Origin of the sequence: Sphingobacterium composti (assembly GCF_009829075.1) — a bacterium.
GTDB classification, from domain to species: domain Bacteria; phylum Bacteroidota; class Bacteroidia; order Sphingobacteriales; family Sphingobacteriaceae; genus Sphingobacterium; species Sphingobacterium composti.
On the sequence record NZ_WUQZ01000003.1, the window covers coordinates 1 to 115,343 of the forward strand.

Sequence of the window (115,343 nt, forward strand, 5' to 3'; positions counted from 1 at the left end):
GATAGGCTACAGGTGTAAAGGTTGAGAGACCAAAGCTGAGTAGTACTAATAGCCCGAAGCTTTCCAAGCGGATAGTAACTGTTGTCTTCTTCTTAGTTTCTATTTTTTCTTTCAATAGTATGTCAATGTAGTCTCAAAGAGACATTAAAGATCTTTGGGTGCCTATATCGGCGGTGTTCACCTCTTCCCATTCCGAACAGAGCAGTTAAGCCCGCCCGAGCCGATGGTATTGCCGTAACAGGTGGGAGAGTAGGTCGGTGCCTTTTTTTATACAAACCTCTTATCAATAAAATGATAAGGGGTTTTTTGTTTTTACAAACTTATTTCTTTATAAATGATAGTGATTTATAAATTTAAGCGCCCTATTATTTAGCGAAGATATCCTTACAATAATTTACGTTTCAGTAAGAGCCAACACTAGCCACAACGCCTCTAAAGCTTCATTTAATCTTCTGTATATAATATTTATTCTCGCTATTTTCTTTAGGCGATTTAACTATTATTTATAATAAAAAAAAGGACTAGATACATAGCTCTTTAATGGAGTAATCGATTGATTAAGACAATAAGATGCAGTACAGTTTTGTAGATTAAAATTTACAATTAGGAATACAGATTAACTTTTGTGCTATACATTGCTTCTGTTTATTTGTAGATGTATTATTACTTATTAAAATGTTTTATAACATAAATATAATGTTTTATATAGAAAAGCTTTGTTTTTAAAATAAAAATACATAACCTTGTCATACTGTTTCTTACTGGAGAAACATTAAAATCAACCATAGTTAAATTATAACCAATAATAAACTTTTATGATAAGGTATATTTTCGTGCCAGCTGTATTGTTGTTCCTAACGCTACTCCCGAGCCCAAAATTACATGCTTCGAATTCAACACATAGTTTGATTGTTGTACAACAAGATACTACTGAAGAAAAGGAAGTAAGTATTGAGGCTATTAAAAAAATTAACACTTTAAACACTAAGAAATTAACTATTGATACTGTTAATTTATCTGTTATTAAAGCCAATCCTTATGTTCATATCGCCGATTACTTAAAAGGACAAGCATCAGGTGTTCTTGTTCAATCTCCTACAGCAGAGCCAGGGAGTTATCAAAATATTGTTATACGAGGATTATCGCGTCCTCAGTTAAGTAATAATGACATAAACAGCAATATAGCAGCTGTATATGTAAACGGTATACCTATGGCTTTAGATCATAATTTCTCTAAGGACTTACAACGTTATGATTTAACAAGATTAGGTGCTTCAACAGATTATTATTCCTCAATTGATTTGTCAACTGTGCAATCGATTGAGATTATTAAAGACCCCGTTCGGTTGAGTGAATTAGGCCCATTAGCCGCTAATGGTGCTATATGGATTACTACATATGGGGGTTTATCAAGTACACGTTTGATAAGTATAAATTCTTATATGGGATTTAATACTAAACCGCAAATTACTCCTGTGAATGCCGATTTTGAGAATAGATTTAGAAGACAGTTTTACAATAGATATCCTTCTACTGATCCAAATGTCGAGTCACGTTATCCAGGTTATTTATCAGATTCTACTAATGTTAATTATTATGGTCCTGCAAATTGGATGGATAGATATTTTTCAAATTCAATGCTATCAAATTTGGATTTAAGTATCAAGGGAGGAACGAGTAGGGCAAATTTCGGTTTTATGGCGGGATTTACAAATAATGCATCTGCCTCGGATGATACCCAAATGAAGAAGTATAACGTTCTATTGAATATTAATATGCTTCCTTTTGAATGGATGAATATATCCACTTATCTAAACGGTCGACGTAGCTCAAGAGATAGAAATAGAAATATTAGAGATAGATTATTAGAAATGGCTTATTATCCAGATTTATCAACTCCAATATCTCCTAATACGCAAGTTTATTCAGATTTTATTAGTCGTTATGATCGGACAGTATTAGATGATAACGTTATTAATAATTTTCAAGGTAATATTAAGCTTGATGCAGATATAATCGAAGGATTGAAGTTTACCACAAATTTTATGATAGATTATAGCGAAGGCAGGAGAGACTTATTCTATCCAAAAGATTTGATGGAAACGATTAATTATCAGTCTGGATTCATCAATTATTCACAACGTTACATCTTTTCAAATGCATTGGCTTATAATTTCAATACAGGAAAAAATGAATTTAAGTTTAAAGTAGGTACAGATTATCAGCAGGATCTATATCGTTTTTATTTTGCTCGCGCATTTGATGGGCCGAATGATTATATCAAATTGAATATTGTACAAAGTGATCCTAATAAAGGTGATTATTTGTTACCTAGAGGTGATTTAAAAGTTTCAAGATGGAATGGTCAGGAGAGTTATCATATGCAGTCATTTTACGGTACAGCAAATTATATATATGACGATACTTTTGATTTCAAAGCTGTAATCCGATGGGATGGAGCATCAACTATTCAGAAGGATAGTCGTTGGATGCTTACTCCAGCATTCTCCGCTTCATGGAACCTTGCCAAAACATTGGAATCTAAAGAAGATTTCAAGGTGCGCGCATCTTATGGAAGAATTGCTTTGCCAAATTATAATAGTAGGTACGCAATGGGTCCGCAATATAGCGGCAGTTCACTTGGTATCCTGGAGGATCCTACAATTTCTTCTTATTATGGTTTCGTAGGGCTAACTAGAAGTTATAAAAATGGCTGGATTGGCTATAACTTGAATTGGGCTTATAGTGACAAATATGAATTGGCGATAGAGAAATCACTATTAGATTCCAGAATTAATACCATGCTAGCTTTTTACCAAACATATGATAGAAATCAAATCATTGGAGTTCCAGTACCAGGTGAGTTTGGATTCTCTTCTCAATTCAAAAATGGATTAGAAGTTAAAAATATGGGGTTTGATGCTAACTTAAATATTAAAGTGTTAGACACTAAAGAAGATCGTTTAAGTTGGACTACTTCACTTAATTTCAACTTTAATAAAAATGAATTAACAAAACTTCCAGATAATCTTAATGAACTTATTATTGGTGATAGAATTCTAAAAGTCGGCCATGCAATCGATAGCTATTGGCTATATGAAAATTTGGGAATATATAATAATGCAGGAGAGATTCCAACTTTGGGCGGTAGTCTGTTAAGTGTTGATGGCTTGGAATTTACTGTCGGAGATGCTATTTGGAAAGATCAAGATGGTAATGGAATTATTAATACGGATGATAAAGTTATTAAAGGCAGATCAACACCTAATTTCTTCGGAGGATTTAATAACTCATTTTCTTATAAAAAATTTCAACTTGATTTGGGGATTATATATGCTTTAGGACAAAAGGTATTAAATCAAAGAGCATCCAATCGGTACAATTTTATTAGCAATGAATCAAGCAATAGCATATTTGCTGTACGTGAGATATTCAATTGGCAGAATGATATTGATTTAGATAAATATCCTATTTACAATGTCTGGAGTAATACCAACCCATATCGTTTGGATCAAGATCTATTTTTGGAAAATGCATCATACCTCAAACTACGATCTGTTACGCTAGGATACGATCTGAGCAACTTAGGAGTTGTTTCTCGGTTGATTCCAACCGTGAGGAGAGCATATGTGTATGTTAATGGTAACAACTTATTCACATTAACTCCATTTTCAGGAAATGATCCCGAGTTGATAAATTTCAATGGATATTATGATGCATATGGGATGCAGTTTTCAAGATCATTCACCTTAGGAATTAAACTAGACTTATAAGATTAATATGTTAACCATGTTTAAATATAAAGGAATTAAGTATGTGCTTCTACTGTTTGCTATTGGTATAGCATCATGTTCAAAGCAACTAGATTCTCCGAGTCGTGAAGTAGCGGGAGAGGAGCTTCATTGGAGAAGTATATCAGAAACTAAAGCAGGACTATTGGGAATATATGGTTTGATGCGCTCAGCCATGATTACGAATAATGGTCATTGGGTATATGGGGAAATACGAGGAGGAGACTTCTCAATATATAATAGAGCCGATTTGAAGGCAATTAAAGAAGGGAAGTTAAATGCAGCGTTTAATATTACGAAAAGTTTATCAAACTGGCAGCGGTTTTATGCTGTCGTAAATGCTGCATCTGTATTTATTGAAAAAGCTCCGCAGGTGCTAGAACATGACAATAGATACACAGATGTCAATTTAAAGATGGATATCGTGCAAGCTCGTGCATTGCGTGCATTCGCCTATTATTATATGGCAAGAACATGGGGAGATGTCCCATTGATTACTAAGTCTTATGATAATGGAAGTTTTCCTGAGGTTGGGGTAGCTTCTCAACAGGATGTATTGAATTACGCAGAGAAAGAACTATTAGAGAGTGTAGAAACGCTACCTTATCAATACGGTACTGATAATAGTTTATACTATAATGAAAGCAGATGGCTATGGCAAAATATCTTAATTACTAAAATAGGAGCATATTCAATATTAGCTCATATTGCTGCTCTCCAAGGAAGATACGATAAAGTAGAAGCCTACACTCGATTTTTTATGGATAATTATTCGAAATCCAATGTTAAAAAATTGACGCAGATCCATGGAACAGGAGGTGGATCTGAAGCGTTAACGGGATTCTATGGCGTATTTTCATATAATTATGGTCATGGACAATTATTGAATTTTGCAGCACCTTATTTATTAGGTGAGGCGACCAACTCCGGTCATATTGAGCAGCTTACGTTAGCTCAACCACTTGTAAACAAGGAATTTCCCGATATATATGTCGAGAAGGATTCTATATCTGTAATCTTTGATGATTTGAATGATCGTAGATTCGGATTGGACACGGTCAATGGACTTTATCGAGAGAATTATTTTATCAACTTCCAAAATGATATTCCAATTTTCAAAAAAATAAACATTATCCGTGATGGATCAACAAATGGGAATTTAGCCCTCTTTGGATCTAATCTAGTTTTCTCACGCTATGAAGAAATGGTTCTTTTGCGTGCAGAAGCACTTGAAGTACTTAATGATCGAAATGGAGCTCGAAGTTTGTTGAATGAAATAAGATCGATGCGTGGTCTACGAACTTTTACTGTATTATCTCCAGAGCCAATATTAGAAGAAATCTTTAAAGAAAGAAGACGTGAATTAATGGGAGAAGGGTGGCTATTTTTTGATCTGGTGCGCTATCATAAGATCAAGCAAAATAATCCCAAGTTTATGGATTTAATAAATAGAGGAGGAATTTATTGGCCAATTGCATCAGAAATTTTAAGTAGGAATTCAATGTTGAAACAAAATTCATACTGGAACTAATAATCAACAAAGTTATGAAAAGTATACGCTTGCTTATTTTTCTCTTCCTAGGATTAGGCTTATCATTCTCTTGTGAGAAGGGAAATACATATTATACAGATTTTTCAAAGGATAATATTTCATTTGACGGTACTATATATGAGTATTTAGTAAACAAACCCGGACAATATGATTCTTTGATTTTATTACTTGAAATTCTTCCTGAATTGAAAGACAAATTAAGTAATCCAAATGATACACTGTCATTTTTTGTCACCGATAACCGATCTTTTGCTTTAGCAATTAAAAATCTTAATACGAAGCTGATAGAGGCTAAAAAGGATCCCTTGTATTTAGAAGATCTTGACAAAAAAATCATGGATACATTGGCTTATAGATATTTAATTGAAGATCTAATAGGTATAAATGATCTAAAGGAGCACAAGGATGGTATTAAGATCATTAGCGCGAAGTATGATTACGAAATGCATGGACAATATCGTGTATTGACCGCGTCAGGACTAGTTGGGAAAGGGGATCAACAGATAGTATATAGTGATGTAAATAATTCTATATACCGTAGATATTGGCAAAATGCGAACACAAGGTCTGTGAATTTGAAAGCAAAAAATGGGTACATCCACACACTTACTCCTCAGCATGAATTTGCATTTGGTAAGCTAATCGAATATTTCACTAAAGACAAATAGCATGAAAAGACTTAAATCAATATATACAGTTATTTCTATTCACTTAGTAGGAATATTACTTATTATGTCGTGTGATACATTTATTCCTGATGATATCGATGCGTTGGAAGATGGGTTAAGCTTCAGTACACGAGAGTTTACGCCTTATATGGGAAGAACCACGGTATATGATAATTCATTATCAGCAACTAATAAAACGTCATTACCTCTTAGTTTTAAAATTCTTGATATAAAGGATGTGGATGGGGAATCTGTACCGAATATATTGGATAGAAAATTTCCTGTAAGTATATGGATAGATTCTTATACAGGATTAGAAAAATCTATAGAGGAGATAGCTAAGAAGAGAAAAACAGAATACCGACCTGCAATCGAAATACAAGAGAAATCAGGAAATTTTATTTTTTGGAACACCACTTCTTTTTTGGATCTACAAACCAGTCCTTATGATGGATATTCTATGGATATCAGCATAAGTAATTCAGGAGGAAGTATTATTGATCGTGGGATAAAGTTAAAACCTTTCAAGGCGAGACCTTATGAACCCTCACGATATGATCAGAATACAGGTTTGGCTGCAGGAACTTATGTTTATCCGAAATCCGTTTATAATATTCAAGGTGAAAAATCAGGGTTTATTGAGACAGACATTAGAATAAATTTTGTTAAAGATTACGACAATAAAACACCAGGAAATACTTTGACTATAAGTGCAGTCGATTCCTTATATCGTCCTATAGATATTAAAAAATTTAACTCAACAAAATGGAACAGTCTAGTACATGGTTTCAACCATCGTTTTGTAGGTCCAAAGGTGGTTTACGATGTAATGTTTCCAATGCCTCTTGTGCCCCTGAAAACGCCATACACAAACTCTGATGGAACGCTAGCTTCCATAACGTTGTCGTATAACCGATTGAATGGTTTTGGGAGGCAAGAAGATGCGTTTTTAGATTTTGATTTTGCGATTTATGAAGAGGGACATTGGGAAATCGTCTTTAGGTTCGCTGGTGAATCACCAAAATTTGATAATGATTAAAAGAAACTGACAATGAAATATATATATAATCTAATAGTAATACTATTCCTTTGCATTGGTCAAGCCTACAGTCAGAATGATGCCACAATAACAGGTACTGTGGTAGATATGGATGGTAATGGCATTTCTTCAGTTACAATCAAAGCTATTCCTGGAAATAAGTCCTTAGGCTCTACCGACGCAAAAGGTAATTTCAGTGTCAAAGTACCAGCAGGAACTAAAAGTCTTTCTTTTAATTCAATGGGATTTTTGTCTAGATCAGTTCAAATTACGGCGAATACGAAAACCCTAAATATTGACTTGGAACCAAATAGTACAGAAATACAGGAAGTAACTATTGCCTACGCTGCGCGGAAAGCAGAGACACTTACAGGTTCTGCTGTTGTTATCAGTGGTAAGGATATTAAAGATGTACCAGCAGCAAACTTTACTGACTTATTGCAGGGGCGTGTTGTGGGATTAAATGTGCAACAAAATAATGGTACTCCAGGTATGCGTGGATCTATGTCCATTCGTGGTTTGAACTCATCAACTATTTCAAATTCAGGAGGAGATCCTTTTCTAACAGCAACTTCGCCATTATTTGTAATCGATGGTGTGCCTATTGAAGATAATCAAAGTTTCCAATATGGTTTTCAATCTCCAGGGCCTGGTATTAGTCCGATATCCATGATTCCATCAGAAGATATAGAAACAATTGTTGTGTTGAAAGATGCGCAAGCCACCGCACTTTACGGATCTCGTGGAGCATATGGTGTAATTTTGGTAACCACCAAGAGGGGTAATTCAAATATTCCTCAGATCAATTATAGTCATAATTCTTTTCTGTCTACTGTGCCTAAGTTAAAGCCAATATTGGGGGGAGCTGATGAGAATAGATTTCGTGTAAATCAAATCCTCCAAAATGACACATCTTATTTTAAGGCTTTGCAATTAATTAATGACAACCCATTTTTAGCAGATTCATTAAGTGCTTTTTTCAATAATTCAACAGATTGGCACTCTTATTTTTATGCCAATAGGTATAATATGGAGCATCATGTTAGTATTCAGGGAGGTACAGATAAATTCAATTACAAGGTAGCTCCGTCCTATTTCAAAAATAATGGTATCATTAGGAATACAGGATTTACGCGTTACAATGTCTCTACTAATATGCGTTATCGCCCATCCGATGGGTTTGAGGTCAATGCATATGTAAATACAGGTTTAGCTAAAAATAGTACAGGGTCTGGAAATGCATTTCAACAAGCTGGTATTGCGAGTTCTGTAAATACGACTTCCTTACTCCCTCCTCCGTCGATATATACTGGAAGTTTCGACGCTATGGCGGCAAGCTCTGTTGTCAATGACAATAAAACAGGAAATTTTACTGGAAATGTGGAACTTAGGTATCAAATTTTTCAGGGATTAAGAGTATCATCCACGTTCAAGTATCAATTTGATTTAGCTTCATCCAATAAGTTTATTCCAGAGATACTTAATTCAGGTCAAACGGGACTTACCATGTATGACGATAATAGAAGAACTGTCTATAATCGAAATATGATACAATATGATGCCAAATTATTTGGTAGTGAGAAGCATAGTATTAATGCCTCAGTCTTCAATGAAGTGAACACCTCTGTATTTAAAGCCCAAGGGATGTTAATGACAGGTACAGGAAGTGACCAGATACAAGTAGGTCTGTCCTCTAATACAAGAAACTCGAGAGGCGGATATTTTGATAATTTGGGCGAATGGAAATCTTTAGGTTATGCTGCCCAAGCAACGTATATTTTTGATAATAAATATATTGTTGATGGGGCTTATAGGCTAGATGGTACCTCTACATCTGGAGCAAAGAGCCCATTTACGCACAATCCAACTGCGGGTTTGCGTTGGAATTTCTTTAAAGAATCGTGGCTTGAAAATTCGTTTTTTTCGGACGGAAGTATGCGTATAAGCTGGGGTAAAAATATTTATCCTACAGGCTCTGTTTATGATGTATATGGACGCTACTATGTAGCAGGTAAAAAATACAATAATGAACCTGTCGTGGAATTGGATATGGCTAAAATCCCAAACATAGATATGACCCCAATTATCAATACGCAATGGAGTGGGGGTATTAGTCTATCGATGTTTCAAAATAGACTTTCTGTGAACTATGAGACGTATTATAAAGAAGGGAAAAACGAATTGGCAGAGATCCCCTTGGCAAATATGAACGCTTTTGATAAAATCATGGAAAATGAAAGGGCTATCGTTAATAGAGGGCACGAATTCTCTATGAACTTCAATCCTCAAATGAAGAATAATGACTGGAGACTCTCCATGTATGCAAACTTAGCTATAAATAGAGATTATCAGGCAAGATTGGCAAATAATGAAAGGCAAGAATTGTTTGAATCTGAAGGGGATGATGGTAAGTACATGATGATATTGCAGCGACTAGGAAGGAATGCTTTTTCTAACGTTTTGTTTCATTACAAGGGAGTGTATCAGTCTGATGAAGATGTGCCTGTAAATCCTGCGACAGGAATGAAATATAGGGTGTCTAACAATGTGGGCGATCAATATTTTTTCAGAGCCGGTGATCCTATTTTTACAGATTTGAATGGTGATTATATTCTAGATAATAGAGATTTGGTAATTGTTGGAAATGCACGTCCTATGATGACAGGAGGATTTGGATTTAATATCGTATATAAAGCATTCCAATTTTCACCTAACTTCTCTTATACATTGAAAAGAGATATTATTAATCGTGCTACAGCAGATCTTTATAGAAATTACTATTCTCCTACTGGTTGGCATGCCTTAAGTCCTATTCAAGGTAATTATTACACGCGACAAAATCCAAATGCAGAATATCCTAATCCGCTAGATTTTAGACGAGCAAATACAATAGATCCGTATCGGTATAATTCTACGCTTTTCCAAGAAGAAGGCTCTTATTTGAAGTTTAACAATGCTACGTTGGCGTATAGTTTTAATAATGATCTTCTAAAAAGATACAGCCTATCCAATATGCGTCTGAGAGTCACATTGAGTAATATTTTCACTTGGTCAACTTATACTGGTCCTGATCCAGAGTTAGTCACAGATCTAGGATATGATAACTCTGGAGGATATCCAAGAGCAAGAGATATTACTTTCGGTTTTGAGGTTCAATTTTAATAAAGAAACGAAATGAAAAGATTACATATATACATCGGAATAATGCTAGCCCTGCTAGCAAGTTCGTGTGGTAAAGAATGGCTAAAAGTTACTCCAGTCGATAACATGTCAGGAACAAACTACTGGCAAACTGAAGAGGATGTCGAGATGTTTGTACGGGGTATTTATAATAGGTTTAGAGATGCGACGATGGATATGTCTTATTTTCCTGCAACTGGGGATTTGAGATGTGCACCTGTAGTAATTAATCAGGGATCATTAGCTAGTGGCAATAATGAATATAATTGGATGCGTGAGATTAGGTTCAACAATTTGAAAGCAATTTTTTCTCAATATACTAATTGGAGCAGGGACTGGGGATATAACAATGATTTTTTTGGGATGAATCAAATTAGTAATTGGAATAGAATGTATAAAGTTATTGGTACAGCAAATATTGCGCAATACGAATTAGCTCAAATAAAGGATGGCGTACTAACTGATGCTCGAAAAGCCCAATATACAGCTGAAGCCGCTTTTATGCGCAATCTTAGCTACTTTTTTCTCGTGCGCACATTTGGTGACGTGCCATATTACACAGAGGCTTATCATTCTGCGGCATTAGGAAGAACAAATATGTTGGTGGTATTGCAAAATATCCATGCAGACATGGAGGCGCACTATAAAAACTTGCCATGGACGCAAACTGATGCAACAGAAATAGGTAATCGCGCTATGCGAGGATCAGCTTTAGCATTAATGATGCATATTAATATGTGGTTAGCAGGGTTTTCAGAGGCTAATAAAGAGCAATATTACTCAAAAGCCGCAGAATGGGGTAAAGAATTGATGGAACAGAATGAAGGTTCTTATGCATTGTTACCGCTTGAAAGTACTAAAGAAATCTTTAAAGGGCGTACGAAAGAAGGTTTGTTTGAGATTACGCAGAACTTTAATTACGGTGAATTATTTCATCTTTCGGCTATGTACGCAGATAATTTTTTACGATATCCCTACAAATCACTAATAAGCCGTGTAACAGAATCTTACCTTTCTTATCAGCCGTCATTTATGCAGAAAATGTATCCAGTAGGCGCTGTAGATCAACGTACAGAAGTTTGGTTTGAAAAGGAAAACTTGTATGCTACCGATGGAAGATTTGTCGTTTTAAAGACTGCAAATATTTTCTCTGAAGAAGGTGAAAATAATAATCCCGATGACAATCAAATAGTGTTTAGGTATGCTGATGCTATCTTATTAAGAGCGGAGGCTTTAGCAGAATTGGGAGGAGCTGCCAATGAGGCACAAGCTATAACATTAGTCAATATGATTCGTACTCGTGCTAAAGCAACATTAGCAGCGGGCTTATCGGGAAAGGAACTAAAAGATTTTATATGGTGGGAAAGAGTACGTGAGTTGTTAGGTGAAGGACATTATTTCTATGATCTAGTACGTACTAAAAAGGTTCTAGATGCTAATTACTGTAATCCTATACCTATTGACAATTTTTATAGAGGTGCTTGGACTTGGCCAATCGACAAAGCAGCATTAAACAATAACCCAGGGATGACTTTAAATACATTCTGGAACTAATTTACAGTAAAGATTATAAACATGAAAAATTACATTTTATTGTTTCTGGTGTCACTTTTATCACTAATGACGATTATCTCCTGCGAAAAAAGTGCATATATAGATTCTGGGGTATTTACAAATAATTACCCAGGGAATCATTATGATTATCTAAAATCAAGACCTGAGTTGTTTGATTCCTTGACTAAGATTATTGATCTAGCAGGTCTAAAAGACGTTGTGAATAAACCTAACACTACCTTTTTTGTACCATCGGATTATACTATTCGAAAATCTGTAGAACAACTCAATCAGGTATTATATATCGCGGGTCGTGATACGGTTAAGAATTTAAGTGAGGTTAACCCTTTGGTGTGGAAGGAGTTTTTGCAAATCTACCTATTTAATGGTGTGCGTCTGTTAAATGATTATCCACAATTGGATACAAATAAGATGGATGTTTTCCCTGGACAAGGATTTGTGTCTATTGGCAATAATAATATGAATATAGGTGTGCTGTATAATGACGTAACAAATGAGCGGGATGGCGTCAAGCAAACTGTTCAGTATGCAGGATATAGACAATTATACCTGTCATCTGTAGACATCACAAATCTATTTGGACAAATGATTAATGCGCCGGTGGCTACTTCCAATTTAAAGACGAGCAATGGGGTGCTACATGTACTGAATTTTACAAAGCATAGTTTTGGATTTTCATCGGATTATTTTGCAGGTCGGGCATTTAGTATGATGAATTAATAATAGTAAAGACATGAAAATTACGATAAATCAAAATAATAAATTGTGGATACTGTTGGTAATTCTACTCACCAGTTCGTGTAAGGATCTTCCTATTGGTGAAAATCCATATGATGGTGGGCAACCTCCATTGGGAATCAAGTTTGAGTTTTTGAACCGTAAACTTGATGCGGTACGTCCGAACGATAATGTGACTGTAAATATTAGAGGGATTGGGAGTCAGACACTAGCATCATTGACAGCATTTATAAATGAACAAAAAGCAGAGGTTATAGCTGTCTCTGACTCAACTATGACGTTGAAAGTTCCAGAAAAAGTGAGTTCTGGAATCGTTAAACTCTTGGTAGATAATCAAGTGTTTTATGGGCCAAGAGTGCCTATAGAGGGAAAAACCAAAGTCGATGCTTTTTTCTCTACAGGTAGAGGATTTAATGGCACGGTGTATTCTTTGATGTTACATAATAGCAATTATTATGTAGGTGGAAGTTTCAGAAATTATAAAAATGAAGCTGAAGTAAACAAAACATTTCGAAACGGATTACATATCATTAATCAGAATGGAGATAGTCAAGGGAATTCATTTGGGCGTGGGGTAGAGTTTGGTCTAGTCAGGGGAATAAAGCAATTAAGTGATGGAAGATTTATAGTTAATGGAGACTTCTCTGAATTTAACAAAAAAGAGGCTGCAGGCGTAACAATTTTAAACTCGAATGGAGAAGTTAATACCATGGTAGTGGATGTCGTTAACTCCGATCCATCTAAGCCTGCTGATGGTAAAGATACTGTCTCCATTTTCAATGGTCAATTTCTTGGTACGGTTGCAAATGTCTATCCCGTAAAAGATAAAGAACAGATAATAGCCGTAGGAAATTTCAACTTCCATTCACAGATTGATTATCGGTTTTCAACTAAAAATATTAGAGCATACAACTATACTCGTGTGGGCAATGTAGCAAGAGTATCACTAAATGGAAAATTAGACTCTGCTTTCCAATTTAATAATGTAGGATTAAATGGTGCAATGGTAGGAAGTGCACAATTGTCTAATGGTAAGATTATTATTGTTGGCGGATTCACTTCTTATAATAATCAAGCAGCACGTAATATCGTGGTTATAAATGAAAACGGAACTATAGATCAAACTTTTGCTGGATCGGGCGCAAATAATTGGATCGAATCTATTCACTATAATCCTACCACGAAGAAGATAGGTTTAGCTGGACGATTCACAGAGTACAACGGTCAAAAAGTTAATGGTGCAGTTATATTAAATGAAGACGGAAGCATTGATAATACATTTAAACTCGGAGACACAGAAGGTAAATTTCCCAATTTCATTTATTTACTAAATAATGGGAAAGTCTTTGTTGCGGGATCTTTTAACAAATATATGGGTATAAATAGGAATCCATTTTTGATACTTGAAAAGGATGGAGAAGCAATTCAGGACTATAATAATCTAGGAGGATTTTCTGGATTTGTATATAGTGCCATCGAAACTACATCAAGTGAACGTTTCCCAGCGCTTCTTATAGGAGGTTTATTCACCACCATAGAAGGAATAAACGCAGGATGCATCATGCGCCTTGAGATTAAAAACTAATACTTATTAAGCAGATAGTCATGATAATAGCAAATAAATATTTCATCAAATGCTTCCTTCTAGGGGTAGCACTCTCTTTGGGGTTAATTTCATGTAATGAAGATTTTAAAAACATCCTTAAAGAAGATTACGGAACTACTAACGTAAATCAAACTAAAAGCAAGGTTCTTTTGGTTGTAGTAGATGGTGTTCGGGGGCAGGCTATTACCGATATAGATACACTCAACTTACGTTTTATAGCACGAAATTCACTCTATTCGCACAACTCTTTTGGAGATAATAAAGTCGAAGAATATACCCGTGAAGTAGGATTAGCCAATATTATGACAGGGGTCAAATTTGATAAACACGGTATTGATGGGAATAAATTGGAAGCCATTAAACTAGATAAAGCTCCAACGTTTATAAATAGACTTAAATCAAATATCGCTGATTTTACAAGTGAGGCTTATACGAGTTCGGAGGATGTCCAAAACTTCTTATTTAAACAGGATGTGAAGGAAAGTAAATTGCTAAATTCAGATACAGAAGTTGTGAATCAAGTGGTTGAAGCTTTGAAAAAAACGAATTCAAGTTTGGTAGTAGCACATTTGAAAAATCCCAATACAGTAGGAAAACAATCTTCGTTCGAGTCAAATAATCCAAGCTATGTCAAATCTATTGTTGATCTGGATAAGCAAATAAAAGCCATGATTGACGTATTGAGTACTAGACCTGATTACAATAATGAAAAGTGGTTGGTTGTCTTAACATCATCTATAGGTGGAGGGATTGCTAATGATTTAACCAGTGATGACAAAACAGCTTTTGGAGATTCAAAACAAAATACATTCACTTATTTCTATTCTCCTCAATTTGGACGTCGCTTTATTGTAAAACCAAATACGAATAACATTCCATTTCAAGGAACTGCAATGCGTGTGAATAATAGAGATGAACAAAGAAATGCAACCTCAGCTCGTCTTTTAGATGAAACAAAATTAAATATAACTGAAAAGGATAATGTAACTATAACCTTTTTCTATAAGCAAACGTCCTTAAACTGGTGGTTTTGGTGGACTCCAATGATTCAAAAATGGCGCGGATGGAATAATGGTAGTGTAGCTGGATATATTATTTATAACGCCTATGATGGTAAAATTGGCATAGACTGGTTTAAAGATAAAAGAATGGTGTCTGCGAACACCATAAGTGATGGCCCCCGTTGGTATGCAATAACAATAGTTTTCGATAGGACAGCCAAGAAGATTAGAATGTTTATTGATGGAAAACTGTCAGCCGAGCAAGATCTCGAACCCGTCAATTTGAGCAATATAGAACCATTTGTAATAGGAAGAAGTATGTCCGCTCATGATAATAATGATTCGGATATATTATTGTGTAATCTGCAGTTTTATAATGTAGCAATGCCAAATGAAGATGTCGAGAAATATGCAAAATTAGCGGTAGTGGATGAGGAAAGTTCTCCATATTATGAAAATTTAGTTGGTTATTGGCCATTTTATGGTGATGAAGGAAAATCTGAGGTCGAAGATGTTACGGGAAGAGCTGGAAATTTGACCCTATTTAATAAAATTGAATGGTATAATTTCTCTGATCCTGCAGGTTATGTCTTACCAACATTTAATGAGGATACATACCGTATTGTTCCGAATACCGTTGATATTTCTATGGCTATCATGCAGTGGTATGGTTTAATTCCAAATAGTAGTTGGGGGCTTGAAAGTAAAGCATGGAGTTTCCCATACAAAGTTTTTGAGTTTTAATAAGGCAATTTAATAAGACTATTATGAATAGATATATAAAATTTTTAGGATTATCATTTGCGGTATTTTTGACTATTGCCTGTAAAAAGGCGAGCTATGATTTTCAAGACGGATGGCAGAAGGGAGAAGAGCAGGGAATCAATCCGCAAGATAGCAGCTTGACATACGTAGATAGATCGAAATACGATAAGGCAAGGCTATTTCCAGGACTGGTTGGAGAAACTGTAAAGCGTGTTCAAGACACAAGTGTAACGTTAAATTTGGACTATCGATATATTAGCTATTATGATTTGAAAGTTCAAGAAGTACCACAACCCATTTTTAGTGTAGGATTATACGCACCAGCAGGGGAAAATATTAAAATTGTAGTTCCAGAAGGTATCAATGGACTTACCATTCAAATTGGGCCACATGGGTATAATTTGGATAACGACAATGAGCCTATCACGAATCGTGATGATGTTGTAAGTACTTCGAAGGCTCTTTTTCCGGGGACGAATTATATACGAAATCCATATGGAGGATTAATTTGGATTCTTTCGACAATTGCTATCAAAAATACTGTCTCACTTACCTTTAGCAATGTTGTACGTACATCGGATTATATCATGGATGTTTCCAATCAGGAGCAATGGTTAAGGGATGTCGAAGCAAACGATGTTCCTTGGCTAGAATTGCGTTCTAAGCGTGTTATTTTTACTGTTCCTCGTTCTTTAGTTTTACAATATAAAAGTGAGCTAAATGTAAAAGAGGCTTTAACCAAGTGGAAACAAATTTATGAAGAGGATTTCTATAAATGGATGGGATTGACTGCTAATAATACAGATCCTAAGAACAGCTTTCCAGAGCTTCCAGAGCGGGCGGTATTAGATATACAATTGTTGAAGCCCTACTACTCTCTACATGGGTCTCCTTGGGTAGCCTATATGGATAAATATTGGATGACTCAATTGGCTTCAGGAGACAAGTTATTAAAGGATTCGATAAGCACTATTATGCCTGTATATCATGCTTCGGGTCATAATTATCAGATGTGGCGCGCCTGGAATTGGGGGGCACTCCAAGAAGTTACGAGTAATTTATTCGCATTTAAGGCAGCCAAGCGTGTAGGGATTCCAATTACTACTGTTTCTGATGAGGTAAGACGAATTATTATAAAATCATTATTATATGCAGAGAGAAACACAAAGAAAGATTTCAATAATTCTTTTAATGATGGAGAAGATGGCTACCATAGGTTAACACCTTTCCTTCAAATTTTCGAAAAAGTCAAAGGTAAGAATGGTGAGTCAGGTTGGGATTTTATGACCAAATTATATACAGATGCACGGAATACCAATATTGCATTTTTCGTTGACGCAGCGAAGATAGATTATTTCTACCGCTCCTTATGTGCATTTACTGGTCAAGATTATGGTCAATTTATGGATGCATGGGGAATTAAAGTTAGTCTGTCAGCGAGAAATAGTATGCGTATAGCTTTTCCGCCGTTACAAAAGGCTATATGGACTTATAATCCTCTAACAGGTACAGGTGGAGATGAAGCGATTGCTGCGGAATATGATTTAAGGGCATCGGATTTCAAGTGGTCCACAAATATGATTACGGCGACTAATGAATCAATAGGTAAGATAGAAGCGTTGTTTGATGGCCAATCTAACACGTACTGGCATACATGTTGGGAAAATTGTTCAAAAAACACTACAGCATCGGAATCTGAGCCTACTTATTTGGACCTAGATATGCAAGAGGTTAAGACTTTTAGAGGAGTTTATTTACAAAACAGACAAGGGGCAACTTATAGGAACAAAGCTATTGTTTATACAAAAGATGCGGAAGATGGGGCTTGGACAAAACAAGGAGAACTTATTCTTGCTGAAGATAGAGATGATCCGACTAGGGATGCTCGGAAAGAGTTGAAATTTTCACAACTTATTCAAGCGCGTTATATCAGATTTGCTTTCACAGAAAATAATTTTGATGGTAATGCTCATACAGCGATTGCAGAAGCAGGAGCATTCTATTCACCAAATTAATACGAAAGAGTAATGAAACAATTAATTATAAAAAATCGTGTCTGTTCAATTTTGTTTTTGATAACAGTTTTTCTATTGACTTCATGTACAAAGTTTCCCAATCCTCCTGCGCAAAACGAGGAATATACTGAAATTGTCGATACAACGGTGAAGAGAAAAGTGTTGGTAATCGCCGTAGATGGTTTGGTGGGGAGCCAAATAAAAGCATATAAGCCTGCGAATATTGCAAAATTGATGGAGCATGCTAAATATTCCTACGAGACAAAATCGGATGATAACACGAATCCATATGCGAGCTGGGCTACTTTAGCAACAGGATATAAATCCTATAACCATAAGATTACACAAGAATCCTTTCAAGTGGATATAGGCACGGGTAAGGAGCATGCAGATTATGAATTAACTCCTTCAATAATGCATAGATTGGAAAGAGCAGATTCTAAACTGCGAACTGCAAGTGTAATTCGAAATACAACAATGAATGCAAAGCTATTTGCCGATGCAGATACTAATCGTTTAGCAAACAGTGATGCGCAGGCAGAGCAATTATTATTGAATATTGTAAAACAGGAAAAAATTGACTTTATTTTTGGACAATTTAGTGGTTTAGTCGCGGCGGGACAGAATGGCGGATTCGTGGTGTCGAATAACAATTATAAATCTTCATTGGATCAAATTGACAAGTATATTGGCAATGTTGTCTCAGCGGTTGAGAGTAGAGAAACTTATGCAAAGGAAAAATGGCTAATAATTATTTGTTCGCCGCATGGAGGGACTTCGTCAGGTAAATTTGGAGGAACTACTTTAGACGAAATAAACACTTTTAGCCTTTACTATAATAGAAGTTTCCTTCCTTTGGAATTACAGTCCGAATCAATGTCTTACATGCATGCTAATGGATACTTCCCTGGGGTCTACCACCCAATTGATGATGTTAATAATGAAAGGACAAGATTATTCTCAAGAATAGGCGTGCATGCACAATCTCCATCAGGCGTAGCAAGTAATATTTTCAATGCTTCCATGAATTCATCAAAATCTGTAAGCTATGAATTTAAAATTTCCTTACAGAATGAGGGTGTATGGAATAATGGGTCTTCTTATAAAAAGGCATCGTTATTAGGAAAAGATTTGGATGACCGCGTGGAGACAAAAGGTTGGTTTTTATATGGAGGTCAAAATGGTGACGATTTTAAGTTAGTATTTCAAAATGGAACTAAACAAGATTCGGTTGAGTTTAATAAAGCCAATAAGGGCAATGATTGGCGTCATTTTGTGTTCACATTTAAGCAATTGTCCTCTAATAGTACTTCTGTAGAGGTTATTGAAAATGGTCTGTCATTAGCGATTCAGACTATAAATATGGGATTAGCAGAGTTTGAAAATCAAGATCCTTTAACAATAGGATTTACGCCTATATCTCAACTATACGCAATTCCAAACTTTTATATAAGCAATTTTAGAGTATGGAATAAAGCATTAAGTTTGGAAGAAATGAAAAACATCGGGTGTAAAAACACGATTGAGAATAATGATCCATTATTTGGGAATTTAGTTGCATACTACCGTTATTTTACTGAAGATAAAAAATGGCTGAATAGTATTAACAATAATGCTCCTGATTTGATAGTTTCAGGAGATGCGACAAGCAGAATTACACAATTCTACACATTTTGTGATCTTCCTGTAGGATCTACTTATTTACAGACAGTAGATGTGATTCCACAAATATATTATTGGTTTGATATGGAGCTCCCAGGAGATAATAAACTGGAAGGTAAGGAGTTTTTGAATAGATTTTTAGAAGAATTTTATAAGGACTAATATTATGAAAACGTTTAGTATAAGTTTAATATGTGTAATTGGTCTCTTTGTGATGACAAGTTGTACAGAAAAAGAATTGACTTTACCTGCATCGATTGTTGAGCAAGAAGATGGTGTTATAGATCTTATAGCCAAGCCTATAGATGTTGAATTTGTTGCGGAGTACGATTATGGATACACTATAAAGTGGCCTACATTAAGCGAAAAAATCAAAAAAATGGTTGTTACTTATACAGATAAGGATAACTCAACCAAAAAATTTGAATTCACTAATTTTATGAAGGATACATCATTCTTTGTGCAATCTTATGATGAATATGCATTTAATGTTCAAGCATTTGGTGATGACGGTAAAGAGTCGCGTGTTGCGGTTATTAAAGCTTGGAACAAAGATTTGTATGCTAGACAATTACTTAATGAAGCACAGATCAGTCAATTTGGAAAATTCATTAGGTTGCGTTGGTCAAATGCTCTGTTGAAAGAATTAAGAATGACTATTAAAAACTCAATTGTAAACCAAACAGCCGAACTTAAAGGGTTGAGTGGCGAACAATTAATTCCAATTAAAGATGATGGAACTGCTGATTTATCTATTTCCTTGTTAGATAAATCTACTAATCTTGAGGGAACTAAAACCTTTGCCTTTAGACCTCAAGGAATTAATTTGTCGAGGGCAGATAAGTCTAAATGGACAATTTATTATGATTCGCCATTCAATGAACAAGCATGGTGGCATATTGGTGAAGCATTTGACGGCGAATATACATTAAACGCGGATCTTGATGGTACAGGAAAGTTAAATGCTGTCGCTATACCAGAGGTGAGTAAATTAAATTCGGATAGACGTATTAGAACATTGTATTTTACTTTTACGCAAAAAACATTGAATGCGGATTGGTCGTGGACTACTTTTAATCCATCTAATAGGAGACCAGCTGGCCCTTATGATAATATCTTAGTACAAAAGTTGACTTATGTATTTAAAGGACAAACTGGAAATAGTGACAGATCTCATGATGCAGTTTTTCCAGATGCACTTCGTATATATGGTATTAAAGCTGATGGTACAGAAATACTGGTAGCGAGAGTATATGATGTAGCAAATAAATTCATTAAGTATCAAGATTCTGATCCGAATTATATTAAATCTATAGCTGTAGATATACCTCAAGTCACTTTTGATGGTGCGACTTTTAGAGGGATTAAAACAGAGTTTCTCACAAATTCTCTTCCTAATAACACGGATAGTTGGGATCCTCAAAATAATATAGGCGTAGGGGAAATATTTGTAAGGGGAATAAAAGTTTCAATATAGAACTTTTAAAATCAAAAAATAGTTTTTCCGCATTAACCCCCAAAGTTCAAAACTATTGGGGGTTTTTTATACGCTTTTGTTAAAACTGTAAATGTTTGCTAATAAATTAGCTTTGAATCAAAATATAAATAATAATATCTTTAGAGAGGTACATTAAAATCTATATTTTGTATAATATAGATTTGCTGTTTTCCTTAATACACACAATAACAAAAATAATTTACTAAATATTCCTTATTTTGATTAAATCAAATATAAGCTTATGAATTTCGTCAAAACGCATATTAATGAACATATCTACCATATCCTGTTGGATAGAGGAAAATCAAATGCTATGCATTTGGAAATGATTGAAGAGATTAAGACATCTTTGCAAGACGCTCAACATGATCCAGCAATAGAGGGAGTTGTTTTGAGTGGTAAAGAAAATTTTTTCACTTCAGGATTAGACCTCATAACATTATATCAGTACGATGAACTGCAGATCCGAAGATTTTGGGAGGCGTTTATGGGTTTGTTACATCAATTAGTGTCTTTCCCCAAACCGATCGTTTCTGCTATTACAGGTCATAGTCCTGCAGGAGGATGTGTAATGGCTATTTGTTGTGATTACCGAGTAATGGCTGATGGAGATTTTATTATCGGACTGAATGAAGTGCCCGTTGGTATTGTCGTTCCTGATGTTATATTTAATCTGTATAGTTTTTGGTTAGGACAGGGGCTTGCATATCGCAGCCTGTTAGAAGGTAAATTATTCAAACCTGCTGAAGCAATGAAAATTGGTCTGGTGGATGAGGTTGTCACATTCAATAGAATTCAAAATGCAGCTATCACTAAGATAAAATCTGTAACACAGTTTGAAAAAAATGCTTGGAGTACTTCAAAACTTAATTTTCGCAGAGATTTAATAACTTCTTTTGAAAAGGATCAAACAGATACGATAAATCAAGTGTTAGAACAATGGTGGCGTCCAAGTACGCGTGCTATTTTAAAAACGATAATAGAAAATCTTACGCAAAAGAAAATGTAATATCATGGTACAAGGAGCATTACGCGAGGGTGCGTTAGTAGGCAAAACCATTGTCGTTACCGGCGGTGGTACAGGTTTGGGAAAAGCAATGGCTACTTATTTTTCGGAATTAGGGGCTAATGTGGTTATTACAAGTCGTAAACTTGATGTGTTGACTCAAACCGCTAAAGAGATTGAAGAAAAAACCAGTAATTCAGTTCTAGCAGTTAGTTGTGATGTCAGAAATATTGAAGATGTCGAGCGACTTTACAAAGAGGCTGCTGATACATTTGGAGGAGTGGATATACTAGTTAATAATGCAGCTGGAAATTTCATATCGCCTACTGAACGCCTATCTGCTAATGCTTTTTCAACGATAATTGATATCGTACTAAAGGGAACTGCCAATTGTACATTAACTTTTGGTAAAAAGTGGATTGAAAGCAAGCATACGGCGAATATTCTAAATATTATTACGACTTATGCTTTTACAGGTTCTGGTTATGTCGTACCTTCGGCTGTAGCAAAAGGTGGCGTGTTAACGATGACCAGATCATTGGCAGCGGAATGGGGTAAGTATGGAATTCGTAGCAATGCTATAGCACCTGGGCCATTTCCAACCAAAGGAGCTTGGGATCGGTTATTGCCAGGGGATTTGGCAGCAAAGTTTGATTTTAAAAATCGTGTGCCTTTGAAACGTGTTGGAGAACACCAAGAGTTAGCGAATTTAGCTGCTTTTTTGGTATCTGATTTTGCCGGTTATATTAATGGAGAAGTAATTACCATAGATGGCGGAGAATGGTTGCAAGGTGCTGGTCAGATGAATGGAATGGAAGCCATTGCTCCTGAAATGTGGGATTATATTGAAAAAGCTATCCGTGAAAACAATAAATAATATGTATAAACACTGTATAAACTTAATGCTTTTATTTGCTTTGATTATCAGTTGTAATCCAAGTAATAAGTCGGAAAAAGAGACAACGCAAGATTCCGTGGTTACAGTAGTTCCAACTACTTCGGAAGAGCAGAATCAATTATCTGAAGTAATTACACGTTTTGCACGAGCATATGCCAGTAAGGATAATGAAAAAGCGAATGCGTTGATTCATCCAGATTTAGGGATATATATAATCTACCGTCCTGGTGCCGCAGACACTTTTGTCAAAATGGATTCTTTGAACTTCAGTCAGCCTACACCCGAAGTATTTGCCTATCCAGATTTGAACTTCGATTATGCATTAACATATGAAAAACTTCCTGTTTTTGATTGTGGGACAGAAAAATGGGAGAAATTTGGATTTTTCTGTGATACGACTTCTCATCCTAATCAATTGTCAAATATAGCGGCATTTGAAGAAGAATTTAATGATAAAGCGTTCTCTGAGGATGATCTAATTAATTTAGAGATGGCAGAGAAGGAAAGTTACCGTGTAATAGTGACGGCAAAGGATCCTTTAATTTTTCATGTTCGAAAATATAACGGGGGGTGGTATGTAACTACTCTCGATAGGGCCTATGGGAGTTGTGATGCTTAAATCCAAAAATCACTATTAGCATTTTTCGAAGAATTGTTTAGAATTAATTTTTGATTAGAGAAAAAATAAATATATGAGTACACTAGACCAAGAAACCAAAGGAAGAATTGATCAATGGTTATCTGCAGAATATGATGCTGAAACAGTTGCTAAAGTTCAGCAAATGATTGATAAAAAAGAAGAAACAGAGCTTTTAGACTCGTTCTACAAAGAACTGGAATTTGGAACCGGTGGTTTGCGCGGTATTATGGGTGTTGGTTCTAATCGTATAAATAAATATACCATCGGAAAAGCTACACAGGGATTAGCAAATTACCTGAAAAAGCAATTTCCTAATCAACAAATTAAGGTAGCTGTATCTTACGATAGTAGAAATAATTCTCAGATACTGGGTCATTTGGTTGCGGATGTTTTTTCAGCAAATGACATTCACGTATTCTTATTTGAGCAATTACGACCTACGCCAATGTTGTCCTTTGCTGTAAGGCATTTTAAATGCCAAAGTGGTGTAATGTTGACAGCATCGCACAATCCTAAAGAATACAATGGTTACAAAGCATATTGGAATGATGGTGGTCAATTGGTCGCTCCTCATGATGAGAATGTAATCACTGAGGTAAATGCTATTGCATCAGTTAAAGACATAAAGTTTGAACGCAATAGCGATAATATCACAATAGTTGGAGCGGACTTTGATGATATTTATGTGCAAGCAAATAAGCGCTTAAGTATTCATCCTGAAGCTGTAGAGGCTCAGAAAGATTTGAAAATTGTCTTTTCTCCGATACATGGAACAGGTATTACAGTTGTTCCAAAGATGTTAGAAGCTTGGGGATTCACAAATGTTTCTGTCGTAGATGAGCAAGCAAAACCTGACGGTAATTTTCCTACCGTGATATATCCGAATCCAGAAGAAGAAGACGCAATGTCCATGGCGAAGAAGCGTGGCGAAGAACTAGAAGCTGATGTGGTCATGGCAACAGATCCAGATGCTGATCGTGTAGGTGTAGCTGTTCGCAATAATAAAGGTGAGTATCAATTATTGAATGGTAATCAAATAGGAAGTTTATTGACCTATTATGTCCTTTCATCGAAGAAAGACAAAAGCGAGCTTAAGGATAATGATTACATCGTTAAAACAATAGTTACTACAAATCTAATCTCAGACATTGGTACAGATTTCGGTGTCAAATATTACGACACACTTACAGGGTTCAAATACATTGGTGAGGTGATGACGCGTGAATTAGGCAAAGAAAATTACCTTGTAGGCGGAGAGGAAAGTTATGGTTTCTTGGTTGGCGACTTAGTCCGTGACAAAGATGCTGTAAACTCATGTGCATTCATCGCAGAAATGACGGCTTATTTCAAAACTCAAGGTAAATCCCTTTATGAGGTTCTCGTAGAACTTTATGTAAACTATGGATTTTACAAGGAAAAGCTAATTTCTTTGACTAAAAAAGGAAAAGCTGGAGCCGATGAAATAAAGCAAATGATGGTGGATTTGCGTGTAGACGCACCTAAAACATTAGGTGGTGTAGCGGTGAAAGAAATTCGCGATTATGAAAATCAAGTCGCTACTAATTTAATTTCTGGAAATACTTCGGCAATTGATTTACCAAAATCAGATGTATTGCAATTTATTACTGTAGATGGAGATGTTATTTCTGCGAGACCTTCAGGTACTGAACCAAAAATTAAGTTTTACTGTTCGGTTAAAGAGACTTTAATTGATGCTTCTAATTTTGAGGCTACTTCAGCGAAATTAGAGCAAAAAGTAGAAAATATTATGGCTGATATTGTAAAAGGCTAATATGCAAAAGTGGAAATTATTAGAATCTAAATATATCATCCAAAGACCTTGGGCAACGCTACGTGTAGATAAACTAGAGTTGCCAAACGGCAATATAAAAGATGAATATTACGTATTAGAATACCCAACTTGGGTGAATATGGTGGCTATCACGGAAGACGGAAATGTTCTTTTTGTGAAACAATATCGTCATGGAGCAGATCAGATTATGATAGAATTACCTGCCGGAGTGGTCGAGGATGACGAAGAACCCAAAGTTGCGGCACGTAGAGAGTTGTTAGAAGAAACGGGTTATGCTTTTGATTCGATTGAATATATCTGTGAATTATTTGCTAATCCCGCGACAAGTGGAAATCTTACCTACACATATTTACTTACAGGAGGCAAGAAAGTACAAGAACAAGAACTCGACAGTTCGGAAGATATCGAAGTAGTAGAAATGTCGATTGAAGAATCGAAACAATTTTTATTCGAAAACAAGGTTGGGCAAGCCTTACATAGTTCGGCGTTGTTCTACGCCTTCAAAAAAATGGGTTTACTGTAAAAGTAAGCCCATTTTTTGTAAAGTCATTGTTTATCTAACTAATTAAACCATTTTTTTATCTTTGCATCATGGCAAGAGAGATATTTGAAACAAAGCGCAAGGCTTTGAAAATAAACCTCGATCCAGCTATCTATGGGACGTTTGCGGAGATTGGGGCTGGACAGGAGGTTGCACGTAATTTCTTTGAAGCTGGTGCTGCTTCGGGAACTATCGCGAAAACTATGTCGGCCTACGATATGGCTTTTTCGGATGCAATCTATGGTGCTGAAGAATCTGGACGTTACGTAAGCAGAACAAGATTGCGTAAAATGTTAGCGCATGAGTTTACACTTTTGACTGAAAGACTTCATACTGAAAAATACGATAATAAAAAATTCTTTGCTTTTGCTGATACGGTAACTACACTAAACTTTACAAAAACGAATGAACCGCATGGTTGGTTGGGAATTCGCTTTCAATCGGAAGTCGATGGACCTACAAACGATATCATTATGCACGTGCGTTTATTGGATTCGGATAACCGTCTTCAATCTAAAGTTTTGGGGATTTTAGGTGTTAACTTAGTTTTTGCAGCTTATTATTATGCACATGATCCGCAAGTGATGATCGAATCTTTGGTTGACAATCTGTCGGTAGGTGCTGTAGAAATTGACTTAATTAAAGTTACAGGTCCTGTTTTCGAAAATGTAAACGAACGTTTGGTTAACCTATATTTGATTGCAAAAGGATTTTCGAATGCTGCAATTTTTAAACCAGATGGTAAAGCAGCACAAATTAAAGACTTTTTGTACAGAAAAGATATTATCGTGCTTCGTACAAAATACCGTCAAAAATCTCTGCCAAACTTTGATTTATTCAACCAAGCTGTCGAGCAATTCAGGAAAAACACGAATGCTAAGCCCGAAAATACAGTTGTATTAATTGAGGTATTGATGGGTAATGTATTAGATGAAGATTCGGATTTGACGATTGAAGACTTGCAATATTTTGCAGATCGTGCCGAAGAACTGTGTGCTACTGGAAACAATATTTTGGTGTCTAACTTCAGACGTAATAATCACCTAGCGGAATTTTTCAAAAACTTCAAACCGGCCAATGTAGGAATTGCGACAAACGTTTCCAATTTGCGCAATATCTTCAATTCCGATAATTATAATAAGGAGAACTACACGAATGAATTGTTGTCGTATATCTCTGGGATGTTTAGCAAGAATGTGAAATTGTACGCTTATCCTTATTTGAATAAGAAAGAAAATCAAATTATTACCACGCAAAATCTTAAAGTTTCCGAAGAAGCAAAGCCTTTATACGACTTCTTAATTCAAAATCGATATATCATCGATATTGAAAATTACGACGAGAAATACGTGAAAACAGTATAAATCCTAATCCTGAAAGCATTTCTTTCGGGATTCGTTTTGTCAAATCTTCGCTATAATTGACTGTTGTCCTTTTCCTTTTTGCAATTTTCTGTAAATTGTATACCTAATAACTATACATTTGTCGTGAAATAATTCTTTTGAATGAAAGCAACCTATATTGATTATAAAGATACGAACAGCTTTTCAAAAACCTTGTTGGCATATTTGGCTGGAGATGAGGAGTTAACTTCATTTTATGGCAATCAACCTACTTATGAAGGATTCGAAAAGCAAATTCAACTAAAATCATCCTTCACGCATCGGGAAATTCTAGTAAAATCTTTAAAAAACCAATACGGCGATTTACTCAATGATGCGCCCGAAGTTTCTCGTCAAATTGACTTACTAGCGCAATCTAATACGTATACCATTACGACTGGTCACCAATTAAACATCTTTACAGGGCCGCTTTATTTTCTTTTCAAGATTGCTTGCGCTATTCGCTTAGCAAAGGATTTGAAAACAAAGTTTCCAGATCAAAACTTTGTTCCTGTGTATTGGATGGCTTCGGAAGATCATGATTTTGCTGAAATCAACAATACACGTGTTTACGGCAAAAAAATCGTTTGGGATGTTCCGGGAATTTCGGGTACAGGAAAAATGGATACATCTTCTATGGAGGCTGTTGTACGTCAATATATTGGGATGTTGGGGCTTTCTGAAAATTCTTCGAAATTGGCTGAAATTGTCGAGGAAGCATATTTGCAAGGTCGTAATCTCGCGGATGCAACGCGTGTATTGGTCAACGAATTATTCAAAGAATACGGTTTAGTCATTGTAGATGCGGATCGCAAAGAGTTGAAAGAAGTGTTTGCGCCAATTATTCAAGAAGATATACTGGAAGAGAAAAGTTTCCAAGCAATTTCAAATACTACAAAAGAATTAGAAGAAAAGGGTTTTTCAACGCAAGTGCATGCACGTGAGTGTAATTTCTTTTACTTGACGGATGAATATCGAGAGCGCATAGTGAAAAATGAGGATGGAAGATTTGAAGTTTTGCATCAGGATGTATTTTTTTCGGCAGAAGAATTAAAGCAAGAAATTGTAACAAACCCGGAGCGCTTAAGCCCCAATGTAGTGATGCGTCCGTTATACCAAGAAGTAATATTACCTAATTTGGCATATATTGGTGGAGGGGCCGAAATAGTATATTGGTTGCAGTTCAAAGCCAATTTTGATCAATTCGGGATCCCTTATCCGATTCTAATTCCACGGAATTCGGCTATGATAACGGATGATGCTGTAGCAAGTAAGATTTACCGATTAGACTTGACCTTTAAATCTATTTTTAAATCTACTACTGCATTGCAGAATGAGTATGTAAGAAGACATACAACTCATAGGCTCAATCTACGTGATGAATGGATGGAATTCAATGCGATTTTTGGAAAAATAAAATTGCGTGCACACAAGATTGATGCTAGTCTAGCACCGAGTACGGAAGCTGTACAAGCACGATTGAAAAAGGCAATCGATAATTTAGAAAAGAAATTATTGAAGGCTGATAAGCACAATCACGAAGAGGCTTTAGTTCAAATCGAGCGGGTAAAAGAAAAATTATTCCCCAATGGAGGACTGCAGGAGCGTTCGGAAAACTTTGCAACTTTATATGTTAAATATGGGGATGATTTAATCAAAGAACTGATAAAGCATTTCAATCCCTTGGATTTTAAGTTTACGATATTGTACTAATAGAAGGTAAATCATTACCTTCTATTTTGTCTATGTTTATGATAATACCTGTCATAATCTGGAGCATATTGCTCCTTTGGTCCCCATTCTTCAAAACTACTATACATGAAGAATATCCAAGTTAATAATTTGTCTGTTGCGTTACCTACAATAAAATTATTTATTAATGAAAAACCTCTGCAATCATACAGCGCATAGAGCCACCCCCATACTTTTCGATTGTATATAATGGTGTGTTGATGATCGTTCCAAATTGTTGTAACTGATTTTTTTGCTCGTCCGTAAAAGCGTTATAAGCTTGTTCGCTCATGGCAATTAATATATCTCCATCTTTACATTTCAATTCCAGAATATTGCCACAAAAATGATTCATTTGGTCTTCAGTAATCATGATGATTTGCTTTTCTGTTTGCTCTAAGCTTGAGATAATCCTACTTTTTTCATCTTTATTTATTATGCTATCTAAGCAAATCACACAAAACTCTGTGCCGAGAGCCATAGCTACATTAGTGTGATAGATGGGCAATCTCTGTGTGTCTAGAGTTTGAGTTGCGTGAAAAATAACAGGTTTGTACCCATTGTCTTCACAGAATAGCGCGACCAATTTCTCATCAGCACGAACCGATATCGAACAATAAACAATTTTGTTTTCTCTATCAAGGATTAGGACACCGGTGCCTTCTAAGAATAAATTTTGTTCGGTGTATAAACTGTAATCTTTTAGGTTTTTGAAATGAATTCCCTGTTTTTCTAATTCTCCCAAATGATTGAGAAAAATCTCTCGTCGCCTATTGGGAGCAAACATCGGATAAAGAATAGCCTTGTCATCATGAAAGGAAATCACATTGTTTGGAAAAATGCTATCTGGTGTGTCGAATCTTCCTGAATCCTTTAATACAATGACTTTTACACCGGCTGCTTCCAAGTTTTTTACGGCGTTATCAAACTCTGCTTGAGCTAATAAAGTTGTATTATTATTTTCTGTTTGAGTGTCTTGAAAATAGTTGTTGACCGCCGTTTCTTCATTCGCACGAAATGTTGCTGGACGAACCATTAATATAGTGTTTGTAGATTGAGCCATTATTCGCGTATTAAAGGTAATGTGGAACAACGTAGTAAACCTTCTTGTTTTCCTATTTCATGGTAAGGTATCTTCTCTACTGTAAATCCGTGTTCTTCTAGCCAATTATTCAATTTGTCAAATCGCTGTTCAGAAACGATTATATCTGGCGAAATAGAAAATACATTTGAGTTCATGTCATACATGCCGTTTGCATCAATATGAAAGAGATTTTCCTCACCAAATATTTCCACGATTTGATGATAATTGTGAGGATTGCGAAATCCACCTTTGAAAATGATTCCCTTATCTACCCCAATTGGCTGAAAGCAACAATCTAAGTGCAATGCATTGGCTCTCGGATTTGTCATGGATTTTATAAGGTCGCAATCAATGATAGTTTTGTGTGGAAACAACTCTTTAATAAAATTTACACCATATTGATTTGTTCTAGCCGTATTGATGTCTGAATAATCAGCCCCATAATATGTGCCAATGAAAACATAATCATTCCATACGATGACATCACCGCCTTCAATATGTACTTCCTCAGGAGGTGTTACAAATTTGTCTTTTGCAATTTGTTCTATAATAAAATCAATAGCTTCCCATTCGTCCGCTCTATCTGGCAGAATATTCGACTTGACAAAAGTGTCTTCAATGACAAAGCCAATATCTCGGGTGAAAATCTGATTTAAATGAGGAATGAGTCTGGGACGATAAACAACAACATTATGTTTCTTTAAGACTTGTTCGAAAGCAGTCATTTCAGCAATCATATCTTCTTCCATCGGATAAGTTCCTGCCAAAATATGTTCTAATGATTTCGGGTCATACGCGTCCTGTGGCGTGGGGGTAGGACCATTGCTATCGGCTCTTCCTAATACTACAGCTTTAAGTTGTGCAGTCTCATTTTTAATATCAAGTTTCAGCATATAAATTGGTAAATCTGGTTATATCTAAATTAATAAATAGAAAGATAATAAGTTGATAGCTAGAAACTTTTGTGATTTTTCTTGATTTGAAACATTTAAGATAATAAATTTTGAAATTTATTGAGTTTTAAAGCGCTTTTTAATAATAAAATCGAGCAATCGTTTGCATGACAATAAAATTTCTTGGATGGATTATATCGTTCAAAAAGTATTCAAAATTCCGTATCTTTGCACATCCAAATAATTAACTTTCGTTATGGGAAAGAAATTGTTTGGATGTGTGTTTAATACATTAATGTTCTTGCAATTATAAAGCAAATGAGTAACGTACATTACCAAGAAAAATTTCAGGACCGTCATAACGGACCAAGTGCTGCACAAACCGAAGAAATGTTAAATTTTTTAGGTGTAGCTTCTTTAGAAGAGTTGATGGAACAAACTGTTCCAGCTCAGATTAGAAGAAAAGCTATGAATCTTCCAAATGCATTAAGCGAAGTAGCTTATTTGGAGAAAGTAGCACAGATTGCCGAGAAAAATAAGGTTTTTAAATCGTATATCGGTCAAGGATATTATGATGTTGTGCTTCCGGGAGTTATTCAACGTAATGTATTCGAAAATCCAGGATGGTATACACAATATACACCATACCAAGCAGAGATTGCACAGGGACGTTTGCAAGCGTTATTGAATTTCCAAACTGTAGTTTCTGACTTTACAGGTTTAGAGATTGCAAATGCTTCGCTTTTAGATGAAGCTACAGCAGCGGCGGAAGGTATGTTCATGTTGTATTTGGCGCGTAAAAACAAAAATGCTAATGTGTTTTTGGTATCTCCTAATGTATTTCCACAGACTTTAGATGTATTAACTACTCGTGCTATGCCATTTGGTGTAGAATTGCGCATAGCTGATATCACAGAAGATAATTTGGCAGAAGATGTATTTGCTGTATTTATGCAATACCCATCTGCTGATGGTACAATAGCTGATTATAAAAACTTTGCGGAAGCGGCTTACGCTAAAAATATCACAATTTGTGTGACTGCGGATTTGATGTCATTGGCATTACTGACGCCTCCAGGAGAATGGGGGGCGGATGTTGTGGTAGGTAACTCACAACGTTTTGGTGTACCAATGGGATTTGGTGGTCCTCACGCAGCATTCTTTGCAACGAAAGATGCGTACAAGCGTAATATTCCTGGTCGTATCATCGGTGTGACTTCGGATTCAAATGGTGAGTATGCGTTACGTATGGCGTTGCAAACTCGAGAGCAACACATTCGTCGTGACAAAGCTTCTTCCAATATCTGTACCGCACAAGCGTTATTAGCTATTATGGCGTCATTCTACGCCGTATATCACGGTCCAAAAGGCATCAAAAATATTGCTACGCGTATCAATGACTTGGCAAAATTAGCAGATAAAGCTATCCAAGCATTGGGTTATGAGCAAGTAAACAAAACGTATTTTGATACCTTACGTTTCAACGTAGGTAAAGAAGTAGACGGCTTGAAATCAGAAGCTTTAAACAATGAATTGAATTTCTATTATAACGAAGGTACAGTTGGAATTTCAATCGATGAGACTACAACTTTCCAAGATATTCAAACTATCGTACGTGTATTTGCTAAAGTAAAGGGCAAATTGCAGGATGATTTGGATTTAGAAGAATTGGCAAATGAGTTGGGTACTTCTATTCCAGCAGAATTGGAACGTACTTCTGATTATTTGACGCACCCAATCTTCAATACATACCACTCAGAACATGAGATGTTGCGTTATATCAAATCTTTAGAAGCTAAAGATTTGTCATTGTGCCACTCGATGATTCCATTGGGTTCATGTACAATGAAATTGAATGCTACAACAGAGATGGTTCCTGTGACTTGGGCTCGTTTTGGTGGATTGCATCCATTCGCGCCAGCAGACCAAACTTCGGGCTATATGCATTTAATCAATGAATTGAATGATTGGTTGTCTGAAATCACTGGTTTTGCAAAAATGTCGTTCCAACCAAATTCAGGTGCGCAAGGTGAGTACGCTGGTTTGATGGTAATCGATGCTTACCACAAAAGTCGTGGTGAAGGTCACCGTAATATTTGTTTGATTCCTGCTTCGGCACATGGCACTAATCCTGCATCAGCTTCTATGGCTGGTTTGAAAGTTGTAGTTGTGAAAACTGACGAAAAAGGTAATATCGATGTGGAAGATTTAAGAGCTAAAGCTATTGAGCATTCGGCAAACTTAAACTCTTTGATGGTTACTTATCCGTCGACACACGGTGTATTCGAAGAAACTATTATCGAAATCTGTAATATTATCCACGAAAATGGTGGTCAAGTATATATGGACGGTGCGAATATGAATGCGCAGGTTGGTTTGACTAGCCCAGGTTTCATTGGTGCTGACGTTTGTCACTTGAACTTACATAAGACATTTTGTATTCCTCACGGTGGTGGTGGTCCAGGTATGGGGCCAATCGGTGTGGCGGCTCATTTAGTACCTTTCTTACCTAATCACAAAGTGGTAGAAGTGTCTGGTGAAGATGGAATCACGGCAGTATCTGCAGCGCCATTTGGTTCGGCTTCTATCTTGTTAATATCACATGCTTACATTGCCATGATGGGGGCAGAAGGATTGACTGAAGCTACTAAAACAGCTATTTTGAATGCTAATTACATCAAAGCTCGTTTGGAAGATCATTATCCAGTGTTGTATGCAGGAGCTAATGGTCGTTGTGCACACGAAATGATTTTAGATTGTCGCGGATTCAAAAATGTAGGAATCGAAGTAGCGGATATCGCAAAACGTTTGATGGACTATGGTTTCCATGCACCAACAGTATCATTCCCAGTGGCGGGTACTTTGATGGTGGAGCCTACAGAATCTGAATCAAAACCTGAGTTAGACCGTTTCTGTGATGCGTTAATCGCTATTCGTCAAGAAATCGCTGCAGTAGAAGCTGGCGAAGTTGATAAAGAAAATAACGTATTGAAAAATGCACCTCATACTGCTGCGGTAGTTTCAGGTGACGAATGGGATAGACCATATTCACGTCAAACTGCGGCTTACCCACTTCCTTATTTGAAAGTAGCTAAATTCTGGCCTTCTGTAGGTCGTGTGAATGATTCGCAAGGAGATAGAATGTTGATTTGTTCTTGTCCTTCTATCGAAGAATACGCGTAATTTACAATGATGATATTGAAAGGCTTACAAAAATTGTAAGCCTTTCTTATTTATAAAATGTTATCTTTAAAGGTAATATCAGTTAAAAACCTAAATTAACAATGAAATTCTGGTGTCATCTAACCATTTACTGTTTTTTGTTATTTGGAAAAATTAATACCTCCAAAGCACAACAATATATTCCTTTTGCACAGCATGCTTTCAATGGATCTCAAATCAACCCAGCTTATGTGGGCTACAAAGAAATGTGGTTTGCACAAGTGGGGATACGCTCACAATGGACTAAGATAGATGGGGCGCCAAAGTCCGGATATGCAAATATCGATGGTATTTTGGATCCTATTGCGAAACGTCATGGCGCTGGATTGCAAATAGCATACGACAAAATCGGTGTGCAGTCGGCTACATCTATGTTTGCAAGTTATGCTTTGCGTTTACAGATGGATGATGACGATACGCAGCGATTAAGTTTGGGTATATCGGGTGGCGCCACGCAGTACAGTCTAAATGGCAATGATTTGATTTATATTGATGAGAATGATCCATATATTCCCAGAGGAATGATAAGTACTTGGAGACCTGATATTCGGTTAGGAATATTTTACTATCACCACAATTGGTATTTAGGTATTTCAGTACATGATCTACTGTCAAATTCTGATAGTCGTGAGGACTTTGTGTATAATCAAAATTCATTAGAGGGCTTGTATCGTAATACACATGGCTACTTAATGATAGGAGGCGCATTTCCTGTGTCTGAAGGAATGGTTTTCAGACCTAGTATTTTGATAAAAGATGATTTTATAGGTCCAACAGCATTTGATGTAAATACCATGGTAGTCTTTGATGAGAAATTTTGGGTGGGCGCAGCCTACCGCTCACGTTCGAAGATATTTGATCGCGAATACGATAACTTACCGCCGTCAAAATTCAGTTCTTATAAATCTATTGGATTTCTCGCTCAAATACATACAGGGAATAACCTTCGAATAGGCTATTCTTTCGAACATAGTTTAAATAAAATTGTCGGAATGAATAATGGTACACATGAGATATCTCTAGGTATTCCATTAAGTAAATCCATGAACCGCTTTCCAACACCCAAATATTTTTAACTTATCACAACACCCTTTATCGACTTTTCTTATTAGGTTTGTATATGCAAAATGGCAAACTCTATCTAATTCCTGTCCCCCTTTCGGAGGGTGCTGAAAAATTATCTTATACAATAGTGCACCACGATATCATCAACTCTATTGGTGAATATGTGGTGGAAAATGAAAAAACGGCGCGTAAATTTTTAAAAGCTGCAGGATTGACCATTCCGCAAAGCGAATTGATTATTCATGATTATGGAAAGCATACGCGAGACAAGATGGATTATAATAAGGTATTTGCAAATGTTTCAAAGGGAAAGGATATAGGGTTGATGTCCGAAGCGGGCTGTCCAGCTGTAGCTGATCCAGGGTCGGATGTGGTAATGGAAGCGCATAAGAGAGGGGTTCAAGTAGTGCCTTTGGTTGGACCAAGCTCAATTTTGTTGGCATTGATGGGGTCTGGTTTTAATGGTCAGAAGTTTACTTTTCATGGTTATCTGCCGATTGATAAGAGTGAGCGCACTAAGAAGATCAAGGAGCTTGAGGCTCAAAGTATGCGTGAGAAAATGACTCAAATTTTTATTGAAACTCCTTTCCGTAATAATCAACTGTTGACAGAAGTGCTTCGTGTAGGCAAGCCTTCATCCAAACTATGTGTTGCTGCAAACCTTACTGCTGAAAACGAGTTTATAATGACAAAAACAATTGCAGAATGGAAAAGCAGCATTATTGATTTGCATAAGATACCGGCTATCTTTTTATTGTTTGTCTAACTATTAGTAAATTTAAATATGCAAAAGCATTCAATTATCACAATCTTAATGGTCATGTTTTTTGTTGCCTTTAGCAAGGCACAATCGACCTACGTAATTGTTCATGGCGCTTGGGGAGGAGCTTGGCAATTCAAAAATACAGCTAAACATTTGCAAGAGGCTGGACATACCGTGTATAGACCGACCATGACGGGGCTCGGTGAACGACATCATTTATACAATAGTGAAGTCAACTTGACAACACATATTACAGATGTAGTCAATACCATATTATTTGAAGACCTAAATGATGTTATTCTTGTCGGACATAGCTATGGAGGCATGGTTGTTACGGGTGTTGCGGACAGCATTCCCAATCGAATCAAAAAGATAGTTTACTTAGATGCCATTATACCAGAGGAAAATCAATCTGCTGTACAAGCACTAGGAATGGATGAAACTAATGCGGAACAAGCATTTAAAGTTGAAAATGGTGTAATTGTACCGCCGTGGGTAAAAGATACCACCAAAACACCACGTGATGTACCTCATCCAATAGCAACTTTTATTCAACCGTTGAGGTATTCGGCAAATAAGTTGAACGATTGCCCAATTACTTACATATTCACCTACCAAAATGAGTTTGGTGGAAAAGAAAAGGACGATTTCTATCGTTTTTATGTTAAAGCTAAAGAAAAAAACTGGAAAATTGTAGAGATGGAAGCTTCTCATAATCCGCAAATAGATAAATTGAACGAGTTGGTTGCTATCTTGTTAGATGAAGTAAAATAATGGAAGAATTAATTAATAGCCCAGAATATCAGAGATTATTGCCCTATGTTCCATACCTCCTTACGGCGGTGTTATTGCGTCTTATTTTAGTTATCTATTTGTGTGTTGTCGGAAGAAACACCATCCTATTAATTAAAGAAGGAAATCGATGCATTACTTCAGAACAAGTATGGTTATTGCTTATTCCATTTTTTAACATTTATTGGAACTTCGTCTACATGCGAAGACTTGTCGACTCATTAAATAATGAGTTCTACGACAGACAAATAGCAGTAGAAGAAAATCCTACACAGAAGAGCGGCTATTTTTTTGCGGGTTCATTTTTAGTATATAATTTTCCTTTGCCTTTATTCGTGGGTTTTGTGGCTTATATACTTAGTATCATTGCATTAGTGCTTTATATTGCAAAGGTAAAGGAATACAAAAAATTGTTAGAAAATGACGATCTTGATTTCGATAAAAGCATTTAATCTGTTAAGGCGACGTACATGAAAATAAAAGAAATAACATCCTATTTAGAATCAATTGCACCATTAGCTTATCAGGAGTCTTATGACAATTCAGGTCTTATTGTTGGTAGTCCAAATGATGAGGTTTCCAAAGCGTTAATTTCATTGGACTGTACAGAAGATGTTGTTGATGAGGCTATTGCAAAAGGCTGCGATATAATTATATCGCACCATCCTATTGTTTTCAAAGGATTAAAAAAATTCAATAATAAGAATTATGTAGAGCGTACTGTAATTAAGGCAATTAAAAATAATATTGCTTTGTATGCCATCCATACCAACTTGGATAATGTTTTGGGCGGAGTAAGTTCCAAAATTGCGGAAAAACTTGAATTAGTAAATCACGCGATTTTGAGTCCTAAATCTGGTTTATTAAAGAAGTTGGGGGTGTATGTTCCACGTGCTAATGTGGAAGAGGTTCGTCAGGCACTGTTTAATGCAGGAGCCGGAAGCATTGGTGATTATGATCAATGTAGCTATAATACATCAGGGTATGGAACATTTAGACCATTAGAAGGGGCAAATCCGGCTATCGGTGAGGTAGGTGCTCACGAACGTGTTGAAGAGACAAAAATAGAAGTTATATTTCCGCAGCAGCTCGAACGACAAATCGTAGTAAGTATGCTTGCGGCTCATCCATATGAGGAGGTAGCTTATCACTGTATCACATTGGATAACAAGTTTCAATATGTTGGATCAGGAGCTATTGGTAATTTAGCGGAAGCAATGGAAGCGGAACAATTTTTAGCTTATCTGAAAGATAAATTAAAGCTGAATGTCATTCGTCATACGAAACTTTCTAGCAAGAAAATAAACAGAGTGGCGGTATGTGGGGGAGCAGGAGGTTTCTTGTTAAATGAAGCCAAACGCTCAGGAGCGGATATTTTCATTACGGCAGATTACAAATACCATGAGTTTTTTGACGCTGAAGATGACATTATCATCGCGGATATAGGACACTATGAATCAGAACAATTTACCCAAGAATTATTATTGGAAATAATTCAGAAAAAATTTGTTAACTTTGCTGTCCTATTGACAGGAATAGATACAAATCCCATAAAATATTTCATTTAATGGAACAAACGGTAGAACAAAAATTACAAGCATTGTGGTCGTTGCAAGCGATTCACAGTAAGATAGATAAAATTCGTCAAGTACGTGGCGAGTTGCCTATTGAAGTAGCTGACTTAGAAGATGAAATTGCTGGGTTAGAAACTCGTCTTGAGAAAATCAGAGTTGAATTAGATGATTTAGAAGATTCAATTGTAAAGCGTAAAAATATGATCAAAGATGCGCAAGCAGCGATCAAAAAATACGAAGGTCAATTGAACGAAGTGAAAAACAATCGTGAATACGACGCTATCTCTAAAGAAATCGAAATCCAAGGATTAGAAATCCAAGTTTGTGAAAAACGTATCAAAGAAGCAGAATTTGAGATTAAAAACAAATCTGAAGCATATGAGAAATCACAAGGAAATTTGGATTATGCGAAAGGTGAGTTAGAAGTTAAAAAACAAGAACTTGAAACTATTTCTTCTGAAACACAGATCGAAGAAGAAACTTTGTTGAAAAAAGCTGAAGAAGCATCTAAAAACAACGAAGAGCGTTTATTGAAAGTTTACAACAAGCTTCGCGGTTCTTACCGCAATGGTTTGGCTGTAGTTTCTATTGAGCGTGATAGTTGTTCGGGTTGTCACAATAAAATACCACCTCAATTGCAATCAGAAATTCGTCAACGTAAGAAATTGATTATCTGTGAGCACTGTGGTCGTATTTTGGTAGACGAAGAGATTGCTGCAGAAGATTAAATTCTTCCAAAAAATATTCAAAGGGTAAAATCGAAAGATTTTGCCCTTTCTTGTTTGCAACATCTTGGATATAGGTAATCAGTAAATATTTTAATAAGTATATTTGATTCGTTTTACAACCATATATTGACATAATATGTTAAATAAATTATCTATGGTGCTAGGTTTTACATTAAGTTTATCTAGCATTTCTTTCTCTAATGCTCAAGAGGAAACTTTATTATTGCGTAGCCCTAGTATTAGTGATACACATCTAACCTTTGTATATGGAGGTGATGTATGGGTTTCCGAGAAAAATGGCGCAAACCCTCGTCGATTAACAACAAATCCTGGCGTTGAAATAAACCCAATTTTTTCTCCTGATGGTAAACAAATTGCTTTTACAGGTAATTATGATGGGAACAACGATGTATATACCATTCCTGTATATGGTGGAGAGCCAAAAAGAGTAACTTTTCACCCGGCTGCTGATGTATTACGTGGATGGTTAAATAATAACGAATTGTATTATACCACAACACGCGAATATCAATACGCTCTAGGTTCTCGCTTATATAAAACGTCTACTTCAACGCCGGTAGATATTCCCCTTATGATGCCTGAAGCTTATCAAGGATCACCTTCACCAGATGGTCGTTATTGGGCATATATCAAAAATTCGGATCCTACAGAGCGCGACCGTGTAGCTTTTAAGCGTTACCGTGGTGGTGGTATGGCTTCAATTTGGATTTTTGATACACAAACCAAAAATGTTGAGGTAATTCCCGGAGAAAGATGTAATGATGTTAAGCCTGTTTGGTTGGGTTCTAAAGTATACTTTCTGTCGGATAGAGACAAGATGGTAAACGTATTTAGCTACGATACTAACACCAAAAAAATAGAGAAGCTTACAAACTACAAGGATTATGATGTCCGTACATTAGCGGGTAGAGGTAATGAATTGGTATTCGAACAAGCTGGACGAATTCATATATTAGAAACAAATAATAAAAAGGTAAATACATTAAAGATTGCGATTGCTGCCGATCCAATGTACAAACGTTCGAGATACACGCAGATTCGTTCAGATATTCGTGAATTTAATATATCTCCAACTGGTCAGCGCGTCTTATTTCAATCTAGAGGAGAAATTGTGTCTGTCCCTAAAGAAAAAGGAGAAGCGCGCAACATTTCAAATGCTGTCGCAAGTCACGAAAAGTATCCTGCATGGTCGCCTAACGGAAAGTGGATTTCGTATTTGTCCGATGCAAAAGGAAAATATCAGTTAGTATTGCGTGATCAGAAAGCAATGGAAGAACCAACGTATATAGATCTTGGGAAGGATATCTTCTATTTTGAGCCGACTTGGTCTCCTGATAGTAAAAAGCTGTTCTATGCGGATGCACACTTAAATCTATTTTATGTTGATATCGCGACAAAAAAAGTTGTTTTAGTAGATTCTGATAAATTAGCTTCTACAACTGGTCGTACACGTAATAGTTTCACACCTTCATGGTCATTTGATTCAAATTGGATTTCTTATGTGAAGACATTAAATAATGGTGTGACGGCGGTATTTATGTACAATTTAGAGACCAAAGTATCACAACAAATTACGGATGGTATGTCCTACGTTAGTCAGCCAACATTCAGCAGAGATGGTAAATATTTATTCTTTACCGCTAGTACGAATGTTGGCTTGAGCAACTCAGGTTTGCATATGTCTGCATATGATCGTAGTCCTGCATTCAATGTGTATGCATTTATCTTGTCAAAGAAAACTCCAACAATCTTCAAAAATGAAAGCGATGAAGAAACAATAAAAGAAGATAAGAAAGAGGATTCTAAGAAAGAAAAGAACGACGATAAAAAATCAGAAACGGCTAAGAAGTCAGATTCTCCAAAAGCTGATGATAAAAAGCTTGAAGTTGACTTTGATAATATTAATCGTAGGATCATAGCTTTACCATTGCAACCAGGTTATTATACACTAGATGGCAATGTAGAGAAAATGTTAATTTACCGTCGTGGTGGAGTTATAGGTGCTTTTGATCTTGACAAGGCAGAAGATAAAACATTAATTGAAAATGCTGGGCCATTTGTAATCAGTGCGGATGGAAAGAAAATGCTTTATCAATCTAATCGTGAATATTATATTGTTAACGCAGGACAAAAACCAGCACCGAATTCAGGTAAAGTTAATCTTGAAAATATTCAAATCGAAGTTGATCCTTCGGCAGAATGGAAACAAATTTTTAATGAAGTTTGGGCTATGCAGAAAGAATTTTTCTATGTGGAAAATATGCATGGTGCTAACTGGAATGCCGTAAAAGCTAAATATGAGAAATTCGTTCCTTATGTAAATCACCGCTCGGATTTGGGCTACTTGTTGAACGAAATGATGGGCGAACTTGTTGTTGGCCATGCTTACATCTATCCAGGGGATCAACCATCTAGTCCATCTGTGAGTACAGGAACTTTGGGTGCCGATTTGGAATATGTGAATGGCATGTACAAAATCAACAAGATTCTCACCACATTAGATTGGAATCCATCGCTAAAAGCGCCTTTAGCAGTACCGGGATTAAATATTGAAGAAGGACAATACATCGTTGCGGTAAATGGAGTTAATCTTTCTGAAGAAGTTAATCTGTACAAATTATTAGAAAATAAAGTTGATAAGCAAGTGGCTCTAAAAATCAATGATAAGCCATCGCTTGATGGCGCGCGTGAAGTGATTGTTAAGCCAATTTCTTTTGGGGAAGAAATGTCACTTCGTCAAACGGACAGAATTGAATCTAACCGTAAGAAAGTTGATGAGTTGAGTAATGGTCAAATTGCTTACGTTTATATGCCAAATACAGGTAGAGAAGGTTATGTCAACTTCAACCGTTATTATTTCTCTCAAATGGATAAAAAAGCTTTGCTTTTAGATGAGCGTAATAATGGTGGTGGTTCAGTAGCGGATTATGTGATTGACTTATTATCGCGTGAATTAATTGCGGGTTGGGGTATTCGCGATGGAAAATCATTTACAACACCTGGTAATGGTATTTATGGCCCTAAAGCTATGATTATTAATGAAAATGCTGGGTCTGGTGGTGATATGATGCCATACATGTTTCGTCATAAAGGATTAGGAAAATTAGTTGGTCGTACAACAATGGGTATCCTAGTAGGTATTTCTGGATATCCACCATTATTGGATGGTGGTAGTATTACATCACCAAATTTTGGGGTGTTCGACTTGAATGGTAATTATATTATAGAAAATGAGGGTGTTGCTCCAGATATTTTTGTAGAGCAAATGCCTAAAGATTTATTAGAAGGAAGAGATCCACAATTGGAAAGAACAGTTCAACTGTTGTTAGAGGAAATGAAAACATATCCTTATAAGCAGCTCAAAAAGCCTGCGGATCCAATTCGTGTTAACTAGCATTTATTAAAGGGGACTGCAAAGTCCCTTTTGTATACATAAATAATATATAACTTTAATCGATGAACGATTATTTGGAAAAACAACCTTCACCGTGGTATTCATTGATGATGCTCTTGGTATATACCTTTGCATTTAGTATAGGTATACAGTTGCTGGCTCTAACGTTGGGAGAATTGACAAATTCTTCAGCAAGTACTTTTTTGCAAGGTGATGACACAACATCTTTAGGTAGTAACTCACGGTTCTTTATGTATGCACTTTTAGCCTCCGGAACTTTTGGGACATTTTATCTTCCTTCTGTTGTTTTGCAAAAAAGAGAACCATTTCAAGCGTATTTTCCCGTTCAGCAAATTTCTCCTGTTTTTTACGTCTTAGCAGTAGGGATTTTAGTAGGTTTCAGCCCAATGATGGAACTCATAGCTGAGTGGAATGCAAAGATGACATTGCCGGAAAGTCTTAAAGGAGTTGAAAACTGGATGCGTACGCAAGAAGATGCATCTAATGACTTGATTAAAAAAGTTGTCATGGTGGATCATATAGGATTATTATTTGTAAACCTTATTGTATTAGCCATATTTCCAGCAGTAGCTGAAGAGTATTATTTTAGAGGATCGCTGATGCATATTTTTAATAGAATTTTCAAAAATATTCACATTACTATTTGGGTAACAGCGATAATCTTTAGTGCCATTCACGTTCAGTTTTTCGGATTTTTTCCGCGCATGATATTAGGTGCTTTCTTTGGGTATATGCTTATTTGGACAAATAATATTTGGGTTCCCATTTTAGCACATTTTGTCAATAATGCGATTGTGGCTGTACTTGCTTTTTATTATACAACTCTAGGAAAGACCTTTGAAGAGCTACAAACTTACGATAGCTATTCCATTTTTGTGTATCTTGGTAGCTTTATGTTAACCGTCGTAATTGCTGTTTTATTTTATAAAAAATCAAAATTAAATATTAATAATGGAGAAGGGCTGGGTTAAAATCAGAACATATTCAAAGGCTATCGAAGCCGAAATAGTAAAGCAAATGTTAGAAGAACATGAGATTCCTGCTGTTCTTCTTAATAAACAAGATTCTTCATATTTATTCGGAAAATTAGAATTGTACGTTAATGAAACTAATGAAGCAGTAGCGACAGTTTTAATCAATAGCAATACATTTACAGAGGAGGAAGATGCTAACTAGAGCTATTACCGGATTATTTTTTATTATAATACTGATTGGAGCTTTGCTATTAGGTGAAATAGCTTTTACAATATTTTTCAGTTTAGTAGGTCTAGGGGCGTTATATGAATTTTATGGAATCACTAAGTCGGAGCACCAGAAACCTAATGTATTATTGGGGATGTTATCAGCAACCGTACTTACAGTTTTAGTTGGTATACATTGTCTAGGTTATATTCCCTTTAAATATGTGTGGATGATTATTCCTTTTTTTGTTGTAATATTCATCATAAGTTTATATCAAAAGAGTAAATTGCCCTTCAACGATATTGGCTACACGTTATTGGGAATTATGTACGCGTGTATTCCTTTTGTGTTTTTTGTGGCTTTGGGCTTTATTCAAGGGGCATTTAATCACTATATCCCCTTAGGTTTTTTGATAATTCTATGGGCGAATGATACAGGAGCATATTTGGCAGGGCGTAGTTTTGGAAAACATAAATTGTTTGAGCGAATTTCTCCAAACAAAACTTGGGAAGGATTTATCGGAGGAGTTTTATTTGCCATGCTGATAGCTTTAAATTTAGCTCAATATTTTGGTTCATTGCAAAAGTGGGAATGGGTTGCTATGGCAGCTATTATCGGTGTTTTCGGTACGTTAGGCGACTTAGTAGAATCAATGTTGAAACGTAGTCTTGGCGTCAAGGATTCGGGAAATATTTTGCCTGGACATGGTGGTTTGTTGGATAGATTTGATGGCTTGCTAATTTCAGCGCCATTGGTGTTTTTGTTTTTATTAATGATACAGTAAATGAATATAGCGGCTTCGACTTTTGAGTTTCTAAAAGCTCTCCATGAGAATAATAATAGAGAGTGGTTCAACGCACACAAGGGAGAATACGAGAAAGCAAAGGATAATGTGGAAGCTTTCATTCAGGCATTGATAAACAAATTGGCAATGTTTGATCCGCACATAGATGAATCAATCCTAGCTAAAAAATGCCTATTTAGAATATATAGGGATGTGCGTTTTGCAAAGGACAAGTCTCCGTATAAAACTTGGTTTGCAGCAGGAATATCTTTAGATGGCCGAAAGCTAGAAGGTCCTGAATACTATATACATTTAGGTCCTGATGACTCCTTCATTGCGGTAGGATATTGGAGACCAAAGAAAGAACATTTGGAAAGCATACGTCAAGAAATCGATTATAATCTGGAAGCTTTTGAAGAGGCGTTAAGTGCGGGAGACTTCACAGCAGATGACCTGTCTAAGGAAGATAAGCTAGTAAGACCACCTGCGGGATACACAGAAGGCAACGATGCTATTGAATATTTAAAATTAAAGAGCTTTATAATATTTAAGCATTTAGAAGATAGAGAAGTACTGAAAGCTTTTGCTTTAGAAGATATTGTACAGGTATTTCAGCGTGCAATACATTTTAAAAATTTTATACATGAAGCAATAAATAACTAATTAACAATAATCTACTACAAAACCTTATGAGAAACAATTTTTTTAAAACCGCCTTGTTGAGCGGGTTCTTTCTTTTTGCTTTTGAAGCATCTGCACAGCAGTTTGCTAAAGGCATTGTGTATGAGGATATCAACAAAAATGGAAAAAGGGACAAAAAGGAAAAAGTATTACCGAACGTAGCAGTTTCCAATGGACGTCAGGTTGTGCAAACGAATTCCAAAGGAGAGTACACATTGCCTGTTGGTGATGACAATATCTTATTCGTCATAAAGCCTTCCGGTTATGACACGCCAGTGGACAGCAACAACTTACCAAAATTTTATTACATCCATAATCCAAATGGAGCTCCAAATCTGAAATTCAAGGGTGTTTCTGCAACAGGGCCACTTCCTAAATCTGTTGATTTTGCACTTTACCCAGTCGAAGAAAAGGAGGAATATAAAATTCTTGTTTTTGGTGATCCCCAAGTGTATAACCTTAATCAAGTAGATTATTTGAAGAGAGGTGTTGTAGAAGAGCTTAAAGGTGTGCAGGGGTATGAGTTTGGAATTAGTCTGGGAGATTTGGTCGGTAATAATCCAGATTTGTTTAATCCTTACATCAACGTAATGAAAGATATTGGAGTACCTTGGTACCAAGTGATGGGTAATCATGACATCAATTTTGATGTGCCGAATGATGAAATGTCAGATTACAGTTTTAAAGCGCACTTTGGTCCGAATAATTATTCTTTCAATAAAGGGAAAGTACACTTCATTATATTAGATGATATAATATACAATGGCGAAGGTGCTTCAAGACAATATATAGGTGGATTACGTGAAGATCAATTGGAATTTATAGAAAACAATTTGAAATTCGTTCCTAAGGATAATTTGATTGTAATATGTGCACATATCCCGTTGGTAAATGCAGGTAAGCATGCTATTCGAGAAGAGGATAATCATCGATTATTTACTGCTTTGAAAGATTTTCCGCATACATTCTCAATGTCTGCCCATACTCACCTACAAGCGCAAAATTTTATAGATAAATCTTTTGGTTGGAAACAGGAGACGCCTCACCATCATTACAATGTAGGTACCACAAGTGGTAATTGGTATTCAGGGCAGATGGATGAGCGAGGCGTGCCATATGCGACTATGGCTGATGGTACAAAAAAGGGCTACGCTGTAGTATCATTCAAAGGAAATAAATATGAATTAGATTATCATGTGAGTAATGCGCCTAAGGACTATAAGATGAATGTGTTTTTGCCAAAAGTGACTGAGAAGCGTAAAAACTCAAAGGCAAGTATGTATGTCAACTATTACCTGGGTGGTGAAAAAGATACCATTGATTATCGTGTGAATAATGGCAAATGGGCGAAAATGAATCGTACAGAAACATTTGATCCACATTTTCTTTTAGAGGTGTTCAAATGGGATACTTCAACAGAGTTACTAAAAGGAGAACGCCCTAATGATCCAAGAATGAGTTCACATATTTGGAAGGCGGCTGTACCTTCAGATCTACCAATAGGGAAACACACTATAGAATTTCGTGTACGTGATATGTTTGGAAGAACATTTACTACCACACGCGAATATGAAGTGGCAAAAAATTAATAAGGTAAGCTTATTTTACCCATACAAATAGCAGGAGAATCTTTGATGTTTCTTACATTTTCAGGTGATCCTGCTATTGTTTCATTTGCTAGAATAGCAAATAGACAGGCTTCCTTAGCATCAGGATCCATCGATATAGCATCAATTGATGTTACCTTATAATTAGGCAAACCATTTTTGATATTCTGCATTAGTAAAGGATTGTGCAATCCACCACCACTTACATATATCGCTATACTCTCTAATTTTGAACATACTTTCAAGATTCCTTCGATTATAGCTTTGGCAGAGAAAGCATTAAGTGTAGCCATGACATCCTCTTTGGGCAGATTTTCTGTGTTCGTGTATTTTTGTTTCTGTTGTAAATATTCTAAATTAAATAACTCTGGTCCAGTTGTTTTTGGAAAATCCAAAGTCAGAAACTCTTCTTCTAATAGTGCTTCTAATAAAGAGGTATGCACAGTTCCTTTCGAAGCAATTAGCGCATCTTTATCCATTTCTAAATCAAAATACTTTTTTACAAATTGATTCATTATGGTGTTACCAGGGCCAAGGTCTGTTGCAAAGGCTTGTAAATTAGATTGCGCATTTGGAAGAAATGTAAAGTTGGATATTCCTCCGATATTCAATAAAATGCGATGTTCCGTTGCATCTGTAAATAATAGATAGTCTCCATAGGCAGCTAAAGGTGCGCCTTCACCTCCAGCAGCAATATGTTTCTGTCTGAAGTCCGAAATTGTAATAATTCCCGTTTTAACGGCAATATGATCGGCATCGCCGATTTGCAAAGTACTGTTTGGTAAGGAAAGATCTTTGGTTAAAATTTGTGGGGCATGATAGACTGTTTGCCCATGGCTTGCTATTAAATCAACTTCCTCAGCTGCTAGATTCCACTTTTTCAAAGCCTGATTAATGAGTTCTGCATGCACATCACCGACATAGGCATTTATTCCACAAAATTCTTGCTGATCTATTTGTCTTTTGGCAAATATTTTTCGAATATTTTGACGGAATTTATCATCATAATCAAATGTTTCAAATTTCAGTAGCTCTAACGTTGTAGAAAATCCAGCCCCATTGATCTGACATAAGGCTATATCTAAGCCATCCAAAGAAGTACCAGACATAAGTCCTATGATCAATCGATTGTTTTTCGCACCTATGTTATAAAGCTTTTTGATTTGATTATTCATGCCCTAAAATTACATACAATCTCTTTGGTAATGTGGAATGTTAATCATATTTTTGAAAAAAAACGAATATAGAATGAATTTTCCAGCAGAATTAAAGTACACTAAGGATCATGAATGGATTCGTGTGGAAGGCGATGAAGCCGTTATTGGTATTACTGACTTCGCACAACGTGAGTTAGGTGACATCGTATTTGTTGATATCAATTCAGTTGATGAAGAAGTTCCAGCTGATGAGGTTTTTGGTACTATCGAAGCGGTAAAAACAGTTTCTGATTTATTTATGCCAGCTACTTCTACAGTAATTGCAGTGAATGAGGCTATTGATGCTTCACCTGAATTAGTGAACTCTGATCCATATGGAGAAGGTTGGATTATCCGTGTCAAATTAGCAAATCCTGCGGATGTGGATGGTCTATTATCTGCTGATGAATACAAATCAGAAATTAACGCTTAATTAGCGAATCATATAACACAGAAAGGGAGCAAAATCAAATTTTGCTCCCTTTCTGTGTTTATTATAATTAATAAACAAGTTTAACGTCTGTGGTTGTTTTTATAGATGTGCCCTGAAGACTAATCGTGGTAACTGTTGTAGAAGTTGTCGCCACACCTGTTTTTGGATCTATAATGAAATGACCATCTGACTTACCTACCGAATTGCCTCCTTCATCAGTAATGTTTACAGCTAGTTCAATTTTGTAACCCTCTGCTGTTTTTTCTTTCAATGTGAACGTGGATTTTGAATCAAGATTCATCTGCTCTAATTTTGTAGTAGCTGTCCAGCTATCTCCAATGGCTACTGGGTGACTAGGAAATGTTGCACCAAAACTGCTAAGACTCGATTTATCAAAAATTTGTTCGGAAACATTAGGAAAGTCAACTTCTTTGATTTGACCCAAATCGTTCATAGTATATGTTAATGTATTATCTAGAAGAGGACTAAATTGTGTAGCGAATGCTTTTTCCATCTCTGTAGTAGGTTCTTTTGATGAATCATAGGAAGCTACCATCATACCAGCATCTAGGTCGATTTTAGCATACGTGTATTTGCCTGTTGCATTGAATAAGGAGTCTTGAACTTTAGTGTATGTCATATTCATATGCATAATCATATCCATGATGACAGTTTGTGGGCCTTCAATGTCCATTTTGTTGATCACTTCATATTTAATAGGTTTGTTTAGCTCAGGAGCAAGCTTCAAAGTAATTTTTTGTTGAGCAAATGTTGCTAAAGCCAATGAAGTAAAAAGTAATGTACTAAGTATTTTTTTCATAATGTTTGAATTGTTATTGCAATATAGCAATTTTAGATTTATTGTATTAGTTAAGTTCATTAAAAAAGGGATAACATTTTTTATGTTATCCCTTTAATGTATATATTTTTTTTATCTTACTTTTTCAAATAAGATACCTCTTTTACAGCTTTAACAACTTTTTCAATGCTAGGCAATGAAGCTTCTACTAAAGTAGGGGCGTAAGCTAAAGGCACGTCCGCAGAAGTTACGCGTGTAACAGGGGCATCTAAATAATCGAATGCATTTTTCTGAACGTGGAATGCAATTTCTGAAGAAATTGAAGCCAAAGGCCAAGCTTCTTCAACCACTACTAAACGGTTCGTTTTCTTAACAGAAGCAACAATAGCCGCATAATCAATAGGGCGTACCGAACGTAAGTCTATTAATTCTACACTAATACCTTCTTTTTCTAATTCTGCAACAGCAGGGATTACAACACGAGGTAACATTTTACCAAATGAGACTACTGTAACGTCGGTACCTTCTTGGATTGTATTTGCTTTACCGATTGGCAAGTAATATTCTTCTTCTGGTACAGGACCTTTGTCTCCGTACATTACCTCAGATTCCATGAAAATAACTGGATCTGGATCGATAATAGCAGATTTTAATAAACCTTTAGCGTCGTATGGATTAGATGGGACAACCACTTTTAAGCCCGGTGTGTTTGCATACCAATTCTCAAAGTTTTGAGAGTGTTGAGCAGCTAATTGTCCAGCATTACCAGTTGGACCACGGAATACAATTGGACAAGATAATTGACCACCTGACATTTGACGAATTTTTGCAGCGGAGTTGATCACCTGATCAATTGCTACTAATGAGAAATTGAACGTCATGAACTCTACAATAGGCTTTAAGCCATGAGTAGCAGCACCTACCGCGATACCTGCGAAACCAAGCTCAGCAATAGGAGTATCAATAACACGTTTAGGTCCGAATTCGTCAAGCATACCTTGGCTCACTTTGTAAGCTCCGTTATACTCAGCCACCTCTTCACCCATCAAAAATATAGTTTCATCCTTGCGCATTTCTTCGTTCAATGCTTCACGAAGTGCTTCTCTGAATTGTATTTCTCTCATTAGTCTGTAAAATAGTCTTATTTTTATAGAATACGCAAAGCTAATATTTTAAAATGATATTTCTGCAATTCGCTGTGACGAAATGCGATGATAATTGTCATTTTTTGATAAGCTTTTGCTATTACTTAATAATTTTCTTCAATGAATTTTTGAAGCCATTTATTGAGATTTGATATGGCTAAGTCAATCTTCCAAGCTGATTTATTTCTTCGTTCTACGTAATTGGAAATACTTCTTATTTGGACACATGGAATATTTTCTAAAGCACATACATAAAATACAGCAGCCCCTTCCATACTCTCTATTTTTATGGTCGGAATTTGGTCTAATACTTTTTGAATAGAATGAAAATTTCCATGAACCTTATTGACAGTAATCGCTTCAAATGTGGGGAGATTGAAGTCCCAAATAACCTGATTTGCTTCGTATGTATATTTACCAAAACCAAGATCAGCAATACTCAAAAAATTATCCCCATCTTCAGCGCCCAATTCATAAAAAGTATCACTTCGAATAGATACTACTTCACCAAGAGAAATGTTTTTGTCAAAACTGCCTGCAATACCTACATTAAGAACAGCTGAAGTTGCAGGGGTTGTTGCCAAAGTTTTTCCTAATGCATAGGCTGTTGCAGTCATTCCAATGCCCGTAATTAAATAGGGGATTTGTTTTTCTTCTAATAAAGGAATGCTGTCTTCTATTTCAAATCGTGTTGCAGCAACAATCAAAGGCTTCATTTTCTTGTGTTTTGAAATGCTAAGTTAGATTTTTTTAAGGTATCTTTGTAGTTATGATACATATCACACGAAGAGAGCGCTTTTGCGCAGCACACAAATTACATCGGGAAGAATGGTCTGCCGAGAAAAATGAGGCTATCTTCGGGTATTGTGCTAATCCAAATTGGCATGGGCACAATTATGAGTTGTTTGTTACGGTCAAAGGAAACGTGGATCCAGTTACAGGTTTTGTAATTGATTTGAAAATCATGAAAAATATTATCAATACCTATGTAATTGATAAATTAGATCACAAAAACATCAATTTGGATGTGGATTTTATGCAGGGCAAGATGGCGTCTACTGAAGTGATTGCTATGGAGATATTTCATCAGCTAAAGCCGCATTTTGACGAACAAAATGTCATCTTGCATAGTGTTAAATTACACGAAACCGAAAATAACTCGGTCGAATATTTCGGCAACTAAGTATAAAGGAATTAAACAAAAAAACAATAAAATGAGTAATCCTACGGATTTCAATGAGGAATTGGATGGTTATAAAAAAATAGACCAGTATAATACAGAACAGGTTGATCGTATTGCCAATCATTATTCGGATATTTTGGATGCTTTGGGCGAAAACCCAAATCGCGAAGGTCTACTAAAAACGCCAGAGCGTGTGGCAAAAGCTTTACAATTCTTAACACATGGCTATGATATCAATGCTGCAGAGGTATTGCGTAGTGCGATGTTTGAAGAAGATTACAGCCAGATGGTTGTGGTCAAAGATATAGAAGTATATTCGATGTGTGAACACCATATGTTGCCATTTTTCGGTAAAGCCCATATTGCGTATATTCCAAATGGTCATATTGTAGGATTGAGTAAGATTCCACGTGTGGTAGATGCTTTTGCACGTCGTCTTCAGGTTCAAGAACGTTTGACAAACGAAATCAGAGACTGTATCCAAGAGACATTGAATCCAGCAGGTGTTGCTGTTGTCATTGAGTGTAAGCATATGTGTATGGCAATGCGAGGCGTTCAAAAACAAAATTCTGTTACCACCACTTCTGCATTCACGGGAGCATTCCAAAATGATGTTACACGATCAGAATTTTTACGTCTAATTACAGCGTCTTTAGACTAAGAATTTTATATAAAAGCATACTTTATAAACCTGCATAAATTAAAAATATGCAGGTTTTTTTGTTTCTCAATTAAACCTATACAAATTACAACGGTCTGTGATATAGCACAAATTTTAAATGATTTTTAAATAAGTTGATTAACTTTGCGCTTATGTTTCAAAACGAGGAGCGAGTAAATAGTTATTTAGAAGGCATTTGCGATGAGGAGAATGCATTACTCAGAAAGATAAACAGAGAGACATATTTGAGGGAGACAATGCCTCATATGATGTCTGGGCATTATCAAGGACGTGCATTGGCGATGATAAGTAAAATGATTTCTCCGAATCGTATATTAGAGATTGGAACATTTACGGGGTATGCTACGTTATGTCTTGCAGAAGGCTTGAGACAAGGAGGAGAGCTTCATACCATTGATGTGAACGAAGAACAGCAGGAGCGTGTTCAAGGATATTTTGATGAGTCTGCTTATGCAACACAAATAAAATATCATATTGCTGATGCTTTTGAGCTTATTCCGACGTTAGAGGGAGATTTTAACTTAGTATTTATCGACGCAGACAAGAAAAGAAATCTTGTTTATTATAATATGTTGGTTGATCGTGTGCCATCGGGAGGTGTATTGTTAATCGATAATGTGTTGTGGAAGGGAAAGGTGTTTGATGAGAAACCGGATAATCAAACAAAGCAAGTTTTAGAACTTAATAAAACATTGGCAGAGGATACACGTGTAGAGAAGTTGATTTTGCCAATTAGAGACGGGCTTTTTGTGCTTCGCAAAAAGTAATGGTTGAACTAAAAAAGAGATTATGCAAGAATCTTTAATTAGCAAAATGTTGCTAATGCTGGTTTTATGTTTGGTTGGTATAGCATCAACATTTGGACAACAAAAATTTAGTCCTTCAAGCTATATTAACGAACATAAGGACGTAGCCCAGCAACTTATGCGAGAGACAGGTGTCCCAGCATCTGTGATATTGGCAGTCGCTATTCACGAAAGCGCATATGGCAATAGCCGAATTGCCAAATACTTAAATAATCATTTTGGTATCAAAGGAAAAAACAATAGCAAAAAAATCAAATCAGCTTATAAAGGCTATCCGTCAGTCAAGGAATCATATGAAGATTTTGTGGGCTTATTGAAAAGACGAAAAGCTACTGTACATTTATTTGATAAATACTCTTATAAAGACTGCAATGCATGGGTAAATGGAATAGCTCGTTCCGGATATTCGCAGACAAAGTCTTGGAAAACACATGTTATCGGGATGATAAATAGATATAATTTAGATCAATACGATAAGCTTCAATAATCAATTTTAATCCTAAATAATTCGATGAAATTACTTGTTTATTTGCTTTTTGGCGTTATATTTTTGAATTCTTGTGCATCCCGTCGATCTTCGACAGGCGTGTTGAAGAGTCCATCATCTTCCTCACAGCAGACTTCTTCTCCTAAAGCAAATAATCCCTCACGTACACCGACTTCCACAAGCGGTATAAATTATATTAATCAATATAAGGATATAGCTATCGCGGAGATGGAGAAATACGGGATTCCTGCAAGTATTAAGTTGGCACAGGCAATCTTGGAGTCTGGTAATGGAAATTCTACTTTAGCAAGAGAAGCAAATAATCACTTTGGTATTAAATGTGGTGGAACATGGACGGGTAGAAGTGTGACCAAAGCGGATGATAATCCAAATGATTGTTTTCGTGTATACGATAACCCAGAACAATCTTTTCGCGATCACTCTCAATTTCTGTTGCGTAAGCGCTATGAGAAATTATTCTCATTGAATAAAAATGATTACAAAGGTTGGGCACGTGGGCTTAAAGAAGCAGGTTACGCTACAAATCCAAGATATCCGGAGTTGTTGATAGACCTAATTGAGCGCTATGAATTATATAAGTACGATTCGCCGGAGAGTAAATCGGAAAAAATAGTTCGCGAGGTAAAAGTTGAAACAACTATTGAACAGAGGGAAGAAAAAGGAGAAGTAGTACAGGCTGAGCAAATCAAATCACCTGTAAAGATGATTATTCATGAAGTGAAATCAGGAAATACATTGTATAGTATTTCGAAGCAATATAAAGTAACTGTTGATCAGATCAAACAATTGAATAATTTAATGACAGAAAATCTATCGCTGGGTCAGCTCCTTGTGATTAGTAAATAGTGAAAAGATGTTAATAAAGTGGTAATTTATTGGATAATAGTGTAGTTTTATCCTTGTGAAAATCAATATCTACCATATTCTATTTATATTGCTTTGCGGCTTCCCCTTTTCTTCTAATTGCCAAGAAAGTATTGGAGGAATGGTGCTAGACGCAGAGACAAGACAGCGTATTGGTAGAGTATTGATTGTGAACAAAACAACTGGAGAAAACATATATAATAACAGCAAAGGAGAATTTAACATACAACTTAAACCTGGCGATGTCATTATAGCGAATAAGGAAAACTATCATTCTGATACTCTTTCTTATGCAGGAGCAAAAGCTTTGGTAATAAGTTTGAAGAGAAAGACAATTGCGATAGCTCCAGTGACTGTGATGGGACGTGTATCTCCGGAAGAAATATTAGCACGAAGAAGAGAAGAATATAATAAGGCTTATAGGCTAGCAGACCCAGGTGATTTTGTTTCTGTAGGACAGAATGGAGCGGGGCTTAGCATTGATGCCGTTTATAATTATTTTAGTAGAGAGGGAAAAAATGCGCGTAGGCTCACAAAATATTTTCAAAAGGAATATGAAGATAATTATATTGATGTAGTCTTTAACAGAGAGTTAGTGCGTGGTGTAACGGGTTTGGAGGGTGAGCCCTTAGACAATTTTATGATTAGATATCGTCCTGAGTACAGTTTTGTGCTTACAGCAGATCGATATCAGTTAGTCAAATACATAAAAACTAAATACGAATATTTTAAACATATACCATATATTAAGCCATTACCAGATTTAAAAGAAATTGATTTAAATTTGGGAAATTAGACGATTATACTATGTTAAGAAATCTATCTATTGTCTTTATTCTGATGATGTCCTTGATCGGAGGTCAAATCTTTGCACAGGTAAATTTGAAGGATTTGCGTGAAAAACCAGATTCTAAAATTGTCAATGCTGACACCATAAAGGAAAATTCCATAACGCAAATTAATGTGCCAATTCCTAAATTGGGTTTAGAAGTGAATTATTGGAAACATTGGACAAAGTTTGGTCTAAATGCTAATCAAGCTTCTTTCAGTGATAACTGGAACTCTGGAGGAGTTAATTCTATGTCTTTAATGGGGCTATTTTGGCATAAAGCTGATTATACGAGAGATCGTCTAAATTTCGTTTCTGAACTTGATCTGAAATATGGTAAAATTAAAAACAAGGATCAGTTAGCAAAAAAGAATAATGATCGTATTTTTTGGGATAATAAATTGTCTTATCGATTTACCGATAAATGGGCTTTGTATTTTGCCATTACATTCGAATCTCAATTCGATGTAGGTTATTCATATAGAAGAAATTCTGAAGGGGAAGAGTATATTTATGAAACGACAAGTAGTTTTATGGCTCCTGCATATTTTACAGAATCATTTGGTTTGGAGTATAAGCCGGACAAAAGTTTTTCATTGCGTTTGGGTACCGGAACTGCACGTCAAACATTAGCATTGGGTGATAAAGCAAAACCTTTAACCGTCGAAGAATACATCGAAAGATATCCAGAGAATGATCCAATTAAATCTAATCAAGTAAAGTGGGGATTAAATGCGGGTGAAAATTTCCGTAATGACCTAGCTTTTCAGGTTACAGCAAATTTGGATCGTGATTTGTCTAAAAACTTAAATCTGAAGGCTAGGTATAATTTATTCGCTGATTATAAGAATTTGACCGATCCAGCAAATAGATTAGATTTGACACTTACTGCTAGGATTACTAGAGTTGTGAATGTTACTGGTTCAGGTATTTTAGTTTATGATAGCAATCAAAGTGGTAAAGTGCAATACAATCAAGGGCTTGCTCTAGGAATATTATTCTCATTACCTAGATAATTAATTTACAATAATGGAAAAGTGGGTAGGAGTATTGGTGTTAGGACTATTATGCGCATGTGCTAGTAATAAAGTTCGTACACAGCAACCTCTTGTATCCGCATCACAGCAGAAATCAGACTCTTTGACAGCTCTTATCAAGGAGGAATCGAAACTTCTACAAAAGGATACTGTATTGTTGGAGGTTGAGTCCGATACTATTTCTGAAGACAACGGGAATACAGTTTTTAGAGAACTTACTCCTGAAGAAAAATTAGCTGAGCAAAAACGTACAGGAATAAATAAATCAGCGAATTGGGCTAGTGCGATACATTACGATAATCGCAAGCCTAATTTTGTTATTATTCACCACACTTCGCAAAATAGCACAGCGCAGACTGTACGTACTTTTCAATTAGCACATACTAAGGTGAGCTCGCATTATGTCATAGGTCGTGATGGTCAGGTCATACAAATGCTAAATGATTATGATCGTGCCTGGCATGCCGGCAAAGGCAAATGGGGCTCTGTAACTGATATGAATTCTGCGTCTATTGGAATCGAGTTAGACAATAATGGGCGAGACCCATTCCCTGATACTCAAATTGACGCGTTGTTAGTTTTGCTTGATACTTTAAAGAATAAGTATCTTATTCCGCAACTAAATTTTATTGGACACGCTGATATTGCGCCTACACGTAAGGATGACCCGAATGTTAATTTTCCATGGAAAAGATTGGCTGAGCGAGGTTTTGGAATTTGGTATAATGAAGATTTTTTGGTTGAGCCACCTTATAATTTTAATCCAATCGATGCCCTTAAAATAATGGGCTATGATATGAGCAATCCCGAAGCAGCGATTCGAGCTTTCAAGCGTAAGTATATACGTACTGAAGTGAATGGTGTACTAACGGCTCGAGACAAGGCCGTTTTATATGATTTGTACAGGAAGTACTATTAGGATTCAGAAATTACGTGCTTTTCTTTCTTTGGCAACATAATTTCCAAAATATAGCCAATCAGAATCACCAATACGCACCCAATTAGATTGAGCCACAAGAAGGCAATAATATCTAAATACCAAATGTAAACTACGATAATTTCCGTGACTACCGCTGCCCAAAAAACGGCATTTCCGCGTATTTTCTTAAAATAAAAAGCCACTAAGAATATTCCAAGAATAGTTCCGTAAAATAGTGAGCCTAAGATATTAACTGCTTCCAATAAGTTGCCTAGCTTATTGGCGAATAGTGCAACAATAATAGCAAATATTCCCCAACCTAATGTCGAAATACGTGATGCATTTAAGTATGTTTTTTCGGAAGCATCTTGATTAATAAGCCGTTTGTAGATGTCTATAACTGTCGTAGATGCTAACGAATTAATGGCACTCGAGGTGGCTCCCATTGATGCTAGCATGATGATGGCAATGAGCAATCCGATTAATCCCTTCGGAAACACCGAGGTTACAAATGACAAAAAGATATAATTGTTATCATTGGTTTCAGCTTTGCTGTCATTGGTTTTGATCAAATCTACAGCGGATTTACGTAGCGCGATCGATTTTGCGTTTATTTCTTCTAGATTTTGTTTTGCTTGATTAAGATTTGCGTCATTTTCATTTACTCTCGCCTCATGCATGGCGTTGAGCATTTGTACACGTTGCTTTGTTAATTCATCTTGTTGTGATTGCAAATCTTTGTACGCATTTGCATGAATGCTATTTTCTAGTTTATGTGTTTCAGTAGGATTAAAAAACAATGGAGCTGTATTGTACTGGTAATACACAAAAACTAATACTCCAATAAGCAGAATACAAAATTGCATTGGGATTTTTAATAATCCATTCATCAACAGCCCCATTCTGCTTTCACGAACAGAAGAACCTGTGAGATAGCGTCCAACTTGACTTTGGTCCGTGCCAAAATATGAAAGCTGTAAGAAGAAGCCACCAATCAATCCCGTCCAAACCGTATATTGATTATTCCAGTCTAAGGTAAAATCGATAGCATTGGTTTTGTTGGATTCACCTGCGATATGTAATGCTTCTACAAATCCAATTTCTTGTGGTAGAAAATGAATAACCATCATTCCAGCGGCAAGTAGTCCTCCGAAAATTATTCCCATTTGTAATAACTGTGTGTACGAAACCGCTTTTGTACCACCATAGGTTGTATAAAGTACAACGACACCTCCAATCAAAAGGGTAGTATAAAATACGTCAACGTGTAAAACAGCAGATAAAATTATAGAAGGCGCAAAAATGGTGATTCCAGTAGAAATACCGCGTTGTATGAGGAACAAGAAAGCGGTAAGAGAGCGTGTTTTGATGTCAAATCGTTTTTCGAGGAATTCATAAGCGGTGAATACTTTAAGTTTATGAAATATAGGAACGAAAGTAATGCAGAGCACAATCATAGCTAGAGGCAGTCCAAAATAAAACTGGACAAAGCTCATTCCCGAAGTATATGCTAGCCCTGGAGCAGATAAGAAAGTAATCGCACTGGCTTGAGTCGCCATCACCGAAAGTCCTACATTATACCAAGGCAATTCGCGATTGCTGAGTAAAAAACCTTCGATATTATTAATATTCCTGCTTTTGTAGATTCCATACAGAACTATCAAAAGCAGGGTAGTAAAAAGTACTATCCAATCGATAATACTCATGAGAAATATTGTGTAAATAAATACATTCCTAATATGCACAGCACGAGCCAGACAACTACTATCCAGTAAAATTGTCTCCAACTACGCGCGAAAGGTGGCATATTGTTATCTGTCACTTTCTTTATGTGGTAAAATGATATTAATAAAGATTATAGCAACAATTAGTCCGCCTACTAAACCTCCAACAATGCTTAAAAATGAACCACATTTTGCAAAAGCGATTAATGCACCAAAGATAGTTCCGATTAATAAGATAAGACCTTTTACGTTCAAAGGCTGCTCATTTACTTGATTTTCCATGTTATTGTGATATTTACTTTTCGTTTGTTAACAAATTTACAAATAATCTATAAGCTCCGGGTACTCCTGCAGGCAATTGTCTGAAAAACGCTAAAGAAGTATAGACAAATTTTCCTTTGCCATATTTTGCAATTAGTAGCGAACCATTGTGTGGTTGTTCTTCCTTGTCATTTAGACGAAGTGGAGTTCTGTATTTGCTATCTATATTTTCTGCAAAATACAAACCACGCTCTTGTACCCAGCCTTCAAAATCTTTATTGCTGATTTTGTTAGGGAAGGTTAACGCGAGGTCTTTTTCATCAAAAGAGAATTGGGAATCTTCTTCTGTCACGCGGCTTCTGCCTAAGCTAAAATCATAAGGACCTAATTTGTCGGTCGTCAACCTACTGTTGACATTGTATTGTACTAACACAACACCACCATTTTGAGCGTAATCTAGCAGTTTCTGATGAATTGCTCCTCCATTCGGAACTACATTAAAATAACGAACACCAACTACTACGGCATCATACTGCTGAAGTGCTGCTGCAGTCAAGTCTTTATCGGATAGCTTAGTTACTTTAATGCCAATTTTTTCTAGCGATTCAGCAACTAAATCTCCTGCTCCCGCTAAATAGCCAACGGTCCTGACTTCATTTGTCAATTTCATATTCTGACAAGATATCTCTGTTGTCGGAAACCAAGTGATGGAAGGTACATGGTCGTATGAAAGTGTTTTCACATGTCGGAGTTTTTCACCGTTGTGGGTAAAGCTTAATATTGCTTTTTGGGTATTAGCTGAAGTCGGCTTTAATTTCAATGTTTTGGTAATTAAATTGCCTTCCGTAAAATTTAACACGAATTTGTTCTCTGAGATTTCCCATTCATCTAGCTTAGGGATAATAACTTCGAACTGATTTTTACTCTTATCGTGTCTTGTAAAAATCACTTCTATCGATTTCTCTTCTTGATTTTTGCTCAGAAGAATTGTAGAAGTAGTTTCTGCAGTCAATTCTGGTAAGATAACTAATGGATTATGTACTTCACCTTTTACAGGGTCAACAAAACGGTGTTTTATTTCTTGTGTTAGCGATATAGGTTCACCATTGATGTTGAACTTAAATGTCGCTTGAGGAAATTCGGGATTTGTTGGATAGCCTACTGTTTCGATTGGAATATTGAATTTTCCCAATGTGTTAGGTTCAGTAAGCCAATAGGGTTGGGTGGTTTTGTCCGATTTTGTATTGCCCGAACCTTTCCACAGGTTATTGGTTTGTAAGTTTTGTCCAACACTTTGATTATTTACACTAATCAATTCTACCTGAACTTCAGGATTGCGCACTATTGCTTCCGTTTGAAATAAAAATTCTTGATTTACGACTTGTTGACTTTGGTTTGTATAGGCATCAACCCAAAGTCCAACACAAGCTATGATTAAATCTTGAATCTCTTTTCTCTTTTGAGCTATCCAATATTCATGATTGGACGATTGAGGATTTTTGCTGTCTACTTTGTAAGTATCCAACACTTTTTTTAGTTGTATTAAATCGTTTACTGATTTTTGTGGCTGAGTAGCTTGAAATTCTGCATTAAGTTTTGTAATTAGTTTTTGAATGCTTTGCGTGTTGGGTAGTCTATTCCAAGAAGTATCAATCTCATCAAATAGTGTTTTTTCTGCTTTGGAACCCGCTACATGTTCAAAATATTCAGTACTCATACCGCGTGATGCTGCTGCACCAAAACCTTGAGTTTTATGTTGCGAACGACTTCTGGCGGCTATTTCACCATATGATTCGCCTAATAATGCATTATAATGTCCGATTTCAATCTTTAATTGGCTATCTGAAGTATTGTTTTGTCCACCAAAATTAGCGGTATTCCACATAAGCCTTTTCGCTTGCCAAGTGCTTACATATTTTAATTGTTCGGGAAATTTGGTTTTATCCGCTGCCGCAATAAAGGCTTCATGCGCTAAGATTGCTGAAGCTTGGTGATGGCCGTGCCCACCTCTTCTATCAGGAGGAAAGCGATTAATAATTACATCGGGTTGGAATTTGCGAATAATCCAAACCGCTTCGCGTAATGCTGTCTCGTGGTCCCAAAATTGAAAAGTTTCTTCATGTGTTTTGGAAAAACCAAAGTCGTAGGCTGAAGAAAAAAATTGTTCGCCTTTATCTAAAGCACGTGCAGCCAATAATTCTTGCGTACGTATTAATCCTAAATCAATTCCTAAATCAGTGCCTAATAAATTCTGACCGCCATCACCACGCGTCAGTGAAAGATAGGCCGTTCTATACTTTTTTTCTTGCGCAAGCCAAGCAATAAGACGTGTGTTTTCGTCATCGGGGTGTGCGGCAAAATATAAAACTGAACCTAGCGTGTTGAGTTTCTGTAAGCCAATTTGTATATCGCTTGCAGTTTTTGTTGCTATTTGGCTACGTCCAGACTGAGCAGATAGGAGCAGTAAAAATAATAAGGTAACGTATTTGAAATAATTTCGCATAGCTAAATATAATTGGTTTCGCTCATAAATAAGCTATTGAAACAGAATTGTTAAAATAAAAAAAAGAGTTGAAATATTATTTCAACTCTTTTTCAACAACAATTAAAAATCTTTTAGTCTTAAATAGTTTGCTGCAATAAATCTTTTGATGATTAAAAATGTCAGTAATTAAGGCTGATGTTACTAATCCGAGTTATTATAGCTCTAGTATAAAAGTAGTATAAAAGATTGAAATACTATGTATTTGGGTAAAAAAAAATTTCCACATTGATAAAGTTTTGCACATGACCAATCTGGAAATTTGTTTTAAGCTTGTTCTGACAGAAGTAAAAACTCTTTTTATTTATCAATAGAGCCTAAAACACGTTTCATAAACACGTTTAGCGCTTCTTTTTTCGGTGTTCCTTCTTTGATTAATTTATCAACTTCAATCGCACCGTACATATTTGAAATCAATTCACCTATTACATCAAGCTCTTCATCTTTCAGCGAAGGCACTTCCGTAAGGGCTTCTAAAGTTTCGATTGTTTCCAAGACGTAATCTGCATCGTTTTGTTCGATGAAATCCGTCAAGTGTTTAATTACTGGTAACTTCATTTAGTAAGTCGATTAATCCGTCGATTTTGTTTGTTTGTACTTGATTTACCAATTGGCCGTTTTTGAACGCAGCGAAAGTCGGTAAATTATTTACATTAGCTAACTTTCTAGATTCAGGGAATTTCTCCGCATCTACGATTACGAAATTAATGTTTTCGTTTTCTGAAGCCAACTTCTTAAATTTTGGTTTCATAATGCGGCAGTTTCCACACCATGAAGCTGAATATTGTACCATTACAATCTCATTGCTCGATACAACGTCTTGTAATGTGTCATTTTCTAATTCTTGTAACATAATAACTTTTTTTAAATAGAGGCGGAGAAATCCGCCTCATAATTATTACTAATTTCTTAGTTCATAGATAAATAAGAAGCTACGCCATCACGTGTTGCGTTCATTGCTTCTTTACCTTCTTCCCAGTTTGCTGGACAAACTTCACCATGTTTTTGAACATGTGTGTAAGCGTCTACCAAACGGATATATTCTTTAACGTTACGACCTAGAGGCATGTCATTTACTGATTCGTGGAATACTTTACCTGTCTCATCGATTAAGTAAGTAGCGCGGTAAGTAACAGCAGAACCTTCAGCGATGAAGCCGAACTCAGGGTGTTCAACTTCTTTCACATCTAAAATACCTAAGATGCTAGATAAGTTGCGGTTTGTATCAGCGATGATAGGGTATTCTACACCTTCGATACCACCGTTATCTTTTGGCGTGTTCAACCAAGCAAAGTGAACTTCATTTGAGTCACATGAAGCACCAATTACAATAGTATTACGTTTTTCGAATTCAGCTACTGCTTCTTGGAAAGCATGTAATTCTGTAGGGCAAACGAAAGTAAAGTCTTTCGGGTACCAGAATAATAAGATTTTTTTATTTTCTTTTTGTGCTTTTTCAAAAATGTTAAGTGAAATATAATCACCTAAATAATCAATAGCATCAACTGTAATGTTGGGGAAATTTTTACCTGTAAAACTCATAATAGTATCTTCTTTTAATGTGATGCAAAGGTAATGAATATCAATATATGAATGTATAATTATTGCTTATGTGACATTGATATACTCTATATTTATTGTGGTTAAATATTGTTATGTTTTATAGGTTAATTTTGCATATAAATTGCATTAAATAAAGTGATTTTTATATTTTTGGTAAGCATTTGTAATCGGTAATTCAGAATACACAATTTTTGGTAATTATGAGTGCAGCATAATTGGCAATAATAAATACATAGTTCATCTTTTGGAACATAGAGTTCCAAAAGAAAAAACAAGCTTTGTCATAGCAATAAGACAATGTAATTATGAACTATTATTTAAATAAACTTATGACCTATCATGAGGTTCACAAAATGTATCGAGAAGGTAATTCGATACGCAAAATTTCAGAACATTTAGGACTGAATTGGCGCACGGTAAAAAAGCTCTTATCCAAAGACGACCGAAGTTACCAAAAAGAACTAGAACAGCCTATTTCTAAGAAAAAACTTCTTGATCCCTTTCGAGATTTTGTACGGGAAAAATTGGAGCTCTACCATGATACTTCTGCCGCACAAATGTTTGATTGGCTTAAAGAACAACACCCTGACTTTCCCTCAGTTAGTGCCAAAGCAGTTTTCAACTTTGTACAAGGCATTCGGGCGGAATTCAATATTCCTAAAGTGAGCTCTGCTCGTGATTTTCAGATGGTTGAAGAGCTTCCTTACGGTAGTCAAGCTCAGGTAGACTTTGGTTTTTATAATATGACCACCACAACAAATAAGCAAAAGAGAGTACAATTCTTTACTTTCATTCTATCGCGCAGCCGTTATAAGTTCATTTTGTTTAGTGATATTCCTTTTACCACGGCAATGGTTATTGATGCACATGAACAAGCTTTTCAGTTTATTGCTGGTCTGCCTGAAGAAATCGTTTATGATCAGGACAGATTGTTTATCGTTTCTGAAAACCTAGGTGACATAGTACTCACTTCCGAGTTTTCGAATTATGTGCGAGAGCGTGGAATTAAACTTCATTTTTGTCGAAAATCCGATCCCCAAAGCAAGGGTAAAGTAGAAAACGTAGTTAAATATGTAAAGCAGAACTTTCTATATAATAGGCCATATCGTGATCTTGAAACGCTTAATAATGAATGTATAGCCTGGCTGCACCGTACGGCCAACAATCTGCCCCATGGTACAACCAAACTTATTCCACTAGAAGAACTTGCTAAAGAGCAGATGTTTTTAGAACAGTATCACCGAGTGCTTCCCAAGCCACCGCAAAAACAGATTTATGCTGTTCATAAAGATAATAAGGTGTCTTATAAGGGTAATTTCTATAGTGTTCCAATTAGCACATATAACGCTGGTATTTACTAAAGTCCACCTTAGCGAGCAGCATGGCAAATTACACATTACAGAGCTCTCAGGAAAAGAAATCTGCGTACATGAAGTTTCAGCTTTAAAAGGGAAAAAGATCATTCTGCGTACTCATGGCCGTAATATGGAGCCAAAGGTAACAGAACTGATTTATCAAACAGCTTCTTTATTCGAAAATATAGAAAAAGCTCAGCAATGGTTAATTGCGATAAAACTCCATAAAAAAAGATATATACGTGATCAGATACAAATGATTGAGCGTGTCATAGAAAACAATAATGCATTTGATATATCACGTGCATTAGATTACGTTCATGCTAATAATATACTAAGCGCAACGGACTTTAAAGCTTATCTAGATTATATCCGCTCAGAAAAAAACCATAAACCGGAACTGGAAACCAAAATTATCAGGCTCAACCCACTTTCCGCAAGCAATAACACTCAAATGGAACTCGAACCTCAGAAAAGTGATTTAACTGATTATGAATTGCTTTTTGGTAACAACTAATAATATCCCTGTCGGTAATACGGCAGGGAAAAACTTATCACTCTACTAAAACAATAACAATGGAAAATCAAAAACAACTGGTAAAACAACTTTGTTCAGACTTCAGAATCTCAGCGGTTGCTACAAATTTGGATCAAATAATAGCTACAGCTGAAAGTGAAGATATTGGCTATTTAGAGCTCCTAACAAGATTGTTGAAAGCAGAGCAGCAACATCGCCAACAAAGAGATGAAGTTAGACGTATGAAATCTGCTTCACTTCCCCGTAATAACGATTTATCAAACTATGATGCTAAACGTAATGGACTTACTGATAAAAGACTAGCCACACTTAGAGAGCTTAACTGGATAGATCAACTCTTTAACTTAGTTCTTATGGGACCAAGTGGTACAGGAAAAACAATGCTAGCGGCAGGGTTAGCTAAGGATGCTGTAAAGGCCGGGTATCATGTATACTTTAAAACTATGGAAGAAATAGTCTCTACCTTAAAAACTAAGGACTTCGTACGTTCGCAAACAGCAGAATACAAAAAGATGGTACGAGCTAACCTAATCATTATTGATGATGTTATGCTTTTCCCTTTAGAAAAAAATGTAGCAGTTGGCTTCTTTAATTTTATTAATCAAATATATGAATCAACATCTATTATCGTAACCACTAATAAGAAACCAACTGAATGGGCTAAAATGCTCGAAGATGAGGTGATTGCAACGGCACTCTTAGATAGAATTTTGTTTCGGTGCGAAGTCATAAATCTAACAGGAGAAAGCTATAGATTACAGAATAGAAAATCATTCTTGGACAAATAAATTTTATAGCATACTTTTGAAATGGATTGTGTATTTATTATTGCCAAATATGTTGCACTCATAATTACCAATTTTGCTGCATTCTTATTTTCCATTTACAGCATTCTGATTGGCCCCGTAGTTCAACGGATAGAATAGATGTTTCCTAAACATTTGATAGCAGTTCGATTCTGCTCGGGGCTACAACTTTCAATGAAAAATGCCGAAATCTTTAAGACTTCGGCATTTTTGAAAACTTCTCATACAAGATCCCATACATTTCGTCGATTTTCTAACTTAAATATTTATATAGCTTCGAAAATTTTGGGCTTTTTTTCAATATAAAAGATTCTCAAAACTTTTTACAGGACATTATTTAACAATAAACATTTTTTCCAACATTTCCTTAATTGAGGGAAATATTTTTTCATAATTCTCTCTGTCAGCAAAATTGAATTTAATTGGCAATAATCTATAAAAAATAGCACCTTCAATCTAAAGAGTTTAAACAGAACACACGCTATAGATACATTATACCTAACAAGGTTCTAATTTTATTAGGAAATATATTTGAAACATATTTAAAATCTCTTTCTGTATCTCGAACAGTAACTAACAATCCAAGCATCCTCCTGAATAGTGACTTTTAAAATCACTAGTAACTATAATATGCATCCTTGGAAAGTACTTGAGAAAAATATAAGAAGGAAAATCTGTAGCCCCGAGCAGAATTATGATATTCATAATGCAATACGGGGTATTAATACAAAATTGGAAATGTAAGGACTTTACTTAATTCGATAGTTGTTAAAATTCCAATTTAATTTAGATAGCTATATATTGATAAAAAAAGATTTTGTATGGGATTTTGTATGCTAAAATTAAAAGGGCAAATCATCACCCTCTATTATAGATTGTGAGGTATAGGCTCATCATATTCGACTTTAAGCTCTTCTAACCTGTTATCAAGTTCTCGAAGTTTATCTTTGTAAAATTTATGCATTTGAAAAAAATGATAAAAGTGTCTACAACGAGCTATACAAAATATTAGCTCGGACACTTAAAATTATTGATGTTAATATGTTAAAAGCTTCTAGTTATAGAGTTTAGTGTAAAGTAAAAAGTACTACCCGCACCATATTCACTCTCTACCCAGATTTTGCCTCCCTGTGCTTCAATGAATTCTTTACTGATACTCAACCCTAAACCTGTGCCTTCTTTTTTGGTGCCGGGTATACGGAAATAGCGTTCAAAGATTTTATTCAGGAACTGAGGTTGTATGCCTTGACCTGTGTCGGTGACTGAAAACTGAATTTGATTACCTGTCTTCTCAACTTTGACATTAATTGTTGCATTTTCATATGAGTATCGGACTGCGTTGGAAATTAGGTTGGTAAGGACCCAAGCTGATTTTTCACTGTCAGCTATAACTAATTCATTATTTCCGTAGTCAATAGCAATTTTAATATTCTTTAGCTCGGTAGCAGATTTGTTGGCATTTACTGCATATTCAATCATTGGTTTAATTTCAGATGCAATTAGATTTAGTTGAATAGCACCACTTTCGACTTGAGTGATATTTAACAACTCACCAGTAATTCGTAACAGTCTATTAGCGTCGTCTTTTATTCCATTTATTAGTCCCTTTTGTTCTTCATTTAAAAAACCTGTTTTCTCATTCTCCAAAATTTGAATACCCATTTGAATGGAAGAAATAGGTGTTTTAAATTCGTGCGATACCGTGCCCATAAAGTTAGTCTTTGCTAAATCGAGTTCTTTAAAAGGGGTAATGTTTCGCAGAAGAATAACGTGCCCTATAAACTCGCTTTGTTCTTCTCCTGTAGGAACGATATTGATATCGACCACTTCTTTTTCAAAGTAGCTTTCCTTTCCATCGGCATAGATTTTTAACTGCTCCGTTTTTGTTGTTTCAATTGCTGGAATGAAAATGTCTTTTATAATATTTCTAATCAAATCATTGGTAACAGCTACGTCCTGTATTTTTTTACCAATAAGTTCTTCTTTTTGCAGACCTGAAATATTGAGTGCTTCTTCGTTGGCAAAAAGTACTTTCTTGTCTTCATCAATACCTATCACCGGATCATGGAGGTTATCAATCAAAGTCTCAATACGTTTTTTGCCTTTCAGGATTTTATCGAGCTTACTCTCGGAATATTCTTCCAGCTTCTCCGCCATTGTGTTGAATGACTTTGCCAGGTCAACAAATTCATTATGGCTTTCAAAATGCACCCTCTTTTTATAATTCTGTCCGGCTATTTCTTTTATACTATCGGTTAAATCTTTAATAGGATTGGCTATACTTGAAGGCAAATTGACCAGTAAAATAAATGCAATTAGGAAGCATAGTGAGCCGGTAACCGAAATGATGACAATGGCTTTTTGAGCAGTATCATCGGCTATATCACTTTTTCGGTTGATGGCTTCCATGTTCAAACGCATTAAGTCAGTTATATCTTTTCTTATGGATGATACAATGATAGAATCCTCAGGGTTTTCTTTTAAATCTTCAAAATGTTTAACGATAAGATTTGTGGCTTCAACTTCCCCAATCTCCGTTACATTCTGTTTTTGCAAATCGAGATTTTTTTGAAAAGTATCCAGAGCGGATTTATCCAAATGAACATCTTCCAAAGACAATAACATATTTCTGGAATATTGCAAAGTATTATAATTAGCAACGAGAATATTATTCGTATCTTTTTTAAGCTGATTTACATACCACGCACTAACAACTGCCAGTGCCAGTATCAGTAAAAATAACGCACCAACTCCAACTGTTAATTTTGCTTTTATTTTCATCTTATGATAGTATTACGAGATCTATATTCTCTTGTGACAGCTTATTTAGCAAAGCATTGAAAGTATCAGTCGCTAAAATTATTTTAGCTAAGTTTAAATGTGGCTTACCGATACATACCGTCGTTATCTTACGATCTTCACATTCCTTAATGATAGCCTTAGTGGTATTTTTGGCTTTTACCTTAATTATTTCTGCTCCCAATTCAGTTGCCAATTTAAAATTATTGATCAAATGCCTTTGTTTATCCAATGCGATTTTATCGGCACTTTCTCTTGGAATCTGTACATACATCACATGCCATTTACTGTTGTAATAGTTAGCTAATCGTGCCGTTTTTCTAATGACGTTCTTTGCCGTTTTATCGTTAGAACTAATGCAGGCCAAGAAGCGTTCTTTTTTAATACTTCTTGTGAGTATTACTTCTGTTTCTACTTTTCGCTGTACTTGCGAAGCCACTTCTTTTAATGCCAACTCCCGAAGCTGTAAAATATGCTCGCTCTTAAAAAAATTGTTGAGTGCAGCTGTTATTTTGGAACTTTCATAGATTTTTCCTGATTTCAAACGGTCTATAAGATCTTCTGCCGTAAGGTCGATGTTGACCACTTCATCTGCCTGGGCGACTACACTGTCGGGAATACGTTCCTGTACATCAACGCCTGTAATTCCTCGTACCTCCTCGTTTAAACTTTCAATATGCTGAATATTTACTGCACTAATCACATTGATTCCTGCATCTAAAATATCAAGTACATCCTGCCATCTTTTTTCGTTATTGCTGCCTTCAATGTTGGTATGAGCCAATTCATCTACAATAACCACTTCTGGTCGCAGATTGATAATAGCTTGCAAGTCCAGCTCCTCCAATTCTTTACCCTTATAAAATAGCTTACGCCTTGGTATTAAAGGAAGTCCATCCAATAAAGCGTGGGTTTCAGGTCGATTGTGGGTTTCTGCATAACCTATTTTTACATCAATGCCATTACGTAAAAGTGTATGAGCTTCTTGCAACATACGATAAGTTTTACCTACACCGGCACTCATCCCGATGTAGAGTTTAAATTTTCCTCTTCGGGATTTTTGGATCAGATCCAAAAAATGTTCGGCACTTTTTCTTTCGTCCATACACAAACCGTTTGATTATATAAATTTACAAATTCCCCTTTGACAAATTGTTAAGGGGAGTTTGCTTGAGTGCAATTAATTAAAAACGTATAGCCAGCGATGTAACAGCCATCACATTATCTTTTTGCATTTGGTCATCTCTATTGAGGAATACAGCATCCTTGCTGTTAAGGCTTTTGATTTCGGTACGCCAAACGAGATTAGGTAAAATCTGATAATCTACATTGAGCGAAGCTCCAAAGGTTTGAAATCCGCTTTCCGTTCCCGATGAGATGATAACCCCATTCTTATCATGGTAGTATTCACCTCTTGCTGCTATACTTACTTTCTCCGTTGGACTGAATTTAGCCATCAATATAGGTGTGTACCATGTATCATAGTCATCACTTAACTTTTCTTTCTCTTGTACTCCTATATCAAATCCGGCAATCAGGGAAAATTGATTACTGATTTGAAACTGACCGTACAGGTTATGGAAATAACGCATTCTGCGTTCATCATCCGGAAAATCATTTCCTATAAAGGAACTGCTGTTCATGGTAACCTTATCTGATGGTCTGAAAGTTAATTGATGTCCGAAAGCGGGTGTCGTATTTCCTTCAACACGTTGGATACGCTGCCAGCTGTTTAATATCAATACCGCCATATTCCATTTGCCATTATCTGTAGCGTAAGATAGTTTTGCCCCGGTTTCGAAATAGGGTGAATTATCCGCCATCATACTTCGGGTCAGTGTAAAGCAGTCTGCCCCGATGGCACTTTCAAAACCAATGTGGGATGGTAAGATACCTGCATCCAACCACACATTCTTCGTTTTAGATAGTTTCACCCCAATATTCGCCTCATAAATATTTTTGAGTACACCTTCCTCAGCGGCATAGTTAGCGTTCATGTAAGAGCCTACTCCAAAAGCTAGGTTAGCCCGCATACGGTTTGTTTCATAAGCTGCTTTTATAAACCCTAAATTTAAACTCACTTCATTGTTGCGGTTATGGCTATATACAAATCCCGGTCTGGTATTTGACTTTGGATTATTGAAATCCTGTTGGTAATATACTTCTGCATATCCACTGATCGTTAAAGACTTTTTTTCAGTTTCCTGAGCACATACAATTCCTGTAGCTCCCAGCAGGATAGCTGAGAACATAATTATTTTTTTCATTTTTGAATTATTAAAATTTACTTGTTTTATTAAGGTACTTTCAAACCCTATATTTCGAATGGCTACACATACATTTGAATTATTGGATTGATGATATTGGAGTTGCTTATTTGAGTTCGTCTAATGCTATATTGAGTTTCAATACATTTATTTTTTCCGGGCCAAATATGCCCCATAAAGGTTTTTCTGTCTGCTGATCAATCAATTGATTTAATTTTAACTTCTCAATACCTCTTATTTTAGCAATGCGCTGTACCTGTACTTTAGCGGCCTGAACGGAAATGTTCGGATCCAATCCGCTTCCGCTGGCTGTAACCAAATCAACAGGTATATCCGATTTGTCAACTCCCGGATTGTGTAGCAAAAATGTATCAATTCTTGCTTTTACTTCTGCTAAGTATTCCTCGTTGGAAGGCCCTTTGTTACTACCTCCGGAGCCAGCAGCATTGTAATCTACAGCGGATGGTCTTGACCAGAAATAGTGGTCTTCTGTAAAAGACTGACCAATATTGACATAATGTTTTTTTCCTTTATGTTCTATAATTTCTCCTTTTCCTGCATTGGGAGCAAGCTGTGCGATACCCCAGACTGCAAGTGGGTAAATGACTGTAAAAAACAGAATCATAACAGCAGTCAATTTTATTGCCGGCAAAATATGTTTTTTCATTACTTTTATTTTTATAAATGATTAAAAGAAAACAGATATCAGCATATCAATTGCTTTGATACCAATGAACGGAATGATGACTCCTCCCAAACCATAAATCAACAAGTTCCGGCGTAGCAGGGCACTTGCACCAATCGGTTTATAAGCAACACCTTTCAATGCCAACGGAATCAGCATAGGGATAATAATCGCATTGAAAATCACAGCTGATAGGATAGCACTTTCAGGACTGTGCAGATTCATAATATTAAGTCCCTGCAAAGCAGGAATAGCTGTAATGAATAAAGCTGGGATGATGGCGAAATACTTAGCAACGTCATTCGCAATACTGAACGTGGTCAATGTACCACGGGTCATCAGCAGTTGTTTTCCGATTTCTACCACTTCAATTAATTTAGTGGGGTCGTTGTCCAGATCCACCATGTTTCCGGCTTCTTTGGCAGCCTGTGTACCGGAGTTCATTGCCACGCCTACATCAGCTTGTGCCAGTGCGGGAGCGTCATTTGTACCGTCTCCCATCATAGCTACCAAACGGCCTTCCGACTGTTCCTTTTTGATGTAATTCATCTTGTCTTCCGGTTTTGCCTCTGCGATAAAATCATCTACACCCGCTTTCTCTGCGATAAATTTGGCTGTCAGCGGATTGTCACCTGTTACCATGACGGTTTTAATGCCCATTTTACGAAGACGTTCGAAACGTTCTTGAATACCCGGTTTGATGATGTCCTGTAGCTCAATTACTCCCAATGCAATTTCGTTTTCTGATACCACCAACGGCGTACCTCCATTAGAGGATATGGCTTTCACTCTTTCTTCCACCTCTTTTGGAAAATTATTACCAGATTTTGTAACCAGATTTTTAATTGCATCAGTTGCACCTTTGCGGATACGTATGTTTTCATAATCAATTCCTGAACTTCTTGTTTCTGCTGTAAACTTGATGAATTGAGGATTTTTAACTTCATAACTCAAAGGATTGATGCCTGCCAACTCAATAATTGATTTCCCTTCCGGGGTTTCATCAGCCATAGAACTTAGTACAGCTGCTTTTATTAATCTTTTCTCGTCAATACCATTTGCAGGGTGAAAATGGGTCGCTTTACGATTACCAATAGTAATTGTACCCGTTTTATCCAACAGTAAAACATCTATATCACCTGCTGTTTCTACAGCCTTACCACTTTTGGTAATCACATTGGCTCTCAATGCTCTGTCCATACCCGCAATACCGATTGCCGATAATAATCCTCCAATAGTAGTAGGAATTAAACATACAAATAGAGAGATAAAAGAAGCAATGGTAATCCCAACATTGGCGTAATCTGCAAATGGTTTGAGTGTCACACAGACAATGATAAATACCAATGTAAATCCTGCCAGCAAAATTGTTAAGGCTATTTCATTGGGTGTTTTTTGTCGGGCAGCACCTTCTACCAAAGCAATCATTTTGTCCAAGAAGCTTTCTCCTGGTTGTGTTGTTACCTTCACCACGATTTTATCGGACAAAACTTTGGTACCACCGGTAACAGAACTTTTATCTCCGCCTGCTTCGCGGATCACAGGGGCTGATTCTCCGGTAATGGCACTTTCATCTATGGTCGCCAAACCTTCGATAATTTCCCCGTCTGAAGGAATGATGTCACCAGCTTCACAGATGAAGACATCACCTTTTTGTAGCCTGGCAGATGAGATCGTTTTCCCATTTTTTAATCTTGCAAGGGTTTCCTCTCTTGTCTTACGCAAACTATCCGCCTGTGCTTTGCCTCTAGCCTCGGCAATAGCTTCCGCAAAGTTGGCAAACAATAATGTCAGTAACAGGATGATGAAAACGGTGAAATTATAACCAAAACTTCCCTGTCCCTGAGCCCCCGCCAACGTCCATAAGCTGACTACAAGCATGACTAACGTGCCCACCCATACAGTAAACATCACCGGGTTGCGGAACATGGTTTTCGGATTGAGTTTCATTAAAGATTGCTTCAATGCTACCTGAACCATCTCTTTTTGAAACAATGATGAATTATTATTCATTTCTAAATTCTTTAAATCAGTTTAATAAAGTGAAAAGTACTCTGCAATGGGCCCTAAAGCCAATACAGGGAAGAAAGCCAACGCAGCTACGATAGCGATTACGGCAAATACCATCAGTCCGAAAGTGGCTGTATCGGTTTTCAATGTTCCGTCTCCTTCCGGTACAAATTTCTTTTGAGCCAACAAGCCTGCAATAGCCACCGGACCTATGATCGGTAAGAATCTGGAAAGTATAAGGACAAATCCCGTACTGATATTCCACCAAGGCGTGTTATCACCCAGTCCTTCAAATCCGCTACCGTTGTTTGCAGATGATGAAGTATATTCGTATAGCATTTCGCTCAGTCCGTGAAATCCCGGATTATTCAAAGAATCAGCAGTATATTGTGGCAAAGCTGCGGCTAACGCTGTTCCTGCCAATATCAGGAAAGGATGAAGCAATGCAATAATCATAGCGATTTTCATTTCTCTTGCTTCTACTTTTTTGCCTAAGAACTCGGGAGTTCTTCCTACCATCAACCCACTGATAAATACAGCCAGTATTATGAAAATAAAGAAGTTCAATAATCCGACTCCGACACCACCGTAGAATGCATTGATCATCATGGCCAGTAACTCATTCATACCGGATAATGCCATCGAGCTATCATGCATAGAGTTGACTGAACCCGTTGAAATAACGGTGGTGACTACACTCCAAAATCCTGATGCCGCAGCTCCCAAACGGATTTCTTTTCCTTCCATTGCTCCTAATGAATTATCGATACCCATTGTTGCAATTGTAGGGTTGCCGTTCATTTCCATGTTGATATTGGGAATAGTCAGCATTAAGAATGCTACTGTCATAACTCCGAATATCATCCATGATAATTTTCTTCTTCTGATAAAGTAACCGAATGCAAAAATCATAGCCAAAGGCACAATGAGCTGGGCAACCATTTCCACCATATTGGACAGATAGGATGGATTTTCAAATGGATGTGCAGAATTCACTCCAAAGAATCCTCCACCGTTGGTTCCTACGTGTTTAATAGGGACAAATGCAGCTGCGGGACCTCTTGATACCTCTACGGAATCTCCTTGTAAAGTTGTAATGGTATCTTTTCCCTCAAAAGTCATCGGAGTACCTTCAAACGCCAGTATGATGGCAACTACAAATGATATTGGTAATAAAATACGGGTACAGGATTTTACAAAATTGTTGTAGAAGTTCCCCAAGGTATCGGCGGCTTTATCCCTGAATGCCCTGAATAATACCACTGCGGCTGCCATTCCGGTTCCTGCACTTACAAACTGCAAAAACATGAGCCAGTATTGTCCCAGGTAGCTTAATCCTGATTCTCCCGAATAGTGTTGCAAATTACAGTTAACAACAAATGATATGACGGTATTGAATGCAAGATCCGCGGACATACTTGGGTTCTTATCGGGGTTTAGAGGAAGGCTACCTTGATTCATCAAAACAACCATTCCCAACAGGAACCACACCATATTGATCGTGATCATTGCGACCATTTGTTGTTTCCAGTTCATTTCCGATTGTGGATTGATACCGCTGATTTTATAAAAAATCCGTTCTATTGGATCAAAAATCGGATCGAGCAGTGTTTTTTCACCGCCATAAACTTTTGCATTGTATTTTCCGAACGGTATTGCCAGCAATATCGACAGGGTAAACATTACGATTATTCCTAAAATTTCTGTGTTCATTTCTTATTAATTAAATATGGTTTTAAACATCCATCCGAACAGCTTGACTAATGCCAATACAGTCAGGAAGATCAAGGCAATCCGGGCTACATCTTTCATTTCTGTAAATATCTTTTTCATAACAATATTTGCATTTTTAGAATCGCCAAAAAGATGATCGAAATGAAAAACAGTATCCAGAATATGACGGATATCCATTGCTTTATTTGCCTTTTTGTATCTTTCTTCATCTGCTGAAGCGATTTAAAATTTTTCCGGTTTGAGCAATACGTAGCAGATGTAAGCAAATACACCTATGGCTACTATAAATAATGCGGTCATAGACTTGTTTTTTGTATTAAATAATTTGTGTGCTGAAGCTGATAAATATGTTTCAGGTTATTGGGAATGAGCTGGTACATATAAATCCATTGTTCTGTACTACAACGCCTTTTCATTCCTTCAAAAGAGCGTACAAATAAATTTTCAATGATGTACTGTACATAATCATTTCCCCGTTTATGAAGCCAACCGATGAACTTAATCTTTACCCCAATTTTCTCTATCTGTCCTTTTGAAAGCAACAGATTGATGTGATTGACGATTGCCTGAAATATGCCCGCAAAGTTTTTTCGCATTGATAGTTCGTTGATTTCTTCTTTAATTTCACCATAGTGATGTGCCAGATAAGTGCTGGCAGTGTTCTCATTTATTTCATTCATTGGTCTAAATACTTTATTTATTTACTGAAAAACATCGCATAGAAAATACAGAAGACAATAAAAGCTAAAAGTATTTTTGCTAATAGGTCTCTCGCTATTTCCCAGTTTGATTTTCGTTCTTTTTTCATCTGCTTATGAATTGAAAGAATAGAAAGAAAAACACAAATCCGATCAAAAGACCTGCGAATCCGCCAAACTTTACGCAAACTGCAAACAGGACAAACAATAAGATTGCTAATACTGCTTCTTTTATTTTAGCCGACCAATGTGTTTTTCCCTTTAAAACTTTCATTAGCTAATTAGTTTTCTAAAATGGTTTTGATATATCCTTTTCGTAATTCGATCGGAAATAAATCCAAGTGCTTTTTTAAACTGCCCGGGCTTTCTTCAAAAGACAATGCTGTTAGAAACTCATTTTCAATAGCATTTCGGGTATATTGATTCCCTCCCTGGTACAAAAGGTTGATCACTTTCGCTATTTCCTGAACCCGCTCTAATTCGTCTTCCAACCCTGAACAGATTTTTTGGGAACAAACTTCTGCCAACTTGTGAAGCAATAGGTAGTCTGCAATAGAGTCATCCAGACTATCCAAATCAGGAATGAGGCTTGCAGCTTTAGGAGCCCATTGTTGTATCGTATTTATGATTTTTGATTTCATCTCATTTTTTAAATTTTCTCAAATAAGTCGATGGACTTAATGAACAGACCAAAACAGGCTAACCCTGCGAGTACTAAAACTATTGTTACCATTGTTATAAAAGTTTAATATTATACTTCACTGCTGTACTTCATAATTGCTCCGAATATCATCATCACGACCAATGCAAAAAGCAACAAATGATATGATTTGAGCCATTTTGGAAACGAAGGAGGCTCCTTTTGTTGTTTCCATTTGACATTTCTTTTTCTCATTTTTAATTTCTTTTGTATACCCTATGCCAAAATTTATTCCAGTGAAAATTAAAATCGATTAAGACACTGTAAATGAGTGTTTTACTTTATTTTCTTTAATTCTTTATCACGAAAAACCTTCTCATAATGATAGGGTCATTCTCATAATGAGAATACCATGTCAATTTATGATAAAATGTGTCCAGTCTAGGCGGAGCGATATTACCTTGATTAGTAAAGAGAATCGTTTTGAATTTTATATTTTTGTACTTTATATAATCGAAAAATGATTGGTTTCTAAGTCATTTTCAGCATAAAACCAGAGGGATAATTAAAAAAGATGAATAAACTAAAAAGGACGCCTATTGAAAAAATCGTATCGCCTATACAGAGCTTCATTAAGAATGAGAAAGCAGGTGGAATCGTATTAGGTATTAGTGTAGTTATTGCTTTGATATTAGCAAACTCACCTTTAGCGGAAGAATATCACCATATCCTCGAACACAGGTTTGGTTTTCAGTTAGACGGAAATACTTATTTTGAGTATAACCTGCATCACTGAATCAATGATGGTCTAATGGCTATATTTTTCTTTGTGGTCGGTTTGGAACTAAAAAGAGAGATTGTTGGAGGCGAGTTATCGAATCCTCGTAAAGCATTGTTGCCTATTGCTGCTGCATTTGGTGGAATGGCTTTACCTGCTGCAATATATCTGTTTTTAAATCCAACCGGAGAAGTTCACAGTGGCTGGGGAATCCCTATGGCGACCGATATTGCGTTTGCTTTGGGCGTACTTTATTTATTAGGCAACAGAATTCCACTGACCCTAAAAGTTTTTTTGACCGCATTGGCTATTGTTGATGACTTAGGAGCCGTGCTGGTCATCGCTTTTTTCTATACTTCGGATATTTCCATATTTCATTTAATCATCGGTGCTTTGGTGCTGTTGACGATGTACATTGGCAATAAAATGGGCGTGAGAAGCATTTTGTTTTATGCTATTTTGGGTATTGGTGGTGTATGGACTACATTTTTGTTATCGGGTGTGCACGCCACGATTGCAGCCGTTTTGGCTGCATTTACTATTCCGGCAGACGTAAAAATCAATGAAAAAATATTCAGTAATAATATTCAACGGTTACTGGATAAATTTAAAGGAATAGATCCGGACAATAGCAAGCCTACGTTGACGAATGAACAACTGCATATTCTGGAAGAAATTCAAAATAGTACAGTTGCAGCAACTCCGCCACTACAGCGATTGGAGCATGCCATGCACCCAATGGTAACGTTTATTATTATTCCTGTATTTGCGCTGGCAAACGCAGGTGTTTCATTGGCTATCGATATGGAGCATTTATTCAGTACCAATGTAGCTTTGGGGGTTGCCTTAGGTCTTTTGGTCGGTAAGGTTGTTGGCGTGGTTGGTTTTACATTGCTTTTAGTCAAGCTGAAAGTGGCTCCTTTCCCGGAAGGAATGAATGTAAGAAACCTGTTTGGTTTAGGTTTATTGGCTTCTATAGGTTTTACGATGTCCTTATTTGTAACTTCTTTGGCCTTTTCGCATGAGGAATATATGACACAGGCCAAAATAGGAATTTTTGCAGCATCTATTACGGGAGGTGTATTAGGATATTATTTTTTGAGCAAGGAAAGGAAAGCAAATAATAACTTATAGTCTGGACAGAACATAAATGAAAGAGTTTTTATATGCCAAATGGATACAACAGCTCATTGTTGTATTGCACTTGGTAGCACTTATAGCACTAATAGCAGATTACGGTTTTATACTCAACCAAACCTTACAATTAAGTATCATTTCTTTGTATCTGTTTGTATTGATTATTGGTGTTTTTTATACTGTTTTGAAATACCTATATCATCGAAAAGAATTCATATTAAGTGTTTTTGTTTTTGATGCATTGAGTATTCTGTTTGTACTTTATTGTTTGTACAGACAACTATCAACAGATGGATTGTCAGAGATAACTCATTGGATAAGATGGGCCGTGATCTTAAAATTGGTAAGGGAATTTACCCGTCCACGAGTAAGTTATAAGCGTTCTTTACTCAATCCTGCCCAATTATTCATTATCAGTTTTATAGGACTGATTGTAATTGGTGCTTTACTATTAATGCTTCCTAAGGCAACTTATGAAGGGATAAGCTTTGTAGATGCCTTGTTTACTTCCACCAGTGCAGTGTGCGTAACGGGATTAATAGTGGTAGATACGAGTAGTTATTTCACGACCTTTGGACAAACCTTAATCATGATGTTGATCCAAACTGGTGGTTTAGGTATCCTTACATTTGCCAGTTACTTCAGTTATTTCTTCAAAGGCGGATCTACTTACGAAAACCAATTGGCGTTGAGTGATATGACCAATTCAGAGAAAATTGGCGAGGTATTTACAACAGTTAAAAGGATTTTGACTATTACTTTTTTGATAGAATTTATCGGAGCAATACTCATTTTCCTTAATCTAGATAAAGCTTTGATTCCATCCTTTTCAGAGAGAGTATATTTTTCCGTTTTTCATTCTATATCGGCTTTCTGCAATGCTGGTTTTTCGACCTTACCAAATGGCATGATGGAAGCAAGTTATGTCTATAATTATCATTTGCAATTTATCATTGTCATCATTTTCGTATTCGGAGGTTTAGGATTTCCGATTGTTATTAATTCCGTACGGTACATTAAACATTTGATAGCAAGGTACATTCTTTGGTTTGTAGAAAAAAAGAACAATTACCGTCCTTGGATTTTGACATTGAGTAATAAGATAAATCTATTAACCACTTCCATATTAATTGTTTTAGGAACGCTCATTATCTATATCAAGGAGTATTACAATGTTTTGGGTAATCACAAAGGGGTTGGAAAAATTGTCACGGCATTGTTCACAGCCACTACGCCAAGAACGGCAGGTTTTAATTCCATTGACTTTAGCCAGATGCACTTTTCATCTATCATCATTATCATTTTCTTAATGTGGGTAGGCGCTTCTCCTGCTTCAACCGGTGGTGGTATTAAAACAAGTACATTTGCGATTGCCACCTTAAATTATTTGAGTTTGGCAAAAGGTAAACGTAAAATTGAAATTTTTCGACGGGAAGTGGCAGACATTTCCGTACGGAGGGCTTTTGCTGTGATGAGTTTATCGTTATTGGTAATAGGAATAAGTGTTTATCTGATCTGTCATTATGACAAGCATATCCCTCTATTAGATATTGCCTTTGAGAGTTTTTCCGCTTATAGCACTGTGGGGCTTAGTTTAGGGATAACCGGAGATTTGAGTAGTGAAAGTAAAATGGTTCTTGTTGGAACTATGTTTATTGGTAGGGTGAGTATGTTAACTATTCTGATTGCCTTTTTTAAGAAGGTGAAGCAGGGTAATTATCATTATCCATCAGATGAAATATTAATCAACTAAAAGAAAATTGAAATGAAATTTATAATTATAGGATTGGGAAATTTTGGTGGCTCATTGGCAGAAAAATTAACCCAACAAGGAAATGAGGTAATTGGGGTAGATTCACGTGATGAAAAAGTAGTGGCACTAAAGGACAAGCTGTCTCATACTATCTGTATGAACGCGACTGAACAGTCTGCTATTACACACCTTCCATTAAAGAACACCGATGTAGTGATGGTTTGTATTGGTGAAGACGAAGGAGCAAATATCATGGTTACTGCTCATTTTAAAAATTTAGGCGTAAAACGTTTGATCAGTCGTGCCATTAATCCACTTCACGAAAGTGTTCTGCAAGCTATAGGCGTAAACGAAATTGTGCGTCCGGAAGAAGAAACGGCTGAAAGATGGGCTAAAAAACTATGTTTAAAAGGAGTTATAGACTCTTTTGAGTTGAACAAGAATTTTAGTATCGTAGAGATTGTTGTGCCTGAAAAATATGTTGGTAAAACGATTGAGGAAGTTAAATTTAGAGAGTATCACAATGTTTTGATTTTGACAATCATTCGTGATATGCCAGAAAAAAGCTTTTTGGGCAGAAGCAAAATTGTGTCAAATGTACAAGGAATTCCAGAACCAACAACGATGTTGCAGAAAGAAGATATTATCGTTATTTATGGAGCCAATGAAGATCTGCAAAAGTTTGCAAAATCAAGAATGGAATAGTATCTAATGAATTTTATATTGCTCCAGTTTTCTGTATAGCGTAGCAATCCCGATCTCTAAAAGACGTGCAGCTTCCGCTTTGTTACCGTCCGTATGATTTAGGATTTTCTGAATATGTAATTTTTCAGCACTTGCCATAGAAAATGCGGACAATTGTTGATTATTGGATTTAGCATATTGTAGATCTAAAGGCAAAGTATCCAAATCAAGAACATCGGAATCTGCCAGAATTACACTTCTTTCAATTACGTTTTTCAATTCACGGATGTTCCCTTTCCAAGCATTGTTTTCCAATGCGGCAATGTATTCGTCTGTTAACGTTAATGGTTTTCTATTAGATTTTAGAGCAAATATTCCAGCATAATAGTCGGCCAATAATTTGATGTCTTTCGGACGTTCTCTCAATGATGGTAGATGAATTCTAAAAACGGAAAGTCGATAAAAGAGATCGCTTCTAAAATGTCCTTTCTCTATTTCCTCTTCCAGATTACGATTGGTAGCCGCAATGATACGTACATTGACTTTAATGGGTTTTGCATCACCAACACGAAGTAATTCTCCAGTTTCGAGTACACGCAAAATCTTAGCTTGGAGATCTAGTGCCATTTCTCCGATTTCATCCAGAAAAATAGTACCGTTGTGAGCTTCCTCAAAAAGCCCTTTCTGGTCTTTTGAAGCTCCTGTAAAAGCACCTGCTTTGTGTCCGAACAATTCGTTTTCTAAAAGATCTTTACTAAATGCTGAACAGTTGATGGCTACAAAGTTGTGGTTAACCCGTTGACTTCCCTGATGGATCGCTTGTGCAAAGACTTCCTTACCTGTGCCTGTTTCTCCTGTCAATAAAACAGTCGTGTCTGTGCCAGCCACTTTTCGGGTCAGCTCAATAGCTTTGATTATAGGCTTAGATGTACCAATGATCTTTTCGAATGAATGTTTTTCGCCTAATTGTTTTTCTAATTTTTGAACTCTCTTGTTTAAAGTAACCTTTTCACTAGCCTTATATAGAAGCGGAATGATTTTATTATTATCATCTCCCTTCGTAATATAGTCGAAAGCACCGTTCTTTATCGCCTGTACACCATCAGGAATATTACCATAAGCGGTCAGTAAAACAACTTCTACCGTAGGGTATTTTTCTTTGATCACTTTTGCAGTATCTACACCACTTCCATCCGGAAGTTTTACATCGCATATCACCACATCTATTTCTTCCACTTCTAATCGTTGTAATCCCGATTTTATGGAAGATGCTTGAAAAACCTCAAAACCTTCAAAACCTATAATCTTTGAAAGAAGATTTCTCAATTTTTCTTCGTCGTCTATTATCAATACTTTTACCACTTTATAGCTAAATTACAAACAACAAATTTACTAAATATTATGTCTGTTTTGATTATTCTACCACGAAACGGATAAAGAAAACATTTCCCAACTTGTGCTTAAACAAGAACATCTTTTCCGGTGCGTATTGGAATATACCTTTATTGTATCAAATGTTGCAAATTGGGGTCATTCTTAATCCGATCCATTTCACTTTCAACAATATAAACAATATCTGATTTTATACGTTTATAATTGCTTTCAATTTCCTGTTTCATATTGTCTGCACCGCTTTCATTAACAAAAGATAAAATTTGAGGTATCTTCTGATACGCTTTGGTTTCGGCAGTAACCTTTTCGTTATCCACTACAATTTCAGCGTGAAAAATCTTCTGTTCGATACGCTCATCGAAGTTATCCGATACCGAACCTACAAACATTCCTTGCGTTAAGGTGGAGATTTTGGAAGCCGGAATAAGGCTGTCTAATTGCGTAGAAATAGAAGTTGATTTATCATTACGATTTATCGTCATACTTTGACGTTTCTGTAATACTTTTCCAAAACGCTCTGACAGGCTCTTTGCCGTTTCGCCTACAACCTGCCCGCTGAAAACATTACCTACGGTATTCTGAATAACTTTACTCTCTTTGTCACCGTAATCCCTTGTTAATTGCGAAAAGTCCTGAAAGCCCAAGCATACAGCCACCTTATTACTTCTCGCTGTTGCAATAAGGTTATCCAATCCCCTAAAATAAATTGTGGGCAACTCATCTATGATAACCGAACTCTTTAATTATCCTTTCTTGTTAATGAGTTTGACAATTCGGGAGTTGTATAAGCCCAAAGCTGCGGAGTAGATATTTTGGCGGTCGGGATTGTTGCCTACGCATAAAATCTTGGGCTCTTTCGGGTTGTTGATGTCTAATGAAAAATCATCGCCCGTCATAACCCAATACAATTGCGGGCTAATCATTCTTGACAATGGAATTTTAGCCGATGCTATCTGTCCCTGCAACTGGTCTTGTGCACCGCCTTGCCAAGCATCCATAAAGGGCGACAAATAATTTTCCAAATCGGGGTATGATGTTAAAATCGTGAATACGTCCGAATACTTTTTATTCAGCAATTCTATGGCGTGTGGGAATGTGCAATATTTACCGTCCTCATAGATTTTTAGATACCAAATAATGGCGGCTAACAGGATAATCGGGCTTTCTACGAAAAAATCTCCTTGCTTCTGTATCCACGATCTGTTAAGGTTCAACATTATTGTATATCCCGCTTCGTAAGCATCGGATATGTCCGTCATAAAGTCGGGGTTCAATGGATTGCAACGGTGGCTCTTGCGTGGGTCATCAAAGTTTATAACATAGAATTTCGGCTGTACCTTGTACTTATCCCTGTTCTTCAATAGATGATTGTAAGCAATGGTTGAAAGGTCATCGAATTTGAAATCATATATGTACATCGAAAAGCCTTTTTCGATTTGTTGCTTGATATAGTTGTTCACTATGGCATACGATTTTCCTGAACCCGGAGTACCTAACACAATGGTTGCCCTAAATGGATTGACGATATTTATCCAGCCGTCATTCCATTTGTTCTTGTAATAAAACTTTGTTGGAAGATTGACGGAATATTCATTTTGCATCAGCCTTGTTTCCTGCTGGAAACTTTCATTTTCGTTGTTGAAAACATCATCCATCAGGTTGGTACGAAGCAAACGGCTCATCAACACTCCGGCTAACATCAGAGCTACATAACCTAAACCTGTGGTAAGGATATAAAGGAAGGTAGCGGTAACTAATGACAATATTAATAAAGGTGTATTCAGAAAAAACAGCACAAAGCCAATGCCCAAAGCCACGTAAATTTTAGACCAGGTTATTTTCTCGTTTTTTACACCTTTAGTCCCCAAACAGCTTAATGCCAACCATACCAAAGCAAATACTTTGGTATATAAGGTATGTGAGAACAAACCTGCCGTTCGCTGAAAATTTCCCATTATTTTATTGATTACTTCTAATGTCCAGCCACGCTCCATAAAGAAACCGTAGCAGAACCAATAAAGATGCATCAGTACCAAAAGGATACTCACTGCCCGCATAAAAGCCATTATTTTGGCTAAGCCTCTTAAATCGTCTTCTCCCTGCATTATTATTCAGTTTTAATGTTCGGGCGTGAATTTAAAAGCTCTAAAGAGTGGCTATAAGAATGTGGCACTCAATGGCGTTGTGTGGCGGTATTTGGCGTTAAGCGGGTTTTATCAGGTTCAGTTTTGCAACAATTTTTTATTAAATTTATACTCTTGAAAATCATCTTGGATTATCTCATCCATTAGGATGCTCGACAATAAAGAAGGATTGATATGAACTGGAATAATCCTGATGCTTATCCGGGAGAAAGTGAAGACGAATATATAGCTCGGAAAAACGGGGAAAGTCAATCTGCCACAGGACTAATGTTTGTGGTCAGTAAGGTGTTTATTTTCGTCTTAAAAATTTTTGCTGTATTCGGAGTGTTCCTTTATACCGGAAATGATTTAGATCATCTATATGTGGGTATTTCGGAGGGATAGGCTCTTCTTCAATTTTGGTGAAAGTATGATAATTAATTACACTTTATAAACTAAACCTTTTTTCTTTTCAAACACAATTCCAACCTTTTCGAGCAAGTTATAGACTTGTGCCTTTTGATAGGTTAAGCCATATTCTTTATCAATCCATTGAGCCAAAAGAGGGCCTGTCCACTTTACAGATTGATATCCATGATCCGAGGGGTTTTCATTTATGACCAAGTTTTTGATTCTTTCGAGTTGTTCGTTTGATAAATTACTCCGTCTACCGCGCCCTTTCTTATCTTTCAACCCTTCTACACCTTCTTTTTCAAATCTATGAACCCAATTTGTTATCTGCTTGAAGCTGATATTATGTAGTTCAGACAACCGTCTGCTCGAATATCCTAATGCAACAAGATATACCATGTATAGCCTTATCCCAACGGTATAAGCATCATTTGTATTTAATAATTTCTTTATCTCTGTTGCGTCTGATCGCTGAATTTGTAGGACTGATTTTCTCACTGTAATTTATTTTTTCTAACCAACAAATATATAAATTATTATGTGTAATTTAATATTATACTATTAGTTATGATTCCAGAATTTGTACTTCCTGCCAATTTACAGTTAAAAGCTGAAACAACGTACACCTCTCTAGGAGAGCTTTATATTAGTACGTACGCTTATCAAAAACACTCAACATGCCCTATTTGTGGCATGACGAGTAATAGGGTTCATAGTAGATATTTCCGAACTCTTTTAGACCTTCCTGTTTCCGGATATATTGTAAAAGTCAAACTCAGGGCTAGGAAGTATTTTTGTGATAATTCAGTCTGTCATCGAAAGGTTTTTACTGAACGCTTCGATTGTGAAATCAGACCATATTACTTGCAAAATCAGCATAATTCACCAAAATTGACGAAGAACCACTTTGTTCGGAATAATCATTATATTATTACAACCATCAAATATAAATTTAATAATCATATTCTATGAGAGCATATGTGGCTGTAAAATTTGATAAGAATCAAATGCATAATCCTGTTATTGAAATGGTGAAGGAAGTGCTTTTGCAACGGCAAATTGTTCCAATCGTCTTTATAGAACAGTATCATTTTTCAATGTCTGAAGAACGTGAAATGATGAATAAGGCGATGGAAGAGATTGATAGGTGCGATCTATTGATAGCAGAAACATCTGTGAAAGGTATTGGTATCGGTATTGAAGCTGGTTATGCAAAAGGCAAAAACATTCCTGTCATTTATTTGCGTCATAAAGGTGCTTCACATTCTAGTACCTTGTCTGGTCTTAGCGATTACCAGATTATTTATTCAGATGAAAATGATTTATCGCTAAAGTTGAACTCAACCTTAGAATGTTTATTAGGTAAATTTTAGGCATAGAATTAATCCGTCGTTTCTTTGAATATTTTCAATTTACTTGTCATCAAAAACATTAATAGACCGAAAAAAGCAAAAAGTCCATATGAATAGCGTAAGCTAAAGATTTCGGCGATATAACCAATTAATGGAGGTCCCATCAAAAAGCCAAGGTAACTTACACTTGAGACCATTGCTAAAGCTACGCCAGAAGGTACTTTTTTGTTTTGTCCAGCGAGGCTATATACTGTAGGTACATTGCATGCTACTCCTATACCGACTAGCATAAATGCAAATGTACAGAGCCAAAATTGGGGAAATAGTACCGATAGCATCATTCCTATAAACATAAGTATTCCACTAATTTGAAGTGTGTTTCTACGACCTAGTCTTGCGATCACAAAATCTCCGATAAATCTTCCCAAAGCCATCGTAACCATGAAAGAAGCATATCCAACTATGATTAAATTTTCTGGAGCGCCAACAATATCTTTAAAATAAACACCACTCCAGTCAAACATAGCTCCTTCTGTTGCCATGCTGAAAAATCCAATAATTCCTAATTGTAACAATGTACCCTCGGGCTTAGAGAAAAATGGTTTTTTCTCTTTAGCATCGGGTTTGCCTTGTACCAAAAAACTTTGATTCATTAGAGTATTTATAATTATCAAGAATAATATTATGATGAAATGAGTTAACGTGTCAATTCCTATATTCATTGTTAAAAGACCTATGAGGGCGCCTGTAAATCCGGCAATACTCCAAGCTCCATGAAATGAAGACATAATTGATTTTTGAAAGATTTTTTCCGCAGCTACTCCTTGTGTGTTGACTGCTATATTGCACATATTTCCTACTACTCCAAATAAAAATAATATAGCAGCGAGTTGGTAAGCGTTGGTTGCCAAGCTTATTGTGCAGAGAATTATAGCATAAATAATGGCTACAATGCGCAATACATGCGCGCTCCCGTATTTAGTGACCAGCCTCCCAGATATGGCCATTGTTAATAGTTGACCAATAGGTAACATTAATAATATGGTTCCTAGTTCAGCTTCCGTAAGTTGTAATTTTTCTTTAAGCGTAGGAATGCGGCTTGCCCAAGAAGAAAATGCTAATCCTTGACAGAAGAAAAATAATGAAACTGCGATACGTATTCTATTTTTACTGGGTGTAATTGATTCTCTGGCAGAGGAAGATATTTCTTTCATTGTAAAATATTTGCAGAGCAAAGGTACATATTCTAATTACTAATTTTGACTTGATGAATTATCTAGAATTAGATGTTGCTGATATTTTTCTTATAATTTTTCTGCATATTATGATAGGTGAATTTTTATTAGAAAAAATTTTGTAAATTGATACAATAAAGATTTTTAATAAATTACATTGTTATAAATATAAATTATTACTTCAATTATGGGAAAATTTGAGATAAAGAAGCGTTCAAATGGTGAATATCAATTTAATTTGAAAGCTGGCAATGGGCAAGTCATTCTAAGTAGTGAGGGGTATTCATCTAAAGCTAATTGCGTTAACGGTATAGAATCCGTAAAGAAAAATTCACAAATAGAAGATAGATTCGAACGAAAGGCGTCAGCTAATAATAAATACTTTTTCAACCTTAAGGCTTCAAATGGACAAACAATAGGCTCAAGTGAAATGTATGAGTCTGCCTCTGGAAGGGATAATGGGATTAAATCCGTGATGGAAAATGCTCCAGAAGCGTCTATTGTAGATTTGGATGCATAGGAATAAAACAAATTGTTGGCATTAATATTGTATGATATTTAACGTTTTTAAAGAACTTAAATAATGAGAGTGAAGCTGTCCATAAGGGCAGCTTCTTTTTGTTATATTTAGATATTAATTGTTTCGCTTTATGAGGATCATATCGGTATTTCTACTTTTACTGTTTGCTACAGCCATTAATGCGCAAGAAATTCAAAAATCAAGATGGATAATTGGTCCTACATTGGGTTACCAATATCAAGAAAAAAGTTTTTTAAAGGGGGCTTTTTGGGCGTTGACGGATTTGGGATATGCAAACTATTTGCGTTTTGATGCGGGTGCAAACTTGACTTTTCAGGACAAAATGGCGTATGTTATTCCGGAGTTAGGTGTGACCTATTACCTAGGAGCAAAGGGAGTTTGGCCATTTATAAAAGCCGAGGCAACGCCTTATACAATTACACCAAAGGTCGGATTGGGGGTGTTCAATATTTTAGAATTTGGAGCAGGGTACGGGTTTGAATTGAATCAAAAGAAGAATTTACCATCTATAAAAGGCTTCAATTTTAGTGTAGGAGTAAGTATTCCACTCAATTATCATTTGTTTTAGTCATTAGTTTCTTTGTTTGATTACATTTGTGAAGTAATACAACCTATAATGAATTCTTTTCGGCATCTACAACAACCTACAGGACGTACGATCATAATTGATCAGCAAGAATATCTTTTTTTCGGCGGAACGGCTTACTTAGGGCTTCTTATTGATGAAGAATATCAATCATTGGTTGTTGAGGGGATTCAAAAATACGGATTGAACAATGGTACTTCTCGTTCGAATAATGTTCAATTGGGTATATATGACGAAGCGGAAGATAAATTAGCCAAGAGATTTGGTTTCGATGCTGCAGCTTTGTTTTCAAGTGGCTATTTAGCTGCGCAAGCAACTGTGCAGATTTGTTCCAGTAGAGGAGAAATTATTTATGCTCCTCATGCGCATCAAGCATTATGGTTGGATGGTGCGCCTAAGGTTGAGTCGACCAGATTCTCACAGTGGTTGTTGGATACGATTGCGTATATTAATGATTCAAATCAGGACTCCTTTGTCATTATAGCGAATGCTATTGACAATCTGACGCCTACTCTATATGACTTTTCGCCATTAGCGAATATTGCGTCATTTAAAAATATTACATTAGTTCTGGATGATTCGCATGGCTTAGCTGTGGTAAATAAAAACGCTGCCTCAACAGATATTAGTTTATTTGAGTCTTGTCCGCATATCGAAATCGTACTTCTTGCTTCTTTGGCCAAAGGTTTGGGTACGGATGCTGGAATTGTGCTCGGTTCAAAAGACACGATAGCAGAGGTGAAAAAATCGCCTATTTTTATGGGAGCGTCTCCTAGTGCACCAGGCTTTATTTATGCCCTCATGAATAGTGAATCGATATACAATAAAGCGTATCAGAGTCTGCATAACAATTTGGAGCTTTTTGCTTCGGCATTAGAGAGCCAATTTCGGTTAAATTATGCAAAAGGATTTCCTGTTTTTACCTCAAAACAATCAAGTCTCTATCGTCATATGTGTAATAATGGGGTGTTGATATCTAGTTTTCCCTACCCTTTGCCGTCTAGTCCCTTGTTAAACAGAATTGTTATATCAGCATTACACACGTCGCAAGACATTCTAAATCTTACACGTGTATTACAGACTGATTACTAATAATAGTTTGAAAATCAACTAAATAATCGTAGATTTGCGGACTATTTTAAATGAGGTAGAGGTAGTTAATTTGCTTAATCGTTTGATTATGAAAAAAATATGTTTGACAAATAAGTTAAAATATTTTTAAACATCATAGAAAAACGATAATTTTGCAACCCCAAATGAGGGTAGTGGAGAAATAAATTATTACAGAATATAGATATGACTAAAGCAGAAATTATTGCAGAGATCTCTACCAAGACTGGTCTAGAGAAGGTTGATGTACAAGAAACGGTAGAAGCGTTCTTCAAGGTTGTGAAAAATGCGATGATTGAGGGTGAGAATGTATACGTAAGAGGTTTTGGAAGTTTCGTAGTTAAGAAAAGAGCTGAAAAAACTGCACGTAATATTTCAAAAAACACAGCTATTATTATTCCAGAGCACTTCGTGCCTAGCTTTAAACCAGCAAAAGTTTTTGTAGAAAAAGTAAAAAACGGTAATAAAGTAAAAAAATAATTTAAATTCGCAGTATGCTTAATACCAAACAAATAGTTGTAATCGTAGTTGTTGTCGTAATGATAGGCGCGCTATTGGCTCAACCTATCAAAGGTTTGGTAGATAAGCAAGAGCAAAATACTGCTGCAGCAACTGAGGACGCATCTTCGATGTATACATTGAAAAGTGTTTCTGAGCTGGCAAAACAAGGGATCAATTCTTCACTAGCTCAAGAAATTTCTACTATCGAAGGACAAGTAGAGAATGCTGAAGGAGAAGAGAAAGTTTCATTGTTGCAGTCTTTAGCTTCTAAGTGGGAAGATTTGGCAAAGCCAATTCCACAAGGCTTTATCTATAAAGAGATGGCGGAGGTAACTCCAAAATTGGATTATTGGGTAAAAGCGGGTGATGCATTCCGTGAGGGATATACCAATCAACAAGACACGGCATTAGCCTCGGCGTTGAACAAATTGGCTATTGAATCTTATCAAAAAGCTGTAGATTTGGATCCTAATAATTTAGCGGCTAAAACAGGCTTAGGGGCTTCACTGGTTACTGGTTCGGCAAATCCAATGGCAGGTATTGCTTTATTGCGTGAAGTGGTACAAGCGGATCCGAAAAATTTAGATGCTAATAAAACTTTAGGTTTGTTTTCAATGCAGTCAGGACAATTTGATCGTGCGATCGAAAGATTCCAAACTGTCATAGAAATAAAAGCTGATGCTGAATCGTATTTCTATTTAGCTACAGCTTACGAAAAAATTGGTCAAAAATCAGAAGCTATCGCTGCTTTTACAAAGAGTAAAGAATTGGCTGCAGATCCGACCCTATCTCAATACATTGATCGTCAGATAGAAGCATTGAGTAAATAACAATTAACAGATTTTTTTAACATTATTCAAAAACATTAAGCTATGCCAAGCGGAAAGAAAAGAAAAAGACACAAAATGGCTACTCACAAGCGTAAAAAACGTTTAAGAAAAAATAGACACAAGAAAAAATAGTTCTTCTTGTAGGTAGTCTGAGAAGATTTATTCAATCTCAAAGACATTATACAATCTATGAAAAACTTCGGTTTTATTCATAGATTGTATTTTTCATTAAACAAGTTTTATGTTTCATTGGGGATTAATATTGATGCGCGAGGTGTCAATATCCCAAAAATTTGAGTAGCTGTTGGTAAAGGAATTAATTATCGATTCGACTCCTGAGAATGGAGTGACTATTGCTTTACTACAGGACAAGCAGCTTGTCGAACTAAATAAAGAGCAGGCTGGCAATCATTTTGCGGTAGGGGATATTTATCTCGGACGTATCAAGAAGATAATGCCAGGGCTGAATGCAGCATTTGTAGATGTAGGCTACGATAAGGATGCTTTTTTGCATTATCTCGATTTAGGACCTCAAGTGCAATCCTTACTTAAGCTCACGCGAGTAGTAAAGAATGGCAGTTATCAAGAGAATCTGCTGAATAGTCTGAAACTTGAAAAGGATATCGATAAAGCCGGCAAAATATCGGACGTACTAGGACGTAACGTCATGATACCGGTGCAGATAGCTAAAGAGCCTATATCAACAAAAGGTCCTCGATTGAGTTCGGATCTGTCTATTGCAGGTCGATTTGTTGTATTAGTACCTTTTTCAAGTTCGGTTTCCATTTCCAAAAAGATTAAAGCTAGTGCCGAGCGTACACGTCTTAAAAAGATAGTAGAGAGTATTAAGCCAGCAAATTTTGGCGTTATTATTCGTACAGTATCGGAAGGTAAAGGAGTAGAAGAACTTCAAAAAGACCTTCTAGATTTGATTGCGAAATGGGAATTATTTACCAAACGCCTTAAAAACGTAGAGCCTCCTCAGAAGATTCTAGGGGAGATGGATAGAGCTTCTACCATTCTACGCGATATATTGACGGATGAGTTTACACACATTCATGTCAATGACTCTTCTATATATGAAGAAGTAAAATCATATGTACAAGAGATATCACCAGAATTGGAGAAAATAGTGAAATTGTATAAACACAAAGAACCTATTTTTGATCATTTTGGAGTTGAAAAACAAATTAAGGCGTCTTTCGGCAAGACGGTTAATTTACAGGGGGGTGCATACCTTGTCATCGAACATACAGAGGCTTTGCACGTCATAGATGTAAATAGTGGTAACCGAATTGCGAGTAAAGAGAATCAGGAAGATAATGCGCTCTTAGTAAATAAGGAAGCGGCAAGAGAAATTGCTCGTCAGCTTCGTTTACGCGATATGGGAGGAATAGTGGTAATCGATTTTATCGATATGCACAAGCCCCAAAATCGTAAAGATTTGTATACTTACCTGAAAGAATGTATGGCTGAGGACAGAGCTCGTCATACTATTTTACCACCAAGCAAATTTGGCTTGGTACAAATCACACGCCAGCGTGTGCGTCCAGAAATGAGCGTGGTGACGAATGAAAAATGTCCTGCTTGTGATGGTACGGGTGAAATAAGGTCAAGCATTGTATTGCTTGATGATATAGAGAATAACTTAAGTTTTATTCTAGAGGAACAAAACGAAAAAGGTGTTACATTATGTGTACATCCTTATATAGACGCCTACATTACGTCTGGTTTGATTTCTCGTCGATTGAAATGGTTCTTTAAATACGGAAAATGGATAAAGGTGAAAGCTATACAATCCTATTTCTTGACAGAATTTCATTTCTTCAATCAAAAGGATGAAGAGATTAAGTTATAAAATAAAGGCATTCACAAATGGGTGATATCTACCAAAGATATCACCCATTCTTTTTAGTTGGACCAAATTTTTACACAAATAATTTTGCCTAGATATATTGTACTTTTATATTCGTGACACCAATTGAAGTCATAAACCTATGAAATCGTATGTTTTCATTAATGTAATTTAACATTCCATTAAAGGTCAAGTACTTATTTTGCATCTTGATGTAAATATGGTTTAAAACGAATTGATGAAGAGAAGTTTACCGAATATTAATTTAACGTGAGTTCGGGATAAGAAAAAAGTGAAATTATATATTATTTTAACTAATAAAGGCTTGATTTTTGTATATAATAATTTGATTGTCAACTAATCCGAACTCACGTTAATATAATCATCTTCTTGATTTAGTGTGTGAATAATTGTAAAACTGCTCTCAAAGGTTCTCTGCCTATGGGGGCAGTTTTTTTTATAAAATATTGTTATAGATATTTTTGATTTATGTATTAACAATCTGATTTTCATTTATTTTTTTTCTGTTTTTGTTGTAGTATTTAATATGTGTAACATAAGATTTTTGTCTTGTGAAAAATTAAAAACATATATTTATCACTTTATTATTTTTAAAACGGTAATAATACATCAAGTTTGTTAAATATGATTAAAAGGCTTATAATGTTAGCTGTCGTAATGGGAAATGTAATTGTTTCCCATGCACAGCAATCCAAACCCAATGTTGTTATTATTATTTCGGATGACCATTCGTACCAAACTATTGGAGCTTATGGATCCAAAATGGGTCGTACACCTCAAATTGATCGTATCGCACAAGAAGGGCTTGTATTTAATAATGCTTATGTGAATAATTCCATTTGTGGACCAAGTAGAGCAACCTTGCTTACGGGTAAATACAGTCACAAAAATGGATTTAAAGACAATGAAACTTCTCATTTTGATTTTTCACAGAATCTATTCGTGAAAGATTTGCAGCGTGTGGGCTACAAGACAGCATGGATTGGTAAAATACATTTAGGTCATAAACTGCAAGGTTTCAATTATTTTGATATTCTGAATGATCAAGGGCATTATTTCAATCCGGACTTCATTTCAAATAAAGGAACGGAGCGTGTCGACGGGTATGTCTCGGATATTGTGACGGACAAAGCTATTAATTGGCTCGACTCTATTGACACCAAAAATCCTTTTTGTTTAGTAATTGGTCATAAGGCTACACACCGTACTTGGATGCCAGATCCTAAGGATTTTGGTGCGTATGATAACGATGAATTTCCTTTGCCAGAAACTTTTTATGACGATTATTCCTCTCGTAAAGCTGCTGCTGGTCAAGAAATGTCGATTGATAAAGATATGCGAATGGGCTATGATTTAAAAATGTTTGAATCATGGGAAAAGATGATGGCTGACGGTAACTTCAAGCGCATGAATGAAGAGCAAAAGAAGCAATACGCAGCTTATTATCAACCTATTTACGACAAATTACAATCGGATAAGCTATCAGGTAAAGCTTTGGCGGAATGGAAGTTTAGAAGATACATGATTGACTATTTGAATACTGCGCAATCCATGGATCGTAATATTGGGCGCGTGTTGGATTACTTGAAAGCAAATAACTTAGAACAAAACACCATCGTTATTTATCTTTCGGATCAAGGTTTTTATATGGGTGAACATGGCTGGTTTGACAAAAGGTTCATGTATCAAGAGTCGTTTCGTACACCATTCATCATGAAATATCCAGCGCTAATTAGGAATGGAGCTCACACGGATGCAAGTATTGTAAATGCTGACGTTGCACCTACATTATTAGAATTAGCTGGTGTTAAAGAACTGAGCGATATGCAAGGTAAATCTTTTGTTCCAGTTCTAAAATCATCTAAAAAAGAACATAGAAAACAAATATTCTATCATTATTTTGAGAATGGCGAACATGCAGTTTCTCCTCATTTTGGTGTCAAAGAAGGACGCTACAAGTTAATCCGTTTTTATAAGCGCGTTGAATCGTGGGAACTGTTTGATTTACAAAATGACCCACAAGAATTAAAGAATTTATATGATGATCCTAAGTACAAGGGTATTGTTAAGAAAATGAAAAAAGCTTTATTGAAACAAATCAAAGAATTTGACGATAAAGAAGCAGAAGAAATTTTTAATAAGATTATTTAGTTATTAAAAACCCTGAAATACATATTTCAGGGTTTAAAAATCTTAATTATCCTCCAAACTCCATTAAGTAAGTTTTTAAGAACTCATCTAAATCACCGTCTAATACAGCCTGTGTATTGGAAGTTTCAGTTCCTGTTCTCAAATCTTTAATGAGTTTGTATGGATGTAATACGTAATTGCGGATTTGTGATCCCCATTCAATTTTCTTTTTCGAACCTTCAATAGCTGCAGAAGCTTCTTGGCGTTTGCGCATTTCAATTTCGTACAATTGCGATTTCAATAAGCGCATAGCATTCTCCTTATTCTGCAATTGCGATCGAGACTCTTGATTTTTGATAATAATGCCTGAAGGTTTGTGGTGTAAGCGAACTGCTGTTTCCACTTTATTCACATTCTGACCTCCAGCACCACCAGCACGGAAAGTATCAAATTCTATTTCCGAATCTTTAATATCAATCTCAATATTATCATCTACCAATGGGTAGACATAGACAGAAGCAAATGAAGTATGGCGTTTGGCATTAGAATCAAAAGGAGAGATACGAACCAAACGATGTACGCCATTTTCGCCTTTCAGATAGCCATAGGCAAAGTTACCCGAAAACTGTAATGTTACTGTTTTGATACCAGCGACATCGCCTTCTTGGTAATCTTGTTCAGTGACTTTGCATCCATGTTTTTCACCCCACATGATGTACATACGCATCAACATTGCTGCCCAATCACAAGATTCGGTTCCTCCAGCACCTGCCGTGATTTGCAGAATAGCATCCAGTTGGTCCTCTTCAGCGCTAAGCATATTTTTGAATTCCAACTCTTCGACTTCGCTCAATGCCAATTGATATTGCTCCTCAGCATCTTTTTCACTTGCATCGCCCGATTGAAAGAATTCATACATAATTACCACATCGTCAACTGCTGCCGATACCTGATCAAAATGTTCTGTCCAGATTTTTAAGTTTTTTATGCCATGTAATACTTTTTCGGCTTCTTTGGGAGAATCCCAAAAATTGGATTGCAGCGTTATTTCTGTGTCTTTTTCAATCTCTGCTTTTTTCGCATCGATGTCAAAGATGCCTCCTCAGGGATGTCATACGATCCCTCAAGTCTTGTATTTGTTCTTTGGTCATAAATCAAAGGTAGTAAGTAAATTGGTAAATTAGAAATTCCATGATTTTACCTTATATTTGTGCTCATAATTCTAAAAAACTTAAACATGTTACCCAGTATAGACTTTACCCAAACATCATCTTATAAATACTTAGTAGATCATTACATTACCATAAATGAAAAATCTTTAAAAGAGTTATTTATTGAAGATCCAGCTCGTTTTGAAAAATTCTCTATCCTATTCAATGATATATTATTGGATTTTTCCAAAAACAGAATCAATGAGCAAACTTTGGCATTATTAATTCAATTGGCTAAAGAATGCAAATTGGACGCAGCTATAAAAGCGATGTTTGATGGTGAAAAAATTAACGTTACGGAAGGTAGACAAGTGCTGCATACGGCGTTGCGTAATCAATCTGATCAGCCTGTGTTAGTTGAAGGCGAAGATGTGATGCCTAAAGTGCGTGCAGTATTGGCGCATATGAAAGAGTTCGTAAATCAGATTGTATCTGGCGAATGGAAAGGTTTCACGGGAAAAGAAATCACGGATGTGGTCAATATTGGTATTGGTGGTTCGGATTTAGGGCCTGTCATGGTTACGGAAGCATTAAAACCGTATAAAACTCGTTTAAATCTTCATTTTGTTTCCAACGTGGACGGTTCGCATATCGCGGAAACGTTGAAAAAAGTAAATCCTGAAACCACCTTATTTCTGATTGCTTCCAAAACATTTACTACACAAGAAACAATGGCAAATGCACAATCTGCTAAAGATTGGTTTTTGCAATCTGGCGCTTTGGAGGCAGATGTAGCGAAACATTTCGTGGCTTTGAGCACAAACGAAAAAGGTGTTTCTGCTTTTGGTATTGACACCAAAAATATGTTTGAGTTTTGGGATTGGGTTGGAGGTCGTTATTCTTTATGGTCAGCTATTGGTCTTTCTATTGCTTTAGGCATTGGATACGATAATTTTGAAGAATTATTAAAAGGTGCATACGAAGCGGACGAACATTTCCGTACGACAGAATTTGAACAGAATATTCCTGTTATTCTAGCATTATTAGGTATTTGGTATAACAACTTCTTCGAAGCAGAAAGTCATGCTATTCTACCTTATGATCAATATTTGCACCGTTTTGCGGCTTATTTCCAACAAGGAGATATGGAAAGTAACGGAAAATACATCGATCGCAATGGTAATCGGGTTGATTATCAGACTGGGCCAATTATTTGGGGTGAGCCTGGTACAAATGGGCAGCATGCATTCTACCAATTGATTCACCAAGGCACAAAATTGATTCCTTGTGATTTTATAGCACCTGCTAACTCACATAACCCAATTGGAAATCATCATCAATTGTTGCTCTCAAATTTCTTTGCGCAAACTGAAGCGTTGATGAACGGTAAAACAGAAGATGAAGTAGTTGCGGAATTTGTCAAAGCTGGAAAATCCCAAGATGAAATCGAGAAATTAAAGAACTATAAAGTTTTCGAAGGCAATCGTCCGACAAACTCTATTCTTTTGAAAGAAATTACGCCAAGATCATTGGGTTCATTAATTGCTATTTACGAACACAAGATTTTTGTTCAAGGAATTATTTGGAATATTTACAGTTTCGACCAATGGGGAGTGGAATTGGGTAAGCAATTAGCTTCTAAAATTCTTCCTGAATTGAGTGGAGCAGAAGCAGTGGAATCTCATGACAGCTCGACAAATGGATTGATCAATCAATATAAAGCTTGGCGATAAAAGCTTAAGATTACTAATAAAAAGAGGCGAATAGTACAACTGTTCACCTCTTCTTGTTTGTCGTATTCGATTTTACTTTTAATCGACTTCTTCCAACTCATCATCATCAACCTCAGTATACTCTAAAATGTCGCCTGGTTGACATTGCAATACTTTGCACAGCGTATTTAGCGTACTAAAACGAATAGCTCTCGCTTTCCCTGTTTTCAATATTGAAAGATTCGACAAATTTAATCCTACTTTTTCAGATAGCTCATTAAGCGACATTTTGCGCTTAGCCATCATTACATCTAAATTTATAATGATCGACATATATTACAAAGTTAAATCATTGTCAGTTTGCAATTTAATACCTTTCTTAAATATCCACGTTATTACTGTCAAAACGATATATATTCCTATATATGTTGAACCATCTTCTAGAAATTCTACAATTAAATTAAATTCATACCCCTTTTCAGAAAAGTTTTTGAGAACATGTTTAATTACAATTAATAATATACCAATAAATGCTGTGCAATAGGTGATCTTGATAAGTATATTTAGTATGGTTTTTGTAAATGGTTTTTCTAGTTCAAAAAACTTGTAAAGTTTTAAAACATAATAAAAAATCAATGCTTTCGTGGCTGACGTAACTATTAATACGATCGCTACTAAACTATACATTGTTTTGTTCTCGTTATAAATCTTGGATAAGTCTAATCTTAAATAATGTTCATTCAAATAAGTAGGTTCAAATAGGCTAAATATGTAACTATATAATAAACCTCCTGCTTGTATACAGCATCCGATAAATATAAGCCAGCATATGATGTGGATTAAATTCTTCCACAACAGATTATTTTTAGTTTTCATAATTTATGTTTAAATAGGTTTGTAATAAAGGTAAATTATTTTAATTTTTCTTTTGAATATAAGTATTAGGTCACAGTAGATTGCCGTTAATTTGCGTATCTATGATTTTTACGTTAATTTTTAAATTAAATCCCTAAATTCGATTTATAGAATTGAAACGAATTACAATCTAACAAAACTATGAAGCAAAATTTCACTGGCAAAGGTAAATCCTTAGTTTGGTCAACTACTATCATCATAGGTTTATTCTCTTATGAAAGCACATTTGCTCAAATAAGAGGACAAAGACCTGCTCAAAAGCTAGATCCTATTGTTACAAAAATTGTTGATGAAGTAAACAAGAATTCTGAATTAGAGAACTTAGCTTTTGAATTACTCGATGTTGTAGGTCCACGATTAGTAGGTACTTCAGGCATGACGAATGCAAATAATTGGGCGGTAAAGAAATTCGAAAGTTGGGGTATTTCTGCTAGAAATCAACAATTTGGTGAATGGGACGGCTGGGAGCGTGGCATTTCCCATATTGATATGGTATATCCGCGTATTAAGTCTCTGGCTGGTACACAACTCGCTTGGAGTCCGAGTACAAAAGGAAAAACAATAGAGGGTGAAGTTATTTCACTACCTGAAATTAAAGATTCAATTAGCTTTCAGAACTGGTTACCAAATGTAAAAGGAAAATATGTAATGATTTCTATGCCGCAGCCAACAGGTCGTCCTGATCATGATTGGGAAAAATACGGTACAACAGAATCTATTGTCAAGATGAATAAAGAGCGAGATTCCTTAAGTATCGCATGGGCCAATAGAATCAGAGCAACGGGTTATAATGTGAACTCCATCCCAGGTATTTTGGAAAATGCGGGTGCTATTGGTATTCTGACAAGTAATTGGTCAAGAGAATACGGCGCTAACAAAATTTTTGGAGCACGTTCTAAAAAAGTTCCGACATTGGATATTTCTTTAGAGGATTACGGTATTTTATACAGGTTAGCTCAAAATGGTATTAAACCGAAGATTGCGGTTAATACTGCTTCTAAATCCTTAGGACCAGTTCCTTCATTTAATACAATTGCAGAAATAAAAGGTTCTGAAAAACCCAACGAGTATATTATTCTTTCTGCACATTTGGATTCTTGGGAAGGTGGATCAGGAGCAACAGATAATGGTACAGGGACTATTGCGATGATGGAAGTTGCACGCATCTTGAAGAAAATATTGCCAAATCCTAAACGTACTATTTTAATAGGTCTTTGGGGAAGTGAAGAGCAAGGGTTAAATGGTTCTAGATCTTTTGTCTTAGATAATCCTGAAATAGTAGAAAAGACACAAGCTGTTTTTAATTTGGATAATGGCACAGGACGTGTGGAAAGAATAAACGGTTCTGGTTTTGTGCATGCTTATGATTACGTAGGCAGATGGTTAAGTGCGGTGCCAGAAGAAATTACTAAAGATATTAAAACTGAATTTCCAGGATCGCCAGGTGGTGGCGGATCAGATCACGCATCATTTGTAGCAGCTGGAATTCCTGCTTTTATGTTGAGCTCATTGTCCTGGGGATACTTTACGAATACTTGGCATACGAACTTAGATACGTATGATAAGTTGGTATTCGATGATTTAAAATGGAATGTTATTCTAACTGCAGTGCTGACCTACCAAGCCTCAGAAGAGCCAGAGCTGGTTAATAGAGAGCAACGTGTATTGCCATTAGGTAGAGATGGTAAACCACAGCCTTGGCCAGCTATTCGGCAGCCACGTAGAACTGGAGTAGGTTATTAAAATTAGAATTTCATACTTTTAAGCCAGTAATAAGAAAAGTAAATTTTTGTGTGGATAGTTTACTAAAAATAAATTGCTAAAATGACCGAGTGACATAAATAATTACTCGGTCATTTTTTTAACGTGTATACCTTTATAACTATTTATTTGGAGAGTTAAATATCATTTCAATTATATCAAAAATTGCTTTTTTCATCTCTTTTTGACCATTTTCGGTATTGATATCTATCTCACAGAATTCGCCTCCTATCGATTTTGAATGAAGTGTAAGATAGTATACCCCTGAAAGTAAAATTGCATAGCAAGCGCGTAGATTTATATTGGTGTCTTTAAAATATTCGTCTGTTTGCGCAAACAAATCTTTGCCTAATAATTCTCTTTCTATGCTTAATTTTTTTAAATGTTCACTCTTTTCCGAAATTTCCCAAATTAATATTTTTCGAGCTTCTTCAAAATTATATAAGTTATCAAAAAGATGAATCAAAAACTCGGAGGCTAATTTTTTACCATTGTCTTGGAAGCTAAGATCTATATTTTCAAAAGCTCCTTCACTTAATTGTGTCCAAAAATCTCTTTTTCGAAAGTAGCTAGCTAACAATTCGTCTATCCCTCCAAAATAGCGATAAATTAGTTGTTTGTCAACCAATGCTTTTCTTGCAATGTTGTTAATGCCAAGTTTAGTATATCCTTCATTGATTAGGATTTCACCAACTGCTTCGATCAACTTTTCTTTCGTACGTTCTTTATTACGAATCTCACCATCTACAGATTTTCGCATAATTTTAAACCTATTAAATTAGCTGTGAAAGTACAGAAATTGTATAATCCATTTCATCTTTACTATGAACCGCAGATAAGCTCATGCGTATGCGGGAATCTCCTCTAGAAACTGCAGGATATAATATTGGGTTTGTATAAACACCTTTTTTCATTAGCTCTTTACTAATATTTAGTGTTCTCTCATCTTCTCCAATTTTGATAGGAAAAATAGCTGATTCTCTTTCCCCTATATCTATACCTATCTTACGTAGACCCAAACTAAAATATTTAATGTTATCTTGAAGTTGTTGTAACCATTTTGGCTCGTCATCAATTAACTCAATAGCTTTTATGATGCCAAGCGTAGAGGCACCTGCAGTAGCAGAAAAAATTTGTTGTTTTGCCTGAAACTTTAAGAATTTTGCATTTTTAGAATTACAAACCACAAATCCACCAATATTACCAAAAGCTTTGCTAAAAGTACCTGTTATAAAGTCAACATCCTTTATAATATTATCACGTTCTAAAACTCCTCTACCTGTTTTTCCTGTTACTCCAATACCATGAGCATCATCAACCATTAAATATGCTCCATATTTTCTACATAAAAACAATATTTCTTTGAGAGGAGCAGTATCTCCATCTTGAGAATATACTCCATCAACAACTACCATTTTGGTTCTAAATTTATCTTGATATTGCAGAAGTATTCTTTCTAAAGCCTCTAAATTGTTGTGAGGAAATGTTTTTTTATTTGTAAGTATACATCCTTCGTGAACTGAGGTGTGAACTCCGCTATCTAATATAGCTACATCTTCTTTTTGTAATAAGGCTAAAAGAGAAGCGCTGTTTGCAGTATATCCTGTTGTATAAATAACTGAAGAATCACTATTGTAACCGAAGAAGGAAGCAATTTTCGCTTCAAGTAGTTTATGATAATCAAAGAATCCACCTATTAAAGGAGATGCTCCGGCTCCAGTACCATATTTTGAAATCCCTTCAATAGCAGCTCTTTTTACTTCAGGATGCTGTGTGAATCCTAAGTAGTCATTAGAGACATAACTAATGAATTCCTCGCCCAATTCACTTTCCAGTTTAATTTTTGAATTGCAGCCACTTGTGGCAATCACCCTATAGGTTTGTTGATCATCATATTTTACATAAGACAGATAGTCAGAAAAGATTTCTGATCTTCCATTTATGTCAAGATCTTGAATATTTTCAAAGTCTTTGAAAGTTTTATTATTAAAATTCATATGTGGAAAAATATGTCACCGGTTTTTTATAAAAGCTGTCTTAATTTAGCGCAGTATTTATAACGATTCCTTGGTAGATTAATAAATTCGGATTAATGCCTAAAATAAAGGAAAAAAATTAAATACGGCTAGTTTATTCTTTTTTTTAGGATACTTTTTTGTTATAGTTTATAAGACAAGACTCAATAAATAAGTAAATAAAGGATCTTATAAAATATGTATAAGCATGCTTATTAAAAGAGTGAACAACTCTATCGTTATATTTTTTAAGTACATGTAAAATAGCACTAGCAGTACGTATAAAATACAAACAAAATTTATTTTAGTTCAGGGCATAATTGTGGTAATAAATTGATATATGTGTAGGGGTTAAATATTTAGTAATAAACTTTTAAGATTATGATTAAGCTACCATTAAAGACTAAAAATGATAAGGAGTTTAAAGAAGCTATTAAATGGTTTGAAAAAGCATTTAGCTCTCCTCCGTATCGTATCGACTCTGAATATACTTGTTTTAAATTTGGAGGATATGATATAGCATTATATCAGGATTTAATTGATAATGCAGATAAAAGGCGTAAAAATATAGCTTATGTGGTTGTAAAGGATATTGCTACTATATTTAACCGTTTTATATCATTAGGAGCCAATGTTATACAAAAACCCTATCAATTAGGAGGAGAAATAACGATAGCACGTGTTAAGAATCCTTTTGGACATATATTATGTTTGATAGATGATCCTTCATATAAATAGTTGTTTGTAAAGTAAACTAGAAGTTATTATTAAGATATTAATTCACGATACATAGGGTATTATAAACTTAATTAATGTACTAAATAATTAAGTTACAAAAAAACTACGTGTTCAACAATTGGTAATATAGTTTAAAAAGGTACCAGAGCTCCCTACTCTGGTACTTATTTTTTAGATAAGTGATATCAGATAATTACAAACTAGATAGCCTTAGGTAGAATTATTATTTTTTTAATTACATTTTAAAGATTCATTTTAATAGCACTGTAATCTTAAAAATTATTGAATAATGTAATCTTACCCTAGCTAGTTATATCTAAAACTAAAAAAATCCAGTCAAAATTGTTATTGTTATCCTGTTGGAATGTGGGAAACTTGGAGAGTTTTTCATATTAAAATAGGAATTCTGTAGGCGTTAATTGACCTAAAGATTAATGTGGCCTTTCATTGTTGTACATCTATAATCATTCTCGCAATTTTTTTTGTATATCCATGGTAGAATTCCCCGTTTTGGAAATTTTTTCACGATGATAAGCGCAAAGATTTGAAAAGAATTTTATGTGCTTTATATAAATCATTAACCAAAACGGGGAAGGTTTAAATTAATTTTTTGATATATTATTATTTTTATAAATCTTTACTCAATTGGAAGTTGAAACCAAAAATGCCCTTTAACAAATGAATTTAAAAACCTTTCAAAAAACAATCGAACCATCAATTATAGATAAAGGTAAAGCATATTATTTAGAGAATCGTGTGGTTGATTTAGAGGAATTTGACGATATATACTGGTGTTCTTCGGTTATGGGCAAGGAGGAATATATAGTCGAGGTGATGGTTGAAAATTTTAAAATTAGGGAAGCTTCATGTGATTGTAAAGATAACTTCACCTGTAAGCATGTTGTAGCGGTTTTATTTGCTATAAGTGAAAAAAAGGGTTTGCTCAAAAATTATCCAAGTACAACCTCAATTACCAAATCTAGAAAGTTAACATTGAAAAAATTTCTAGTTAAAATTTCTGATAAAGAGCTTCGTGATTTTATAGAGCATTACGGTAAAGTCAATAAAACGTTTAAATCTGATTTTGAAATTTACTTTGCAGATAAAGATGAAAATTTTGATGTAGAGAAATTAGTTAGTTCGCAAATAAGAACGGTAATAAAGAAATATATAAAGTGGAACTATCTTAATTATAGTTCAAGTAAAGTGCTAGCCCAAGAATTGCATAAGATTACTAAACAACTTCAGCAGTATTTAACAAAGGGAAATCTTTTAGATGCTGTTAAGTTCTGTAAAGCTTTTATAGAAGAAACCATTCCTATTCAAAGCTATTCTGATGATAGTTATGGGGTATTAAATGAGGTAATAAGTGGAGTAGTAGATTCTTTTATTGAGATTACCCAACAATCGCCAGTGCCCTTAAAAGAAAACATTGCAGATTATTTAAAAAGTGAACTTCAAAACTCAATCTATTTTGAAAATAGTGATGTTGGATATTCCTTAATGGAATTATTCTATCTTCTTTCATCGGAACTTAATCGAGGTAATGATTTTATTGAATTAGCTAAATTCATGGTGAAGTGTTCAGAACACGATAAAAATTCATTTAAATATGAATATTTTTTATCTACATTGGTAAACTTCCTTAAACAACATGAATACCATGTAGATGCGGTTGAGTTAATCCAAAAAAATCTACATTTACCAAAAATAAGATCGATTCTAGTAATTCAATATATTGATGATGAGAATTTTAATGCTGCAAAACAACTTATTAATGAAGGAATATCATTAGCACAAAAAGGTCATCTTTTAGGATTGGAAAAGCAATGGAATAAATATTTGCTAACTATTGCGGAAATAGAAGGAGATGTAGTTGCTGTTCGCAAATTTTTAGAAGAATTTGCTTTTTCTTTTTCATTTGATAAACATTATTATCAAAAATGGAAACTTACATTTTCCCAAGAGGAATGGCAAAGGGTTATTCGTAAGAAAATATCTGTAATTTATGATAAAGTCTTAAAAGAGCAAGAATCCATAAAAATTTACTTACGAATGCCGGAATATGCACTATTAAGTAGTTTAGGGCCAATATTTGTAGAAGAACAGATGTATGATCAATTAATGGATCTTATTAGTAAACAAAATAATTTGGATATAGTCCTTCAATATCACCCAATTCTGTGTAAGCTCTATCCAAATGAGTTAGTTGATTTATATTTAAACTTGCTTATTATAGAAGCCGATATAGCCACAGATAGAAATGCGTATAAAAAACTTTTAAAATATGTTAATATGATTTATTTGGATATACCTTCAGGTAGGCGAAAACTTGTAGAGCAGGTGTTAACATGGAAAGATGAATTCAAGCGTCGTCCAGCAATGATCGATGAGATTGAAAAATTTATAAAAAATGTATCTTAAAGTCGATTGGAGGTATTATTCAAATTGGTTTTGTTGAATAAAGCTTACAATGATTTACATTGGAGGAGAATTGATTATATTAAAAATTTGATTTGTGTAAATCTATTTTTTGGGTTAAAACTATCCGTTATATGACTTCCATTGTTATGTTATTTAATTTTCAGTATAGCAATCTTTCTACCTTTTCACACAATTTTAAGCCAGCTACGATCGATAGTATGGCTATTTTTTTTAAAACGTATTTATAATTCAGAATATTCTTTCAGAAATTAAATGTCTGTTTATAGGGAGCTGTAAAATTAAATAATTTTGTGTCTTCAATTTAAAAGATATGAATGGATTAATGCAGATATGCAATTTCTATTTTGAAATTCCATATCTGCATTTTTAGAATGTGTGTTAGTTAATTTAATGGATTGTTAATTTGATATATCTCAACATTTTATTTTATAAAAATGACACTATTAGCATGATATTAGTTGTCAAAATTGAAAAATATTAAATTTAATGAGTTAAATATTATTAAATTAATAAAATCCATTTTTGATTTAATTATTTAGCTTTTATTTTTGGCTAAAATTAAATCAATTATAAATGAGCACCAATTTAGATAACTGTATGAATCAGTATCAGAATCAGCGTTATGAATGTCTTACAATAACTTTATATGCTAACATTTTATGGAAGGACCGTAATGTACTTTGTCTTTTATATGGACATAGCTTAGTTGATGAAAAAATAGATTCCTTATTAAAATTCTATCATAAAGGGGAATTAAATCAAGAAAGTGGAGGCTTAGAAATTATCTTAACTATTCTTAAAGACTTAATTCAGTTACCAGAACTTCCTAGAGTTATAGATCTTGGTTTGCTTAAAGATAGTATAACAAGTTCTGGGGTTATTGCAAAGGAAGCATTAATTTCCAAATTATGGTATATTCAATTGAATTGTAATAACAATCCAAAGCAAATTGTATTATATGGATTTGGTCGTATAGGTAGGCTTCTTGCAAGAGAGTTATGTACAGATCCTGCACTTCGGGTACATATGGAATTGAAAGCCGTTGTAACAAGAGATCCAGTACATATTGATTTTCTAAAAAAGCGTGCATCTTTAATACAAAAGGATTCTATTCACGGATTATATCGTGCCAGAGTAGAGATTGATGCTCCAAGTAATAGTTTAATTATAAACGGTCAACAAATCCGATTTATACAAGCTGAAGATCCCGCTGCTATAAATTATCATGATTATGGCATTAATGATGCAATATTAATTGATAATACCGGGAAATATAGAGATTTTAAAGGGTTATCTAAACATTTAACTTTACCTGCAATATCAAATGTTATAGTTACTGCCCCTGGAAAAGATATTCCTAATATTGTTTTTGGAATTAATCATGAAATTATTCATAACAATAATGTAAATATATATTCGACGGCATCGTGTACTACCAATGCTATTACACCGCTCTTAAAATTATTAGATACTGAATTTGGTATTGAAAAAGGACATTTAGAAACTATTCATGCCTATACTAATGATCAAAATTTAGTCGATAATATGCATACAAAAAATAGAAGGGGTAGGGCAGCTGCTTTGAATATGGTTATTACAGAAACTGGAGCTGGCAAAGCAATATCTAAAATTTTACCACAGTTGGAAAATAAATTAACTTCTAATGCTGTTCGCGTACCTATAGCAAATGGTTCTTTAGCTATTCTTGTTTTAGATTTAAATAAAGAAGCATCAATAAATAATATACATCAGTTATTAATTCAAGCTGCTTCGGTACCAATAAAACATAAGCAAATTGACATTTCCTTTGATGAAGATTTGGTTTCTACCGATATAATTGGTCGTGCTGCAGCTGGAATTGTTGATGGTTGCGCCACTTCTATTTCTTCTGATGGCAAAACTTTAACATTATATGTTTGGTATGATAACGAATATGGTTATAGTATGCAGGTGTTAAGTTTCGCAAGATGGTTATCTGTAGAATCTGTAGCTAAAGGATCATTGGAAAATTATGATTTTAATAAAATCGAGATTTCGACCATGATGGATAATGCCTAATTTATAGATAATGAAGTTAAAGACATTACATCAATTTTTTTGGCAAGAGATTCAGGATAATAAATTGTCAAAAGAATTAGCTAAGATTTTAGTAGATATTACTTTTGCAGGTAAAATATTACGCACACAAATTGAGAATAATTCATTAACCAGTTCCCCTGTAATTAGCACTTCCATTAATCACCATGGTGAAAATCAACATAAATTAGACGCTTTATCACATGAGATATTTTATGATACGTTAAAAGAAAGTAATTTGTGCAAGAATTTAGTATCAGAGGAAGTTGAGGAAAAGATAATATTGAGTTCGTTGGAATGTAAGGGTTCTTTTGATGTATACATCGATCCTTTAGATGGAACCTCCAATCTTGATTCCAATGTGTCAGTGGGAACAATATTTTCAATTTATCATTCATCTAAGGGGCCTAACTTAAAAAATTCGCTTATTAAGGGAAGATCACAGGTTGCTGCAGGATATTTAATTTACGGTACGACTACGATGTTAGTTTTAACAATTGGTCAAGGGGTACATGGTTTCACCTACGATAGGAATTTAGGAGAGTTTCTGCTTACTCATTCTAAAATTAGAATAAGCAAGTCTGGAAGTACTTATTCTATAAATGAAGGGAATTGTGAAGATTTCCCCTACCAGATTCGCAATTACTTAAATTTTTGTAAACAAGAAGACGCGGAGAATAAGCTTCCATACAAGGCCCGTTATATTGGCTCTATGGTAGCTGACATACACCGGATATTATTTAATGGAGGAATTTTCCTATATCCATCCACTCGAAAATATCCTAAAGGAAAGCTTAGGTTAATGTATGAGTGTAATCCAATTGCATTTATAATTGAACAAGCCGGAGGATTAGCGATTGACGGAATGGGAGCTATTCTAGATGTAAAATGTACGAATCATCATCAGAAGACCCCATTTATTGCGGGCAGTTATAATATGGTTAAGAATGTATTAAATCTCTATAAAAATGAAAGTATAAGTAATCATTTGTTTTACAGTTGTTAGTTAGATTGGTAATTTGGCCTATTAATTTAGGCCATTTTCAAATCTATATAAATTGAATCCAATATTTTTAGTTTTGTACCTTTTATTATTAGAGCAGAATAATACTTTATGGAAGAAGTAATATTAATAAAGAATTAAAGCGAAGCATAGCGTGAGAAAATTCAATAAGTATTCTTTGTTAAAAAGAATAAATTATTATTCTAACAATTCTAAGGATGTTCAAATAACCTTCTTCATTAAATGATTTAAAAGAGTAAAACTAACAAGCAGGATAAATTCTATTTTATCCTGCTTGTTAGTTTATAATTATTAGATATTGTCCCTTTTTTAGATATTAAATTACAGGTTTTACACACCTTACCTGTACTTTATGATCTTTAGCTGGATCAACACCATTTTTAAAATAATTCTGTCCATTATCTAATTCTGGAATATCTGAAGTCGCACCAGTACCTCCATCGGAAACCATTGACCACACAGAATCACCTAATAGAATAGCCCATTGTGCATAGTTAGTTCTATTTGTATACCCCTTGACATCAATACGACCAGATTTATAAAAAGAAACCCATTCTCCTCCTTCAGCTCTAAATGATGTATACATGTTAGCTTGAATGTTTAAATTAGGTCTTGGTGATCCCCAAGATACTCCATTAGAAGTACTCCATCTCGTAGATTGAAAGCGATCTGAAGCCAAACGCGTGTTACCACCTAAGGCCAAAATTTCGGCACCAGTAGGTAATCTCCAGCCGCCTGGAATTTGACGACACGGATCTTTAGACACCTCGTAATTAGCAACGTTTTGAGGCGTTCTTGAAGTAATATTAGCATCCCAAGGTGTCAAGGAATTATACAACCAATAGTCATTTTCTGCACTAGTAGTAGCTGTATAAGGACTTTTTCGTATGGAATATTTTCCTGTAGTTGGATTATACGTCAAATTCCCTCTTGCCCAAATTAAATTTCCGAATTTTGCCCCATCTGTATTTAAAATGTTTAACGCTGGTGCATAACTTACACCTGCTTGAGGTATAATACTTGATTTAGCTGATATAACGAAATCTCTATTAGTTATAGTAGGATAAGTGCCCGTAGGATAGGTAAATATATCTCTTAAACGTACAGAATTCACACGTATTGTAATATCTGATAATGGTGTTGTAAAATCAGCAGTATACATATTAGCCACACGAGCTGAATCTGCGTTGATACTTACAAACGGTAAAGATGACACACTTTGACTCGCAATATTGCTGATCGAATTATTAACCAAGTTTAACGTACCTGATTTAAAATATGATTGACTTGATGGTGCTAATTGAACATTGAAATTTTCTAATACAGCAGGAAATTCATTTCCTTTCACTGTAATGGCAACTCTAGCTAATCTGTGTTTGAATCTTATATTAACTCTAGCTTCTGGAACATTGGTTGTATTATCTAATGGGAAAAATATATCTGTAGTGGAATTTGCATATAGTAAATCTTTATCAACAGGTGTTTGAATAGAAACATTGTTTGTACCAATAGCATCAGTGATATCAGCAGTTGTATTATATGAGTAGGCTACCCATTTATAGGTTCTACCCTTAAAAATATTAAATGCAGTTGTGTTATAAGTTGCACCTCGAATCAAGTCTTTGTGTGCTACATATACCATATTATTATTAACAACTTCAAATAATATAAATCTATACCTAATATTAGTACCTAAATTAGATACTGCTGATTTTTCTATGTTTGAATACTTGGAGTTTAGTTTATCTTTTATAGAGGTACTTTCTGAGTAACTTACCTTATCAAACGATGTAGAATATCTTATTCCACTCTCTTCTAAATCATAGATTTCTTCTTCGGCGTTAGAAGCATTTGCTACATCCATTTTGCTATTGGCTGATAGATCCAGCTGTTCTTCAATGCCATCTAGACTAATAACAAAATCTACTTTATTTGGGTCTCCTATTTCTGGATTGGTTGATGTATCATCTGACTTTTTACACCCACCTAAAACTAATAGGCTAGATATCAAAAACAAATTAATTAAATTTTTGCCTTGTATCAAATACTTTATTTTTGTCCAATTGGTTCTCATAACACGATTTTAATTGCTACCAATAACGAAATCATTCGTCTCAAATCCATCACTAAACTGCCAATCCTCTACATCAACAGTGTTTGATGAAGGATCTATTCCTATTCTAGCATTTGAAGTACTAGCAATACCATTCTCAACTTGAATGATATAAACATGTAACTTTGGTGCGTTATATTTCTTCATAATTTTGTTTTATTTATTAATGACTAATGAGCACAAAGTTATCTTATAGTTTATCATTTAGTATAACTAATCGGACATATATTGTCGTACTTGTAAATATAACACTACATCAATAATAGATTTTGCCGGATACGCATAAAAAAGATCATTTAGAGAGTGCAAAATTTTTAATGATGATAATAATTGAATTTACTTGATTTGTCCTATTTATGCGAGGCGGTAAAATTCAAAAAGATTGAAATTTCCTAAAATAACGTGAGTTCGGGATAAGAAAAAAGTGAAATTTATATATTATTCCAACAAAAAAAGGCTTGATTTATGCATACAATTAGTTGACAATCAAATTGTTGTAAATATAAATCAAGCCTTATGGTAAGAGATAAAGTTATAGAAATTTTTGTTAAGGTCGATGATTTCTACAAAGAAATTCAACCCCTTCTTGAAGAAAATCGTATTGAAGACAGAAAACTGGGTAATCGCAATAGAAAAACAGGTCTTTGTGATAGCGAAATAATCAGCTTGATGGTTCTTTTTCATTCAGGTCAATTTACTAATCTTATGTCATTCTATGTTCATTATGCACTGCCGCATCTAAAGGATCTCTTTCCTGGACTGACCTCCTACAATAGATTCGTTGAACTCCAGCCTAGGTGTGCCGTCACCTTTATGTTGTTTGTTAAGATGTGCTGTCTTGGCAAAAGTGAAGGTGTCAATTTTATAGATTCTACGCATATCAAAGTATGTCATAATAGAAGGATACATCAGCACAAAGTCTTTAAGGGAACTGCAGAACGAGGTCAGTGCTCCATTGGCTGGTTTTATGGCTTCAAGCTGCACCTGATCATCAATGATAAAGGTGAAATATTGTCTTTTTATCTCACAAAGGGGAATGTAGATGACAGAAATCTAAAACATATGATGGATATGACTAAAGATATTTTTGGTAAACTCTATGGGGATAAGGGATATATTTCAAAAGCAATGGCCGATATATTATGGGGAAACGGAGTACAAATGGTGACCAAACCAAGAAAAAATATGAAAGGAATAAACCTTAGTCAAACGGATAAAATAATGCTCAGAAAGCGAGCAATTATTGAATGTGTCAATGATGAACTTAAAAACATTTGTAAGCTACAACATACAAGACATAGGTCTGTAAGTAACTTTTTATTGAATATTTTAGGAGCATTAGCCGCTTATGCTTTCTTCCCTAAAAAACCTTCATTAAATATTCAATTTGAACAGCAAGAAAATCAATTATTCCTTGCTGCTTAAACCGAACTCACGTTAAATAATATTTTATATTTCATTATTATTTCGTATATTACATTATAAATACCCTTTAATTTAATACGAATACCACTCAATGAATACCCAAGTAAAATTCAATAATGTAAATGCATTATTCTCAAAATCCCTCAAGTTAAAAATCAATCAATCTTTTCAACAAGATTTAATAAAAAAGAGTGGTAATAGAAAACTTATTTTGAAAGCTATTATATTATTGTCAAGTCTTGTTTTAATATATTCAATTTTAATTTTTTTACAGCCTCACTGGATAATAAGTGTTTTATTATGCATAGTTCTAGGAGTTAATTTTGCGGCAATTGGTTTCAATATTATGCATGATGCTGGTCATAATTCATTTTCGGAAAATAAAAAAATTAACACGATATTGTCTTATTCCTTAAATCTTCTTGGTGGAAATATCTATTTATGGAAACTTAAGCATAATATTGCTCATCATACATTTACTAATATTAATGGGGAAGACCATGATATTGAAATTAAATTTATGAGAATTCATCATGATCAACCACTAGAAAAGCACCATAAATATCAACTTTTCTATTTCATGATTTTGTATTCAATTTCATATTTAGCGTGGATCTTTTATCAAGATTATGAAAAATATTTTAGACAGCGATTGAGTAAGACATCTGATACCATAGCATTTCCTTTAAAAGAGAAAATCATTTTCTGGATTAGTAAGTTTTTACATTTTCAAATTTTCATAACTGTTCCTATTATAGTGGTTGGATTTCTACCAGCAATGATTGGTTTATTAATATCTAGTATAGTATGTGGCATTTGTTTAGCAACAGTCTTTCAATTAGCACATGTTGTAGATGAAACAGAATTTAAAACAATAGATAATTACAAGGTTGAGGAAGAATGGATGATTCATCAGTTGCAATCAACTGCAAATTTTGCTACAAAAAGCAAAACTCTTACATGGCTTTTAGGTGGACTGAATTTTCAAGTTGAGCATCATTTATTTCCTAAAATAAGTCACATTCATTATCCAAAAATCAATGAAATATTAAAAACAGAATGTTTAGCTTATAGTGTAAAATATAATGAATATCCAACATTTTTTGCGGCATTTAATTCGCATATCAATGTTATTAATAGTATGTCTAAATAAATAAATTTTTTATTTTAATTTATTATATTTGTGTATAATCAGGCTCTGCCACGCTAAACCTAAGAACGATCAGTATTCTTTTCAATTTTTAGTCTTTGCTTTTCAGTCGCTATGTTATCATCACATTTGATGTAATAAATACTTGACTTTGTACTCCTTCAAACTCTAATAATTATTATTCACGTTTGTTAACTAAATGGTTATTCAAGATTTAAAATTCTTGAAAAGGATGGCTTTATGCCTCAACAATTTTTTTTATTTAATACATTACAAATGCAACAAGGAACAGTAAAATTCTTCAACGAGACAAAAGGTTTTGGTTTTATAACACCTAATGATGGTGGTCAAGATTTATTCGTACACAATACTGGTTTAATGGACAATATCAGACAAAATGATAATGTTACTTTTAATGTCGAACAAGGAAGAAACGGGCTAAACGCGACTAACGTGCGTATAGCGTAACAATACTATTTATTTTAATTTATTAAAGCTAAAACGAATTTGTTTTAGCTTTTTTATTTTCATATAAGTAATGTCTTAAACAAATTTTACGAGCATCATGTACAAAGTTGTAGAGTTGATTATAAATAATCGGATCTTTGTACAGATATTTTATTCATAGTCACGATTCATTTAAAGATTTAATACCTTTTTTATTAATACAGAATCATTATTCCAAAGAATGTGGTTCCTCGTCAATTTTGATAAATTACGCTCATTGTGTAGGTGTCATTTTCCTCAACAACTGAAATCCTGCACGTCCGTACATTTTTATAATATTTTTGATTTAATGTACTTATTCTTACATGAATAGTATTTATGGTTGTTAGTACGGCATTATTCAATGTCCTGTAAACTATAAAAAGTATTAAAGAGCTACGACTAATCCATATTACGTTCGTTTACAGGGAATCCATGCTCATATTTATTAAATCCCGTTAAAAAATCATCTTTAAACTTTTGCTCATTTATAGAGCCATCAGAGTTTTTATAATCATCGAGCAATCCAATAAAATGGAAATCAATTTTGACTCTTGCAATCATATACTCTTTATCTACACCTTTACCATCATGAACTACATCTGTTTCTATGATCACTGGTTTAAAACATCCCATATTATTTATAATTAATTATATATAAACTTAATGTTTATTATTGATTATCTTGAATTTATATTTAAACATCTCTGGCTCGTACCCCTTTGAATATTAATATTTTGATTTTATACATTTTATTTTGAGATACAATGGTAACAAGTCGTACAGAAGTATCCGCCCTACGAACTACATATTTGACTACTGAATAATCTTCTTATAGTTCTGTGGATATAGATCCTTAAGGTTTTATGATTTATTGAAGCTATATTCTGTAGGGTATATTTTAACCACTGAAATGGGTTTACATCATGTTTTTTACAGATAGCAAAGAACGAGTAGA

The 115,343-nt window shown here is 35.3% G+C and carries 99 protein-coding genes, 1 tRNA gene, 1 rRNA gene and 3 pseudogenes (1 of these 104 running past the window's edge); 68 read left to right on the forward strand and 36 right to left on the reverse strand.

All coding sequences use genetic code 11. The annotated features are described in order from the left end of the window. Positions 1-154: 154 nt before the first annotated feature. The 20 genes from rrf (at position 155) to bshC (ending at position 29,083) form a co-directional block, all read left to right on the forward strand. Positions 155-266, forward strand: a 5S ribosomal RNA gene (rrf, locus tag GOQ17_RS02640). A 549-nt stretch (positions 267-815) separates the two neighbouring features. Then, positions 816-3,773, forward strand: a complete 2,958-nt coding sequence (locus GOQ17_RS02645) for a SusC/RagA family TonB-linked outer membrane protein (RefSeq protein ID WP_159634400.1) — start codon at positions 816-818, stop codon at positions 3,771-3,773. Between the two features lie 16 nt (positions 3,774-3,789). Next, entirely contained in the window at positions 3,790-5,322 is a 1,533-nt protein-coding gene (locus GOQ17_RS02650; RefSeq protein WP_159634403.1) for a RagB/SusD family nutrient uptake outer membrane protein, read from the forward strand. Between the two features lie 14 nt (positions 5,323-5,336). Continuing rightward, the gene (locus GOQ17_RS02655) at positions 5,337-6,011 is read left to right on the forward strand and encodes a hypothetical protein (RefSeq protein ID WP_159634406.1); all 675 of its coding nucleotides are present in this window, start codon (positions 5,337-5,339) and stop codon (positions 6,009-6,011) included. Between the two features lies 1 nt (position 6,012). Beyond that, complete coding sequence (locus GOQ17_RS02660) at positions 6,013-7,050, forward strand: DUF5007 domain-containing protein (protein ID WP_159634409.1); 1,038 nt, start codon at positions 6,013-6,015, stop codon at positions 7,048-7,050. Between the two features lie 12 nt (positions 7,051-7,062). Then, entirely contained in the window at positions 7,063-10,212 is a 3,150-nt protein-coding gene (locus GOQ17_RS02665; protein ID WP_159634412.1) for a SusC/RagA family TonB-linked outer membrane protein, read from the forward strand. A 12-nt stretch (positions 10,213-10,224) separates the two neighbouring features. Next, the gene (locus tag GOQ17_RS02670) at positions 10,225-11,784 is read left to right on the forward strand and encodes a RagB/SusD family nutrient uptake outer membrane protein (RefSeq protein WP_159634415.1); all 1,560 of its coding nucleotides are present in this window, start codon (positions 10,225-10,227) and stop codon (positions 11,782-11,784) included. Positions 11,785-11,805: 21 nt separating this feature from the next. After that, positions 11,806-12,525: a fasciclin domain-containing protein gene (locus GOQ17_RS02675; RefSeq protein ID WP_159634418.1), complete on the forward strand. Its 720-nt coding sequence runs from the start codon at positions 11,806-11,808 to the stop codon at positions 12,523-12,525. 13 nt (positions 12,526-12,538) lie between these two features. Then, positions 12,539-14,128: a DUF5008 domain-containing protein gene (locus GOQ17_RS02680; protein WP_159634421.1), complete on the forward strand. Its 1,590-nt coding sequence runs from the start codon at positions 12,539-12,541 to the stop codon at positions 14,126-14,128. 20 nt (positions 14,129-14,148) lie between these two features. Next, on the forward strand, positions 14,149-15,894 hold the full coding sequence (locus GOQ17_RS02685; protein ID WP_159634424.1) for a DUF4983 domain-containing protein: 1,746 nt from the start codon (positions 14,149-14,151) through the stop codon (positions 15,892-15,894). A 23-nt stretch (positions 15,895-15,917) separates the two neighbouring features. Continuing rightward, complete coding sequence (locus tag GOQ17_RS02690; RefSeq protein WP_159634427.1) at positions 15,918-17,930, forward strand: M60 family metallopeptidase; 2,013 nt, start codon at positions 15,918-15,920, stop codon at positions 17,928-17,930. Between the two features lie 12 nt (positions 17,931-17,942). Further along, positions 17,943-19,754 carry an alkaline phosphatase family protein gene (locus GOQ17_RS02695; RefSeq protein WP_159634430.1) on the forward strand — a complete coding sequence of 604 codons (1,812 nt, stop codon included), beginning with the start codon at positions 17,943-17,945 and terminating at the stop codon, positions 19,752-19,754. Between the two features lie 4 nt (positions 19,755-19,758). Next, the gene (locus GOQ17_RS02700; protein ID WP_159634433.1) at positions 19,759-21,069 is read left to right on the forward strand and encodes a hypothetical protein; all 1,311 of its coding nucleotides are present in this window, start codon (positions 19,759-19,761) and stop codon (positions 21,067-21,069) included. 262 nt (positions 21,070-21,331) lie between these two features. After that, complete coding sequence (locus GOQ17_RS02705) at positions 21,332-22,099, forward strand: enoyl-CoA hydratase/isomerase family protein (protein WP_159634436.1); 768 nt, start codon at positions 21,332-21,334, stop codon at positions 22,097-22,099. A 4-nt stretch (positions 22,100-22,103) separates the two neighbouring features. Then, positions 22,104-22,973: an SDR family oxidoreductase gene (locus GOQ17_RS02710; protein WP_159634439.1), complete on the forward strand. Its 870-nt coding sequence runs from the start codon at positions 22,104-22,106 to the stop codon at positions 22,971-22,973. 25 nt (positions 22,974-22,998) lie between these two features. Further along, positions 22,999-23,613 (forward strand): hypothetical protein, encoded by a 615-nt coding sequence (locus GOQ17_RS02715; RefSeq protein WP_159634442.1) that lies wholly within the window; start codon positions 22,999-23,001, stop codon positions 23,611-23,613. 73 nt (positions 23,614-23,686) lie between these two features. Then, a complete protein-coding gene (locus tag GOQ17_RS02720; RefSeq protein WP_159634445.1) occupies positions 23,687-25,426 on the forward strand; it encodes a phospho-sugar mutase in 1,740 nt (579 codons plus the stop codon). A gap of 1 nt (position 25,427) precedes the next feature. Continuing rightward, positions 25,428-25,970 (forward strand): NUDIX hydrolase, encoded by a 543-nt coding sequence (locus tag GOQ17_RS02725; RefSeq protein WP_159634448.1) that lies wholly within the window; start codon positions 25,428-25,430, stop codon positions 25,968-25,970. 68 nt (positions 25,971-26,038) lie between these two features. Continuing rightward, the gene (locus tag GOQ17_RS02730; protein ID WP_159634451.1) at positions 26,039-27,352 is read left to right on the forward strand and encodes a nicotinamide mononucleotide adenylyltransferase; all 1,314 of its coding nucleotides are present in this window, start codon (positions 26,039-26,041) and stop codon (positions 27,350-27,352) included. Between the two features lie 141 nt (positions 27,353-27,493). Then, on the forward strand, positions 27,494-29,083 hold the full coding sequence (gene bshC / locus GOQ17_RS02735; RefSeq protein ID WP_159634454.1) for a bacillithiol biosynthesis cysteine-adding enzyme BshC: 1,590 nt from the start codon (positions 27,494-27,496) through the stop codon (positions 29,081-29,083). A 163-nt stretch (positions 29,084-29,246) separates the two neighbouring features. Here bshC and ctlX read toward each other — a convergent pair whose 3' ends face one another. Beyond that, complete coding sequence (ctlX, locus tag GOQ17_RS02740; protein WP_159634457.1) at positions 29,247-30,164, reverse strand: citrulline utilization hydrolase CtlX; 918 nt, start codon at positions 30,162-30,164, stop codon at positions 29,247-29,249. Then, positions 30,164-31,078, reverse strand: a complete 915-nt coding sequence (locus GOQ17_RS02745; protein ID WP_159634460.1) for a dimethylarginine dimethylaminohydrolase family protein — start codon at positions 31,076-31,078, stop codon at positions 30,164-30,166. The genes ctlX and GOQ17_RS02745 overlap by 1 nt, the downstream gene beginning before the upstream one ends. A 318-nt stretch (positions 31,079-31,396) precedes the next feature. On the opposite strand from GOQ17_RS02745, the gene gcvP reads away from it, so the two are divergent. From gcvP to GOQ17_RS02810, 13 genes are all read left to right on the forward strand, one after another. Beyond that, positions 31,397-34,261 (forward strand): aminomethyl-transferring glycine dehydrogenase, encoded by a 2,865-nt coding sequence (gene gcvP, locus GOQ17_RS02750; protein WP_159634463.1) that lies wholly within the window; start codon positions 31,397-31,399, stop codon positions 34,259-34,261. A gap of 101 nt (positions 34,262-34,362) precedes the next feature. Next, a complete protein-coding gene (locus tag GOQ17_RS02755; protein ID WP_159634466.1) occupies positions 34,363-35,376 on the forward strand; it encodes a PorP/SprF family type IX secretion system membrane protein in 1,014 nt (337 codons plus the stop codon). A 44-nt stretch (positions 35,377-35,420) separates the two neighbouring features. After that, positions 35,421-36,131: an SAM-dependent methyltransferase gene (locus tag GOQ17_RS02760; protein ID WP_159634469.1), complete on the forward strand. Its 711-nt coding sequence runs from the start codon at positions 35,421-35,423 to the stop codon at positions 36,129-36,131. 18 nt (positions 36,132-36,149) lie between these two features. Beyond that, positions 36,150-36,902, forward strand: a complete 753-nt coding sequence (locus GOQ17_RS02765) for an alpha/beta hydrolase (protein WP_159634472.1) — start codon at positions 36,150-36,152, stop codon at positions 36,900-36,902. After that, positions 36,902-37,372, forward strand: coding sequence for a hypothetical protein (locus tag GOQ17_RS02770; RefSeq protein ID WP_159634475.1), 471 nt, complete (start codon positions 36,902-36,904; stop codon positions 37,370-37,372). The genes GOQ17_RS02765 and GOQ17_RS02770 overlap by 1 nt, the downstream gene beginning before the upstream one ends. A gap of 18 nt (positions 37,373-37,390) precedes the next feature. Beyond that, entirely contained in the window at positions 37,391-38,488 is a 1,098-nt protein-coding gene (locus GOQ17_RS02775; RefSeq protein ID WP_159634478.1) for a Nif3-like dinuclear metal center hexameric protein, read from the forward strand. Further along, positions 38,488-39,222, forward strand: coding sequence for a zinc ribbon domain-containing protein (locus tag GOQ17_RS02780; protein ID WP_159634481.1), 735 nt, complete (start codon positions 38,488-38,490; stop codon positions 39,220-39,222). Before GOQ17_RS02775 ends, GOQ17_RS02780 begins: the two co-directional genes overlap by 1 nt. A 136-nt stretch (positions 39,223-39,358) precedes the next feature. Then, the gene (locus tag GOQ17_RS02785; RefSeq protein ID WP_159634484.1) at positions 39,359-42,637 is read left to right on the forward strand and encodes a S41 family peptidase; all 3,279 of its coding nucleotides are present in this window, start codon (positions 39,359-39,361) and stop codon (positions 42,635-42,637) included. A gap of 62 nt (positions 42,638-42,699) precedes the next feature. Next, positions 42,700-43,629 carry a CPBP family intramembrane glutamic endopeptidase gene (locus GOQ17_RS02790; protein ID WP_159634487.1) on the forward strand — a complete coding sequence of 310 codons (930 nt, stop codon included), beginning with the start codon at positions 42,700-42,702 and terminating at the stop codon, positions 43,627-43,629. Continuing rightward, positions 43,610-43,834: a putative signal transducing protein gene (locus tag GOQ17_RS02795; RefSeq protein WP_159634490.1), complete on the forward strand. Its 225-nt coding sequence runs from the start codon at positions 43,610-43,612 to the stop codon at positions 43,832-43,834. Before GOQ17_RS02790 ends, GOQ17_RS02795 begins: the two co-directional genes overlap by 20 nt. After that, positions 43,824-44,624 carry a phosphatidate cytidylyltransferase gene (locus GOQ17_RS02800; protein ID WP_159634493.1) on the forward strand — a complete coding sequence of 267 codons (801 nt, stop codon included), beginning with the start codon at positions 43,824-43,826 and terminating at the stop codon, positions 44,622-44,624. Before GOQ17_RS02795 ends, GOQ17_RS02800 begins: the two co-directional genes overlap by 11 nt. After that, a complete protein-coding gene (locus GOQ17_RS02805) occupies positions 44,625-45,287 on the forward strand; it encodes a DUF2461 domain-containing protein (RefSeq protein WP_159634496.1) in 663 nt (220 codons plus the stop codon). It begins immediately after the preceding gene. A gap of 26 nt (positions 45,288-45,313) precedes the next feature. Beyond that, the gene (locus GOQ17_RS02810; RefSeq protein ID WP_159634499.1) at positions 45,314-46,894 is read left to right on the forward strand and encodes a calcineurin-like phosphoesterase C-terminal domain-containing protein; all 1,581 of its coding nucleotides are present in this window, start codon (positions 45,314-45,316) and stop codon (positions 46,892-46,894) included. Here GOQ17_RS02810 and GOQ17_RS02815 read toward each other — a convergent pair. Continuing rightward, on the reverse strand, positions 46,891-48,087 hold the full coding sequence (locus GOQ17_RS02815; protein WP_159634502.1) for an anhydro-N-acetylmuramic acid kinase: 1,197 nt from the start codon (positions 48,085-48,087) through the stop codon (positions 46,891-46,893). The two genes, GOQ17_RS02810 and GOQ17_RS02815, sit on opposite strands and share 4 nt — an antisense overlap. 73 nt (positions 48,088-48,160) lie before the next feature. Here GOQ17_RS02815 and gcvH point away from each other — a divergent pair, with 73 nt between their 5' ends. Beyond that, entirely contained in the window at positions 48,161-48,541 is a 381-nt protein-coding gene (gcvH, locus tag GOQ17_RS02820) for a glycine cleavage system protein GcvH (protein WP_159634505.1), read from the forward strand. Positions 48,542-48,608: 67 nt separating this feature from the next. On the opposite strand, the gene GOQ17_RS02825 is transcribed toward gcvH, so the two are convergent. From GOQ17_RS02825 to mqnB, 3 genes are all read right to left on the reverse strand, one after another. After that, positions 48,609-49,361 (reverse strand): DUF6263 family protein, encoded by a 753-nt coding sequence (locus GOQ17_RS02825; protein WP_159634508.1) that lies wholly within the window; start codon positions 49,359-49,361, stop codon positions 48,609-48,611. A gap of 116 nt (positions 49,362-49,477) precedes the next feature. Beyond that, positions 49,478-50,464 carry a pyruvate dehydrogenase complex E1 component subunit beta gene (locus GOQ17_RS02830; RefSeq protein ID WP_159634511.1) on the reverse strand — a complete coding sequence of 329 codons (987 nt, stop codon included), beginning with the start codon at positions 50,462-50,464 and terminating at the stop codon, positions 49,478-49,480. A 125-nt stretch (positions 50,465-50,589) separates the two neighbouring features. After that, positions 50,590-51,201 (reverse strand): futalosine hydrolase, encoded by a 612-nt coding sequence (gene mqnB / locus GOQ17_RS02835; RefSeq protein WP_159634514.1) that lies wholly within the window; start codon positions 51,199-51,201, stop codon positions 50,590-50,592. Positions 51,202-51,254: 53 nt separating this feature from the next. Here mqnB and GOQ17_RS02840 point away from each other — a divergent pair, with 53 nt between their 5' ends. From GOQ17_RS02840 to GOQ17_RS02875, 8 genes are all read left to right on the forward strand, one after another. Further along, positions 51,255-51,668, forward strand: a complete 414-nt coding sequence (locus GOQ17_RS02840; protein ID WP_159634517.1) for a 6-pyruvoyl trahydropterin synthase family protein — start codon at positions 51,255-51,257, stop codon at positions 51,666-51,668. 31 nt (positions 51,669-51,699) lie between these two features. Next, positions 51,700-52,329, forward strand: coding sequence for a GTP cyclohydrolase I FolE (gene folE / locus GOQ17_RS02845; protein ID WP_159634520.1), 630 nt, complete (start codon positions 51,700-51,702; stop codon positions 52,327-52,329). 152 nt (positions 52,330-52,481) lie between these two features. Beyond that, positions 52,482-53,117 (forward strand): O-methyltransferase, encoded by a 636-nt coding sequence (locus GOQ17_RS02850; RefSeq protein ID WP_159634523.1) that lies wholly within the window; start codon positions 52,482-52,484, stop codon positions 53,115-53,117. 22 nt (positions 53,118-53,139) lie between these two features. Beyond that, positions 53,140-53,643, forward strand: a complete 504-nt coding sequence (locus GOQ17_RS02855; RefSeq protein ID WP_159634526.1) for a glucosaminidase domain-containing protein — start codon at positions 53,140-53,142, stop codon at positions 53,641-53,643. 24 nt (positions 53,644-53,667) lie between these two features. Next, positions 53,668-54,510, forward strand: a complete 843-nt coding sequence (locus GOQ17_RS02860; protein ID WP_159634529.1) for a glucosaminidase domain-containing protein — start codon at positions 53,668-53,670, stop codon at positions 54,508-54,510. A gap of 55 nt (positions 54,511-54,565) precedes the next feature. After that, the gene (locus GOQ17_RS02865; RefSeq protein ID WP_159634532.1) at positions 54,566-55,324 is read left to right on the forward strand and encodes a hypothetical protein; all 759 of its coding nucleotides are present in this window, start codon (positions 54,566-54,568) and stop codon (positions 55,322-55,324) included. Positions 55,325-55,335: 11 nt separating this feature from the next. Next, positions 55,336-56,373: a DUF3078 domain-containing protein gene (locus tag GOQ17_RS02870; protein WP_159634535.1), complete on the forward strand. Its 1,038-nt coding sequence runs from the start codon at positions 55,336-55,338 to the stop codon at positions 56,371-56,373. A 13-nt stretch (positions 56,374-56,386) separates the two neighbouring features. Next, positions 56,387-57,313 (forward strand): N-acetylmuramoyl-L-alanine amidase, encoded by a 927-nt coding sequence (locus GOQ17_RS02875; protein WP_159634538.1) that lies wholly within the window; start codon positions 56,387-56,389, stop codon positions 57,311-57,313. On the opposite strand, the gene GOQ17_RS02880 is transcribed toward GOQ17_RS02875, so the two are convergent. The 6 genes from GOQ17_RS02880 to GOQ17_RS02905 all read right to left on the reverse strand — a co-directional run bounded on the left by GOQ17_RS02880 (position 57,310) and on the right by GOQ17_RS02905 (position 63,382). Then, positions 57,310-59,019, reverse strand: coding sequence for a sodium:solute symporter family protein (locus GOQ17_RS02880; RefSeq protein ID WP_159634541.1), 1,710 nt, complete (start codon positions 59,017-59,019; stop codon positions 57,310-57,312). The two genes, GOQ17_RS02875 and GOQ17_RS02880, sit on opposite strands and share 4 nt — an antisense overlap. A 105-nt stretch (positions 59,020-59,124) precedes the next feature. Then, the gene (locus tag GOQ17_RS02885; protein ID WP_159634543.1) at positions 59,125-59,319 is read right to left on the reverse strand and encodes a hypothetical protein; all 195 of its coding nucleotides are present in this window, start codon (positions 59,317-59,319) and stop codon (positions 59,125-59,127) included. A 13-nt stretch (positions 59,320-59,332) separates the two neighbouring features. Beyond that, positions 59,333-61,801 (reverse strand): PIG-L family deacetylase, encoded by a 2,469-nt coding sequence (locus GOQ17_RS02890; protein WP_159634546.1) that lies wholly within the window; start codon positions 61,799-61,801, stop codon positions 59,333-59,335. 339 nt (positions 61,802-62,140) lie between these two features. After that, complete coding sequence (locus tag GOQ17_RS02895; RefSeq protein ID WP_159634549.1) at positions 62,141-62,398, reverse strand: DUF6952 family protein; 258 nt, start codon at positions 62,396-62,398, stop codon at positions 62,141-62,143. Then, complete coding sequence (locus GOQ17_RS02900; protein ID WP_159634552.1) at positions 62,379-62,693, reverse strand: thioredoxin family protein; 315 nt, start codon at positions 62,691-62,693, stop codon at positions 62,379-62,381. The genes GOQ17_RS02895 and GOQ17_RS02900 overlap by 20 nt, the downstream gene beginning before the upstream one ends. A gap of 56 nt (positions 62,694-62,749) precedes the next feature. Further along, the gene (locus GOQ17_RS02905; RefSeq protein WP_159634555.1) at positions 62,750-63,382 is read right to left on the reverse strand and encodes a peroxiredoxin; all 633 of its coding nucleotides are present in this window, start codon (positions 63,380-63,382) and stop codon (positions 62,750-62,752) included. Between the two features lie 326 nt (positions 63,383-63,708). On the opposite strand from GOQ17_RS02905, the gene istA reads away from it, so the two are divergent. The 4 genes from istA (at position 63,709) to GOQ17_RS02925 (ending at position 66,267) form a co-directional block, all read left to right on the forward strand. After that, positions 63,709-64,764, forward strand: a complete 1,056-nt coding sequence (istA, locus tag GOQ17_RS02910; RefSeq protein WP_159634558.1) for an IS21 family transposase — start codon at positions 63,709-63,711, stop codon at positions 64,762-64,764. Beyond that, a complete protein-coding gene (locus GOQ17_RS02915) occupies positions 64,727-65,275 on the forward strand; it encodes a hypothetical protein (protein WP_159634561.1) in 549 nt (182 codons plus the stop codon). Before istA ends, GOQ17_RS02915 begins: the two co-directional genes overlap by 38 nt. 59 nt (positions 65,276-65,334) lie before the next feature. After that, positions 65,335-66,084, forward strand: a complete 750-nt coding sequence (gene istB, locus GOQ17_RS02920; protein ID WP_159634564.1) for an IS21-like element helper ATPase IstB — start codon at positions 65,335-65,337, stop codon at positions 66,082-66,084. Positions 66,085-66,195: 111 nt separating this feature from the next. Beyond that, positions 66,196-66,267: transfer RNA gene (locus GOQ17_RS02925), tRNA-Arg, on the forward strand. An 879-nt stretch (positions 66,268-67,146) separates the two neighbouring features. On the opposite strand, the gene GOQ17_RS02930 is transcribed toward GOQ17_RS02925, so the two are convergent. From GOQ17_RS02930 to GOQ17_RS02975, 11 genes are all read right to left on the reverse strand, one after another. Then, on the reverse strand, positions 67,147-68,883 hold the full coding sequence (locus GOQ17_RS02930) for a HAMP domain-containing sensor histidine kinase (RefSeq protein ID WP_159634567.1): 1,737 nt from the start codon (positions 68,881-68,883) through the stop codon (positions 67,147-67,149). Between the two features lies 1 nt (position 68,884). Then, a complete protein-coding gene (locus GOQ17_RS02935; RefSeq protein WP_159634570.1) occupies positions 68,885-70,006 on the reverse strand; it encodes a sensor protein KdpD in 1,122 nt (373 codons plus the stop codon). Positions 70,007-70,085: 79 nt separating this feature from the next. After that, positions 70,086-71,168: a porin gene (locus tag GOQ17_RS02940; RefSeq protein WP_159634573.1), complete on the reverse strand. Its 1,083-nt coding sequence runs from the start codon at positions 71,166-71,168 to the stop codon at positions 70,086-70,088. Positions 71,169-71,274: 106 nt separating this feature from the next. Next, positions 71,275-71,835 (reverse strand): K(+)-transporting ATPase subunit C, encoded by a 561-nt coding sequence (locus GOQ17_RS02945; RefSeq protein ID WP_159634576.1) that lies wholly within the window; start codon positions 71,833-71,835, stop codon positions 71,275-71,277. Between the two features lie 21 nt (positions 71,836-71,856). Beyond that, a complete protein-coding gene (gene kdpB, locus GOQ17_RS02950; RefSeq protein ID WP_159634579.1) occupies positions 71,857-73,866 on the reverse strand; it encodes a potassium-transporting ATPase subunit KdpB in 2,010 nt (669 codons plus the stop codon). 21 nt (positions 73,867-73,887) lie between these two features. Then, positions 73,888-75,576, reverse strand: a complete 1,689-nt coding sequence (gene kdpA, locus GOQ17_RS02955; protein ID WP_159634582.1) for a potassium-transporting ATPase subunit KdpA — start codon at positions 75,574-75,576, stop codon at positions 73,888-73,890. A 6-nt stretch (positions 75,577-75,582) separates the two neighbouring features. Then, positions 75,583-75,774, reverse strand: a complete 192-nt coding sequence (locus GOQ17_RS16300; protein ID WP_236537027.1) for a hypothetical protein — start codon at positions 75,772-75,774, stop codon at positions 75,583-75,585. A gap of 45 nt (positions 75,775-75,819) precedes the next feature. After that, the gene (locus tag GOQ17_RS16530; RefSeq protein WP_078691099.1) at positions 75,820-75,897 is read right to left on the reverse strand and encodes a potassium-transporting ATPase subunit F; all 78 of its coding nucleotides are present in this window, start codon (positions 75,895-75,897) and stop codon (positions 75,820-75,822) included. Continuing rightward, complete coding sequence (locus GOQ17_RS02965) at positions 75,894-76,277, reverse strand: DUF7674 family protein (protein ID WP_159634585.1); 384 nt, start codon at positions 76,275-76,277, stop codon at positions 75,894-75,896. Before GOQ17_RS02965 ends, GOQ17_RS16530 begins: the two co-directional genes overlap by 4 nt. A gap of 299 nt (positions 76,278-76,576) precedes the next feature. Continuing rightward, positions 76,577-76,936, reverse strand: a complete 360-nt coding sequence (locus tag GOQ17_RS02970) for a DUF7674 family protein (RefSeq protein WP_159634588.1) — start codon at positions 76,934-76,936, stop codon at positions 76,577-76,579. Positions 76,937-77,046: 110 nt separating this feature from the next. Then, positions 77,047-77,190 (reverse strand): hypothetical protein, encoded by a 144-nt coding sequence (locus tag GOQ17_RS02975; RefSeq protein ID WP_159634591.1) that lies wholly within the window; start codon positions 77,188-77,190, stop codon positions 77,047-77,049. Between the two features lie 319 nt (positions 77,191-77,509). Between GOQ17_RS02975 and nhaA the strand changes: the two are divergent. The 3 genes and pseudogenes from nhaA (at position 77,510) to GOQ17_RS02990 (ending at position 81,308) form a co-directional block, all read left to right on the forward strand. After that, a pseudogene (gene nhaA, locus GOQ17_RS02980) lies at positions 77,510-78,847 on the forward strand (Na+/H+ antiporter NhaA). Between the two features lie 16 nt (positions 78,848-78,863). Further along, positions 78,864-80,603 (forward strand): TrkH family potassium uptake protein, encoded by a 1,740-nt coding sequence (locus GOQ17_RS02985; protein WP_201288490.1) that lies wholly within the window; start codon positions 78,864-78,866, stop codon positions 80,601-80,603. A 12-nt stretch (positions 80,604-80,615) separates the two neighbouring features. After that, a complete protein-coding gene (locus GOQ17_RS02990; RefSeq protein WP_032131842.1) occupies positions 80,616-81,308 on the forward strand; it encodes a potassium channel family protein in 693 nt (230 codons plus the stop codon). A 3-nt stretch (positions 81,309-81,311) separates the two neighbouring features. Here GOQ17_RS02990 and GOQ17_RS02995 read toward each other — a convergent pair whose 3' ends face one another. Both GOQ17_RS02995 and mobC read right to left on the reverse strand, forming a co-directional pair. Beyond that, positions 81,312-82,649, reverse strand: a complete 1,338-nt coding sequence (locus GOQ17_RS02995) for a sigma-54-dependent transcriptional regulator (RefSeq protein ID WP_159634594.1) — start codon at positions 82,647-82,649, stop codon at positions 81,312-81,314. A gap of 140 nt (positions 82,650-82,789) precedes the next feature. Further along, positions 82,790-84,784 (reverse strand): annotated as a pseudogene (mobC, locus tag GOQ17_RS03000) (conjugal transfer protein MobC). Between the two features lie 213 nt (positions 84,785-84,997). Here mobC and GOQ17_RS03005 point away from each other — a divergent pair. Continuing rightward, the gene (locus tag GOQ17_RS03005) at positions 84,998-85,207 is read left to right on the forward strand and encodes a hypothetical protein (protein ID WP_159634597.1); all 210 of its coding nucleotides are present in this window, start codon (positions 84,998-85,000) and stop codon (positions 85,205-85,207) included. 36 nt (positions 85,208-85,243) lie between these two features. Here GOQ17_RS03005 and GOQ17_RS03010 read toward each other — a convergent pair whose 3' ends face one another. Next, on the reverse strand, positions 85,244-85,711 hold the full coding sequence (locus GOQ17_RS03010) for a helix-turn-helix domain-containing protein (RefSeq protein ID WP_159634600.1): 468 nt from the start codon (positions 85,709-85,711) through the stop codon (positions 85,244-85,246). 69 nt (positions 85,712-85,780) lie between these two features. Between GOQ17_RS03010 and GOQ17_RS16535 the strand changes: the two genes are divergently transcribed. Together GOQ17_RS16535 and GOQ17_RS03020 are read left to right on the forward strand one after the other, a co-directional pair. Further along, positions 85,781-86,185: a transposase family protein gene (locus tag GOQ17_RS16535; protein WP_159634603.1), complete on the forward strand. Its 405-nt coding sequence runs from the start codon at positions 85,781-85,783 to the stop codon at positions 86,183-86,185. Continuing rightward, the gene (locus GOQ17_RS03020; RefSeq protein ID WP_159634606.1) at positions 86,182-86,586 is read left to right on the forward strand and encodes a hypothetical protein; all 405 of its coding nucleotides are present in this window, start codon (positions 86,182-86,184) and stop codon (positions 86,584-86,586) included. Before GOQ17_RS16535 ends, GOQ17_RS03020 begins: the two co-directional genes overlap by 4 nt. Positions 86,587-86,594: 8 nt before the next feature. On the opposite strand, the gene GOQ17_RS03025 is transcribed toward GOQ17_RS03020, so the two are convergent. Next, on the reverse strand, positions 86,595-87,779 hold the full coding sequence (locus GOQ17_RS03025; protein ID WP_159634609.1) for an MFS transporter: 1,185 nt from the start codon (positions 87,777-87,779) through the stop codon (positions 86,595-86,597). Between the two features lie 208 nt (positions 87,780-87,987). On the opposite strand from GOQ17_RS03025, the gene GOQ17_RS03030 reads away from it, so the two are divergent. From GOQ17_RS03030 to GOQ17_RS03060, 7 genes are all read left to right on the forward strand, one after another. Then, entirely contained in the window at positions 87,988-88,320 is a 333-nt protein-coding gene (locus tag GOQ17_RS03030; RefSeq protein ID WP_159634612.1) for a YegP family protein, read from the forward strand. A gap of 130 nt (positions 88,321-88,450) precedes the next feature. Beyond that, entirely contained in the window at positions 88,451-88,909 is a 459-nt protein-coding gene (locus GOQ17_RS03035) for a hypothetical protein (RefSeq protein WP_159634615.1), read from the forward strand. 48 nt (positions 88,910-88,957) lie between these two features. Continuing rightward, a complete protein-coding gene (locus GOQ17_RS03040) occupies positions 88,958-90,019 on the forward strand; it encodes an aminotransferase class I/II-fold pyridoxal phosphate-dependent enzyme (protein ID WP_159634618.1) in 1,062 nt (353 codons plus the stop codon). Between the two features lie 204 nt (positions 90,020-90,223). Further along, positions 90,224-90,517, forward strand: coding sequence for an HU family DNA-binding protein (locus tag GOQ17_RS03045; protein WP_132777778.1), 294 nt, complete (start codon positions 90,224-90,226; stop codon positions 90,515-90,517). A gap of 14 nt (positions 90,518-90,531) precedes the next feature. After that, positions 90,532-91,368 (forward strand): tetratricopeptide repeat protein, encoded by an 837-nt coding sequence (locus GOQ17_RS03050; RefSeq protein ID WP_159634621.1) that lies wholly within the window; start codon positions 90,532-90,534, stop codon positions 91,366-91,368. A gap of 304 nt (positions 91,369-91,672) precedes the next feature. Then, positions 91,673-93,226: an Rne/Rng family ribonuclease gene (locus GOQ17_RS03055; protein ID WP_159634624.1), complete on the forward strand. Its 1,554-nt coding sequence runs from the start codon at positions 91,673-91,675 to the stop codon at positions 93,224-93,226. 642 nt (positions 93,227-93,868) lie between these two features. Continuing rightward, the gene (locus tag GOQ17_RS03060) at positions 93,869-95,395 is read left to right on the forward strand and encodes a sulfatase family protein (RefSeq protein WP_159634627.1); all 1,527 of its coding nucleotides are present in this window, start codon (positions 93,869-93,871) and stop codon (positions 95,393-95,395) included. Positions 95,396-95,441: 46 nt separating this feature from the next. On the opposite strand, the gene prfB is transcribed toward GOQ17_RS03060, so the two are convergent. Then, a protein-coding gene (gene prfB, locus GOQ17_RS03065; RefSeq protein WP_159634629.1) for a peptide chain release factor 2 occupies positions 95,442-96,525 on the reverse strand; the annotation gives its coding sequence in 2 pieces (ribosomal slippage) (positions 95,442-96,464 and positions 96,466-96,525; 1,083 coding nt in all). Between the two features lie 86 nt (positions 96,526-96,611). Here prfB and pgi point away from each other — a divergent pair. Next, the gene (pgi, locus tag GOQ17_RS03070) at positions 96,612-98,258 is read left to right on the forward strand and encodes a glucose-6-phosphate isomerase (protein ID WP_159634631.1); all 1,647 of its coding nucleotides are present in this window, start codon (positions 96,612-96,614) and stop codon (positions 98,256-98,258) included. Positions 98,259-98,336: 78 nt separating this feature from the next. Here pgi and GOQ17_RS03075 read toward each other — a convergent pair whose 3' ends face one another. Continuing rightward, on the reverse strand, positions 98,337-98,570 hold the full coding sequence (locus tag GOQ17_RS03075) for a helix-turn-helix domain-containing protein (protein ID WP_159634633.1): 234 nt from the start codon (positions 98,568-98,570) through the stop codon (positions 98,337-98,339). Between the two features lie 3 nt (positions 98,571-98,573). Further along, positions 98,574-99,113, reverse strand: a complete 540-nt coding sequence (locus tag GOQ17_RS16540; protein ID WP_159634635.1) for a DUF2975 domain-containing protein — start codon at positions 99,111-99,113, stop codon at positions 98,574-98,576. A 180-nt stretch (positions 99,114-99,293) separates the two neighbouring features. Between GOQ17_RS16540 and GOQ17_RS03085 the strand changes: the two genes are divergently transcribed. After that, the gene (locus GOQ17_RS03085; protein WP_159634637.1) at positions 99,294-100,895 is read left to right on the forward strand and encodes a M20/M25/M40 family metallo-hydrolase; all 1,602 of its coding nucleotides are present in this window, start codon (positions 99,294-99,296) and stop codon (positions 100,893-100,895) included. Positions 100,896-101,034: 139 nt separating this feature from the next. On the opposite strand, the gene GOQ17_RS03090 is transcribed toward GOQ17_RS03085, so the two are convergent. Both GOQ17_RS03090 and GOQ17_RS03095 read right to left on the reverse strand, forming a co-directional pair. Next, entirely contained in the window at positions 101,035-101,673 is a 639-nt protein-coding gene (locus GOQ17_RS03090; protein WP_159634639.1) for a TetR/AcrR family transcriptional regulator, read from the reverse strand. A 13-nt stretch (positions 101,674-101,686) separates the two neighbouring features. Then, entirely contained in the window at positions 101,687-102,910 is a 1,224-nt protein-coding gene (locus GOQ17_RS03095) for an aminotransferase class I/II-fold pyridoxal phosphate-dependent enzyme (RefSeq protein WP_159634641.1), read from the reverse strand. A gap of 399 nt (positions 102,911-103,309) precedes the next feature. Between GOQ17_RS03095 and GOQ17_RS03100 the strand changes: the two genes are divergently transcribed. From GOQ17_RS03100 to fbp, 4 genes are all read left to right on the forward strand, one after another. Beyond that, entirely contained in the window at positions 103,310-103,666 is a 357-nt protein-coding gene (locus GOQ17_RS03100) for a VOC family protein (protein WP_159634643.1), read from the forward strand. Between the two features lie 678 nt (positions 103,667-104,344). Then, positions 104,345-106,090: an SWIM zinc finger family protein gene (locus GOQ17_RS03105; protein ID WP_159634645.1), complete on the forward strand. Its 1,746-nt coding sequence runs from the start codon at positions 104,345-104,347 to the stop codon at positions 106,088-106,090. Positions 106,091-106,684: 594 nt separating this feature from the next. Continuing rightward, complete coding sequence (locus tag GOQ17_RS03110; protein ID WP_159634647.1) at positions 106,685-108,169, forward strand: glyceraldehyde-3-phosphate dehydrogenase; 1,485 nt, start codon at positions 106,685-106,687, stop codon at positions 108,167-108,169. A gap of 10 nt (positions 108,170-108,179) precedes the next feature. Beyond that, on the forward strand, positions 108,180-109,193 hold the full coding sequence (gene fbp, locus GOQ17_RS03115; protein WP_236537028.1) for a class 1 fructose-bisphosphatase: 1,014 nt from the start codon (positions 108,180-108,182) through the stop codon (positions 109,191-109,193). Positions 109,194-109,527: 334 nt separating this feature from the next. Here the strand turns inward: fbp and GOQ17_RS03120 are convergent, their stop codons facing one another. Next, positions 109,528-111,285, reverse strand: coding sequence for a hypothetical protein (locus GOQ17_RS03120; RefSeq protein ID WP_159634649.1), 1,758 nt, complete (start codon positions 111,283-111,285; stop codon positions 109,528-109,530). A 9-nt stretch (positions 111,286-111,294) separates the two neighbouring features. Further along, on the reverse strand, positions 111,295-111,471 hold the full coding sequence (locus tag GOQ17_RS03125) for a hypothetical protein (protein WP_159634651.1): 177 nt from the start codon (positions 111,469-111,471) through the stop codon (positions 111,295-111,297). A gap of 369 nt (positions 111,472-111,840) precedes the next feature. On the opposite strand from GOQ17_RS03125, the gene GOQ17_RS03130 reads away from it, so the two are divergent. The 3 genes from GOQ17_RS03130 (at position 111,841) to GOQ17_RS03140 (ending at position 114,367) form a co-directional block, all read left to right on the forward strand. Then, complete coding sequence (locus GOQ17_RS03130; protein ID WP_159634653.1) at positions 111,841-112,749, forward strand: IS982 family transposase; 909 nt, start codon at positions 111,841-111,843, stop codon at positions 112,747-112,749. Between the two features lie 91 nt (positions 112,750-112,840). Then, the gene (locus GOQ17_RS03135; protein ID WP_159634655.1) at positions 112,841-113,902 is read left to right on the forward strand and encodes a fatty acid desaturase family protein; all 1,062 of its coding nucleotides are present in this window, start codon (positions 112,841-112,843) and stop codon (positions 113,900-113,902) included. Between the two features lie 273 nt (positions 113,903-114,175). Beyond that, positions 114,176-114,367, forward strand: coding sequence for a cold-shock protein (locus GOQ17_RS03140; protein ID WP_159635053.1), 192 nt, complete (start codon positions 114,176-114,178; stop codon positions 114,365-114,367). A gap of 420 nt (positions 114,368-114,787) precedes the next feature. On the opposite strand, the gene GOQ17_RS03145 is transcribed toward GOQ17_RS03140, so the two are convergent. Together GOQ17_RS03145 and GOQ17_RS03150 are read right to left on the reverse strand one after the other, a co-directional pair. Next, positions 114,788-115,003, reverse strand: coding sequence for a hypothetical protein (locus GOQ17_RS03145; RefSeq protein WP_236537029.1), 216 nt, complete (start codon positions 115,001-115,003; stop codon positions 114,788-114,790). A 198-nt stretch (positions 115,004-115,201) separates the two neighbouring features. Continuing rightward, positions 115,202-115,343 (reverse strand): annotated as a pseudogene (locus GOQ17_RS03150) (IS66 family transposase) (it continues 852 nt past the right edge of the window).

Coding starts and splice junctions, on each gene's coding strand:
- GOQ17_RS03025 (WP_159634609.1), bottom strand. CDS start 87,779: ATGAAAGAAATATCTTCCTCTGCCAGAGAATCAATTACACCCAGTAAA.
- GOQ17_RS02850 (WP_159634523.1), top strand. CDS start 52,482: ATGTTTCAAAACGAGGAGCGAGTAAATAGTTATTTAGAAGGCATTTGC.
- GOQ17_RS02895 (WP_159634549.1), bottom strand. CDS start 62,398: ATGAAGTTACCAGTAATTAAACACTTGACGGATTTCATCGAACAAAAC.
- GOQ17_RS03100 (WP_159634643.1), top strand. CDS start 103,310: ATGATTAAGCTACCATTAAAGACTAAAAATGATAAGGAGTTTAAAGAA.
- folE (WP_159634520.1), top strand. CDS start 51,700: ATGAGTAATCCTACGGATTTCAATGAGGAATTGGATGGTTATAAAAAA.
- GOQ17_RS02815 (WP_159634502.1), bottom strand. CDS start 48,087: ATGAATAATCAAATCAAAAAGCTTTATAACATAGGTGCGAAAAACAAT.
- GOQ17_RS03040 (WP_159634618.1), top strand. CDS start 88,958: ATGAATTCTTTTCGGCATCTACAACAACCTACAGGACGTACGATCATA.
- GOQ17_RS02805 (WP_159634496.1), top strand. CDS start 44,625: ATGAATATAGCGGCTTCGACTTTTGAGTTTCTAAAAGCTCTCCATGAG.
- istB (WP_159634564.1), top strand. CDS start 65,335: ATGGAAAATCAAAAACAACTGGTAAAACAACTTTGTTCAGACTTCAGA.
- GOQ17_RS02875 (WP_159634538.1), top strand. CDS start 56,387: ATGGAAAAGTGGGTAGGAGTATTGGTGTTAGGACTATTATGCGCATGT.
- GOQ17_RS02650 (WP_159634403.1), top strand. CDS start 3,790: ATGTTTAAATATAAAGGAATTAAGTATGTGCTTCTACTGTTTGCTATT.
- GOQ17_RS03135 (WP_159634655.1), top strand. CDS start 112,841: ATGAATACCCAAGTAAAATTCAATAATGTAAATGCATTATTCTCAAAA.
- GOQ17_RS02700 (WP_159634433.1), top strand. CDS start 19,759: ATGAAAACGTTTAGTATAAGTTTAATATGTGTAATTGGTCTCTTTGTG.
- GOQ17_RS16535 (WP_159634603.1), top strand. CDS start 85,781: ATGATTCCAGAATTTGTACTTCCTGCCAATTTACAGTTAAAAGCTGAA.
- GOQ17_RS02755 (WP_159634466.1), top strand. CDS start 34,363: ATGAAATTCTGGTGTCATCTAACCATTTACTGTTTTTTGTTATTTGGA.
- GOQ17_RS02760 (WP_159634469.1), top strand. CDS start 35,421: ATGCAAAATGGCAAACTCTATCTAATTCCTGTCCCCCTTTCGGAGGGT.
- GOQ17_RS02855 (WP_159634526.1), top strand. CDS start 53,140: ATGCAAGAATCTTTAATTAGCAAAATGTTGCTAATGCTGGTTTTATGT.
- GOQ17_RS02885 (WP_159634543.1), bottom strand. CDS start 59,319: ATGGAAAATCAAGTAAATGAGCAGCCTTTGAACGTAAAAGGTCTTATC.
- GOQ17_RS02670 (WP_159634415.1), top strand. CDS start 10,225: ATGAAAAGATTACATATATACATCGGAATAATGCTAGCCCTGCTAGCA.
- GOQ17_RS02655 (WP_159634406.1), top strand. CDS start 5,337: ATGAAAAGTATACGCTTGCTTATTTTTCTCTTCCTAGGATTAGGCTTA.
- pgi (WP_159634631.1), top strand. CDS start 96,612: ATGTTACCCAGTATAGACTTTACCCAAACATCATCTTATAAATACTTA.
- GOQ17_RS02900 (WP_159634552.1), bottom strand. CDS start 62,693: ATGTTACAAGAATTAGAAAATGACACATTACAAGACGTTGTATCGAGC.
- GOQ17_RS02685 (WP_159634424.1), top strand. CDS start 14,149: ATGATAATAGCAAATAAATATTTCATCAAATGCTTCCTTCTAGGGGTA.
- GOQ17_RS03120 (WP_159634649.1), bottom strand. CDS start 111,285: ATGAGAACCAATTGGACAAAAATAAAGTATTTGATACAAGGCAAAAAT.
- GOQ17_RS02990 (WP_032131842.1), top strand. CDS start 80,616: ATGAAATTTATAATTATAGGATTGGGAAATTTTGGTGGCTCATTGGCA.
- GOQ17_RS02705 (WP_159634436.1), top strand. CDS start 21,332: ATGAATTTCGTCAAAACGCATATTAATGAACATATCTACCATATCCTG.
- GOQ17_RS02825 (WP_159634508.1), bottom strand. CDS start 49,361: ATGAAAAAAATACTTAGTACATTACTTTTTACTTCATTGGCTTTAGCA.
- GOQ17_RS02985 (WP_201288490.1), top strand. CDS start 78,864: ATGAAAGAGTTTTTATATGCCAAATGGATACAACAGCTCATTGTTGTA.
- GOQ17_RS03005 (WP_159634597.1), top strand. CDS start 84,998: ATGAACTGGAATAATCCTGATGCTTATCCGGGAGAAAGTGAAGACGAA.
- GOQ17_RS02745 (WP_159634460.1), bottom strand. CDS start 31,078: ATGCTGAAACTTGATATTAAAAATGAGACTGCACAACTTAAAGCTGTA.
- GOQ17_RS02830 (WP_159634511.1), bottom strand. CDS start 50,464: ATGAGAGAAATACAATTCAGAGAAGCACTTCGTGAAGCATTGAACGAA.
- GOQ17_RS02860 (WP_159634529.1), top strand. CDS start 53,668: ATGAAATTACTTGTTTATTTGCTTTTTGGCGTTATATTTTTGAATTCT.
- GOQ17_RS03045 (WP_132777778.1), top strand. CDS start 90,224: ATGACTAAAGCAGAAATTATTGCAGAGATCTCTACCAAGACTGGTCTA.
- GOQ17_RS02660 (WP_159634409.1), top strand. CDS start 6,013: ATGAAAAGACTTAAATCAATATATACAGTTATTTCTATTCACTTAGTA.
- GOQ17_RS03050 (WP_159634621.1), top strand. CDS start 90,532: ATGCTTAATACCAAACAAATAGTTGTAATCGTAGTTGTTGTCGTAATG.
- GOQ17_RS02975 (WP_159634591.1), bottom strand. CDS start 77,190: ATGAGAAAAAGAAATGTCAAATGGAAACAACAAAAGGAGCCTCCTTCG.
- GOQ17_RS02810 (WP_159634499.1), top strand. CDS start 45,314: ATGAGAAACAATTTTTTTAAAACCGCCTTGTTGAGCGGGTTCTTTCTT.
- GOQ17_RS02725 (WP_159634448.1), top strand. CDS start 25,428: ATGCAAAAGTGGAAATTATTAGAATCTAAATATATCATCCAAAGACCT.
- GOQ17_RS03130 (WP_159634653.1), top strand. CDS start 111,841: ATGGTAAGAGATAAAGTTATAGAAATTTTTGTTAAGGTCGATGATTTC.
- GOQ17_RS02970 (WP_159634588.1), bottom strand. CDS start 76,936: ATGAAATCAAAAATCATAAATACGATACAACAATGGGCTCCTAAAGCT.
- GOQ17_RS03090 (WP_159634639.1), bottom strand. CDS start 101,673: ATGCGAAAATCTGTAGATGGTGAGATTCGTAATAAAGAACGTACGAAA.
- mqnB (WP_159634514.1), bottom strand. CDS start 51,201: ATGAAGCCTTTGATTGTTGCTGCAACACGATTTGAAATAGAAGACAGC.
- kdpA (WP_159634582.1), bottom strand. CDS start 75,576: ATGAACACAGAAATTTTAGGAATAATCGTAATGTTTACCCTGTCGATA.
- GOQ17_RS03125 (WP_159634651.1), bottom strand. CDS start 111,471: ATGAAGAAATATAACGCACCAAAGTTACATGTTTATATCATTCAAGTT.
- GOQ17_RS03095 (WP_159634641.1), bottom strand. CDS start 102,910: ATGAATTTTAATAATAAAACTTTCAAAGACTTTGAAAATATTCAAGAT.
- ctlX (WP_159634457.1), bottom strand. CDS start 30,164: ATGGCTCAATCTACAAACACTATATTAATGGTTCGTCCAGCAACATTT.
- GOQ17_RS02770 (WP_159634475.1), top strand. CDS start 36,902: ATGGAAGAATTAATTAATAGCCCAGAATATCAGAGATTATTGCCCTAT.
- GOQ17_RS02690 (WP_159634427.1), top strand. CDS start 15,918: ATGAATAGATATATAAAATTTTTAGGATTATCATTTGCGGTATTTTTG.
- gcvP (WP_159634463.1), top strand. CDS start 31,397: ATGAGTAACGTACATTACCAAGAAAAATTTCAGGACCGTCATAACGGA.
- GOQ17_RS03085 (WP_159634637.1), top strand. CDS start 99,294: ATGAAGCAAAATTTCACTGGCAAAGGTAAATCCTTAGTTTGGTCAACT.
- GOQ17_RS03030 (WP_159634612.1), top strand. CDS start 87,988: ATGGGAAAATTTGAGATAAAGAAGCGTTCAAATGGTGAATATCAATTT.
- fbp (WP_236537028.1), top strand. CDS start 108,180: ATGAAGTTAAAGACATTACATCAATTTTTTTGGCAAGAGATTCAGGAT.
- GOQ17_RS02645 (WP_159634400.1), top strand. CDS start 816: ATGATAAGGTATATTTTCGTGCCAGCTGTATTGTTGTTCCTAACGCTA.
- GOQ17_RS02790 (WP_159634487.1), top strand. CDS start 42,700: ATGAACGATTATTTGGAAAAACAACCTTCACCGTGGTATTCATTGATG.
- GOQ17_RS02890 (WP_159634546.1), bottom strand. CDS start 61,801: ATGCGAAATTATTTCAAATACGTTACCTTATTATTTTTACTGCTCCTA.
- GOQ17_RS03140 (WP_159635053.1), top strand. CDS start 114,176: ATGCAACAAGGAACAGTAAAATTCTTCAACGAGACAAAAGGTTTTGGT.
- GOQ17_RS02880 (WP_159634541.1), bottom strand. CDS start 59,019: ATGAGTATTATCGATTGGATAGTACTTTTTACTACCCTGCTTTTGATA.
- GOQ17_RS16540 (WP_159634635.1), bottom strand. CDS start 99,113: ATGAAAACTAAAAATAATCTGTTGTGGAAGAATTTAATCCACATCATA.
- GOQ17_RS02765 (WP_159634472.1), top strand. CDS start 36,150: ATGCAAAAGCATTCAATTATCACAATCTTAATGGTCATGTTTTTTGTT.
- GOQ17_RS02695 (WP_159634430.1), top strand. CDS start 17,943: ATGAAACAATTAATTATAAAAAATCGTGTCTGTTCAATTTTGTTTTTG.
- GOQ17_RS02795 (WP_159634490.1), top strand. CDS start 43,610: ATGGAGAAGGGCTGGGTTAAAATCAGAACATATTCAAAGGCTATCGAA.
- GOQ17_RS03105 (WP_159634645.1), top strand. CDS start 104,345: ATGAATTTAAAAACCTTTCAAAAAACAATCGAACCATCAATTATAGAT.
- GOQ17_RS02800 (WP_159634493.1), top strand. CDS start 43,824: ATGCTAACTAGAGCTATTACCGGATTATTTTTTATTATAATACTGATT.
- GOQ17_RS16300 (WP_236537027.1), bottom strand. CDS start 75,774: ATGGATATCCGTCATATTCTGGATACTGTTTTTCATTTCGATCATCTT.
- GOQ17_RS02840 (WP_159634517.1), top strand. CDS start 51,255: ATGATACATATCACACGAAGAGAGCGCTTTTGCGCAGCACACAAATTA.
- gcvH (WP_159634505.1), top strand. CDS start 48,161: ATGAATTTTCCAGCAGAATTAAAGTACACTAAGGATCATGAATGGATT.
- GOQ17_RS03110 (WP_159634647.1), top strand. CDS start 106,685: ATGAGCACCAATTTAGATAACTGTATGAATCAGTATCAGAATCAGCGT.
- GOQ17_RS02710 (WP_159634439.1), top strand. CDS start 22,104: ATGGTACAAGGAGCATTACGCGAGGGTGCGTTAGTAGGCAAAACCATT.
- GOQ17_RS02720 (WP_159634445.1), top strand. CDS start 23,687: ATGAGTACACTAGACCAAGAAACCAAAGGAAGAATTGATCAATGGTTA.
- kdpB (WP_159634579.1), bottom strand. CDS start 73,866: ATGAATAATAATTCATCATTGTTTCAAAAAGAGATGGTTCAGGTAGCA.
- GOQ17_RS02930 (WP_159634567.1), bottom strand. CDS start 68,883: ATGAAAATAAAAGCAAAATTAACAGTTGGAGTTGGTGCGTTATTTTTA.
- GOQ17_RS02940 (WP_159634573.1), bottom strand. CDS start 71,168: ATGAAAAAAATAATTATGTTCTCAGCTATCCTGCTGGGAGCTACAGGA.
- GOQ17_RS02945 (WP_159634576.1), bottom strand. CDS start 71,835: ATGAAAAAACATATTTTGCCGGCAATAAAATTGACTGCTGTTATGATT.
- GOQ17_RS02665 (WP_159634412.1), top strand. CDS start 7,063: ATGAAATATATATATAATCTAATAGTAATACTATTCCTTTGCATTGGT.
- GOQ17_RS02870 (WP_159634535.1), top strand. CDS start 55,336: ATGTTAAGAAATCTATCTATTGTCTTTATTCTGATGATGTCCTTGATC.
- GOQ17_RS02935 (WP_159634570.1), bottom strand. CDS start 70,006: ATGGACGAAAGAAAAAGTGCCGAACATTTTTTGGATCTGATCCAAAAA.
- bshC (WP_159634454.1), top strand. CDS start 27,494: ATGAAAGCAACCTATATTGATTATAAAGATACGAACAGCTTTTCAAAA.
- GOQ17_RS02785 (WP_159634484.1), top strand. CDS start 39,359: ATGTTAAATAAATTATCTATGGTGCTAGGTTTTACATTAAGTTTATCT.
- istA (WP_159634558.1), top strand. CDS start 63,709: ATGAACTATTATTTAAATAAACTTATGACCTATCATGAGGTTCACAAA.
- GOQ17_RS02965 (WP_159634585.1), bottom strand. CDS start 76,277: ATGAATGAAATAAATGAGAACACTGCCAGCACTTATCTGGCACATCAC.
- GOQ17_RS02780 (WP_159634481.1), top strand. CDS start 38,488: ATGGAACAAACGGTAGAACAAAAATTACAAGCATTGTGGTCGTTGCAA.
- GOQ17_RS03060 (WP_159634627.1), top strand. CDS start 93,869: ATGATTAAAAGGCTTATAATGTTAGCTGTCGTAATGGGAAATGTAATT.
- GOQ17_RS03075 (WP_159634633.1), bottom strand. CDS start 98,570: ATGTCGATCATTATAAATTTAGATGTAATGATGGCTAAGCGCAAAATG.
- GOQ17_RS02730 (WP_159634451.1), top strand. CDS start 26,039: ATGGCAAGAGAGATATTTGAAACAAAGCGCAAGGCTTTGAAAATAAAC.
- GOQ17_RS03035 (WP_159634615.1), top strand. CDS start 88,451: ATGAGGATCATATCGGTATTTCTACTTTTACTGTTTGCTACAGCCATT.
- GOQ17_RS02680 (WP_159634421.1), top strand. CDS start 12,539: ATGAAAATTACGATAAATCAAAATAATAAATTGTGGATACTGTTGGTA.
- GOQ17_RS02775 (WP_159634478.1), top strand. CDS start 37,391: ATGAAAATAAAAGAAATAACATCCTATTTAGAATCAATTGCACCATTA.
- GOQ17_RS03020 (WP_159634606.1), top strand. CDS start 86,182: ATGAGAGCATATGTGGCTGTAAAATTTGATAAGAATCAAATGCATAAT.
- GOQ17_RS02905 (WP_159634555.1), bottom strand. CDS start 63,382: ATGAGTTTTACAGGTAAAAATTTCCCCAACATTACAGTTGATGCTATT.
- GOQ17_RS02675 (WP_159634418.1), top strand. CDS start 11,806: ATGAAAAATTACATTTTATTGTTTCTGGTGTCACTTTTATCACTAATG.
- GOQ17_RS16530 (WP_078691099.1), bottom strand. CDS start 75,897: ATGACCGCATTATTTATAGTAGCCATAGGTGTATTTGCTTACATCTGC.
- GOQ17_RS02715 (WP_159634442.1), top strand. CDS start 22,999: ATGCTTTTATTTGCTTTGATTATCAGTTGTAATCCAAGTAATAAGTCG.